The organism is Streptomyces sp. NPDC032745 (genome assembly GCF_055579465.1).
This window is the reverse complement of record NZ_JBVING010000006.1, coordinates 220,057-330,834: the sequence shown is the minus strand read 5'-3', so window position 1 is coordinate 330,834 and position 110,778 is coordinate 220,057. Positions and strand designations below refer to the sequence as shown.

The window sequence follows — 110,778 nt, the reverse complement described above, 5'->3', positions numbered from 1 at the left end:
GAAGCCGATCATCTTGATCATCTGCTCGCTGGCGCCGATGAAGCCCGAGAAGACCGCGATCATGATGACGGCAGCCGCCACGACGACCCGCGCGCTGTACTGGAAGCCGGTCACCACCGCCTGGCCCGGGCGCTCGCCGTGGACGTACGCCTCACGCATGCGGGTGACGAGGAAGACCTCGTAGTCCATGGCCAGGCCGAAGACGACGCCCACCATGAAGATCGGCATCATGCTCATGATCGGACCGGTCTGCTCCACCCCGAAGAGCGAGCCGAGCCAGCCCCACTGGAAGACCGCGACGACCGCGCCGAGGGCGGCGACCACCGAGAGCAGGAAGCCGAGCGCCGCCTTGAGCGGGACCAGGATGGAACGGAAGACCACCATCAGCAGCAGGAAGGCGAGGCCGACCACGAGCGCCAGGTAGGGCAGCAGCGCGTCGTTCATCTTCTGCGAGAAGTCGATGTTCATCGCGGTCGCACCGGTGACGAGGACGTCGTCGCCGCTGCCGTCGCGGATCTCGTGGACCACGTCCTCCGTCTGCGTGGAGGACGGGCGGTCCTTCGGGACGACCGTGATCACCGAGGCGTCCCCGGCCTCGTTGGGCATCGGCGGCATGACCGCGGCCACGCCCTCCAGGCCCTTGATCCGGTCGACCGTCTTGTCGGCGAGCGCCTTGTCCCCGTCGACGACCACCATCAGCGGGCCGTTGAAGCCCGGGCCGAAGCCCTCGGACAGCAGGTCGTACGCCTTGCGCTGGGTGGTGGAGACCGGCTGGGCGCCGTCGTCCGGCAGGCCCATCTCCAGCTTGCTCGCCGGGATCGCGATGGCGCCGAGGCCGATCACACCGACGAGCAGCACCATGACCGGGCGGCGCAGGACGAAGCGGGCCCAGCGGGTGCCGCCGTTGGCCTTGGGCTCGGCTCCGGCGGGCTTGCCCTTGCCGAACAGCTTGCTCCTCCTGCCGGCCGGCAGGACCTTCTTGCCCGCGAAGCCCAGGATGGCCGGGACCAGCGTCAGGGCGACGAGGACGGCGATGACCACGGTGCCCGCGGCCGCGAAGCCCATCTTGGTCAGCATCGGGATGTTGACGACGGCCAGGCCCACGAGGGCGATGACGACGGTGAGACCGGCGAAGACGACGGCGGAGCCGGCGGTTCCGGCGGCCCGGCCCGCGGCCTCGTCCCGTTCGTGGCCCTCGGCGAGCTCCACGCGGTAGCGGGAGACGATGAAGAGGGCGTAGTCGATGCCGACCGCGAGGCCGATCATCATCGCCAGGGTGGACGTGGTGGTGCCGAGGTCCAGGACGTTCGCGAGCGCGGTGATGGAGGAGACGCCGATGCCCACGCCGATGATCGCGGTCAGCAGCGGCAGCCCGGCCGCGATCAGCGAGCCGAAGGTGATGACCAGCACGATCGCCGCGATCACGATGCCGACGATCTCGCCCGAGCCCGTCTCGGGGGCCGTCATCAGGGCGTCGCCGCCGATCTCGACGGTGAGCCCGGCGCTCTGGGCAGCGGTGCCGGAGTCCTTGAGCGCGTCGCGCGTCTCGTCCTTCAGCTCCATGCCGCTGACGGTGTACTTGACGCTGACGTACGCGGTGGAGCCGTCCTGGCTCACCGCCTGGGCCTGGTACGGGTCGGTGACCGAGGCGACCTCGGCCTTGCCCGGGCCGTCCTTCAGACCGGAGACGATCTTCTCGACCTCGGTCTTGTACTTCGGGTCGTTGACCGAGGCGCCCGCGGGCGCCTTGACGACGATACGGGCGGTGGCGCCGTCGGCGGCCATGCCCGGGAACTTCTCGTCCAGCACGTCGAAGGCCTTCTGGGCCTCCGTGCCGGGTATGGAGAACGATCCGGAGGTGGGTGCGGACGCCGTCGCCGCGCCGAAGCCGGCGGCGAACAGCAGTGCCACCCAGACGAGGGCGACGAGGCCGCGGCGCCGGAAGGCGCCCCTGCCGAGTCGGTAGAGGAAGGTAGCCACGGAGGCGGGTCTCCCGTTCAGGTCGTGGGATGGATCCGGGATGGATCAGGGCGTGGAAAGCCGGCCCGACGACGAGAGCGGCGTGTCAGGAGCAGCAGGAAGGAGTGCGGGCAGACTCAGACGCCGAGGGCGGGGAAGACCACGGAGTCGATGAAGTCGGCGAGGAACGCCTGGTCCACCGATCGGTCCTCCATCAGCGGCAACGCGATGAAGGCGCCGATCAGCATGTGCGGCACGAAACGGATTGCGGGGCAGTCCGGGGCGACCTCGCCCCGGTCCACGGCCCGCTGCAGGATCTCGTCGAGGCCGGAGATCTCCGGCTCCATGAGCAGCCTGCGCAACGCCTGGTGGAGTTCGGGACTCGTGTGGACGGCGTGGGCGAGCCCCCGCAGGAGCGCGGTGTCCTTCGCCATCTGCGCGTTGTCGGAGAGCTCGACCATGCGGTGGAAGTCGCCGCGCAGCGTGCCCGTGTCGATCTCCCGGAGGGAGGCCGGCTGGGTGCAGCGCAGCGCCCTGGCGACCAGCTCGGGCTTGCTCCCCCACTGGCGGTAGAGGGTGGCCTTGCTGGACTTCGTACGGGCGGCGACCGCGTCCATGGTCAGCGCCTCGTAGCCGACCTCGCGGAGGAGGTCGAGGACCGCCTCGTGGAGTTCGGCTTCCCGCTCGGGGGTGATCCGGCTGCGCCGCGACGAGACTTCTTCGGGCATCTCCGGCACCTCCCTTCCGAACGAAACTGTTTCGTACACCGATGACGATACCCCTGTCGCGAACGAAACGAAACCGTTCCGTTTCGCTGAGGGGAGTGGCATGGATCACCTGTACGAGTTGCCAGGCCCCCTCTGCGCGGAAAGCATTGTGGGGTGAGTCACGACGGCGCGTACCTCCGCTTCCCGCACCTCCACGACGATCTGCTGTGCTTCGCCACCGAGGACGACCTCTGGGTCGCCCCGCTCGTCCCCGAGGGCGAACCCCCCGGCCGGGCCTGGCGGATCACCGTCGACCGGACCAGAGTCGGCCACCCCCGATTCTCCCCCGACGGACGGCACATCGCCTTCACCACCTGGCGCAGCCTCGACCCCGAGGTCCACCTCGCCCCGGTGGACGGCGGCCCGGCCCGCCGGCTCAGCTACTGGGGCGCCACCGACACCCGCGTCTGCGGCTGGACCCCGCCCGACAAGGACGGCCACAGCGACATCCTCGCCGTGTCCTCGCACGGCCAGCCCTTCTCGTACTACGCCTGGGCCTACAGCCTGCCGACCGACGGCTCGCCCGGCGGCAGGCTCCCCTGGGGGCCGGTCTCCGACATCGCAGTCCACGACGAGCCGGGCGGAGAGCGGCGCACCCTGCTGCTGACCGGCAAGCCCCCGCACGAGCCCGCCGCCTGGAAGCGCTACCGCGGCGGCGCCACCGGCCGGCTCTGGCTGCACGGCAAGCAGCTGCTGGAGGACCTCGAGGGCCACCTCGACGCCCCGATGTTCGTGGACGGCCGGATCGCCTTCCTCTCCGACCACGAGGGCATCGGCAACCTGTACTCCTGCCTGCCCGACGGCACCGACCTGCGCCGGCACACCGACCACGAGGAGTTCTACGCCCGGCACGCCTCCAGCGACGGCTCCCGGGTCGTCTACCAGTGCGCCGGGGACCTCTGGCTCGTCGACTCCCTGTCCCCCGGCGCCGCCGCGCGCAGGCTCGACGTCCGCCTCGGCGGGCCCCGCGCGGGCCGCCGTACGTACCAGGTCCCGGCCGCCAGCCACGTCGACTCGCTCTCCGTCGACGCCACCGGCCGGGCCAGCGCGGTCGTCATCCGCGGCAGCCTGTACTGGCTCACCCACCGCGACGGGCCCGCGCGGACCATCGCCGACACCCCGGGCGTGCGGGTGCGGCTGCCGGAGATGCTGGGCAGCAGCGGGCAGGTCGCGTACGTGACGGACGCGGAGGGCGAGGACGCGATCGAGATCGCCTACCTCCCGCGGGCCTCCGGGGACCGGGAGCCGCGCCGGCTGGCCTCCGGCGAGCTGGGCCGCGTACTGGAACTGCTCTCCGATCCGGACGGGGAGCGGCTCGCCATCGCCTCCAACGACGGGCGGCTGCTGCTCATCGACGCCGGCGAGGAGTCCAACGGTGAGGCCACCGAGCTGATCCGGTCCATCAACGGGCCCGTCACCGACCTGGCGTTCTCGCCCGACGGGGCCTGGCTGACCTGGTCGCACCCGGGCATCGGGCGCTCCCTGCGCCAGATCAAGATGGCCCGGATCTCCGGCCCCGGCCCGCGCTCGATCGTGGACGTCACCAACGGCCGTTTCGAGGACGACCACCCGGTCTTCACCCGCGACGGCCGCTACCTGGCCTTCCTCTCCTGGCGCGGTTTCGACCCGGTGTACGACGTGCACACCGGCGACCTGTCGTTCCCGCTGGGCTGCCGCCCGTACCTGGTGCCGCTGTCCTCGGCGACCCCCTCGCCGTTCGCGTTCACCCCCGACGGCCGCCCGGCGGCGGGCGGGCTCGACCCGGGCGAGGGCGAGGCCGCCGAGGCCGCCGAGGGCGACGGCGCGGTCATGGTGGAGGTGGAGGGGCTGGAGAGCCGCGTCACCCCGTTCCCGGTGACGGCCTCGAAGTACTCGGCCCTGTACCCGGTCCACGGCGGCGGACTGGTGTGGCTGCGCTGGCCGATCTCGGGCGCGCTCGGCGAGACCTTCGCCAACCCGACCGACACCAGCGGCAAGCCCACCCTGGAACACTTCGAGATCACCAAGGCGCGCAAGACCGAACTGGCCTCCGGCCTGGACTGGTTCGCGGTGAGCGGCGACGGCACCCGGCTCGTCGTCAACGACGACGGCGACCTGCGCGCGGTCCCCTCGACCGAGTCCGGCGACAGCGACTCCACCGTCTACCTGGACCTGCGGCGCATCCTGCACGAGGTGGACCCGGCCGCCGAGTGGCGCCAGGCCTTCGAGGAGGCCGGGCGGCTGATCCGCGCGTACTTCTGGGAACCGGACATGTGCAACATCGACTGGGACGGGGTGCTGCGCCAGTACCGCCCCCTGGTCGAACGGGTCGCCTCGCCCGACGAGTTCGCGGACCTGCTGCGCGAGGTGCTCGGCGAGCTCGGTACCTCGCACGCGTACGTCTCCCCCGCGCGCCGCAACGAAGGCCCGCCGCACTACCAGCGGCCCATCGGGCTGCTGGGCGCCAACCTCGTGCCCCGCGAGGAGGGCTGGGTGCTCGCGCGGGTCCTGCCGGGCGAGTCCTCCGACTCCAAGGCCCGCTCCCCGCTCGCCGGCACCGGCATCCGGGAGGGTGCCGTGCTCACCCACGTCGACGGCCGGCCGGTGGACCCGGTGACCGGGCCCTATCCGCTGCTCTCGGCGGCCGGGGGCACCACGGTCGAGCTGACCTTCAAGCCCGCGGAGGGCGAGGGCCGGGCCCGGCGGGTGGCGATCGTGCCGCTCATCGACGAGCGGCCGCTGCGCTACCAGGACTGGGTGTCGAAACGGCGCGCGGTGGTCCGCGAGGTCAGCGGCGGCAAATGCGGCTACCTGCACATCCCCGACATGGGCGGCTCGGGCTGGGCGCAGTTCAACCGGGACCTGCGGATGGAGATGTCCCGGCCCGCGCTGATCGTGGACGTGCGCGGCAACGCGGGCGGGCACATCAGCGAGCTGGTGGTGGAGAAGCTGACCCGCTCGATCCTCGGCTGGGACCTCACGCGCAACGCCCAGCCGGTGTCGTACGCCTCCAACGCGCCCCGCGGTCCGATCGTGGCGCTGGCCGACGAGGCGACCTCCTCGGACGGCGACATGATCACGGCGGCCTTCAAACTGCTCGGGCTCGGCCCGGTGGTCGGCCAGCGCACGTGGGGCGGGGTGGTCGGGATGACCGGCCGGCACACCCTGGGCGACGGCACGGTCATCACGGTGCCGATGAACGCCGCCTGGTTCCCGGAGTACGGGTGGTCGGTGGAGAACCACGGCGTGGAGCCGGACCTCGCGATCCTGCGCACCCCGCTCGACTGGGCCGAGGGGCGGCACGCCCAGCTGGACGATGCGGTGCACCTGGCGCTGGAGCTGCTGGAGCAGGAGCCGGCGGCGGTCCCGCCCGGCTACGCGGACGTACCGGACCTGCGGCGTCCGAAGCTGCCGCCGAGGCCGTAGGGCACGGGGAAGGGGCGCGACCTGTGCACTGCACGGGCCGCGCCCCTTCCGCCACGAACTCCGGGCGTCAGAAGTCCCAGTTGTCGTCGAGCTCGTCGTGGACCTTTTCCTTCTTCTTCTTGGCCTGCCCGGAGGCTTGCGCACCGCGCTCGGACGCTTCGTCCTTCGCGCTCCTCCCGGGCTCCTTGGCCTTGTCCTTGAGCTCTTGCGCCTTGTCCTGGAACTGGTCCTTGATGCCCATGCTGTTCACTCCTGGAGGGGTGTAGGGGACTGGGCCTCGACCAGATTTGCACGACCGGACAAAGCTCGCATTTCGATCAATGGCGCCCGGTGTCCTGCGTGCGCTCCTTCTCGTCGGCGGCCCCTCCGGCCCCCACAAGTCCCCTGGAGACACTCGCCAGCCTGGGCTCGAAGCGCTTCATCTCCCGCTGCCCGACGGTCGCGATGATCCCGGGCAGGTAGCCGCGCACGCCCTGCATCCCGCGCAGCCACCACTGCGCGTACACGTGCGGCGAGCGCCGCTCGATGCCGGCCACGATCCGGTCCACGGCCGGGCCCAGCGGGTACGTGCGGTTCGACGGCCAGGGCAGCCGCCGGCGCAGTTCCCGCATGACCTCGTCCTGGTCCGCGCCGCGCACCATGTCGGTGTCGGTCCACGAGAGGTAGCCGACGCCCACCTTGACGCCCTTGTAGCCGACTTCGGCGCGCAGGCAGTGCGCGAACGCCTCGACGCCGGACTTGGAGGCGCAGTACGCCGTCATCATCGGCGCCGGGGTGATCGCGGCGAGCGAGGCGATCTGCAGGAAGTAGCCGCGACTCTCGGTGAGTACGGGGAGGAAGGCCCGGGCGGTGACCGCCCCGCCGATCAGGTTGACCTCGATCACCCGGCGCCAGGCGTCGGGGTCGGAGTCGGCGAACGGCCCGCCGGCGGCCACGCCTGCGTTGGCGACGACGATGTCGACCTTGCCGAAGCGCTCCTTGACCTCCTGCGCGACCCGGGCCATGGCCTCGTGGTCGGTGACGTCGGCGTGCCAGTGGTCGCTGTCGGTGTGCAGCCGTTCGGAGACCTCCTTGAGGGCCTCCGGCTCCAGGCCCACCAGCGCCACCTTCGCGCCGCGTGCGGACAGCTTGCGGGCGAGCAGCTCGCCGACCCCGCGTGCGGCGCCGGTGACGACGGCGACCTGGCCTTCCAGACTCCTGCGCGCACTCACCGCGTGACCTCCTTCAAGAAGTGCGCGCTCAGCTCGCGCACGGCGTTCGTGACGGCCTCGGGGGCCTCGATCGGGGTCATGTGCCCCATGCCGGTCAGCTCGGTCAGCCCCACGCAGTGCGGCAGCGCGGCGGCGAGCCCCCGGGCGTGCACGATCGGTGTGAGCCGGTCGTTCTTGCCGCCGATGACGGCGGTGGGCACGGTGAGCGCCGCCAGGTTCGCCTCGAGGTCCAGCCCGGCCAGCACCTCGGACCAGGCGTACCGGACCCCGGTGGGGCAGGCGTGCACGATACGGGCGCAGGCCTCGACCCTGTCGGGCGCGGACCCGGGGCCCATGGTGGCGTACTTCAGCACCCGCTTGGCGACCGGCGTGACGGGCCCGAGCGGGGCGCGTGCGCCGAGTACCGCGCCGGTGATACGCGTCCGCACGCGCCCGGGGCGCAGCGGCACGACCAGCGCCTCCGCGACCAGTCGGGCGCTGCCGGTGCTGCACAGCAGCGCGGCCGCGGTGTGCTCGGCGAACTCCGGCCGCCCGGCGGCGGCCATGATCGTCATCCCGCCCATGGAGTGTCCGGCGACGACCGCCCGCCGGCCGGGGGCCAGCGTGGCCCGCAGCACGGCGACCAGGTCGTCGGCGAGGGCGGTGGTGTCGTAGCGGGAGGCGGCGGGGCTGCGCCCGTGCCCGCGCTGGTCGTACGCGATGACCCGGTGGTCCCTCGAGAGCTCCCGGATCTGCGCGGCCCAGAAGGCGGTGGAGCAGGTCCAGCCGTGCGCCAGCACCACGGCCGGCGCGCCCTCGTCCCCGTGCTCCTCGACGTGCAGCCGGGCCCCGTCGGCGGAGACCGCGACCAGTTCCCGCCGGGGGGCGGGGGGTGCGTACGGCCCGGAGGTGACGTGCGCCGGCCGGCTCATGCGGCGCCCTCCCCGGCGTTGGCCTGCGCCGCCCGGGCGGGGACTGGCTCGCGCTCGGCCTCCCTGAGGCGGACGACCTCGTACTCGGAGAGGTCCACGCTCCGCGTCTCCTTCCGGAACTCGCCGGTCGTGCCCGGCCAGACCGTCGTATTGCGCCCCTGCGCGTCCAGGTACCAGCTGGTGCAGCCGCCGGTGTTCCACACCGTCCGCTGCATACGGGCCTGGACCTGCCGGTTCCACTGGTTCACGGCGGAGGGCCGGGCCGCGAGCGCGACCCGGCCGCCCAGGCCGCCTCCATCGAGGAGGGCGAGCTGGCGCAGGTAGTCCGCCATGTAGTTCAGCTGCGACTCGATCATCAGGATCATCGAGCTGTTCCCGAGCCCGGTGTTCGGCCCGATGATCGTCATCCAGTTCGGGAAGCCGGCCGCCGTCGCCCCGCGCAGCGACTGCATCCCGTCCTTCCAGTGGTCCGCGAGGGTCCGCCCCTCCGCGCCCACCACCCGGTCGGCGATCGGCATGTCCGTGACGTGGAAGCCGGTGCCGAAGACGATCGCGTCGGCCTCGGTCTCGGTCCCGTCGGCCGCGATCAGTGTGTTGCCGCGGATCTCCTTGAGCCCTGAGGCGACCAGGTCCACGTTCGGCCGGGCGAGCGCCGGGTAGTACTCGCTGGAGAGCAGGATCCTCTTGCAGCCGATCCGGTACGCGGGTGTCAGCTTGGCCAGCAGCGCCGGGTCCTTGATCGAGCGCGCCATGTTGGCCTTGGCCAGCGACTCGATGAGCCCGAGCTGGTTCGGCCGCTTGGTGAACGCGCTGACCTGGAGCTCCCGGATCCCCCACAGCAGCCCGCGGCGGGCCGCCCGGGTGAACGGCAGCTGGCGGTGCAGCCAGCGCTCCACACTGCTGATGGCCCGGTCGGTGCGCGGCATCACCCACGGCGGGGTCCGCTGGAACAGCGTGAGCCGCTCCACGTCCGGCGCGATGGCCGGCACGATCTGGATGGCCGAGGCGCCGGTGCCGATCATGGCGACCCGCTTGCCGCGCAGGTCGTAGTCGTGGTCCCAGCGCGCGGAGTGGAAGACCTTGCCGGGGAACTCGGCGAGCCCGGGGACCTCCGGCGTCTTCGGGTCGGACAGCGGCCCGGTGGCGGAGACGACGACATCGGCGGTGAGCTCCCCGGCCGAGGTCTCGATCTCCCACCTCAGCCCGTCGGCGTCCCAGCGCATCATCCGGACCTCGGAGCTCAGCCGGATGTGCGGGCGCAGGCCGAAGGTGTCGGCGACGTGCTCCAGGTACGCCCGGATGGCCGGCTGGCCGGAGAAGGTCCGCGGCCAGTCGGGGTTGGGAGCGAACGAGAACGAGTACAGGTGGGAGGGGACGTCGCACGCACACCCGGGATAGCTGTTGTCGCGCCAGGTCCCGCCGACGGAGTCGGCCCGTTCCAGTACGACGAAGTCCGTGATCCCCTCGCGCCGCAGCCGTACGGCCGCGCCCAGCCCGCCGAACCCGGAGCCGATCACTGCCACTCGTACGTGTTTGCGCTCGCCCATGCCACCCCTGCCGCCCATGCCCGCCGCCTTCCGCTTCCGCAGTCCCAGCCCAGCCCGGTCACAACCACACCGCCACACTGCCAGCAATCACTGGCACAATCGGGAGAGTAGAGCAGCCCCGTACTCATGGGTAGAGGTCGCGCCCGGAAAGTTACTGCCGGTACGCCATAGGCTTCGCCCGTGGAACAGACGGAAGCGGGGACGACAGTGCGTGAATACCGTACGGAGGAACTGGCCGAGGCGGCCGGCATCCCCGTCCGCACCCTGCGCTTCTACCGCGAGCGCAAGCTTCTCCCGCCACCGCGGCGCGAGGGCCGGATCGCCTGGTACGACGACCACCACCTGGCCCGGCTGCGCACCATCGCCGCCCTGCTGGAGCGCGGCCACACCCTCGGCGGCATCGCCGAACTGACCGCCGCCTTCGAGAACGGCCGCGACGTCGGCCAGCTCGGCGAGCTGCTCGGCATCGGCTGGTCCGAGGAGACCCCCGTACGCCTGACGCCGGAGGCCCTCGCCGACTACTTCGAGGGCGAGGTCACCCCGGAGAACCTGGCTGCCTCCCTCGACCTCGGCTACCTCGCCACCGACGGGGACGAGATCGTCCACGTCAGCCGCCGCCTGCTGGACGTCTCCTCGGCGCTGGTCCGCGAAGGGGTCCCGCTCTCCGCGGTCCTGGAGACCGGCCGCCGGGTCCGCGAGCACGCGGACGCCATGGCGGCCCTGTTCACCGAGCTGATCTCCGCGCACCTCACGGAGGAGGCCCTGCCGCGCCTGCGCCCGCTCGCCAAGAGCGTGGTCGAGGCGGAGCTCACCATGGCGATGGACCGCCTGATGGCGTCAGGGGCTCAGGACCCCAGCTCGTAGACCACGGTCACGGGCGCGTGGTCGGACCAGCGCTCCGGATGCGTCTCGGCCCGCTCGACGAACGCCTTCACGGCCCGGGCGGCCAGCCCCGGGGTCGCGACCTGGAGGTCGATGCGCCACCCGGCGTCGTTGTCGAAGGCCCGCCCGCGGTAGGACCACCAGGAGTACGGCCCCTCGGTGTCGGGGTGCAGGCTCCGTACGACGTCCACGTACCCGGCGCCGTCGTACACCTCCCCGAGCCACTCCCGCTCCTCGGGCAGGAAGCCGGCGCTCTTCCGGTTGGTCTTCCAGTTCTTGAGGTCGGCTTCCCGGTGGCAGATGTTCCAGTCGCCGCACACGACGACCTCCCGCCCTTCCCCGGCGGCGCGCACCTTCAAGGCGGCCAGATAGGGGAGGAACTCCGCCATGAACCGGTACTTCTCGTCCTGCTTCTCGGTCCCGGCCTCGCCGGAGGGCAGGTAGAGGCTGGCGACGGTCACGCCCGGAAGATCCACCTCCAGGTAGCGCCCGCTCGTGTCGAACTCGTCGCTCCCGAATCCCACCTGTACCCGCTCGGGCTCGCGGCGCGTGTACAGCGCGACCCCGGCCCGTCCCTTGGCGGCGGCCGGCGCGAACACGGTGTGCCAGCCCCCGGGCTTGCGGACCTCGTCCGGAATCTGCCCCTCCTCGGCCCGTACCTCCTGGAGGCAGACCACATCGGCATCCGACCCGGCCAGCCAGGGGGAGAACCCCTTCTTGGCGGCGGCGCGGATCCCATTCACATTCACGGAGGTCACAGTGAGCATCCCAGCACCATAACGGGAGCGTTCCGTACGATGTTCGGATGTCTCACGGGATCCAGCTCCGCGCCGTGCCGTACGACCACCCGGACGCGGTCAAACTCAACGACCAGGTCCAGCTCGAGTACCAGGCGCGCTACGGCGGTGAGGGGGACGTCACACCCCTCGACCCGGCGATGTTCGCCCCGCCGAACGGCCGGTACCTGCTGGCGTACGACGCCTCGGGCACGCCGGTGGCCAGCGGCGGCTGGCGCAGCCAGGACGAGAACGACGAGGGCTACGCGGACGGCGACGCCGAGCTCAAGCGCATGTACGTCGTCCCCGAGGCCCGCGGCCTGGGCCTGGCCCGCCGCATCCTGGCCGAACTGGAGTCCGACGCCCGCGCGGCGGGCCGCACCCGCATGGCCCTGGAAACGGGCGACCAGCAGCCGGAGGCGATAGCCCTCTACCTCTCGTCGGGCTACACCCTCTCGGCGAAGTTCGGCCACTACCGCCACTACGACTCCAGCCGCTGCATGGCAAAACCGCTCGTCCCCTGACGCCGGACTCCGTTCGTCGGCAGCCGGGCCACGCCCTACCGCAGGAGCCAGGCGGCCCGGTCCGTGCCCCAGCGGGAGGGCCCGTGGGCCCAGTCCCCGAAGGGGCCGGCGGCGTACCGGAGCGGGCCGTATCCCGAGTCCGTCTCCCTGAGCCACGGCTCCGCCGCGTACCCCGAGGCAGCGGGCCCCGCCGCCGGGACTTCGCGGACCAGCCACGATGCCGTTCCCGCCAGGGAGAACCGCAGGGCCCGCCCGCCCCCCTCCGCCAGCGCCCGCAGGACACCGGCCGCCACCAGGTACCCCGTGCCGTGGTCGAGCGCCTGCGCCGGCAGCACCCCCGGCACGCCGTCCGGACCGGCGTACCGCGCAGCGATCCCGTAGCCCGCCTGCACCAGCGAGTCGAACCCCCGCCGCCCGGCCCACGGCCCGTCCCAGCCCCACGCGCACAGCTGGGCCACCACCAGCCCCGGCCGCCGCTCCAGCAGTTCCGCCGCCCCGAGCCCGTGCCGCTCCAGCGCACCCGGCCGGTATCCGGTCACCACCACGTCCGCCCCGGCCAGCAGCCCCTCGAACACCGCCCGGTCCGCCGTGGCCGCGAGGTCCAGCAGCGCCGACCGCTTGCCGAAGCCGGTGTCCGCATACGTGTCGGCCGCCTCCGCCAGCCCCGGCGAGTCGATCCGCAGCACGTCCGCGCCCAGCATCCCGAGCGTGCGCGTCGCGACCGGCCCCGCGATCACCCGTGTCAGGTCCAGCACCCGCACCCCCGCCGCGGGCAGCCCTGCGGGGGCCCGCCCGAGCGTCCGGCCCGGCGCCCCGGACTCCCCTGCGGCCTCGACCAGCGGCCGCGGGTCCCCGTACTCCTGCGCCACCGCGACCGCGAGCCCGCCCTCCGCGTACACGCGTTCCTGCACCTCGACGGCCGTCCGTCCCGCCATCGCGGCCCGTAGCGCCTCCGGCGTCGCGGACGGCAGCCCCAGTGCCCGTACCAGCGCCGCCTCGTGGTGCGGATAGTTGGCGTGGGTGCGCACCCAGCCGTCCGCCGCCCGCCAGAAGCCGGACAGCGGCGCGAAGGTCACCGGCTCCCGCCCCCGCACCCGCAGGTGCCGCTCGCTGACGAAGGCCGTGGCCACCGCACCCTCGTCGACGGCGGACGGGTCCGCGCCGGCCGCCCCGCCCCCGGCCCGTACCGCGGCCAGCTCCGCGGCGGCCAGCGCGCACGCCCCGACGGTCGCCCGCGCCAACTCCCGTACCGGCAGCGGCCCCTGCCCCAGCCCCGGCGCCCCGCGGTACCGCACCCGCCCGGCGAGCTCCGGTGCCCCGCCGAGCGCACCCCACGCCTGCGCCGTCGCGCCGTCCTGCTCACCCGTGATCGTCATGGGCCCATTCTCAGGCCGCTCTTGGGCTGGATCCTTCGTTTTTCGCCGCCCCGGCCGGGGGAGACCGTACGGGGCTTCGCCGAGGCCGGCGCCCACGGCCGCGGGGCCCGCCCGATCGTGAGATCGGACGGGCCCCGCGGTGTTCGTACAGGTCCGTCAGGAGGTGAACCAGCCGTTCAGGTCGGCGATCACATCGGCGGAACCGGTGTTGTTGTAGAAGGTCACCCGACCGTCCACGACCGGGACCACGACCAGGTTGGAAACGGTCTGGCCGGCCAGGAAGTTGAGGTTCGACACGTTGGGACGCGCGACCCCGTGCGGCTGGACGATGAGGTGACCGTCCTGGGTGGGGTTGGTGACGGTGACGTTCAGCACCACCGCGGTCACCCCGGTCAGCGGCACGCCCTCGACCCCGGCGACCTTGAGGCTGACGACGCCGCCCTGGCCGACCGCACCGGCGCGGGCGCCGGTGCCGGTACGGGTGTCGAGCAGCCGCACCGGGGAACCGGCCGAGAACGTCGACCCGTTCGCCGAGTAGTAGCCCGTGACGTCGGCGATCAGGTCCACCGAGCCCGAGTTGTTGCGCAGGTCGACCTTGCCGTTGACGACCGGAACGGTCACCAGGTTGGGGACGACCTGCCCGGCGGTGAAGTTGAGGTTCGACACCCCCGGCGCCGCCTGCCCGTTCGGGTAAACGGTCACGTGCCCGGCCTCGGTCGGGTTGACGGCGGTCACGTTCATGACCACCGCGGTCACCCCGGCCGCCGGAACACCCTTCACACCGGCCACCTGCAGGGTCACGACCCCACCGGAACCGACCCGGGCCTTGCTGGCCCCGGTGCCGTCACGCGTGTCCAGGAACCGTGACGGCGTGATCGGCGTGAATGCCGAGCCGGTCGCGGCCTTGTCGGTGAAGTACCCGGTCACGTCCGCGATCAGGTCCACCGAACCGGCGTTGTTGCGCAGGTCCACCTTGCCGTTCACGACCGGGACCGTCACCAGGTTGGGAACGATCTGCCCGGCCGAGAAGTTGAGGTTCGACACCGAGGGCTTCGGCTGCCCGTTCGGGTACACCATCACGTGCCCGGCCTCGGTCGGGTTGACGGCGGTCACGTTCATGACCACCGCGGTCACCCCGGCCGCCGGAACACCCTTCACACCGGCCACCTGGAGGGTGACCACACCACCCGGACCGACCCGCGCCTTCGTCGCCCCGGTGCCGTCACGCGTGTCCAGGAACCGCGAGGGCGTGATCGGCACGAACCGGCTCTTCGCCGCGGTCGCGGCCGCCGTCACCGTGTACGCCTTCGGCAGGTAGCCCGGAGAGGGCACTCCGGGAGTGGACACGTAGCCGTCGCGCACCACGTCGTAGGTTCCCGGCTCCAGCCCGTTGGTGTCGACCAGCACATCGAGAGCGGTGCCGTCGGCGTTCACGGAGAGCACCTTCATGACCGGCCTCGGATCGCCCCCGATGTCACTGCGCACCAGATGGATCTTGCTGTCCAGGGTGAGCCCCGTACCGCGGACGACGGCGTGGGTCTGCGTCCCGGCGGCGCCGGTCGCGGGGCTGATCGACGTGGGCAGAGCCCCCGGCTGCGGGTAGACGCACTCGGAGTCGCACAGTCCCTGCATGCTGAACTCCACGGGCGTGGCACTGCGAGCGGCACTCAGCAGGAGAACGGCCTGGCCGGCCTCGGCGTTCCCGAGGGTCAGGCACCGGGCACCGAACACGCCCCACGACTGGTTGCACTGGAACTCGACGCCCGTGCTCGTCCACTGACCGGCGCCGTGCAGGTTCAGCGACGGGTTCTCGCTGGTGGTCGTGCTGGTGGTACCGGCGACCTTGAACGCCTGGTTGGGCTTCACGTCGACCACGGCGCAGTAGCCCGTCGAGGACTCGGAGAGCACCCCGCTCCGCGCCGGGAAGCCGTTGACCGAGACGGGGTTGGCGGTGCACTCCGGCGCCCAGCCGGCCGCCGTGCCCACCCTCCAGGTGTCCACGTCGGTGTGGATCGGCTTGTCCTTGTAGCCGGAGGCCAGCACGATCGCCACGTACGAGGTCGAGCCGGTGACCCGGCAGGAGGTACCCCACTGGCGGCAGACGTACTTGCCGTTCGCGTCGACCGCCATCAGCAGCGTCGACGGTGCGTACCGCGGGTCCGCGAGGGTCCGCGAGCTCAGCCAGATCTTGTCCGTGGCCGCGCCGGTGACCCGCACGCAGCGGGCGTCGAGCGCGGACGTCAGGTCCAGCGGGAGCGACTGGCCGCCGACTGCCGTCGAGGCGGGCGCGGCGCACTTCGCGGTCGCCGATACGTCACGCCGGACCAGCTTGTACGTGTCCGGCTGCCAGCCCGAGAGGATCAGCGGGGCGGTGTAGGTGACACCGGCCGCGAGCGTGCAGATGGTGGTGGAGGAACCGACCGTGGAGCAGGCCTCGTTGCCCGCGGCGTCGATCAGCCGGACCGACCCGTTCACCGTGTTGGCATTGTTGGCGTAGTCGAGCATCTCCGCGGTGGAGTGCCGGTCCGCCGGCACGCTCATGCAGCGCAGCCGGTCGGCCGGGGTCAGCGAGACCTCGGCGCCCCAGGTGCCGTCGAAGCCGGTCTGCTGCCAGGCGGTGCAGCCCGCGGTCTCGCCGGTGCGGTGGACGACCAGGCCGTACGCCAGGGCCGGGGTGCCGCTCAGCACGGCGCGGAACGGCGCGGTGCCGGTCAGCTTGCAGACGGCGTAGAAGCGGCCGTCGTTCTTGCACTGCTCGGCGCCCGCCGCGTCGTAGACGACGACGGTGGCGTCCGTGCCCTCGGCGGGCGGCCGGTTGAGCAGGTAGACGCCCTTGCCGGTGGCGGTAGGAAGCGTCAGGCAGAGCTTCTGCCCGGCTCCCCCGAACGTGCCCGTGGCCGGACCGGCCACCAGGCCGTTGTCGTGGGTCGCGGTGCAGCCGCGGGTCTCCTTGGCGGAGTGGAAGGCCATCCCGAACGCACCGGCTTCGGTGCTGCGGGGGTCGACGACCCAGGTGCGGTCACCAGGGGTCAGCTGGCAGGTGCCCTGCGCGCAGTCGGCGACCGGAGTGCCGTCGGACGCGAACAGCCCGCCGTACGGGGTGGCACCGGAGGAGACCGGCTCGAAGGCGTACGCACCGGCCTGCGTGACCCGCAGGGTGCGGCAGCGTGCCGTGGAGCTCAGGTCCGGAGCGGTCCCGAACGCCTGCGGCTCCACCACGGCGCAGCCCTCGGGCTTGGAGAGCCGGGCCACCGTGAGGTCATAGGTCTCGGCCGCCCCCGAGAACTGCAGCACCGACATCCGGTACGGCGCGGTGCCCGTGAGCTTGCAGTCGAGGGCCTCGCTCTCGTGGTCCCGGGAGGAGCAGATCTGCGTGCCGTCGGCGTCGTAGACGCTCTGGGTGACCCGGTACGTGGAGGCGTAGCCGCGCAGTACGTCGTTCGCGGCCAGGTCCAGCGTGTAGCAGTCGCCCGCCGAGCCGGCGGCCGGTGCACCGTGGAACACGGTCGGCGCACCGAGCTTGCGGTCGGCGGCGCCCACCGCCTTGCAGGAGGTGGAGGAGAGCAGCGGGACGTACGACACCGAGATGTCGTTCTGCGAACCGCTGTTGCTCCAGACCTGCAGGGTGTACGCGCCCGCCTTGCCGGTGGCGCAGCGCTGGGCCCCGTACCCGAAGCTGCTGCCGAAGGCGGGCTCACAGGTCACCGCGGCGCCGTCCGGCCCCACGAGCTTGGAGTAGACCGATCCCTGGGCCGAGACGGCCTGGAGCAGGACCAGGTCCTTCTGCTGCGGCAGGGTGAGTGCGAACGATGCGGTCTTGTTCGGCTCCACCGTGCAGTTGACGGTCGTGTGCGGCGCGAGCGCCGCCGGGCAGTCCTCGGCGACGTCGCTCTGGCGGAGCGCCCGCACGGCGGCCTCGTGGTCGGCCTTCGGGTCCGCCTTCGGCGGCGCCTTGGGCCCGGCCGGGGCCGGCGCGGCTGGCTCGGACTGCGGTGAGGCGGTGGCCTCGGGCGGCGCGGCGGCCGCGAACGCGGATCCGGTCTGGCCGGTGAACGCGGTCAGTACGGCGAGCAGCAGGGCACCGGAGGCAACCGCCCCGCGGCCTCTCCCCCGTCTTTCCCGCACTCTTCTGCCGATCGGCAGCAAACTCATGAACCCCCCAGGTCAAACGGCCCGACCCGGATGACCATCACACGGGCTACGGGCAGGCGGAGTTTAACCGCCGCCTACAGGGGAGGACCAAAGGGATTAACGAACCCGGGAAGCACGAAGATCCCGCCCGATCTTGCGATCGGACGGGATCTTCATCGTCTGTGGACCTGTGGGGATTTGAACCCCAGACCCCCTCGATGCGAACGAGGTGCGCTACCAGACTGCGCCACAGGCCCTTGCGACGTGTGAAACATTAGCATCCCGGCGCGGGTGCTCCAAAACCGATACCGGGGAGCGTCCGTGCAGGTCCGGTCATTCGTTCGCGGCGCGGGGGCGGTCGTCGCTCTCGTACTGGTCGAACAGCGGTGTGCGGCCGCGGCCCTGGCCGCGCGGGCGGGCGTTCGGCTGGGGCTTCTGCTCCGGCTTCGGCTCCGCCTTCGGGGCCGGCGACGGCTGGGCGCGCAGGCGGGGGTCCGTCGGCTCGGCCGTGCTGGAACGGGTCGCGCTCCAGGCGTCCGGGGTCGCCGGGCCGGTGGCGCGCGGGGCGACCGGGGCCGTCACGTACGTCGGCAGCGGGACCGGGACCGGCTCCCAGCTGTCACCGCGGGCGGGGCCGCGTTCGCGCTCGCGCTGCTGGTCCACCCACTCGGCGTGGTCGGTCTGCTCGACGAGCGCGCGCCGTCCGGCCTCCTGCGGGGAGACGGGTGGCGCAGGGTCCGGTTCGGATCCCGCCGCGGCCTCCGGCTCACGGCGGCGCGGGCGGTTCTCGCGCAGCTGCCGGGCGGCGGCCTCGGCCCGCCGCCGGTCCATGGTGAACTCGTAGCGGCGCCGTTCCTGGACCCGCAGGTGCACGATGTACGCGCTCAGCAGCAGGGCCGGTACGGCGGGCGCCCAGAGGTAGCCCAGGCCGCCGACCGCCGCGACGATCGCACCGAGCGTGAAGATCAGGAAGAGGAGCGCGGTCGTGCGCCGGCGGCGCGCGAGTACCTGCAGGCGCTGCTCGCGCCGGTGCCGCTCCGCCACGGCAGACCTCGGCTCCGCCCTGGTCGGGGGCACGACGACGGGCCGGGCGTCGGCGTCCACGGAATTCACCGTTTCCGTCGCGGCGTCCGGGTCCGCGCGGTGCGCGGGCTCTGCCTCCTGGTCGCCGCGTTCCCGCAGCCCCTTGGCGTAACGGCGCTCCATTCCCGCCCGGCCGGAAAGCAGCCGAATGGCGGTGGAGAAGCGTTCCGTCGGACGGGCTTCGTTCAGCTCGTCCTGCCTCCGGAGCCACATGGGCACCAAGTAGGCGGCCCAGGCCCCGACAATGACTGCGTAGATGAGGCCGCTGCTGCTCACACCCCACACCGTAGAGGGGCGCGGCCGGGCGGATCCGCCAATTGGACCGGTGTGTCGCACGAACTGGCTGATATCACGGACTTTTTTTGTGATTCTTCGGATCAGGTTATGGGCGAATCGGTTCCCCGACCCGATAATTCGAACAGATATTCGTTTACCGGGTCGCCGAGCCCCGCCGCTACGCCGACGAAGTGCCCTGCCTGCGTCCGCGGTGCCAGCGGTGCAGCAGCCCCTCCGGGACCTCCTCCGCCGTCAGCGCGTACACGAGGTGGTCGCGCCAGGCGCCGTCGATGTGGAGGTAGCGCGGCCGCAGCCCCTCCTCGCGGAAGCCCAGCTTCTCCACCACCCGCCGGCTCGGCCCGTTCTCCGGGCGGATGCACACCTCGATGCGGTGCAGCCCGACCTTCGCGAAGCAGTGGTCCACGGCGAGCGCGACGGCCGTCGGCATCACGCCCCGGCCCGCCACCTCGCGGTCCACCCAGTAGCCGACGTGGCCCGCGCACATCGAGCCCCAGGTGATCCCGGCGACCGTCAGCTGGCCGACGAGGCGGCCCTGGTACTCGATGACGAACGGCAGCATCCGCCCCGCGTTCGCCTCGGCCCGCAGATGGCGGACCATCTGCCGGTACGTCGGCCGGTGGATCACCGGCCCCCACGGCGCGGGCGGCGGAATCGTCGCCTCCCACGGCCTGAGCCAGTCGCGGTTGCGCCGGTTGACCTCGCGCCAGGCGCCCTGGTCCCGCAGCTTTATCGGCCGGAGCGTGACGTCGCCGTCGGTCAGCACCACCGGCCAGGAGGGTCCGTTCAGCTCGGGCTCCCGGAGGATCTGCCCGGGGGCACGGGGTGGTCGCCGCCCCGGATCTGGTCCACGGCGTGCAGCAGGATCCGCGTGAGCACCGCGAGGCCGTCGCGGACGCCCCCGGTGGAGCCGGGCAGGTTCACGATCAGGGTGTGGCCCGCCACGCCCGCCAGGCCCCGGGACAGGGCCGCGGTCGGCACGGCCGGCAGGCCCTCGGCCCGGATGGCCTGCGGGATGCCCGGGATCTCGTAGTCCAGCACCCGCGCGGTGGCGTCCGGGGTGCGGTCGGTCGGCGAGATGCCGGTGCCTCCGGTGGTGAGGATGACGTCGTACCCGGCGGCCACGCCCTCGCGCAGCGCCTGCTCGACGGGATCCCCGTCGGGGACGACCCGCGGGCCGTCCACCGCGAAGCCGAGCTTCTCGAGCCCCTCGGCCAGCAGCGGTCCGCCCCGGTCGGCGTACACGCCCGCCGAGGCGCGGTTCGATGCGGTGACCACGAGCCCGCGCAGGACGCGCCCGGGCTCCCCGGCCGCGCCCGCGGCATCCGGCCCGGCCGCCCGGGTCCCGCCCGCCGCCGGCGGTACGGGCACGTGGACGTGGCTGAAGGCGTCGCCGCCGCGCGGGGCGTTCACGCGCGCGTCCAGTCGCCGGACTTGCCGCCGGTCTTCTCCTCCACCCGGACGTCCGTGATGACGGCGCCCTTGTCGACGGCCTTCACCATGTCGATGACGGTGAGCCCGGCGACCGCTACGGCGGTCAGCGCCTCCATCTCGACGCCCGTGCGGTCGGTCGTCTTGACGGTGGCGAGGATCTCGACGGCGTCGTCGGCGACCGAGAGGTCCACCTTCACGCCCGATACGGCCAGCGGGTGGCAGAGCGGGATCAGGTCGGGGGTCTTCTTCGCACCCATGATCCCGGCGATCCGTGCGGTGGCGAGGGCGTCGCCCTTGGGCACGCCCTCGCCGCGGAGCAGCTCGATCACCCGGGCGGAGACGAGCACGCGCCCGCTGGCCCGTGCCGTCCGCGTCGTGACGTTCTTCTCCGAGACGTCCACCATCCGGGCCGCGCCGGCCTCGTCGATGTGCGTCAGCCTGCTGTGCTCAGGGGGTCCGGGGGTCTCCCCCTGGGAAAACGCTGCCATAGGTTCGTGCCGCTCCCGCTCCGGGCCCCGCAAGGGCCTGTGTGGTGCAACACGCTACCCGCACCGGCCGGACTTCAGCCGAGCAGGACCACTTCCAGCTCGGCCCCAGGCTCCACCGAGGTGACGTCCTCCGGTACGACCATCAGCGAGTCCGCGTGGGCCAGGGCCGCGATCAGGTGGGAGCCCGATCCGCCGACCGGGCTGACCGTGCCGCTCTCCGCGTCGTACTTGCCGCGCAGGAACTGGCGGCGGCCCGCCGGGGAGCCCAGCGCCTCGTCGGCCTTCAGGACCGCCCGCACGCTGGGCCGGTTGACGTCCGCCAGGCCCATGAGCGCGCGGATCGCGGGACGCACGAACAGCTCGAAGGAGACGTACGAGGACACCGGGTTGCCGGGCAGGGCCAGCAGGGGGGTGTGGTCCGGGCCGACGGTCCCGAAGCCCTGCGGCTTGCCGGGCTGCATCGCGAGCTTGCGGAAGTCCATCCGCCCGCCGTCGGGCTCGTCCTCGGCCGTGCCCACCGAGGACAGCGCCTCCTTGACCACGTCGTACGCGCCGACGCTCACGCCGCCCGTGGTGACCAGCAGGTCGGCCCGGATCAGCTGGTCCTCGATGGTGGAGCGCAGGGTCTCGGCGTCGTCGGCGACGGCCCCGACCCGGTAGGAGATCGCCCCGGCGTCGCGCGCGGCCGCGGCCAGCGCGAAGCTGTTCGAGTCGTAGATCGTCCCCGCGGCCAGGGACTCGCCCGGCTGGACCAGCTCGCTGCCGGTGGACAGCACGACCACGCGCGGCCGCGGCCGCACCCGTACGGTGCCCCGCCCGATGGCCGCGAGCAGTGCGATCTGCGGCGGGCCGAGCACCGTGCCGGCGGCCAGGGCGAGGTCCCCGGCCTGGACGTCGCTGCCGCGCGAGCGTACGTGCGCCCGCGCCTCGGCGGCCCGGTGCACGCGCACCTCGCCGCCCGCGCCCTCGGGGGCCGCGCTGGCCGGGGTCATGCCGGCGGCCGCGCCGCCGCCCGTACCGCCGTCGGTCCACTCGACCGGCACGACGGCCTCGGCACCCGGAGGCAGCGGGGCGCCCGTCATGATGCGGGCGGCCTGGCCGGGGCCGACGGTGGGCAGCTCGCCGCTGCCCGCCGCCACGTCCCCGATGACCGTCAGCACCGCGGGGAACTCCTCGCTCGCGCCCTGGACATCGGCCGTGCGGACGGCGTACCCGTCCATGGAGCTGTTGTCGAAGGGCGGGAGGGCGACGGGCACGGTGACGTCCTCGACCAGGACACAGCCCTGGGCGTCGAGCAGCTGGAGCTCGATGGGCTCCAGCGGCCGGATCGCGGCGAGGACGTCCGCGAGGTGCTCGTCGACCGACCACAGGCGCTGGGCGCCGTGGCCGGTGTCCTGCGGTGCGCGGCTGCTCAAGGTGCTACATCTCCTCCGTGACGTAACGGTGAAGCCAGGTGCGGAACTCCGGGCCCAGGTCCTCACGCTCGCACGCGAGGCGGACGATGGCCCGCAGGTAGTCGCCGCGGTCTCCGGTGTCGTAGCGGCGGCCCCGGAAGACCACGCCGTGCACCGGGCCGCCCACGGTCTCGTCGGCGGCAAGCTTCTGCAGGCCGTCGGTGAGCTGGATCTCCCCGCCGCGGCCCGGCTCGGTCTCCCGCAGTATGTCGAAGATCGCGGGGTGGAGGACATAGCGTCCGATGACCGCGTAATTGCTGGGCGCGTCCGCCGGGTCCGGCTTCTCGACGAGGCCGGTGATCCGGACGACGTCCTCGTCGTCCGTGGCCTCGACTGCGGCGCAGCCGTAGAGGTGGACGTTGGCGGGGTCGACCTCCATGAGGGCGATGACGGTGCCGCCGGTGCGGGCGTGAACGTCGGTCATCTGGCGCAGCAGCGGGTCGCGCGGGTCGATCAGGTCGTCGCCGAGGAGGACTGCGAAGGGCTCGTCGCCGACGTGCGGCTCGGCGCACAGGACGGCGTGGCCGAGGCCGCGCGGGTCACCCTGGCGGACGTAGTGCATGGTGGCGAGGTCGCTGGACTCCTGGACCTTCTTGAGCCGGTCGTCGTCGCCCTTGGCGATGAGGGCCGATTCCAGCTCGTAGTTGCGGTCGAAGTGGTCCTCGAGTGCGCGCTTGTTACGCCCCGTGATCATGAGAACGTCGTCCAGGCCGGCCGAGACGGCCTCCTCGACGACGTACTGGATGGCCGGCTTGTCCACGACCGGGAGCATTTCCTTGGGCGTCGCCTTCGTCGCCGGGAGGAAGCGGGTGCCGAGACCTGCGGCCGGGATCACGGCCTTCTTGATCACAGGGTGCAACTGAGTCATGGGCAGAACGATAGTGGGTCTCACGGACCGCTCCGGGTTTGATTCCGGTAAATAAGTCCGCCTTCACCCCTATTTGAAAGGAAATCAGAGTCAGCTGTGGTATGGAACCCGCCGAACCCGTCCGAAAAGGCCGGGCTGCGCCGAGAACTCCTGGCCGCCCGCCGTGCCCTGTCCCCCGAATTCCTGCGTACGTCGGCCCTCGCGCTCTCCCGCTCCGCTCTTGAACTGCCCGAACTGGCCGATGCGCACACCGTGGCCGCGTACGTCTCCGTCGGCGCCGAACCCGGCACCCGCGATCTGCTGGACGCCCTGCGCGCGGCCGGGAAGCGGGTGCTGCTGCCCGTCCTGCTGCCCGACAACGACCTCGACTGGGCGGCGTACGAAGGACCGGGCAGCCTCGCCGAGGCCGCCCACCCCGGCAAGATGCGGCTGCTGGAGCCGGCCGGGCCCGGGCTCGGGCCGGACGCGGTCGCCGGCGCCGACGCCGTCCTGCTGCCGGGGCTGGCCGTGGACGGCCGCGGGATGCGCCTCGGGCGCGGCGGGGGCTCGTACGACCGGGTGCTGGCACGTCTGGCGCGCGCCGGGGCGCATCCCGCGCTGGTCGTGCTCCTCTACGACGAAGAGGTGGTCGCGCGGGTCCCGGAGGAACCGCACGACCACCCCGTTCAGGCGGTCGCCACCCCGTCGGGGGTGATCAGATTCACGGCTTGAGCGTCAGTGTCTCCACCGTCGCCTTGTCCACGGCCTCTTTGCCGAAGGGCCAGTCCAGCAGCTCGCCCTTGGCCCACATGTCCGTCTGGTCGTAGTAGTTGTCGTGGTACGCGTGGCCCGAGGCGCCGGTCAGGTTGATCCAGCGGGACTTGTCCAGGTCACTGAGGTTCACGATCATCCGCATCGACGGGACCCAGGTGACCTTGTACCCGCTGGAGGCGTTCCAGCCGGTCGCGTTCACGGTGGCCTCGCCGCCGCCCAGGTTCCACGGGCCGCGGTTGAGGAGCCACTGCAGGAAGCCGGGGCCCTCGGTGCCGATGGTCTGGTTCTTCAGCGTCAGCTGGTGCAGGCGGCCCCAGCTCCAGGTGGACTGGTCCTTGCCGAGCTTGGCGGTCAGCTCCCAGCGGGCGTCCTTCATGGCCCGCGCGAACAGCTGGTCGCGGGTGGCGGTCGCCGGCTGGTTGCGGGCGGCGGGCGTCTGCCACCAGGCCGACTTCTCGTCCTTGACCAGGCGGCGGACCACCTCGAACCAGCGGTCGCCGCCGTCCGGCTGCGCCGAGTCGGAGTCGCGCGTACCGCACTCGCGGACCGTCTTGGCCAGGTCGTCGACCGGACCGCTGGTCTCCTCCTGGACGTTCATGCAGCTGCCCTCGATCCGCAGCTCCTTCGGCATCTTGTCGCCGAAGGACAGCTTGAGGATGTTGCGCCAGACGGCGTTGAAGTACGCGGCCGCCGCCGAGTCGGCCTCCTGCGTGTAGTTCCAGCCCTCCAGCAGCTTCTGCGCGGAGCGCACGTCGGGGTCCGAGACCTCGATCTTGGCCAGCATCGGGGTGAGCAGCGCGGCGATCTCGCTGCTGTTGTCCGTCTGCATGGTGCGCATGTCGTCGGTGGAGATCTTGCCGTTGTCCTTGATCTTCGCCTCGATGAGGTCGTTGATCCGCTGGCTGCGGGCGCCGTAGCCCCAGTCGGTGGTCAGCACGTACGGGTACTTGCCCGCGCCGGTGCCGCTCTCCACGACCGCCTGGTTCGCGGTGACGATGTAGCCGCGCGCCGGGTTGTAGTCGTACGGCATCTCGTCCTGCGGAATGTAGCCCGCGTTGCCGTCCTTGCCGCCCTTCCAGGCGTACTTGGAGTCCCAGCCGGGGGCCGGCATGCGGCCGTCGCCGGCGCCGCGGACCGGGATGCGGCCCGGGGCCTGGTAGCCGATGTTGCCCTTGCCGTCGGCGTAGATCAGGTTCTGGGACGGCACCTCGAAGTCGCGGGCGGCGGCGCGGAAGCCCGCGAAGTCCTTGGCCCGGTCGAGGCTGAACACGGCGTCCATCGACTTGCCCGGGTCCAGGGCGGTCCAGCGCAGGGCGACGGCGTAGCCGTTGCCGCGGTCGGGGGCCGAGCTGGAGACGGGGGCGCGGCTGCCGACCGTGCCGAGCTCGTCGCTGCGGTCGGAGATCAGCGGACCGTTGTTGGTGGTACGGACGGTGATCTTCTTGCTGGTGCCGCCCGCGATCTTGATGACCTCTTCACGGGTCGTGAAGGGCACCACCCTGTTGTCGTAGACGTAGCCCTCGGGCTTGACCTGCTCGAGGTAGAGGTCGGTGACGTCGGCGCCGAGGTTGGTCATGCCCCAGGCGATGTCGGCGTTGTGGCCGATGACCACGCCCGGCATGCCGGAGAAGGTGTAGCCGGCGACGTCGTACTTGCACTGGTTCGACACCGCGCGGCAGTGCAGGCCCATCTGGTACCAGACCGAGGGCAGCTGCGGGGACAGGTGCGGGTCGTTCGCGAGCAGCGGCTTGCCGGTGGTCGTGTACTTGCCGGAGACGACCCAGGAGTTCGAGCCGATGCCGCTGCCGTTGGGGCCGAGGATCGCGGGGATCTTGTCCAGTGTGGCGGCGAGCGAGGTGAGGGAGGTGCGCAGGCCCGCGGTCGCGCCCTGGGCGCTCGCGTTGTCGGCGAGGCCGCTCGTGACGGAGGCACCGGGGGCGGAGGCCGTCGAGGCCTGGGAGCCGGAGCCCGTGCCGGATCCGGAGCCCGTTCCCGTGGCGCCGGCGGCAGCGCCGCCGCCCTGCGGCGCGAACTTCCCGCCGTCGATCTTGCCGCCGTCGACGATCGCCTTGTTCCGGTCGAAGGGGTACGGCGGGTAGAGCTCGTCGATCTGCGCCTGCGTGAGCTTGTTGGACATCAGCGCGCGGTCGATCTCGTCCTGCATGTTGCCGCGCAGGTCCCACGCCATCGCCTTGAGCCAGGCCACCGAGTCCACCGGGGTCCACTGCTCGGGCTGGTAGTCGTCGCTGAGCTTGAGGGCGGCGTGCTCGACGGAGAGGTCCTTGCCGGACTTCCCCTTCAGGTACGCGTTGACCCCGTCGGCGTAGGCCTGCAGGTACTTCTTGGTCTCGGGCGAGAGCTTGGTCTCGTACTCCGCCTGCGCGACCTGGCGCCAGCCGAGCGTGCGCAGGAAGGCGTCGGTCTCGACCTGGCCGGACCCGAACATCTCGGAGAGCCGGCCGGAGGTCATGTGGCGGCGGACGTCCATCTCCCAGAAGCGGTCCTGGGCGTGGACGAAGCCCTGGGCGCGGAAGAGGTCGTCGTCGTTGTCGGCGTAGAGCTGGGGGATGCCGTGGGAGTCGCGTTTGACCTCCACGGTCCCGGTCAGGCCGGGCACCTTGAGGGTGCCGGTGGCCTGGGGGAACGAGGCGCGGACGTTGTCCATGCTCCAGTACGTCCCGTACCCGAAGCCCGCGAGGAGCGCCAGGACCAGCACGAGCACGATCAGACGGGCGCGTCGTCCCCTCTTTTTGACGGAAGGGGCGGTTTCGTTGGCGGGCATCGCTGTCCTTAGAGGGGCAGGGTGGTCCTGGGAGTGCTGGGAGCAACCATAGGCGCAGGACCCTGTCCGTTGATCCGCCAGGGGTCGAGGTGACGAGGACAGGGCCGAACAGGGGTTTCACAATGTGGTTATCGCGTAAAGGGCGCGTCAAATATTAGGTAAGGTAACGAAGTACCTGCCGATCTTGCCGGACTTGTCGCCTGGAGGAACGTTCCACCTGGTGCCTTGAGGAAAGGGCCGCCCGCTGACCGTCCACACGCTCAATGAGCTCCTGCTGGTCTGCTCGCTCGTGCTGCTCGTCGCCGTCGCGGCGGTACGCATCTCTTCACGCAGCGGCCTCCCCAGCCTGCTCATCTACCTCGGCATAGGCATCGCGATAGGCCAGGACGGCATCGGCAACGTCGTTTTCGACAACGCCGAACTGACCCAGGTCATCGGCTACGCAGCGCTCGTCGTGATCCTCGCCGAGGGTGGTCTGGGCACCAAGTGGAAACAGATCAAGCCCGCCCTCCCGGCCGCGATCGTCCTGTCCCTGGTAGGCGTCGCGATCAGTGTCGGCGTCACGGCGGCCGGCGCCCACTACCTGGTCGGACTGGACTGGCGCCAGGCCCTGCTGATCGGTGCGGTCGTCTCCTCGACCGACGCGGCGGCCGTCTTCTCCGTCCTGCGCAAGGTGCCGCTGCCCGCGCGGATCACGGGTGTGCTGGAGGCCGAGTCCGGATTCAACGACGCCCCCGTCGTCATCCTGGTCGTCGCCTTCGCTTCCGTCGGCCCGGTGGACCCGTGGTACTTCCTGATCGGCAAGATCGCCCTCGAGCTGGCGATCGGCGTCGCGATCGGCCTGTCGGTGGGCTTCCTCGGGGCGTACGGCCTGCGGCACGTGGCCCTGCCCGCCTCCGGCCTCTACCCGATCGCCGTGATGGCGATCGCCGTGACGGCGTACGCGGCCGGCGCGATGGCGCACGGCTCCGGCTTCCTCGCCGTCTACCTGGCGGCCATGGTGCTCGGGAACGCGAAGCTCCCGCACTGGCCGGCGACCCGGGGGTTCGCGGACGGGCTCGGCTGGATCGCCCAGATCGGCATGTTCGTCCTGCTCGGCCTGCTGGTCACCCCGCACGAGCTGGCCCAGGACTTCTGGCCCGCCGTGGTCATCGGGCTGGTCCTGACGATGGTGGCGCGGCCGCTGGAGGTCTTCGTCAGCCTGCTGCCGTTCCGGCTGCCCTGGCAGGAGCAGGCCCTGATGTCGTGGGCGGGGCTGCGCGGCGCGGTGCCCATCATCCTGGCGACCATCCCGATGGTGACCGGGATCGAGGGCAGCGACCGCGTCTTCAACATCGTCTTCGTACTGGTCGTCGTCTACACCCTGGTCCAGGGGCCGACCCTGCCGTGGCTCGCGCGCAAGCTGGAGCTCGGCGCCGGCGACGAGGGCGCCGCCGACCTGGGGATCGAGTCGGCGCCGCTGGAGAAGCTGCGCGGGCACCTGCTGTCGTTCGCCATCCCGGACGCCTCGCGGATGCACGGCGTCGAGGTGAGCGAGCTGCGGCTGCCGCCGGGGGCGTCGGTGACGCTGGTCGTCCGCGACGCGAAGAGCTTCGTACCGCTGCCGTCGACCGTGCTGCGGCGCGGGGACGAGCTGCTGGTGGTGGCCACGGATCCGGTACGCGACGCGGCCGAGGCCCGGCTGCGTGCCGTGGCCCGGGGCGGCAAGCTGGCCGGATGGCTCGGCACCGGCTCGAACGGGGCTTGAGCGGGGCCGGTCCCCGACTCGAACGGAGAGTTAGAGCGCCGTTCTAATTCTGTGTTTTCGGGGGTTTGCGGGCCGTTTCGCCACGCTTTACCGTCCTACGGAATGCCAACTTCCAGTTAATCGCAGGTGAAGGTCCACCCTGTCGCCGGAATCACAGGACACACACCCGGTCTGCCTGTACGATAAAGGCACACCACATCGAACCAACTCTGCCTGACGCAGAGCTGGCGCGACCGCAAAGCGGCCGTGGCACCCTCCCGCAGTGGGCGCCCAGGTATCACTCGGTTCTGCGCAAGAGGACAGCTCTCGGGGCTCCCACATGTACGGGTGCGGTCGCTCACGAGGCGGCACACCGTCCGCAGACGGGGACGCTCTACCAGGCAGCGGAAAGGCCAGGCCGTGACATCCGCGGTCACGACCGACAAGTCCGCACGCCCCGGTTACGGGCAGCTCCTGCGCACGCCCGGCGCCATCGGCTTCGTTCTCCCGGGATTCGCCGCCCGGCTCCCGTTCGGCATGCTGACCATCAGCATCCTGCTGCTCGTGCAGCACACCACCGGTTCCTACGGCAGCGCCGGCATCGTCGCCGCCGTCACCGGCATCTCGATGGCGCTGTCCGCCCCGGTGATGGGCAAGCTCACCGACCGCCGCGGCCAGAGCGCCGTCCTGGTCCCCGTCGTCCTCATGCACTCCGCCGCCGTCAGCACCCTCGTGGCGCTCGCGCTGCTGGGCGCCCCCGTGTGGGCGCTGGCGCTGGCCGCCGTCCCGGCCGGCGCCTCCGTCCCGCAGGTCGGACCGATGGTCCGGGCCCGCTGGGCGGCCCGGCTCGAGGGCTCACCGCTGCTGCCGACGGCCGCCGCGTTCGAGTCCGTCACCGACGAGTTCACCTTCGTCGTCGGCCCGGTCCTGGCCACGGCCCTGTGCACCGGCGTCCACCCGGCCGCCGGCCTGATCACCGAGGCCGTGCTGACGCTGGCCGGCGGCCTGGTCTTCGCCGCCCAGCGCGCCACGCAGCCGAAGCTGCACGCCGCCGCGGCCGGGGGCGAGAAGCACGCTTCCGCGCTGTCCTTCCCCGGCCTGCGCGTCCTGATCGTGGCCTTCCTGGGCATCGGCGCCGTCTTCGGCGGCATGCAGGTGTCGCTGGCCGCCTTCTCGAACGAGATCGGCAACCCCGGCGCGAACGGCCTGCTCTACGGCATCTTCGCGGCCGGCAACATGACCGCGGGCATCGCCTGCGGCGCCATCGCCTGGAAGATCGGCCCGCGCCGCCGGCTGCTGCTCGGCTACGCCGGCCTCACCGTGGCCGCCTCGGTCCTGTGGACCGCCCACTCGATGATCCTGCTGGGCGCGCTCGGCCTGGTCGTCGGCCTGTGCATCGCCCCGGCACTGATCACCGGCTACACGATGATCGAGTCGCTGATCCCGGCGAACGCCCGGACCGAAGCCTTCACCTGGCTGACCGGTGCGGTCGCCTTCGGTCAGGCCACCGCCGTGACCCTGGCCGGCCGCCTGACGGACGCACACGGGTCCTCGTACGGCTTCCTGGTGCCCATGGCGGGCACCGTGCTGGCGCTGGCGACCCTGCTCGCGCTGCGGTCGAAGCTGGCTCCGAAGGCCCCGAGCCGGATCATCAGCTCGTCGACGGGTCCCGTCGCCGGCGCGACCGCCTCGCAGGCCGGTACCCAGGCCGTCGCAGAGGCCGCCACCGCGGCCGCCGCACCGGCCGGGCAGGCCCCTGGTGCGCGGGTGAACGAGCGTGGTCTCGGTCACCGCGTGCCGGTGACGGTGGACTGATCGGCCGGAATACGTCACCATGGAACGTCGTTAGCACTCATAGAGTCAGAGTGCCAGGAGGAAATTCGTGCCGACCTACCAGTACCAGTGCACCGAGTGCGGTGAGGGCCTTGAGGCCGTGCAGAAGTTCACCGATGACGCACTGACCGAGTGCCCGAACTGCCACGGACGCCTGAAGAAGGTGTTCTCCGCGGTCGGCATCGTCTTCAAGGGATCCGGTTTCTACCGGAACGACAGCCGCGGCGCTTCGTCGAGCAGCACCCCTGCCTCGAAGCCGTCCACGCCTGCCGCCCCGGCGGCTTCGTCTTCGTCGACGTCCAGCACGTCTTCGACGTCGAGCTCGAGCAGCAGCTCCACCTCGGCTGCCTGATCCGCGCGCTCTGATCTCGTCCGTTCTTCGCAAGGCCCCGTCGCCCCTTCCGGGCGGCGGGGCCTTGTGCATGCCCGGCTAGGGTGGCCGCATGGCTAACGCAGAGATCGGTGTCATCGGCGGCTCGGGCTTCTACTCCTTCCTGGAGGACGTCTCCGAGGTCCGGGTGGACACCCCGTACGGGCCCCCGAGCGACTCCCTCTTCTTCGGCGAGCTGGCCGGGCGGCAGATCGCCTTCCTCCCGCGCCACGGCCGCAGCCACAAGGTCCCGCCCCACAAGATCAACTACCGGGCCAACCTGTGGGCGCTTCGTTCCGTGGGCGTGCGCCAGGTGCTCGGCCCGTGCGCGGTCGGCGGGCTGCGCACCGAGCACGGTCCGGGCACGCTGCTCGTTCCCGACCAGCTGGTCGACCGTACGAAGTCCCGGGCGCAGACCTTCTTCGACGGGGAGCCGCTGCCCGACGGAACGGTGCCGAACGTCGTGCACACCACCTTCGCCGACCCGTACTGCCCGGTGGGCCGCTCGGTGGCGCTGGCGGCGGCGCGGGGGCGGGCGTGGGAGCCGGTGGACGGCGGCACGATGGTCGTGATCGAGGGCCCCCGGTTCTCGACGCGGGCCGAATCGCAGTGGCACGCGTCGATGGGCTGGTCGGTCGTCGGCATGACGGGCCACCCGGAAGCGGTCCTCGCGCGCGAGCTGGGGCTCTGCTACACGTCGATGGCGCTGGTCACCGACCTGGACGCGGGCGCGGAGACGGGTGAGGGCGTGTCCCACACGGAGGTCCTGAAGGTGTTCGGCGAGAACGTGGGCCGCCTGCGCGAGGTCCTCTTCGACGCGGTGGCGGCGCTGCCGCCGACGGAGTCCCGCTCCTGCCTGTGCACCCACGCGCACGACGGCTGGGACCTGGGCATCGAGCTGCCGTAACCGACCCCGCAGGCATCGGAGAAATCCGAGGCGGGCTGTCACATTCCGGAGGGCTGTCCGGTCTCGGCTGGTGAAGGACCGACGAGACCGACCGACCGTCCAGGAGGCGACCGCCATGTCGCGCATTTCGCTCACCCCGCCCCGCACCCTCCTCATGCGCATCGGCGCCTGGTATTCGCGCCGCAGGTACGGCAAGGTGCTCGACCCCGGCCAGGCGTACGGGCACAACACGCGCGTGCTGTTCACGTACGTACGCCTCGAACAGCAGGCGGCGAAGTGGCACGCCCTCGACGCCGGGCTGAAGCACCTCGCGGTGATGGCGGCGGCGGCCCGGATCAACTGCTCGTGGTGCATGGACTTCGGCTACTGGGAGGGCCTGGAACGGGGGCTGTCGGCACGGAAGGTCGGGCAGGTGCCGCGGTGGCGGGAGAGCCGCGAGACGTTCACGGAGCTGGAGCTGCTGGTCATGGAGTACGCCGAGGCCATGACGGAGACCGAGCCGGCGGTCACGGACGAGCTCGCCGCGGAGCTGATCGCGCGCCTGGGAGAGGCGGCGTTCGTCGAACTCACCGCGATGGTCGCGCTGGAGAACTGGCGCTCGCGGGCCAACCGCGCCTTCGGCCTGACCAGCCAGGGCTTCTCGGAGGCCTGCGAGATCCCGGCCCGGCCGTGAACCGCACGATGGCAGGGTGATCGACGGCGGCAGGACGACGGTCGCCCTCGACTTCGCCGGCCGCCGAGGCGCTCCTCCGGGAGTTCCCCGGGCTGCGGGTGCTCGCGCCGACGGTGGTCACGAGCATGACCGGGAGCGGCCTCGCCGCCATCGGCATCGGCATCGGCATCGGCATCGGCGCGACGACCGGCGAGCAGGTGCTGCGGCCGGCCCGGCTGCGAGGCCGTCGCCGACCTCGCGGCCTCGGCCGGCCCGGCTGGCGGCGGGTCCGGGAGGGCGGGTAGCGGCCCCGGATCGGCCTCACTCCCCCGCGACGCGGAGCAGCAGCTTGCCGGTGGTGGTGCGGGTGTCCATCAGCCGGTGGGCCTCGGCGGCTTGGGCGAGGGGGAACTCTGCGGTGACCGGCAGTTCGACCTTGCCGCTCGCGGCGAGCCGGAAGGAGTCTGCGGCGAGGGCGCGCAGCGCCTCGGGGTCGTCCTGGGCGAGGGTGAGGACGGAGAAGCCGCCGACGGAGAGTCCGCGCGGGTTGAGCTCGGGCTGGCCGATCTGCCAGGGTGCGGCTCCGCCGGCGTTGCCGTAGGCGACGAGGCGGCCGTAGCGCGCGAGGGAGTCCAGGCTGCGGCGGAAGGTCTCGCCGCCGACGGGGTCGAGGGCGAGGTCGACTCCGCGGCCGCCGGTGGCGCGGAGCACGTCCGCGGTGAAGCCGTCGCCGACGAACACCTCGTCGTAGCCGTACTTGAGGGCTTCTGCGGCCTTTTCGGGGCGGGAGACCACGCCGTAGACGGCGCGGGCTCCGGCGAGCCGGGCGACCTGGGCGGCAACGGTCCCGATACCGCCGGCCGCGCTCTGGACGAGTACGGTCTCCCCGGCGCGCAGCCGGCCGACCTCGTGCACGAGCCCCTGGACCGTGGGCAGGACGGTCGGCAGGGTGGCGGCGGTGCGCAGGGAGATGCCCTCGGGGAGCGCGAAGACGGTCGCGGCACGGGCGACGGCGACCTCGGCGTAGCCGCTGTGCGAGGTGAGGGCGGCGACCTCCTGGCCGGGGCGCAGGCCCTCGACTCCGGGGCCCACGGCCCGGATGCGGCCGGAGATCTCGAGGCCGGGGCGGAAGGGCAGGGCCGGGACCCGGTAGCCGTGGGCCCGGGCCAGGACGTCGGCGAAGTTGACTCCGGCGTAGGCGACGTCGACGGTCACCTCATCGTGGGCCGGCTCCGGCACCGGGACCTCGGTGGCGTGAAGGACCTCGGGTCCGCCGAACTCGTGGAACTCGACTGCGCGCATGACTGGTACCCCCGGCTAGACTGTTCAATGAAAAGCGAACACTGCGGTGACGCGACTGTACGGTTTTCATCGAACATTCCGCAAGAGCGCAAGCCCGCTGCAGGGAGGAACCGCGATGGGACACCGGGCCGAACCCGAGCACACCCACCCCGACGACGTGCCCGTCCAGGCCGCCCTCGCCGCACTCGCCGACCCGGTGCGGCTGCAGCTCGTACGGGAACTCGCGGGTGCGGGCGACTGGGAGCGCAGCTGCGGCACCTTCGACGTACCCGTGGGCAAGGCGGCCCTCAGCCACCACTTCGCGGTGCTGCGCGGCTCCGGGCTGCTGGAGCAGCGCGACCAGGGGCGGGGGCGCGTCAACCGGCTGCGGCGCGCGGAGTTCGAGGCCCGCTTCCCGGGGCTGCTGGCGCTGGTCCTGCGCGCCGAGAGCGCCGAAGCCTGACGGGCGCTCACCCCTGGGGGTGACGACGTTGTCCACAGGCTGGGGATCGTCCACAGGTGCGAGCGGGATTCGGCGCGGCGGCGGATCGTGAGGGTGTCCGGGCGCTGGACCCGGGCACCGGAACTCAGCTCACTGGTGGTGGCCGTCATGTCCAAGACCTCGCGCGTCTCTTCGCCTTCGACCCCTTCCGTCCCTTCCGTTCCTTCCGTTCCTTCCTCTCTTTCCGCTCCCTCTACGTGTCCCCCTGCGCGTCCGGTACCGGCCTTTCCCCCGCTTCGCGTCGGCCGGGGCGGGGACCGGCTGCGCCGCGCCGTACGGCGTCGGCGGCGGGCCGCGTCGGCCGGGCTGGCCGTCCTGGCGGCCGCGCTGGCGGTGGTGGGCGGGACGGAGGCGCAGGCTTCGCGGGGCGCTGCGCCACCGGAGGTGAAACCGCCGCCTGCGGCGGTGCGGTGGGTGTCGGCGCCGGTGCGCATCGCTGACGCGGCGACGGTGCGGCTGCTGCGGCCCGGGGACCGGGTGGACGTGGTGGCGGCGGAGCGCGCCGGCCCGCCGCGGGTCGTTGCCGCGGGGGCCCGGGTCGCCGGAGTACCCGATCCGGAGAAGGGCGTTGGGGACGGCGGGGCGCTGGTGGTCCTGTCGGTCCCCCGGGACACCGCGCGGGCTCTCGTGGGGGCGGGCGCGGTGGCACGACTGGCGGTGACGTTGTGCTGAATCAGACGGGCGTGCACTCAAGTCACCACAAGCCGGGCTCCGATTGGACACGCCGTGCCCGGACTGCCGTAGCTTTCGGAACCGTTGGCTCCATGTTTGGCGGATTCGAAGAGAGGCTCAGTGGTGAGCGAGAAGAAGAAGGAGAGCGTCCTGGCAGGCTTCAAGGCCTTCCTGATGCGCGGCAACGTGGTCGACCTGGCGGTGGCGGTCGTCATCGGCGCCGCGTTCACGAACATCGTGAACTCCGTGGTGAAGGGGATCATCAGCCCGCTGGTGGGCGCCGTCGGCACGAAGAGCCTGGACGGCTACACGTCCTGCCTGAAGGGCCCCTGCGGCATCGACGCGAAGGGGGCGGCCATCGGCGTCAACATCCTCTGGGGATCGGTGCTGAACGCCGCACTGACCTTCCTGATCACGGCCGCGGTCGTCTACTTCCTTATGGTGCTGCCGATGGCGAAGTACCTCGCCAAGGTGGAGCAGCGCCGCCGGGCCAAGGAAGGCGTCCAGGAGACCATGGAGATCACCGAGCTGGTGGTGCTCAAGGAGATCCGGGACGAACTGATCGCCCAGCGCCAGGGTGGCGGACCCGGCCGCCCCGGGTCGGGGTACTAGCAGGTCAGAGGTGGTGCGGCGGCTTCTCGTCGAGGAAGCGGGCCAGGTCTGCGGCGCTCCCGCCGGCGGGCTGCCGCTCGCCCCATCCACGGTCGGTGTCGTCCGCGGACTGCTGGTCCAGCGGGTCGTCGAAGACGAGCCGGGGCTTGGGCTTCGCCGCGGGCGGGGCATCGGGCCGGGATTCGGGCTGCGAGGACTGCGGGTCGGAGGCGGGGGCGGTGCTCATGCCTCCAGGGTACGGCCGCCCCCGGTCCCGCCCCCGTCCTCGCCCTTGCCCTTGCCTTCGCCCGGGGTCAGGGGCCGGCGGTCAGCCAGAACAGCTGCGACGGGGAGAAGCCGGAGCCCACGTCGTTCATATTGACCACGGTGACCCGGCGGTGGGAGCGCACCGGGGACGGCGTGGGCGTGGGTATGGACGTGGTCATCGGTCCTTCGGGTCGAGGAGCCACAGGCCGAGCACGGCGAGGAAGGACAGGATCAGGAATCCCGCCCCCCACCAGGCCGTGCCGGTGTTGCCCTCCATCCATTCGTTGACGGTCACGGTGAACGCCCAGAGCTGGCCGGTCACAACGGTGAGGGCCAGGGTCAGACGGGCGTTGAGCTTGGAGGACCGCTCCGGCTCCTGTTCGGTGCCGGCGCCCGGGCCGGGACCCGTGTGCCGGATCCGCGGGTCTCCGTAGCCGCTGGTGGGGCGGATCTGCGGATACCGCTCGTGCACCGGCCGGTTCAGCCGGGGCTCGGCACTGCCCGGCCGGTAGTCCGGGCGCGGAGGCAGCTGCCGGTCGCTCATGTCCGCCTGCTCTCGGTGGCGCGGTCCGCGCCGGGACAACCGAGCCTGCGGGCCATGTCGGGGCGTGACCCGCCGAACTGCCGGCACAGGGCTTCCTTCGCCGGCTCTCCCGACCGGGCGGTCGCGACGGCCCAGACGCTGCCGTCGATCTCCTCGGTCAGGAAGATCCTGGGGAGCGGGCGCGGCGGCGGGCCTGCCGTCACCTCGCCGGTACGGGCATCGAAGACGCCCTCGTGGCAGGGGCAGTACAGCTCCCCGCCGGTGCCCCGGTCCTCGCGCCACAGCACGGCGCAGGCCAGGTGGGTACAGACGGCGGAGTAGCCGACGAGGGAACCGTCCGACAGCCGTACCGCCAGGGCCCGGTCCTCGTCCCCGGGGAAGCGGAAGGCCATGGACTCGCCCGGCGCCAGCTGGTCGGTGACCTTCTTGGCCGGGGGCAGGGTCTCGCTGTCGCCGTGCCGGTGCAGGATGCCGGAGGCGACGCCGACGCCGCCGATGGCGAGGCCTCCGGAGACGGTGGCCACGATCCGCAGGTAGTCGCGGCGGGTGGTGAGGGAGTCGGCACTGATCCGGTCGCGCAGCTGCCCGGCGGCCTCGTCGGCGACGGTCCCCGGGCCCGGCCCGGGAGCCCGCGGGGGCGGTTCGGTGAGGCTCATCGGACATCCACTCCGTTGATCTCGACGACGGGCAGGCCGCCGGGGACGGGCCACTGGACCTTGTCCGCCGGCACGACCATCGCCACGCCGGTGCTGACCACCACGTCGCCGAACGCGAAGGAGTCCGCGACCTGCACGCCGGGGCGCTCCACCTGGAGCTCCTCGAGGGTTCCGTAGAAGAGGGCGCCGGTCGGGCAGACGGTGGCGCACATGGGTGCGAGGCCGTAGGCGGTGCGGTCGTAGCAGAGGTTGCACTTCATCTGCAGCTTCGCCTGGAGGTCGATCTTCGGGACGCCGAAGGGGCAGGCGTTGACGCAGTTGGCGCAGCCGATGCAGCGGGTGGTGTCGGCCTGCTGGACCACACCGTCGGCGGTCACCAGGATCGCGTCGGCGGGGCAGACCTCGGCGCAGGGCGCGACCGGGTCCTCGCAGTGCATGCAGACGGTCGGAAGGGAGGCGACGGAGATGCCGGGCTCGGTGTAGTCCAGGTGGATCATCGATTTACCGCGGTGCGAGTCGCATTCGCGGCAGGCGGAGACACAGGCCTGGCAGCCGATGCAGCGCCCCGGGTCGATGAAGATCGTGCGGCCCATCATGGCGGGGTCAGCTCCTCTCCGCCGTGCCACGACCCTGCGGGGACGTGGGGGGCAAGGGGTCGGTGCGGGAGACCTGGGTCTCCGGGTAGGCCTCGTGGCCCGGGGCCGTCGGCGGCGCGGGCACCTCGTCGACCCGCTCGGCCGCCTCGATCCGCGCGGCGCAGACCTTGTACTCGGGGATCTTCGAGCGGGGGTCGAGGGCGTCGATGGTGAGGGCGTTCGCGGCCGTCGGGACCGGCCAGTGGTACGGGATGAAGACGGTGTCGGGGCGGATGGCCTCGGTGACCAGGGCCGGGAAGACCGCGCTGCCGCGGCGGGTGACCACCCGGACCGGGTCGCCGTTCCTGAAGCCGTGCGAGGGGTGGACCTCCACCCAGGGGCGCGGGGTCTGTTCGACGAGGGCGCCCAGGCGGCGGGTCTGGTTGCCGGAGAGGAAGTGCGCGACGGTGCGGCCCGTGGTGAGGGAGAGGGGGAACTCGTCGGTGTAGGCGTCCATGGGCGGATGCCATTCCACGACCTGCAGGTGGATCTTTCCGTCGGGGTGGTAGGTCCGGCCGTCCTCGAACAGCCGGGGGGTGCCCGGGTGCTCGGTGGAGGGGCAGGGCCAGGCGATCCCGCCGGTCTGCTCCAGCCGGTCGTAGGTGATGCCGTAGTAGTCGTTGACGGTGCCGGCGGAGGCGATCCGCAGCTCCTCGAACACCTCGCGGGAGCCGGGGAACTCGAAGTGCTGCCCGGCGCCGAGCCGTCGGGCCAGCTCGCAGATGACCCAGGTGTCGGTGCGCACCCCGGCGGGGGGCTCCTGGGCCTTGTTGTGCTTGACCACGCGGGCCTCGGCGTTGGCCATCACGCCCTCGTCCTCGGCCCAGGTGGTGACGGGGAAGACGACGTGGGCGTTGGCCGCGGTCTCGGAGAGGAAGAAGTCGAACTGGGCGTGGAACTCGGCGGTGTCGTAGCCGTCCTTGACCACCGCATAGTTGGGGAGGGAGACGAAGGGGTTGTTGCAGATGCCGATGAGGCCTCGGATCTCCCCCCGCTGCATCTGCCAGACCATTTCCATCATGGAGGTGCCGGCGCCGGGGAGTTCGGACTCCTCGATGCCCCAGATGCGGCAGATCTGTGCCCGGTGTTCGGGGTCGGTGATGGAGCGGCCGCCGGGCAGGAGGTCGGACTTCTGGCCGTGTTCGCGGCCGCCCTGGCCGTTGCCCTGGCCGGTGATGGTGCCGTAGCCGGCGCCGGGCTTGCCGATGTTGCCGGTGGCGACGCACAGGTTGATGACCGAGAGGCAGTTCTCGACGCCCTGGGAGTGGTGTTCGATGCCCCGGGCGTGCCAGGCCATGGCCTTGCCCGCGGTGGCGAAGGCGCGGGCGACCTGGACGATCTGCTCGGCGGGGACTCCGCAGATTTCGGCGGAGCGGACCGGCGGGTAGTCCTGGACGGTCTTCCTGACCTCGTCCCAGCCGGTGGTGTGGGCGGCGAGGTAGGCCTCGTCGGTCAGGTTCTCGGCGACGATCACGTGCAGGACGGCGTTGAAGAAGGCGGAGTCGGTGCCGGGCCGCAGTGCGACGTGGATGTCGGCGGTGCGGGCGACGGCCGTCTCGCGCGGGTCCACCACGATCAGCGTGGCGCCCCGGTCCCGGGCGCCCCACAGGTACTGGGTCATCACGGGGAAGCACTCCCCCACGTTCGACCCGGCGATGAGCAGGCAGTCGGTGAGGAGGATGTCGGAGAACGGGTTGCCGGCCCGGTCGATGCCGAAGGCGAGCTTGTTGGCGCCGGCTGCGCTGACCATGCACAGGCGGCCGTTGTAGTCGACGTGCTTGGTCTTCAGGGCGACCCGGGCGAACTTGCCGACCAGGTAGGTCTTCTCGGAGAACAGGCTGGCACCGCCGAGCAGCCCGAACGCGTCGTTCCCGTGGGCGCCCTGGATGCGGCGGATCTCGGAGACGGTGAAGTCGAGGGCCTCGTCCCAGGAGCACTCCCGGAACTCCTCGTCCCGGGAGCGGCGCATCAGCGGCGCGGTGAGCCGGTCGGGGTGGTTGACCTGCTGGTAGGCGTTGATGCCCTTGGGGCACAGCCGCATCCGGTTGATGTCATGGTTGCGGGGCTCCACGCCGAAGACCTTGCCGCCGCGGTCCACCCGCAGGTACATCCCGCACTGCACGCCGCAGAAACAGCAGTGGGTGGGGACGAGGGTCTCGCCGTTCTGGTCGGCGTGCCACTGGTCGGCCGGGATGCCGCCCGCGTCGCGGAAGTTGCGTGTGCCGGGCGGGGCGATCGACGGGTCGAGGGGCAGCGGTGCCGTCCTGGCGGGGTCCGTCGCGGTCACTTGAAGCCCTTCTTGACCTGCGCGAGGTAGGCGTTGCCGCGCAGCACCCGCTTGCAGCGCGGGCAGTACTCGACGAAGGCGTTGAAGTCGAGCTTCAGGTCCTGCATGGTGCCGCGCAGGTTCTCGACGTACGGGGTGGTGTCGATGGGTTCCCCGCAGCGCTTGCAGGTGAAGACCTGCTCGTCCTGGCGGGCCGTGTACTTGAACAGCTGCATACCGACGGCGGCCGGCCGCTGGACGATGTGGAAGAACTTCCCGAACGGGATGTAGATGAGGGTGAACACCACCGACACCATGTGCAGCAGGGCCAGGAACTCGTAGCCGCCGCCGTGGAGGAAGATCGACGAGAAGGTCAGCAGCAGCCCGGTCACCGAGATCACGATCAGGCAGATCAGCGGCAGCAGGTCGTAGGCGAAGCGCTGGCCGGTGATGGCGCCGCGGTCCTTCATGCGCCGCCACAGGAAGTACGAGGCCCCGGGGATGACGAGCAGGGCGGCGATGTCCAGGCCGTGGAACATCAGCCAGCCGAGGACGTTCAGCGAGTTGAAGCCGATGACCTTGAAGCCCCAGATCCGCATCTCGTATCCGGGGCCGGAGCCGGTGGACGAGGTGAAGGTGAACCAGCCCCAGGTCAGCGGGAAGGTGATGGCGGCGGCCAGCAGGCAGCCCCAGAAGATGAGCTGGTGGGCGGCCCAGCGGGAACGCGAGCGGGCGCCGAGGAACTTCTGGAAGCCGAGGTAGGTGGCGGTCATCCTCGGCAGTGCGGTCGGCGCCTTGCGGAAGTTGGCGGCGGAGAAGAAGCTGCCGAAGCCCTTCTTGAACAGGCGCCGGGCGCCGGGCGCGGAGACCCAGACGGTGTACCGGTAGGCCACGCCGAAGGCGAGGAAGACGGTGGCGACGGCGTACGGGAGCAGCGCGGAGTCGAAGTCGCTCAGGAGCCGGCTGCCGAGCACGATCGCGGCGATGAGCAGCAGCGAGACGGCCGTGCCGGCCAGTGCGGCCCGTGCGGAGACGGACCCCCCGGCCGGCGGGAGGGTCCCGGCCCTCGGCAGCCCGCTCGGACGCGGAGGCACGGACGGGGGCGGGGGCGGCTCGGCCGCAAGGACATCTGGGGGCTCGGACACAGCACCACGCTAGGTGGTCTGTACCGATTGGGCCTGTTATGACGGAGTCATCGGCGGGCCGGACGGGTGAGACTCCGGACGGCTCACACGGCGGTCAGCCCCTGCGCCCCGAAGACCGCTCCGGCCCGGGCGACCTGCTCCGCCGTGGGCGACGGGGTGTCGCGCAGCGCGAAGGGCGTGCTCACGGTCGATGGTCTACTGCGGTTCGGCGGGCCGGCCGGGGCGGCCGGCCTCCCGGCGCAGGACGTCGAGCAGTCCGGGGAAGCGCTGTTCGAGGTCGGCGCGGCGCAGCGCGGCCATGTTGCTGTTGCCGCGGTTGACCTGACGGATCAGGCCGGCCTGGCGCAGCACCCGGAAGTGGTGCGTCCTGGTCGCCTTCGACACGGGCAGTCCGAAGGAGCTGCAGTGCCGCTCGGCGCCGTCCGGCTCGGCGAGCAGGGCCAGGACCACCCTGCGGCGGTGCCCGTCGGCGAGCGCGGACAGCACTTCACCGAGATCCATTTCGCCGGGTGTGGGATGACCGTCCTCGTCGGGCATGCCGACCCTCCTTCACTGCAGGTATGACTTGCATCGTACCTGCACGGCCGCCTACGGTGCAGGTATGACGATTACCGTACCTGGTGACGATCGGCCGTACGCACTGGTGGGCTTCGCCCGTCCGAAGCCTGAGCGGGCGGACGAGCTCAGGGAACTGCTGCTGTCCTTCGTGGAACCGACCCGCGCCGAGGAGGGCTCCCTCGAGTACCACTTCCACGTGGACCGCGACGATCCGAACACCTTCGTCTTCTACGAGGTGTGGCGCTCCAGGGAAGACCTCGACCGCCACCTCGCCCTGCCGCACATGAAGGACTTCTGGGAGCGACGGATGGACTACCTGCGAGAAGACCTCGACGTCCGGTGGGTCTCCATGCAGAGCCCCTACCCGAAGCCCGTAGCCGCGGCGCCCTTGCCGGCGCAGAACCACCACGCCACCGCCACGCAGCCGGCGTAGAACCCCACGAAGTCCCACATCGCACTGCTCACCGCGAAGTTGGCGAACATCGCCGGCAGGCCGGGAACGTCGTCTTGATCAGCAGCGGCCCCGCCGGCCGCGCGCCTCGCCTGCCGACCGGCGTACGGCTGCTGTCCTGTGCGGTATGACGTACGTACCGATGACCTCCCGCAGCCGGCACGAGAGCCACCGGGCCTCGACCCCGCTGGAGCTGTTCTTCGACCTCTGCTTCGTCGTCGCGGTGGCGCAGGCCGGCCGGCAGCTGGTCCACGCGCTCGCCGAGGGCCATGCCGGCGAGGGCATCACCGGCTACCTCTTCGTGTTCTTCGGGGTGTGGTGGGCCTGGATGAACTTCACCTGGTTCGCCTCCGCCTACGACGTCGACGACGTGCCGTACCGGATCGCGACCCTCGTGCAGATCGCCGGCGTGCTCATCTACTCGGCCGGGATCCCGCGCGCCTTCAACGACAACGACTGGACCATCGCCGTCCTCGGCTACGTGGTGATGCGGCTCGCACTCACCCTGCAGTGGCTGCGCGCCGCCGCCGGGGAGCAGGGGCCGGCCCGGCGCACCGCGCTCACGTACGCGATCGGTCTGCTGGTCTGCCAGGCCGGCTGGGTGGCGCTGCTCGCCGCCCCCGAGCACTCCCGCAGGTGGCTGTTCCTGCTCCTGGTGGTGGTCGAGCTGCTGATTCCGGCCGTCGCCGAGCGCAGCTACCAGACCCAGTGGCATCCGCACCACATCGCGGAGCGGTACGGCCTGTTCACCATCATCGTGCTCGGCGAGACCATCGCCGCCAGCACGGTCGCGGTCCAGTCCGCGATCGACGAGCACGAGGCGCTGGGCGAACTGCTGCCGATCGCCGGCGGCGGTCTCCTGCTGGTCTACGCGGCCTGGTGGATCTACTTCGCCGTCCCCGCGCACGACCGGCTGCGGAGCAATCGCGAGGCCATCCCGTGGGGGTACGGGCACTACGTGATCTTCGCGTCGGCCGCCGCCATCGGGGCCGGCCTCGAAGTGGCGATCGAGCACGCGGTCGGCAAGGCCCACGTCTCCGCCCTGTCCGCCAACCTCGCGGTGTGCATCCCGGCGGCGCTCTTCCTCGCCTTCGTCTGGCTCCTGCACTCCCGCCACTTCAAGCGGGGCACGGCTCAGCAGCTGGTGCTGCCGCTCACGGCGCTGGCGGTCCTCGCCTGCGCGTGGACCGGCCCGCAGGCGGTGCTGTGGGCCGGGCTGGTCGCCTCCGCCGCCGTCGCGGTGGGCGTGACCTTGGCCCACCGCGAGCGTTCTGGTGCGTGAGGACGGCGGGCGGCACGGCCGCGGCGGCCAGGGCGAGCGCGCCGGCGACAGGGAGAAGAAACGATGAAAGTCCCGGTACAGCGGTACGCGGACACGGGCGCGGCGGTGGCGGAGTACGGGGAGCTCGCCGACCCGGCGTTCTGGCAGCAGCCCCCTGCCGCGCGGCTCGCGGCGTTCGCCCGGCTACGGGCGCTGGAGTCCCCGGTCTACGTGCCCGAGGGGAAGGGCCGCGGGCACTGGGCCCTCGTACGGCACGCGGACGTGCAGGAGGCGAGCCGGCTCCCCAAGGTGTTCGCCAGCGCGCCCGGGGTGACCACGCCCGAGCCGGCCCGGTGGGTGCGGGCGCTGTTCGGGGACTCGATGGTCAACCTGGACGGCGCCGACCACGCGCAGCTGCGCAAGATCGTGCAGCGGGCGTTCACGCCTCGGCTGCTGGCGGCGGCCGAGCAGGACATCCACGCGGTGGCCGCCCGGATCGTGGACGACGTACTGGAGGACGAGCCCGACGAGTTCGTCTCGGCCGTGGCCTCGCGGCTGCCGCTCGAGGTCATCTGCAACATGATGGGCATCCCGGAGCGCTACCGGGCCGAGATCGCCGACCGCGTCAACCACGCCTCGGAGAACATCGGCGTCGAGCGGGGCCTGGCCTCGCGGCTGCGGATGCCCGGGCGCGGGCTGCGGGCCCTGGCCCGGATGCAGCGCATGGTCGCGGGCATCGGGCGGGAGCGGCGCAAGAACCCCACCGACGACCTGATCTCGGCCCTGGTCACCGCGGACGTGGACGGGCACGCACTGAACGCCCGCCAGCTCGGCGCGTTCTTCTCGCTGCTGATGGTGGCCGGGGTGGAGACCACGCGCAACGCGATCACCCACGGGCTGACCCTGCTGACCGACCACCCCGGGCAACGGGACCTGCTGCTCGGTGACTTCGAAACGCACGCGGACGGCGCGGTGGACGAGATGATCCGGCACTCGACGCCGATCATCCAGTTCCGCCGGACGGTGGCCGCCGAACACACCCTGGGCGGGCACCTGTTCCGACCCGGCGACAAGGTGGTGCTGTACTACGCGTCCGCCAACCGCGACGAGGCCGTCTTCCCCGACCCCGACGCCTTCGACATCACCCGCTCGCCCAATCCGCACCTGGGCTTCGGCGGCGGCGGCCCGCACTTCTGCCTGGGCGCGCACCTGGCCCGGGTGGAGATGAAGGCCCTGTTCCGCGAACTGCTGACCCGGCCGGTCGGACTGCGGGCGGTGGGGCTGCCGGACCTGGCGGGGTCTAACTTCGACAACCGCGTCCGCTCGCTCCGCTTCGCCTTCGAACGCCCGTAGGGCCCGCAGGTCCCCGGAGCGGGGAACCGGCCACCGGGCAGGCTGGGAGCCCGGCGGCCGGAGCGGGGGGATCGATCCCCGGGGGCCTGCTACTGCAGGCGCCGGACCGCGAGCACGCAGTGGGCGCTGCCGGTGAGCACGGCCTCGTCCCCCGCGAACTCCTGGAGGGTCTTCGGCTCGACCGGCCGGCCCGGGACGGCCTCGGGCCAGGCCCGCGTGGCGAACAGGAAGTAGGCCTGGCCGCTCTCGACCGCCGCGGCGACCCACTCGTCCGGGGCGGTGCAGGTCGCGTTCAGCCCGGGCAGGGTCAGCGCGACCTGGTTGCCCGCCAGCACGATCTGCACCGGGAAGGCGGTCGGGTTGCGGGTGCCGTCCATGACCACGTCACCGATGGGCAGGCCGATCTCCTCCAGCAGCCCGCGGGCGGCCCTCTCTCCGGCCTCCCGCCCCTGCGGACCGTCGCCGAGGGTGTAGGCGAGCAGGTACGGGATGTCGTGGCCCTCGGAGGGATCGCCGATCCAGGCGAGCACGGAAAGGGTGCCGAGCTGGGACCGGTCGATTTCGGCTTGAGTTGAAGTCATGCGCCGCACCCTAGTGGTCTCTCCCGTACCCCTTTCAGGCCTTTCACCCGGGCGGGCTAGACGGCCCAGAATCCCTCTCCGGAATTCGCCTGCATGTTCGCGTCCTGGTACTGGAGCCGCACGATGCGCGCCTTTTCCGGGATTTCGAACACCACCCATCCCTCGGCCCGCTCACCCACGGCAAGGGAATCGAAGACGAGCGGTTTGCCGGTGGTCAGTTCACCGGTCCGCACCACCGGGTGGCGACCCCCTGCGCTGTCGTACGCCCACATGCGCCCGAGGGCCCCGTACGAGGCCCCGCCGACGTTGACGAACGACATCGAGGCGGCCACCCAGCGCTTGCCCGCCGGCGGCGCGTAGTCCTTCTCCACGCTGACCGCGGGGTCGACGTACGCAGTGAGCACGGCCTGGAGGTGCCGGCCCACCTGGCGGCCGTGCACCCGTACGGAATCACCCACATGGGCATCCTTCGCGGCGGCATGGACCGCCCCCGGGGCCGCGGCGGCCGGGTCCTCCTCGGCGCCCGGCGCGCCGTCGTCCACCGGGACGGCGGGCGCCGCGGCCGGGGCGAGCGCAGCCCCCTCGGGGGCGCCGGAACAGGCGGTGGCACCGAACAGCAGGAGGGGCAGGAGAGCAGCGGCGAGGACGGAAGCGGACTGGCGCATGCGCGATCCCTTCGGGGACCTTCGGGGATGTATTCCGGTCAGTCTCACGCGCCCGAGCGGGCAATTGCACACACCGACACGGGCGGGTGGAAGGAGTTGCCCGCCATCTGCCAGCACAATGCGTTTCGGTGCTTTTGTGCCGACCCACCCCCCATGGAGGATTCATGCGAGTTTCCACCCGCCGACTGGCCGTCACGGTGCTTTCCGCGCTGGCCGCGGCCACCGTATTCACCACCCCCGCCGGCGCCCGCGCCCACGGCGACGAGATTTCCGTACAGGAATTCGGTCACATCTCCGCCGACGGCCACGTCACCCTTTTCGGGACCTACACGTGCCGGCCCTCGTCACCCCGCGGAGTGCAGGTCCAGGTCACCCTCGTGCAGGACGGAACCCGCCTGGGCTTCGGCGGCGAGGAGGCCGTCTGCGACGGGGCCGAGCACGACTGGTCCGCAAGCACCTCGCTGCGCCTGACCCCCGGCGTCCACCCCGGTGCGGCCGGCGTGGAGGCCCGGCTCCAGTCGGCGAGCCTGCACTCCAAGATGACGCTGCGCGTGTCCTACCTGGCACAGACGGAGCGGAACATCGAGCTGGAGGCCAAGCACCGCTGACCCGGCCCGACCCGGCCCGGGGCCGGTAGCCGCCGCTACCGGCAGGCGGGCGCCACGCCGGTCATCGACATGAACGCGACGGTCCGGCAGCCGGTATCGGAATGCGTGCGCCCCGTCGTGCGGTGCGCGGCCGTCGGTACCCCGACGGCCAGCAGGAGCAGCGCGAGCAGAGCGGTCGTGGCGCCCTTGCCCGGCCGCTTGTTCAGCCGGTGCACGGCAGGATCCGTGTCCATGCGGTCGTCCGTTCCATGGACCGCATCATCACTCCACCCCCGCCATCCCACAACTCGGCGTGACCGCCCGGTCACGCCGCGCCCCTGTCACCCCATGTTCCGGACGCTGCCCGCGACGTCGAACTCGCACCACACGGCCTTGCCGTCGCCCCGGGACTCCACTCCCCAGTGCGTGGCCAGCGCGTCCACCAGCAGCAGCCCGCGCCCCGTGGTGGCGGCCTCCCCCGGGGTGCGCCGGCGCGGCCAGACGCTGGAGCGGTCCTTCACCCACAGCCGGATCCGCCGGACCGGCTCCGGCAGCACCTCCATGGTCAGCACCGCCCCGCCGTCCGTGTGCAGCAGGGCGTTGACCAGCAGTTCCCCGGCCGCCAGTTCCACGTCGTCGGCGAGCTCCGGCATGCCCCAGTCGCGCAGCGCCTGGCGCAGGGCGTAGCGGGCCTCCGAGAGGCCCTCCGGGTCCGCCTGGTGGATGTACTGGTGGATCCGCGGGGCCCGGTGGGTGCCCGGGTCGGGGGCCCGGCGCAGCACCAGCAGGGCCACGTCGTCACCCGAGCCCCAGCGCTCCCAGAGCCGGTCCGAGAGGTGGTCGGCGAGCGCCCCGGCCTCCTGCGGCCCGCTGCGCACGGCGTGCGAGAGGGCCTCCATGCCCTGGGTGATGGCCGTACCGGGCTCCTCCACCAGGCCGTCGGTGCACAGCACCAGCGTCTCGCCGGGGACCAGGTCGAGCCGGGTCTCGGGAAAGTCCTCCTGTTCGAAGACCGAGGCCAGTCCGAGCGGCAGCCCGCCGCGTACGTTGGGCCAGCCCGTACGCCCGTCCGTATGCCGGATCAGCGGCCCGAGATGGCCCGCGCGGACCGCCCGTACGCCGCCGGTCTCCAGGTCGACCTGTGCGTACATGCAGGTCGCGAAGCGCTCGGTGTCCAGCTCGGCCAGGAAGCGCGAGGCCCGGGCCAGCACGGTCGACGGCGGGTGCCCCTCCCCCGCGTACGCGCGCAGCGCGATCCGCAGCTGGCCCATGATCGCCGCCGCGTGCGTGTCGTGGCCCTGTACGTCGCCCACGACGATGCCGACGCGGTCGCGGGGCAGCGCGATCACGTCGTACCAGTCCCCGCCGACCTCCCGCCCGCTCCACGCGGAGTGGTAGCGCACCGCGATCTCGCCGCCGCTGATCTCCGGGATCCGGCGCGGGAGCATCGAGGCCTGCAGGCCGGTCGCGAACTCACGCTCCTGGTCGAACAGGAGCGCCCGCTGGAGCGACTGCGCCACGATGCCGGCCAGGCCCAGGCACAGGTTGCGCTCCTCCGGGCTGAACTCGCTGCGCCGCCGGTAGAACAGCACGAGCCCGCCGATGGCCTTGGCCTGTGCGATCAGCGGCAGATAGGCGGCGGCGTCGAAGCGGATCCGGCGCAGGTAGTCCGCGAGCAGCGGGAACTCGCCCGCCAGCTCGGTGAGGGAGGTGACGAAGCGGGCCTTGCGGGTGAGCACCGCCTGCGACAGCGGCAGCGAGCCGTCCAGGCGGGTGAACTTCCGCTCGCTGAGGATCTCCAGCGACTCCCCGCTCAGCGCGATGATCTTGATGGCGCCGTTCTCGACCAGCCCCAGGGCCAGCCCGTCGGCGCCGAGCCGCTCCAGCGCTCCCGCCCCGGTCAGCGTGGCCGTGACGTCGTCGACGGTCACCGCCCGCGACAGGGCCTCCGTCGTCCGCTGCACGATCGTGGCCTGCTGGGCCCGCGCCGACTCCAGCTTCCGCAGGATGGTGGCGTGTGCGAGCTCGGCCGTCGCGTCCCGCACGATCCCGAGGATCCGCAGGGGCCGCCCGTCGGCGTCCCGCAGGATCCGGCCCTGCGTGTGCGTCCACTGGTCGACGCCGTCGCGCCGCTGCACCGTGAAGTACGCGCCGTACGTCTGCGCGCCGCCGTCCAGGGCGGCCTGCGTGGATTCCGCCAGCCGGGCACCGTCGTCGGCCGGGATCCGCAGCCCCAGCCCCTCCGGGGTGTCGCCGAACTCCTCCCGCTCGAGGTCGAAGACCACGAGCCCGGCCTCGTCCAGCAACAGCGTCCCGGCACCCAGGTCCCACTCGAAGCTGCCCATGCCGTTGAGCGCGAGCCGCTCCCCGGGCCCGGTCACAGGGTCCCGCCGGTCCTGCTCGGATCTGTCGCGCTCCGCCGCTGCCACGAGAACACCACCTAACGGCCGGGCCAGCACGGCTGGGAGATCAGCCGCTCCCACTCCTCGTCAGGATGCCCCGGAAGGGTTCGCCCGGCCTCCTGCCAGCGCTTGACGAGGGACAGGTAGATGGTCGACTGGTCCGGTGCCGCATGCGCGGGAGGGGCGTACGGCGAGGCGGTCCTCGGCGGGGCGGTCCTGGGCGCGGCGGGCTGCTCCGCCCGGCTGGCGGGAATGCGCACCCAGCCACGGCCCTGTGCTCGCTGCTCCGCACTCATCGCGGACCCCTCTCGACCTCACCGCAGAGACGTCTTCGGATGCCCGGCACCGACCCGGTCGGGCCGTACGGTCCCGGCGGAGCCCGTCGGCCTGCCCCGGGCGCCGAGGCGCTTTCGGACTCCTCTGACCAGTCTCCCCGCCGTGAACCCCGCACCGTGCACGAATCGCATGGAAGGGCCGAATGAGGGAGCCGTCAGCAGCCCCGCGAAGAAGAGTCCGGGCCAGGAGGACTCGAAACCGGCGCTCAGCTCCGGCGTTCCGCTGTCCCCGACGGTGTCGAGGACGGCCCGCAGCCGGGCGTCCAGCAGCTCCAGCCGGCCCAGGTGCGGGGTGAACCCGGTGGCCGCGACGACATGCGCGACGTCCAGTACGACGGACTCCCCGGCCGCGGTGGTCAGCCCGAGCCGGGTCCGCTCGCCGACCGGCACCGCCCGGTGCAGCCGGTGCCCCAGCAGCACCGGGACGCTCCGCTCGAAGCGGTCCCGCAGCCACCAGGCCCCGGCCGGCCCGAGCGCGGTCGCGGCGATCCGCTCCCGGGTCGGCGCGGGCAGCCGGCGCACCGCCCAGGGCAGCTCCGACCACACCCAGCTGCGCCAGCCGGTGCCGAGGCCGCTGTGCGGATCGCGCAGGGCGCGCACGGCCGGGCGCTCCAGCGGCTGGGGCTCGGTGTTCCAGTTCAGCCGGGACCTGCGGGCGACGAGGCAGGGCCGGGCCCCGTTCTCGGCCAGCAGGGCGGCGGTCTCCAGGGCCGCCTGCCCGGCCCCGACCACGGCGACCTCCCGGCCGGCGAACCGGGCCAGGTCGCGGTGGCCGCTGCTGTGCGAGCAGTGCCCGGGGGGCAGGTCCCGCAGCGCCTCGGGGAGGTGCACGAACGGCATCACCCCGACGGCGATCGCGACCGTCCGGGCGAGCAGCGGCGGCCCCTCGGCGGTGCGGATCAGGAAGCCGTCGCCCTGCGGGCTGACCTCGGTGACCGTCACCTCCTCCACCTCGGGGGCGGTGTGCCGGGCGAACCACATCCCGTACGAGCTGAAGGTGCCGATCGGGAGCGGGCTGCCGTGCTCGGCCGCCAGGCCCCGGGTGGCGCAGTACGCGGCGAGGGTGTGCCGGCCGCCGGGCGCGGACAGGTTGGAGGACCAGGGCTCCGACTTCAGGTACATGCCCTCGGGCATGTGGTCCCGCCACGAGGCCATGGGCCGCCCGAGCACCCGTACGCCGAGCCCCGCCGCCACCGCGTGCGCGGCGATCGACAGCCCGTACGGCCCGGCGCCGACCACGACGAGATCGTCCATCCGCGTCACCGCTGTCCCTCCGGTCTCATGGACCCCCCGCCCGTGCCACTGCCTCCGGCGGTACGTGTGACGGGCCCTCGCGGCGCCGGAGGCTGGGACGGGGGCCGGGGCGGGGGCGGGTGGCATGGAGTCATCGGGTCACCAGTTCGTCCGGTTCGGCGGGGGCGGTCGGCGGGGTCAGGTCGCGGGCACGCTGGCGCGGGGCGCGGACCACGGCCCGGGCCGTACGGCGGCCGTGCGCCGGGACACCGCGCAGGGCGCGCACACCCTTTCCTGCGCCCCGGCCCAGGAACGCGGCGAGCATCGCGAGGAACGGCATCGGGTCGTCGGCGGCGAACCAGGCCGCCTCCACCCGCCCCCGCTCCGGCCGCGGCGCCGCCCGTACCGGCCCGGGCCCGCCGCCCGCGGCGCGGTCCGGCCCGGCCCCCACGTCTGCGGGTGCCGAGGGGGACGGGAGCGGCGGGCGGGCCGGGGACCGCCGGGGGAGCCGGCGGCTGCGGAGCGACGCCAGCAGGGCGTAGTTCTCCGCGACGAACACCCGGCCCGGGCCGCCCGCGGGCTCCGGGACCCGTTGCCCCGTCAGATCCAGGTACATCGCCTGGACCACGTCCAGCCCGCCCGCATCCGTGAACAGCCGGAACTGCGCGCCCGGCCGGGGGTTGAAGTCCACCAGCCGGAAACAGCCCTTCTCGTCCCGGCGGAAGTCCAGGTCCAGGATCCCCTGGTAGCCCAGCCGTTCGGCGAGCCGCAGCCCCGCCTCCTCCACCGCCGGATCCGGCAGCCAGCGCCCCACCGCCGTCAGCCCCGTCCGCACCGGCCAGGACAGCTCCTTGCGGCCCGACCCCGCGAGCAGCGGGTGCCCGCCCCGGGCGAAGGCTCCGTGGAAGAACCAGTCGGTGTCCGTCCCGGCCGGCAGGAACCGCTGGAGCAGCAGCCGGCTCCCGGCCTCTGCCGTGCGCTCGTACAGGCGGCGCGCCTCGGCGGCGGTGTGCACGAGCGTGGTGCTGCGCAGCCCGCCGCCCGGGGGCAGCAGCCAGGGCCGGCTCCACTTGGCCACCACCGGCAGGCCCAGCCGCCATGCGGCCTCCGCCGCCTCGGCCCCGCTCGCCGGGATGACCGTCTCCGGGTGCGGGATGTCCCAGCGTGCGCACAGCCGTGACAGCTCGGCCTTGTCCGCCACCCGTGCCGGCAGCCCGTCGGGCTGATGGGGGACCCGGAACCGCCCCTCCAGCATCGGCGCGATCCGCGCGACGGCGATGGCGCTCAGGTCGTCCATCGCGACGAGCACCGCAGGCCTGCCGATCCGCTCCGACACCCCGACCAGGCACTCCAGCAGCGTCTCCGGAGCCTCGGGGTCCAGCCCTCCGGCCGGCCCGGGATGCACGGCGTGCAGGTAGCGCGAGCGCCCCATGGGACCTCCCCCGGCCTCGACGACGGCATGGACCTCCACGCCCCTGCGCCCAAGGGATCTGACGGCGCCGAGGGTTCCGTGGTGGAACGGATTCCGATCGAGTCTGAGCACTACAGCGGGCACATGGCCGTCGAACGCGTGCATGGGAACGGTGTCTTTCACCTAGTCGGACCAAACGGGGAGGATGCGCAGCTGCGAATGGCCTACGCAGCGGTCACCGGACAGGCCATTCGTCAGATGTGATGCCTAACGTCTTCGACAAGCACACCGATTCAGGAAAGCCCGGGAGACGCCATGCCCAGACCACACCGCCGACTGGCGAGCACCTGCATCGGTACGGTCACGGCCGGTCTGCTCGCCACCGGTGCCGCGCTCGCGGGCCCCGAGAGGGATCAGCCCGAGGGCTCCGACATCGCCATGGGCGCCTTTCTCGACTCCGGTCCGCCCGGAGTCGCCCGGATCCCGAACCTGTCGCGCTGGCTGCGCGGCAAGGAGATCCGGGTCGGCCACACCTATCTGCCCGGAGACCGCTGGGCCCGCATCGAGGGCCCCGACTTCCTGGAACCGTGGGCCGAGTGGCGCCGCGCCAAGGCGGACCGGCTCTTCGTCCTGAACGTGCCCATGCAGGAGCACAACGAGGACCGGGTCCCCGACCGCCGGGTGGCGCAGCTGATCCGGGCGGGCGCGAACGGGGAGTTCGACCGGCACTTCGAGAAGCTCGCCGAGCGGCTGGTGGCCCTGGGCGTCCCGGACACGGTGATCGTGCTCGGCTGGGAGATGAACGGCGCCACGTACACCCACCGCTGCGCGCCGGACCCGGAGGGCTGGAAGGAGTACTGGCGGCGCATCGTCAACACGATGCGCTCCGTCCCCGGCGCGGAGTTCAAGTTCGATTACGCCCCCAACCGCGGGTCGGACGCGATCGGCTGGACCAAGTGCTACCCGGGCGACGACGTGGTCGACATCGTCGGCATGGATTCGTACGACCAGGCTCCCGGCAGGACCTTCGACGAGATGGTCAAGCAGCCGTACGGGCTCCAGCAGCATGTGGATTTCGCGAAAGCGCACGGCAAAGAGATCTCGTACCCGGAGTGGGGGCTGTTCCGGCACGGGGACAACCCGGAGTACGTACGGCGCATGCTGAAGTGGATCGATCAGCACAAGCCGCTCTACCACAGCATCACGGACTACTGCCCGCACGGCGTGTGGCAGTGCAAGCAGAACCCGGAGTCCGCGAAGGCCTTCCGTGGCGCGCTCGCGCCCCAACGGCCGGACCCGGTGCCGACACCCGTGGTGCCCACGCCGGTCATCCCGACGCCGGTCGTGCCGACGCCCGTCGTGCCGACCCCGGTCGTACCGACGCCGGTGATCCCGACCCCGGCCGTGCCGAGCCCGCAGATCCCGACCCCCCAGATCCCCGTGCCCTCCCCGGTGTTCCCGTCGCCGGGCATCCCGGAGGTCCCGGTGATCCCGGCCCCTCAGGTCCCGGTTCCGGTCCCGTCGCCGGAGGCCCCGGGCACGAGCCCCGAGCCCGTGCCCGTCCCCGTGCCCGAGCCCGTGCCCTCGCCGGCGGTCCCGTCGCCCGAGACCCCGGTGGAGCCGAGCCCGGACCCCGTCCCGGTGCCGGTCCCGTCGCCGGAGATCCCGGTCCCCGTCCCGGTCCCCGTCCCGAGCCCGGTCGTGCCGAAGCCCGAGCCCACCGAGCCGCCCGACAACAGCACGGAGTGGTGCGTGCCGCTCAACTTCGGCGAGTGGCTCTCCAAGCTGCTCGGCAAGCAGGCGGTCTGCATCAAGATCGATTGGGGCAAGGACTTCGGCTTCTGGCCCTGGTAGATCCGTCATCGGACCCGCAGTTCGTTGAGCCGCGCCCGCCAGTCCCTGGCGGCCGGCAGGGCCTCGCGCAGCGCATCCACCGCCCGCTCGCGCCCCGTCACCTGCGATTCGTGCAGGCGGAGCAGGGGCGCGAGCGCCGTCCTGGCCAGCAGGAACCGCTGGTTGACGACCGTCTCGGGCCGCCAGTGGTTCTTGTACGGCTCGTTGCCGCGCAGGAAGCTCACCACCGGGCGGCCCTCCGCGAGGGCGCGGCCGGCCTCGTAGCGCAGCAGCAGCGTCGCCACGTCCACCTTGCGGGTCCGCAGGTCCGGGTCCGCCCCGTACAGGTAGCCGCCGCTCAACGCCCCCGACAGAAGGGTGACGTTGGCCGCCACCACCTTCCCGTCCAGGCGGAACTCGGTCAGCCGGCCCTCGCCGGCCCGCACCATCCGCCGGGTGGCCCGGGTCAGGTGCTCGGCGAAGCGGGGCCTCAGATGCTCCGGGGTCACGCCGCGGCCGCGCCACTGCTTCTCGTGGAGCCGCAGCAGGGTCCGTACGGCACGCGGCACTTCCTGCTCGGTGACCTCGTGCTCCTCGATCCCGGCCGCGTCGGTCTTGCGCAGTTTGGCCCGGACCCGCTGGGCGCCGGAGGCCGGCATCCGCTTGACCAGCTCGTCGAACGGCAGCGCGGGCAGCTCCATACAGGTGGAGTCGGCGAGCTTGCTGCGGATCCCGGGCCACTCCCCGAACAGCGCCTCGGCGGCGGCCCCGGGCCGTACCTCGCGCAGGTCGACGACCGCGCCGCGGGCGGCCCGGTGCAGGCCGTGGGCCAGCGCCGGGACGACCTGGTCGGCGTACTCGGCGGCCACCAGGACGTCGGAGTAGTCGGTGATGCCGCCGCCGAGCGGCACCAGGAGCGGCAGCGGCCGGTGGACGAGCATCAGCGCGCACGCGCCGACGAGTTCCCCGCCGCGCCGCACCAGCACGATCCGGAGCCGCCCGTCCCGGCCGTACGAGAGCCACCAGGAGTGCAGCCAGGCGTGGCTCTGGAAGGGGGTGGCGGTGGGACAAGCCCGGAAGAGCCGGTTCCACGGCTCTTCCAGCGCGGCGAACTGCCGGGGGTCGCGGCACAGCGTCACCGACAGGGCCCCGGCGGAGCCCGAAGTCATCGCACGGACTCCTTCTCCTTGGTCTCGTTGTGGTCGCCCTGGGCGGGCAGGGAGGCGTACTCCTCGACGACCAGCTGCTCCTCGGGCCGGCCCTCGGGCCGCCGGGTGCGGCCGGGCCGGGCCAGCAGCCACAGCCCGCCCAGCAGCCCGCCGGCGCACAGCCCGACGGCCCCGCTGACGGTGGCGGACGGCGAGGCGGGGTCGCTCGGCGCGACGGCCTGGTTGAACAGCAGCAGCTGGACTCCGGTGTTCTTGGCGGCCTGATTGCTGCTCAGCGAGAGCGCGTCGGCCACGGCGTTGGCGATGTCGGCGGCCTCGGTCGGGCTCTTCGACGTCCCCGTGATCGCGATCATCGGGGACTCGGGGGAGGTCTCGGCGCGCACCTGCGTACGGAGCTGCCGGGCGCCGATGCCCGCGCGGGGCTGGGCGTACGCGAGGGTCGAACTGCTGGTGGCGATGCGCGCGTACGCCTGGGCGAAGCCGAGGGCGGTGGCCGGCTCGGTGGTGTCGTCCGGGACGGCGACCACGTAGCTGGTGGCGGCGTACTCGGGTGCCTTGAGCACCCCGTACGCCCCGCCCGCGGCCAGCCCCAGCGCGGCGGCGACGGGCAACGGCCACCACGCGGGCGGCGGCAGCAGCCGTACCCTGCGACGACGGCGGTCGGTCTTCTTCTGATCGGCGGTGTCAGCCATCTACGTGCCTCTTTCCTGGTGGAGGGGGTTGGTACGGATCCCGCACGGGGACCCCTGCGGGGGCCGGATCACCCGGCCCCCGACCGAGCCGAATCGCCCGCCTGGGGCATTTCCAGCCCCGCCGCCTGCGGCGCGGGGCCCGGGGCAGCGCCCGTGGTGTCCGGGCCCGGGGCCGGACTCGGCCCTGTCCCCGCCTGCGGCGCGGGGGCCGGGACGGCCACGCCACGGGCGGACAGGGCCAGGGCGTAGACCGCGAGGAGCTGGTCCGCGCTGCGGGCGATGTCGTAGCGGCGGACCACCGGTGGCGGCGGCAGCCGCCGCGCGCCCGCCTCCATGTGCCCGCGCAGAGCGGCGACCAGCTCCTCCGTCCCGGTCCCGATCCGCCGCGCCCCCGGCGCCTGCGCCGCCGGCAGGTCGTCGATCGCCGGACAGGTGACGTGCAGGACAGGCAGCCCCGCGGCCAGGGCCTCCACGACGGCGAGGCCGAAGGCCTCCTCCCGCGACGGGGACACGAAGACGTCCATCGCGGCCAGCAGCGCCGGAATCCCTTGCGTCCGCCCGTCCGCGCTGTCGCCCAGCGGGTCCCGCTCCCCCAGCAGGTGGATCCGGCTCTGCGCGCCCAGCTCCGCCGCCAGCCGCCGCAGCGCGGCCCGTTCCGGCCCGTCCCCGGCCAGCAGCAGATGCGCGCCCGGCAGCGCCGCCACCGCCCGGACCAGCGAGTCGAACCGCTTGCCCGGCACCAGGCGCCCGACCCCGCCGACCACGAACGCCCGTTCGGGCAGCCCGCTGCGGGCCCGCGTGGCCCTGCGCACGCCCTCGTCGAAGCGGAAGCGGACGGCCTCGATCCCGTTCGGTACGACATGCACCCGCGCGGCCGGCACCCCCCAGCCCTCCAGCCGCGCCGCCACGGTGTCCGACACCGCCACGGTCGCCGCGCCCAGCCGCTCACTGGCCAGGTACAGCGCCCGCACCCCGGCCGTCAGCCGCCGGCCCTCGATCTCGCCCTCGCCGAGGGAGTGCTCGGTGGCCACGGTCGCCCCGACCCCCGCGAGCCGGGCCGCGAGCCGCCCGTACACACAGGCCCGGTACAGGTGCGTGTGCACCAGGTCGTACTGCTCGCGCCGGATGAACCGCACCAGCCTCGGCAGCGCCCCCAGGTCCCGGTTGCCCCGCATGCCCAGGTGCACCACCCGGACCCCGTCGGCCCGCAGCCCCTCGGCCACCGGCCCGGGGTTGGTCAGCGTCAGCACGTCGCAGCGCATCGGCATGTGCCGCAGCAGCAGCCGCAGTTGCTGCTCGGCGCCGCCGACCCCGAGCCCCGTGATGATGTGCAGCGCCCGTACGGACTTCACCGGTGCACCGCCCGCCGCAGCTCCCGCACCCGGTGCCGCAGCTGCTTGATCCGCAGCCGCCCGGCCCCGTCCGCCTGGCTGACGTGGGTGCGCGGCAGGGCGTGCGGGCCGGCCAGCCGGCCGGGGTCGATGGCGCACGCGTACCCGTACCCGGCGGCCCGCGTCGCCGTGACGACCCGCTCGTCGAGGTGCCCGTACGGGTAGCAGAACCCCTCCGGCAGGGTCCCGGTCAGCTCCCGGATCAGCTCCCGGCTGCCCCGCAGCTCCTGCTGGAGGATGTCGTCGGCGGTCGCGGTGAGGTCCTGGTGGAGCAGCCCGTGCGAGCCGATCTCCTGCCCGGCGGCGGCGACTTCGCGGATGCCCTCGGCGGTCAGCAGGGACTTGCGCGGGCCCAGCGGGTCCCACACGTTGTCCACCCCGAGCCGCCCGGGCAGGACGAACAGCGTGGAGGTGCAGTCGTGGCGGCGCAGCAGCGGCAGCGCCCGGGTCAGGTAGTCGGTGTAGCCGTCGTCGAAGGTCAGCCCGACGAGCCCGGCGCCGCGCCCGGCCGCGTGGGCCCGGAGGAGCTCGCCGACGGACACCCCGCGCAGCCCCCGGGAGCGCAGCCACAGCAGCTGGGCCTCCAGCGTGCCCGGGGTGACGGTGATGCCGTACGGGTCCTCGGCGGGATCGGTGAACTCGGCGACCGAGTGGTACATCAGGACCCACGGCGAGGCGGTCCGGCGGGCGGGGACCGTCGCGGCGGCCGGCGCCGTGCGGGTGTCAGCGGGCATTGCGGAACCTCTGGGTCATCTGGGTGATCTGGGCGGGCAGGGCGGTGATCTCGAGCGCCCGTATGGCCATGCCGCAGGCGCCGAACATGGCGGGGACGAGCAGGCAGCCGAGTGCGGCGCTGAGCAGCGGGTCGGGGATCATCGGCCCGGCGATCCAGCCGGTGCCGCAGGCGCCGACGGCGGCGACGGAGAGCCGGCCGATGCTGAGCGCGACCCGGCGGACCTGGATGGCGACGATCCGCGAGCCGAGCCCGGTGAGCAGCAGGGCGGCGGCGGTGGAGATGCCGGCGGCGTTGGCTGCGGCGATGCCGTAGGTGCCCCACCAGCGGACGGCGAAGGCCCCGGCCACGATGTTGACGAGGAGTCCGGCGCCCATCGCGAGCGCCGGGAACCAGGTGGGCCGGGCGGTCGAGAAGAAGGGCCGGGACAGCGCCCCGACGAGGCAGTGGCCGAGGAGTCCGAGGGCGTAGACCCGCATGACGGAGGCGGTGGCCAGGGTGTCGTGGTGGGTGAAGGCGCCGCGTTCGAAGAGGACCTGGATGATCTGGGGCGCGTACGCGATGACGAGGGCGCTGCCCATGAGGACGGCGAGGGAGGCCAGTGCCAGGTCCTGTTCGACGCGCCGCCGGGCCTTCTCGCGCTCGCCGCCGGCCATGGCCTGGGCGACGACGGGGAAGGTGACGGTGCAGATCATCAGCGACAGCACCATCGGCATCTGCGCGACCTTCTGCGCGTAGTTCAGGTGCGAGATGGCCCCGGGCGGCAGCGAGGCGGCCAGGAACCGCTCGACCAGGACCTGCGACTGCCGGAACACCGCGAAGAAGATCACCGGGGCGATCAGGCCGAACGCCATCAGAGTGGGCCGGTCCCGGTCGCGCTGGCTGCGCGGCGCGCCCTTGGCGCGGGACGGACCGAAGCCCACGTTCCGGATGAACGCGGGCAGTTGGGCCAGCACCATCAGCAGCCCGCCGACGGCGACCCCGGCCGCGGCCGCCCGCACCCCCCACGCCGCGTGCAGGGCGACCATCGTCCCGATGATCCCGACGTTGTACGAGACGTAGATCGCGGCCGGTGGCACGAACGAACGGTGCGCCCTGAGCGCGGCGCTGAAGTACCCCGCGATGCCGAACGACAGCACGGTCAGCGCGGTCATCCGGGTGCACTCCACGGCCAGGTCCGGGTCCGGCAGTCCGGGCGCGAGCACGGCGACGACGAGCGGCGCGGCGACGACGAGCACGGAGGCGACGGCGGCCAGGAACACCGCCAGCCGCGGCAGGGTCGCCCCCACGAGCAGCCGTACGGGGTCCTGCGCGCGGGCCTCCTTGCGGGTGAGCCCGGCCCGGCTGGCCGCCCGCCGGGCCAGGGCATGGCTGAACGCGGGCACCATCAGCAGCGCCATGGCGTCCTCGATCAGCAGGGTCGAGGCCATCTCGGGCACGGTCCAGGCGATCAGGAAGGCGTCGCTGTCGTGCCCGGCCCCGAAGAGGTGCGCGATGGTCTGGTCCCGGACCAGCCCGAACACCGCCCCGGCGGCGGTCAGTCCCGCCGTGACGGCTGCGGCCTTGGCCAGGAACCGCCCCAGCGGAGCCGGCGCCGTGCTGCCGCCCGGGAGGACGGCCCCCCGGGGTGCGGCAGCCGGGTCGTCCTTTCCGGGCCCCGGGCCGTCGGGCGGCTCGCGGCGGGCGGCCCGGGCCGCCACCCGGACACCGCGCTCTGCGCAGGCCCCGGCCCCGTCCGGGTAGCCGGCCGGGGGCCGGGGTCCGGCGGAGCCGTGCGGGGCTGCGGGGGACGCCGGGGCCGGCGTGCCCGGGACGCGGGCGGGGCCCGCCCCGGCCGGGGGGCCGGAAGCGGGCCGCCAGGGCGTCGTATCGGTCACCGGCCGTCCGCACCCGGAACGGTGCGCAGTGCGGCCGCGAAGCCGGTGCGCCCTCCCGCGGCAGCGGCCTCGCCCGGACCTCGGCCCGCGCCGAAGGCCGTGCGTGCGCCCGGCCGGCCGGGGCCGCCGGGAACCGCGTCGTCCCCGGAGGGCGACGGCAGGGCCCACCAGGCCGCCAGGCCGATGATCACCCCGGTCAGGACCGTGGACGGCCCGCCGATGTCCGCGTACAGGAAGTCGGTGAGCTGCCAGACGAACAGCCCGATCGCGATCAGCCCGCAGTCCTGGAGCCCGGAACCGCCCGTGGCGCACCGCCGCAGTCCCGCGACCAGCAGCGCCGCCCAGCCCCCCGCCAGCGCGGTCAGCCCGACCAGGCCCTGCTCGCTCAGCACCAGCAGGTACATGTTGTGCGGGGAGAGCAGCGGCTGACGGATGTACGCCTGCCCCGCGCCGGCGGTGTCACTGCCGGAGGACAGCCCCAGCGAGGAGTGCCCGTCCCGGTTGGCCGGGAAGCCCTTGAGGCCCACCCCGACGGCCGGCCGCTCGCGCCACATCGACTCGGCGGCGGCCCACATCGTGTAGCGGTCGGTCACCGACTGGTCGGGGGCGCTGGAGACCTGCGTGATCGAGGTCAGCCGCTCCACGACCATCTCGGAGCCGACCCCGAGCCCGCCCACCAGGACCACACCGGCCGCGGCCAGCGCGAGGAGCACCTTCAGGGCCCGCCGGATCCCGGCCAGCAGCATCACCAGCACCGCCGCGCCGGCGGTGGCGATCCAGGCGCCCCGGCTGAACGACAGCACCAGCGGCACCACCAGTACCAGGGCCGCGCCGCCCGCCATCTGCCGTACCCGGCGCGGCAGTCCCGGAGCCAGCGCCGCGGCGGTCGCCACGACCAGCCCGTACGCCACCACCGTGGCCATGCCCATGACGTCGCCGGGGCCGAAGGTGCCGACGGCCCGCACGTTCTCGCCCTGGTACGAGGCCCCGGTGTGGGTCGCGTACTGCACGACCCCCACCGCGCCCTGCACCAGCGCCAGCACCACGAAGCACCCGGCGGCCAGCCGGAACTCCCCGGCGTCGCGCACCAGCAGCACGATCGCCGCCGGGACCAGCACGAACACCTGGAGGTAGCGCACGAAGCCGGGCAGCGCCACGTACGGGTCCCCGGCGGTCGCGGTCGCGACGGCCAGTCCCACGGCGGGCACGCCCAGCACCAGCACGCCCAGCGGGCTCAGCTCGCGCACCCGCCCGCGCAGCGCCTGCACCGCGCACACGAACACCAGCAGCAGCGAGGCGGCATCGGCCGGGCCGACCTTGCCGGAGGTGCTCGCGTCGCCCGCCGCGATCGGGGCGAGGAGCAGCAGGACGGTCGCGGCGAGCGGCAGCAGCGGCCAGTGCCGCCGCAGCAGCCCCGCCGCGTCGGACCGGTACCCGACCGGGGACAGGGCGAGGCTCATCAGCTGCCCCCCAGCCGGAAGCGGAAGAAGGAGGCCGCGGTGCGGGCGAGGATCCACAGGTCCTGCCACAGCGACCAGGTGTCGATGTAGTGGTTGTCGAAGCGGGCCCGGTCCTCGATGGAGGTGTCCCCGCGCAGGCCGTTGATCTGGGCGAGCCCCGTGATGCCGACGGGCATCCGGTGCCGGGCCTCGTAGCCGGGGTGCACGGCGGCGAACTTCGCGACGAAGAAGGGCCGTTCCGGCCGCGGTCCGACCAGGCTCATGTCACCCCGTACGACGTTCCACAGCTGCGGCAGCTCGTCGAGCGAGGACTTGCGCAGGAAGGAGCCGATGGGGCTCATCCGGTGGTCGCCCGCGACCGTCCACCGAGTGGCGGACTCGTGCTCGTCGGCGCGCAGGGTACGGAACTTCAGCAGCGTGAAGGGGCGCCCGTACAGGCCGACCCGCTCCTGCCGGAAGATCACCCCGGGCCCGTCGGAGACCCGTACGGCGAGCGCGCACAGGCCCATCACCGGCGCGGCCGCGATCAGCGCGATCGCGGCCAGCAGCCCGTCGACGGCCCGCTTCACCCAGCGCTCCACCGGCCGGGACGGGCGGGGCAGCAGCGGCTGTACGGCGTACCCCCACAGCTGGTCGGCGGGCTGCGCCACCCGCATGCCGGTCACCTTGGCGGTGCCGGCCGGGTCGGCGAGCCAGAGCCGGCAGCCGTGGTCGTGGAAGAGCCGGACGAGGGAGGCGGTGCGCTCGTCGGCCTCCGGCGGGCGGGTGAACACCGCGTGCCGGACCGAGTTCTGGATGACCGCGCGCCGGATGTCCTCGTGGGTGGCGAGCACCGGCACACTGCCGCCGTCCTCCTCGGCGGCGCCGGTGTCGGCGAGCCCGACGGGCCGCAGCCCGTACTCGGGGCGCCCGTGCAGGGCCGCGGCGACCGCACTCGCCCCGGCGCCGGGTCCGACGACGAGGGCGGAGGCGGGGCGGAGGCGGGCGGAGCGGCGGCGGAGCTGGTTGACGAACCCGCGGCCCGTGAACGTCAGGAGGATCTGCAGGCAGACGGCGCTCAGCAGGGCGGACCAGCCCAGTGCCTGGCCCGGTGCCGCGGCGGCCACGACCGCGGCGGCCCCGCACCACAGCACGGCGGCCCGCCCGGCCAGCGCGGGCAGTTCGAGCAGGGCGGAGGGCGCGAGCCGCGGCCGGTACAGCCCGGCCTGCGCGTGCAGTGCGGCGGCCAGCACGGCGATCGGGGCGGCCGCCTCGGCAGGCAGCGCCGCCCCGGGCCGGGCCAGGGCCGTCGTGGTGAGTACGGCGGCCAGCGCATCGGCGGCCAGCAGCGGGAGGACCCCGTCGCGGCGCCGGATCCGGTGCGGCCGCGCCAGGGGCCGGGCCGGGTCGGCCGTGGGCCGGCGTGGGGGGTGGATGGCGGTCACGGACCGTCGGACGGCTGCGGTGCCGGCGGTGCCGCCGGCGGGCCCCGTGCCGCCCTGCCCGGTGTGCCGGGCGGGTGCGCTGTCCATCGTCATCGGCTGATGCGCTCCTGGTTCAAGGGCCGGGGCCTGCCCAGCAGTTCGTGGTACAGACCGGTGACCGCGTCCGTGGTCCGCCGCACGTCGAAGTCGGTCCGGGCGTGCTGCCCGGCCCGCTCCCCGAGTTCGGCGAGCAGCCGCGGTTCTGCGAGCAGCCGTCCCAGGGCCTTGGCCAGCGCCGTCGGATCCTCCGGCGGTACCAGGCAGAGCCGTCCCTGGCCGGGCGGCAGGCTCTCCCGGGCACCGCTGACGTCGGAGACCAGGACCGGTCGGCCGCAGGCCATGGCTTCGAGCGGGGCGAGCGCCATGCCCTCCCACCGCGACGGCAGTACAACGAGATCGGCGGCCCGAAGCCACGGTCGGATGTCGGAGGCGGCCCCCGCGAAGAGCACTCCGGGCGGGGCCGTGCGGCGCAGCCGCTCGGTGTCGGGGCCGTCGCCGACGAGCGCGAGACGGGCTTCGGGGAGGTTGCCGAGCACCTCCCGCCAGGCCCGGAGCAGGATGTCCTGGCCCTTCTGCTGGCAGAGCCGGCCCACGCAGACGGCGAGCGGCCCGTCCCCCAGGAAGGCGGTGGGCAACGGGAGTTCGGTACGCGCCCGGGCCCGGTCGGCGGCCCGGTCGGGGCCGCCGGGGCGGAAGTGGTCGAGGTCCACGCCGTTGCGGATCACCGACCAGTGGGCGGCGATCCCCTCGGCCTCACCGGCCCGGCGTTCGGCCTCGCTGACGCAGAGCACCCGGTCGGCCCAACGGGCCCCGAACCGCTCCCAGCGCAGGGCGAGCGCGGCGGTGGCCCCGCCGACGGCGTCGAAGGACCAGGCGTGCGGCTGGAAGACGGTGGGCACGGCCCCGCGCACGGCGAGCCGCCCGGCGAGGCCCGCCTTGGCGCTGTGGGCGTGCAGGACGTCGGGCCGGATCCGGCCGATCACCCGCCGGGCGCCGAGCACTTCGGCGGGCAGGTCAGGCCCGGGAGCCCGCCCGGCGCGCCAGGTGAGCACCTCGGCCCCGGCGGCGCGGGCGGCGTCGGCGAGCTGTCCGCCGCGCGGGCAGCCGACGGCCGTCCGCAGGCCGGCGGCCGTCTGGGCGCGGACGAGGTCGACGACGACACGGGCGACACCGCCGTCGACGGGCTGGACGAGATGCAGGACGGAAAGGGGGCGGGGATTCGGGACCTGCGCAGGTGAGGACTGCGCAGGGGGAGGCTGTTTCGGCACGCGGAGCGGTCTCCTACGTTCAGCGGCGCGCGTCTGTCTGAACGAAGAGCACGCCGAGGAATTGACCCTGGCTTTCGCCCGTGAACCTGAAGCTCAGGCTGCGGGCACCACCGGACAGGGCGGGACTCAGATCGAACACGTCCGCGTCATATCCGAGATTATTCATATGTTCGGGCTGTCGCACGAAAGAGTGGCGGCCGAATTCCGTGATCGTGGAATTCATAACATCATTAAAAGGATTTTCTGCATCGCTGACGTTGACCCGGCGGCCACTGTCGGCGGTCACCGTGAGTGAGTCCCCGAGGGTCCCGCGGTCCCCGTCGTACGCGACGACCCCGGCCCGCCCCGCGGACCCGGCGGCCACGTCCAGGCCGGCGATCTCGACCGTCTCGCCGGCCGCCTCGCCCGCACCCGCGGCGAGCGACTCGAAGCCGTCCCACAGCGAGATCCGGCGTACCGGCTCCTGCGGGTGCTCGTAGGCCACGACCAGCGTCCAGCCGCCCCAGGCACCCACCTCGGAGTTGCCCATCGCGATGTTCAGCTGGGCGACCGTCCACATCCCGGCGCCACCCTTGCGGACCAGCGGGGTGACGTCGGCCGAGGCCTGGTAGGCATCGCTGCCCGCGTCCGTGCTGTGGCCGATCACGGTGTCGGCGAGGACCTCCTTGTACGCCCCGCCCGGCTCCGCGACCAGCACCCGGCCGTTGTCCTGCGGCGGCTTCTGCTCACCCACCCGCAGGTTCCCGCCCCAGTACAGGCGGGCGTACGAGACCTTCGCGTCCTGCGGGACCTTGAGTTCGGCCCGGGTGGAGTTGTAGGTGTCCGGATCCTTGTCGACCTCGCTGTAGAACATGTCGAAATCGCCGTTGACCCCGGCCGCTCCGTGCTTGACCTCGGCGCACGGCTCGGCGTCCGGCGCCTCCCCCCAGCGGCAGGCGATGGAGGAGTTGGAGGCCCGGACCAGCCCGCCGCGCTGGACGGCCTGGTAACGCTGGGTGAACGGAACCTTGGGCATCTCCCTCACGGCGGGTGCCGCGGGGCCCGGCGGGGCGGCGGCAGCCGAGGCCGCGGCGGGGGCGTTCGCCGAAAGTGCGAGGCAGGACAGCAGACCGAACGTGCCGAGGATTCTGCGGGACGAACCCATGACCCTGTCTCCATTTTCGATCAAGGGGACAAAACAGGAGTGAACTTTGTCAGAAGTCGGGCGGGAAATCACGCCGGACTCGCCCGTACGGCCTTTTGGGCGATAACACGCACCCTCGCAGTCGGCGGGTCGTTATCCGGTTGGACCACTGTTCGAACCGAAAGGAAAAACGGAGATGAAGAAGAGGCTGATGCGCGGCGCCACGATGGCGGTCGCGAGCGCTGCGGTCCTGGCGGGCGGCGCTGGCCTCGCCTCCGCGGACAGCTCGGCGGAGGGCGTCGCGGCGGGGTCCCCCGGCGTGCTGAGCGGCAACCTGGTCCAGGTCCCGGTCAACGTCCCCGTGAACCTCTGCGGCAACACCGTGAACGTCATCGCGCTGCTGAACCCCGCGTTCGGCAACCACTGCGTCAACACCTGACCGTCAGCGGGATCGTCAACAGCGCCGCCGCAAACGGCGGCATCCGGGTGAATCCACGCAACCCGACACGGGGCCCGGCCGTTGGTCTGGGTGCTCCACTACCGGGCAATCCTGCAAAAAAGGGATGACAATGATCAAGAAGATGATGGCCACTGCGGCTGCTGCAGCCTCGGTCGTGGGCATCGGTGCCGCCATGGCCCCGCAGGCGATGGCCATCGGCAACGACAACGGCGTCAACACCGTGAACGGCAACGGCGCCTCGCAGATCTACGGCAACCAGGCCACGTACGGGAACATGAGCCCGCAGATGGCGCTCATCCAGGGCTCCTTCAACAAGCCCTGCATCGCCCTCCCGGCGAAGGCCAATGTCCAGGGCCTGCTCGGCGCCGTCCCGATCAGCATCCAGGACGTCAACGTCCTGTCGAACCCGCAGAACCAGCAGTGCACCGAGAACTCCACCCAGGCCAAGGGCGACGAGGCCCTCTCGCACATCCTGGACAACATCCCGATCCTGTCGGGCAACCTCTCCGCCCACAGCTGATCGCACCCCGCGCGCCAGTGAGGCCGCCGCACCCCGTCCGGGTCGCGGCGGCCTCACCGCTTGCCGGCACCGCAAATAGCGCACAAATTCGCCGCGAATTCCGACCGGCGCGCGTTGGGATGAATTGCGGAGCCGCCCGCCAAATCTGCGGTTTCTTTTCCCCGACCGACTCGTTGATATTTCTGCAGTGGACACGCCTCTGCGGGAAGGATAGAAATCAAATGACGTACAAGAAGGCAGTGGTGCTGGCCGCCGGCGTTCTGATGGCCGCTGGTGCCGCCTCGCCCGCCATGGCCGACGCGGTCGCTGACGGCAAGGCCATCGGCTCCCCCGGCGTTCTGTCCGGCAACCTCGTCCAGGTGCCGGTCCACGTCCCGGTCAACCTCTGCGGCAACACCGTAAACGTCATCGCGCTGCTGAACCCCGCGTTCGGCAACCACTGCATCAACGCCTGACGAAGCGCCTGCCCGCAAGGGCAAACCTCCTCGGGGTGGCCTCGGAGTGCACGGCGGTGCACTCCGAGGCCACCTTCGATTCAGCACCGGCGGAAGCGCCGGTAGACAGGGAAGGACCCATGCGACAGGTACTGAGCCGACAGGTACTGGGCAAGGGGATGCTCACGGCGGCGGCCGCCTCGAGCCTGCTGTCGATCGCGACCGGCGCGGCCTACGCGCACCCGGGGGCGATGGCCGAGGCCTCGCATTCGCCGGGCGTGCTGTCCGGCAACAGCGTCTCGGTACCGATCACCCTCTCGCCGAACGTGTGCGGCAACAGTGTGGACGGCGGAGCGGCGCTCAACCCCTCGATGGGGAACACCTGCGCCACCACGACCGGTTCGGACACCCACCACGCCGACCACGAGTACGGGCGCTACCTCAGCCCCGAGCACGCCGAGGCCTTCGAGCGCTACCTCGAGGAGCACCAGGGCGGCCGGCACGCGCTGCCGGAGCAGCGCCGCGAGGAGCCCCGTCACGAGGAGTCCCGTCGGCAGGCGCCGCGGCACGCGGCACCCCGGTCCGAGGAGTCGCACGACGAGGGCGGCTACGGCGGCTCGGGTGACGAGGGCGACCGCGACCGCGGCGGACCGCGCGGCCACGGCGGCCCGGACCAGGAGGAGTGCGACGACCACCCGCACGCCCTCCCGGCCCCCGCACCGGCGGCCCACCACGCTCCCCCGGCGCCCGAGCGGCCGCAGCCGCGGCCCCACCCGAAGCCGCAGCCGAAGCCGGAGGCGGAGCACCCGGCTCCGAAGCCCGCCCCGGTCCCCGAGGCTCCCGCGGCGCACACGCCCGCGCCGCCGCAGCCCGCGCCGGCTCCGGTCCCCGCCCCGGTGACCCTCCCGGCCCCGGTCGCGGAGACGCCCGTGACGCTGCCCGCGCCGGCTCCGGTCGCGGAGGCGCCCCGGCCGCTTCCGGCCCCCGCTCCCGTCGCCGAGGAGGCGCCCGCCCCCGCCCCGCCGCACGGCAGCCAGTTCGTGGAGCACCCGGCCCCGGCACCCGCTCCCGAGGCCGTCCGTCCCGCCGACCAGCCACCGGCCACCCCCGCCGGCGACACCCCCGTCCACCTGACGCCGGCACCCGTACCCGCGGCCCCGGTCCCGGTCCCGGCCGCGCCCGTCCCCGCGCCCGCCCCGGCCCACGTGTCGGCGCCGTCGCTCGCCGAGACCGGCGCGGGTCAGCCGGCCGCCGCGGCGGCCCTCGCCTCGGCGCTGATCCTGGGCGGCGCCATTCTGTACCGGAGGTCCCGTATCGCCTGACCGGCAATACCGGTAATCAGAAGAAATATCGGCCGGAGAATCCCCTGACGGGTTCTCCGGCCGTTGCCGTACGCGTTTCCGGAGCGGCGGGGAATCGTTACCCAGGGCGAAAGCGGCGCGACGGTCGCCACTGACGCCTCTGTCCACGAAAGAAGAGGATTTCGATAATGAAGCTCACGAAGGTCGCCGCGGTCATCGCCGGCTCCGTTGCCGCGCTCGGCGCCGCTGCTCCCGCCTTCGCCGCCGGAACCCCGGCCGCGATGCCCCCCACGAGCCTGACGGGCGGGGCCACCGAGGCCGTCAACTCCCTCGCCCCGGTCACCGAGTCGCTCCCGCAGACCCTGGGCAACGGGTTGGCCGAGCAGGGCGAGACCGTCAACAAGGTCGTGGACACCGCGCAGGGCGTCAACAAGATCCGCAACAATGCGCCGGGCGAGGTGCTCGGCGTGGCGAACGGGGTCACCAAGGCGTCTCCGCTCCTCGGCGGCGTACAGCTCAACGGCGGGGCGCACTGAGCCGGTCGAGTCACCCGTCCCGGCAAGAAACCACTGTGGGCGCCACCGGCGAGGCCGGTGGCGCCCACAGTCGGGTGTGCCGACTGACGTCAGGCGTTGACGCAGACGTTGCCGAACGTCGGGTTCAGCGCCGCGATGATGTTCACGGTGTTGCCGCAGACGTTGATCGGAACGTGAACCGGGACCTGGGCCAGGTTGCCCGAGAGGACACCGGGGGAGCCCACGGCCGCACCCTCGGCCGACGCGTCGGCCATTGCGGAGCCGGCGGCACCGGCCGCAGCGAGACCGGCGGAGGCCAGGACCAGGGCGGCCTTCTTGGCAGAGTTCATGGGAAGTGCACCTTCTGTTCGATGTTCTGCCCCGAAGCGGGGCTCACACCAAGCGAAACGGTCCAGCCTCCCAGACGACACGGCCTCGCGCGCAATCAGACCTGTTCAGCTCATTAGTCGTAATCATGCGCGGTTTTCCGGCCGTCCTGTGTCATCCGCCTCCCCGCTACGGGAGGCCAGGGCCCTCCGGCACGATCTCCACCGGCGTCAGGACCGGGTTGGCCGGTGCCGGCCTCGCCGGGACGGCGGGCACGGGGAGCGCCGGCTTGGACACGGGTGCCGCGGGCTTCGAGACGGGTGCCGCCGGCTTGGAGACGGGGAGTTCAGGGATCTCGGGGATCTCGGGGATCTCCGGAATCTCGGGGATCTCGGGGAGTTCAGGGATCTCGGGAATCTCAGGGATGGAGGGGATGGAGGGGATGGGCAGCGCCGGGATCGCCGGCAGGCTCGGCAGCGTCGGCAGCTTGATCGGCGGGAGCGTCACCCCGGGCAGGAGGGTCTGGAGGGACTTGAGGAGTCCGTCGAGGGTGGTGGTGATCCCGGCGAGGAGGTCGTCGATCGGGCCGGCCGCCGCCACGCGGCGGTCGATCTGCTGCTGGGCGGCCGCCACTCGTTTCCTGGCGGCGGCTGCCGTGTCGCCGTCCGCGGCGCCCGCGGGGGCGACCGCGCCCGAGAGTATGGCGAGGGCGAGGGCCGTCGGTACGAGTGCGCGGTTACGGAACGGCTTCGTGCGGTGCATAGGGGTTCCTTCGGTGGTCGCACAGAAGCGGACCCGAGCGATCCACTTCCTTACCCACCGTGCGAACACCCTGCACGGAGCGCAACCGGATCTTGAAGGGGCCCGGTCGACTCTGGGGGCTTCGTACGGGCTTCGCGCACGCGTCCGCAGGAGGATCACCCGGCGCGGGGAAAACTTCGGGCCGAGCGGGCCGTTCGAGTGAAGCAGCGGAACCAAGCCCCTGGCAGGGCAGTTGACCAGGGCGCTCCACTAGCGGGCACTCGTGCGACAAAAGGACCAATGATGCTCAAGAAGATCATGACTGCTGCCGCGGTCACCGCCGCCGCCGTCGGCGCGGGCGCTGCTGTTGCGGCCCCGGCCATGGCCATCGGCAACGACAACGGGATCACCACCATCAACGGCAATGGTGCTTCGCAGATCTACGGCAACCAGAAGACCGAAGGCGACCTGAGCCCGCAGCTCAGCGTGGTGCAGGGCACGCTCAACAAGCCCTGCATCGCTCTGCCGGTAAAGCTGAACGCGCAGGGTCTGGCCGGCGCCGTCACGGCGAACGTCCAGGACATCAACGTCCTGTCCAACCCGCAGAACCAGCAGTGCACCGAGAACTCCACCCAGGCCAAGGGCGACGAGGCCCTCTCGCACATCCTGGACAACATCCCGATCCTCTCGGGCAACGGCTCGCTCGGCAGCTGATCTCCGCTCCCCTGACTTTTGCAGTCCGGGCCCACCCCGCCCGTGGAGCGATGTAACGAGGGCCCCGGCAGCCTCCAGCTGCCGGGGCCCTTGCGCGTGCCGGGCCGTCACCCGGTCCAGAACTCCCACCACCTGGTGAGGATCAGCATCCCGATCACGCCGATGTGCAGGGCGGGCGGGGCCCAGCCGAACTCGGTGAGGAGGGTCCGCACCGGGCCCGGCGCGGGCAGTGCACGGGTGCGGACGTTGTACGCGGTGACCGCCCAGAACATCAGCAGGGTGGCCACCCAGGTCAGACAGCACCACAGGCAGAGCGCGTTGATCTCGTACAGGGACTGCACCATCAGCCAGCTGCAGAAGCCGACTCCGAAGACGGTGCCGGCGTTCAGTCCCAGCCAGAACCAGCCGCGGTAGCGGGCGCCGGCCAGCAGGCCCGCGCCGACGCACACGACGGCCCCGTAGGCGACCAGTCCCAGCAGGGGGTTGGGGAAACCGAAGGCCGCCGCCTGGTCGCTCTTCATGACGCTGCCGCAGGAGACCACGGGGTTGAGGCTGCAGGCGGGCTTGAAGTCCGGGTCCTCCAGCAGCAGGAACTTGTCGAGGGTGATCACCCAGGAGGCCAGCACCCCGGCGGCCCCGGTCAGCACCAGCAGCCAGGCCAACGCCCGTGGGGTGGCGGCCGGTTCGTCCTCGTGTCGACTGTGGGGCCGCTCCTGCTGACGGGGAAGGCCCACTGTTTTCGTTGCCATACGGCCCATGTTCCCCCGCTCCGCCACAGACCCGGGCGAACCATGCGCATCCATGCCCAAGTTGACCTGAAGGGGTGGGGGAACCCGTGATGCTTCCCGGACGTTTTACCGAACCCCGGACGGGATGTCAGAGCCAGGGGCTACGTTGAGCTTCCGCGAAGTCACAAGCTGCGACGGCCTGGAGACCCACCTTGAGCGATCCGTACGAGACAACCGAGGCGCACCTCGAGCGACTCCTGGGCCGCGCCCTCAACTCCTTCGACCTGCCGGACCGGTTGGTCGAGCGCCTCGGCACGGCGCTCGCCCACAGCTCTTCCCTCTACACCACCCACCACAGCCCGGCGGCGGGGCGCTGGCGGGAGACCCACCGGCACACGTACCTGCTGTCCGACGGCGGTTCGGCGTCCCTGTGGGAGCTGGTGTACCGGCTGGAGGGCGACCGGACGATCCGGCACGAGGTCTTCGTGAGCAAGGCGGAGACCTGCCTTGCCGTGGCCCGGCTGTTCGGCGACGCCCCGGCGGAAGCCGCCTTCGACCCGGAGCTCGACCCGGCGTTCGCCGCCGCCGAGGAGGAACCGGACACCGACGTGGCGGTGCTGAGCGCGCTGTTCGCGGCCGGGGAGCCGGCGCACCGGCACCGGGAGTACGCGGTGGAGGAGTCCGCCGACCATGCCCGCAGGGTGCTGCGGCGCGCGGAGAACCCGGACCGGCCGGGCGAGCGGACGGCGCTGCTGCTGAGATCGGCGTACGCGCACCAGATCACCCAGGCGTTCGGCACCCGGCCGTGCAGGGCGGACGGGCGGGGCGCCGGATTCAGCCTGTACGAGCACTCGTTCGTGCTGCTGGACGGGAGCGAGGTCAGCCTGTGGGAGGTCGAGCACACGGCGACGCCGGACGGGCGGCACATGTGCGAGGTGTACGAGAACGAGGCGGCCGCCCGCGGGGCGATGGAGCTCCGCGCGCGCGTGAGATGACGCTGTTCCGGCGCCGCCTCACGGCTCGGTTCCGGAGCGCCGCCTCACGGCGTGGCGGGGGCGGACAGGCGGAGGTCCGGGGGCGGGTTCTCGGTGACGCGGACCGCCTCGGGCTGCAGGTCCGCGGGGACCGGCATGGCGCTGCCGGGGAGCCGGACCGCGGCCGCGCCGTGGGCCAGGGCCGAGGCGAGGGCCCCGGGGCCGGTCCCGCCCGCGATCAGGAAGCCGGCCAGGGAGGCGTCGCCCGCTCCGACGTCGCTGCGTACGGCGGCCACGGGGGCGGTGCCGTGGAAGGTGCCCTCGGCGCTCACCAGGAGCTGGCCGTCCGCGCCGAGCGAGGCGAGCACCGCGCCCGCACCCCGGGAGCGGAGCTCCTGGGCTGCCCGGGCGACCTCGCCCAGGGTGGCCAGCGGGCGGCCGACCGCCCGGGCGAGCTCCGCGGCGTTGGGCTTGATCAGGTCCGGGCGGGCCTGCAGTGCGGCGGTCAACGCCGGGCCCGAGGTGTCCAGCGCGACCTTGGCGCCGGCCTCGCGGGCGCGGGCGACCAGGTCGGCGTACCACTCGGGCGCCAGGCCGCGCGGGAGGCTGCCGCAGGCCGCGATCCAGGCCGGGTCTCCGGCCGCGGTGCGGACGCTCTCCAGCAGGAGGCCTGATTCCTCGGCGGTGAGTTCGGGGCCGGGCGCGTTGATCTTGGTGAGGGTGCCGTCGGGTTCGACGAGCGAGATGTTCGACCGGGTCTGACCGGCGACCGTCACCGCGGTGACGTCCACGCCCTGTGCGCCCAGCAGTTCGGCGATCAGCGTGCCCGAGGCGCCGCCGAGCGGGAGGACCGCCGTCGTGAGGATTCCCGCGGCGGCCACCACCCGGGAGACGTTGACCCCCTTGCCTCCGGGGTCGACGCGGTCGCCGGTGGCACGCAGCACGGCGCCGCGGTCCAGCGAGGGGACCTCGTACGTCCGGTCGAGGGAGGGGTTCGGGGTGACGGTGAGGATCATACGAGCACGACCTCTGCGGATCACGCGCCTACCGTACGCCCGTTCCGCAGCAAACCAAAGCAAACGGGCATGTCCGCCAACAGAAGCGGACATGCCCGTCAGGGGACGGCGCGGGCTACCCGGCGGGGACGGCCTCCGGAGCGGCCGCGGCCTCGGCCTGCCTGCCGCCCTCGCGCTGCTCCAGCGGGACCGACTTGCGCGGCAGCACGAACATCACGGCGAAGATCACGAGCATCACGGCCACGATCCACCACAGCGCACCGTGGAAGGCGTCGACGTACGGCGCACCGAAGACGCGGTCGTCGTCCATCAGCCCGAAGAAGACGACGGAGGTGAGGCCGAGGCCCAGCGCGTTGCCCATCTGGCCCGTGGTGTTGATCAGGCCCGAGGCGGAACCGGCGTGCTCGCGCGGCACCTCGGAGAGCACGGTGTCGTTCAGCGGCGCGACGATCAGCCCCATGCCGATGCCCATGAGGATGAGCGGTGCGGCCATCTGCCACGAGGCGATCTCCATGCCGTAGCGCTGCGCCTCCCAGATGTAGAGGAGGATGCCCGCGGCCATGATGAGCGCGCCCGCCTGGAGCACCTTGCGGCCGAAGCGCGGTACGAGCTTCCCTACGGACATGCCCGCGGCGGCCGAGACGGCGAGGGAGAACGGGATGCCGGTGGCGCCGGCCTTCAGGGCGCTCCAGCCGAGGCCCATCTGCATGTACATCGTCCAGACCAGGAAGAAGATGCCGGTCGCGATGCCGAAGGTCAGCTGGACGGCGATGCCGCCCGCGAAGCTCTTGACCTTGAAGAGGGAGAGCTCCACCAGCGGGGAGCCGTCCTTGCGGATCTTGTACTTCTCGTACGCGATGAAGGCCGCGAAGACGAAGGGCGAGGTGATCATGCAGACGAAGCCCCAGGCCGGCCAGTCGTTCTCGCGGCCGTGCGTGAGGGGAAAGATCAGCATGACCAGGGCGAGGGTGGCCAGCACGACACCGACCACGTCGAGGCGCAGGGCCTTGGGGGCCTTGGACTCGGTGATGAACTTGCGGCCCAGGATCACACCGGCGATGCCGACCGGCAGGTTGATCAGGAAGATCGGGCGCCATTCGAGACCGAGGAGGTTCCACTCGGTGAGCAGGGCGCCGAGCATCGGGCCGGAGACGGCGCCGAGGCCGACGATCGCGCCGAACATGCCGAAGACCTTGCCGCGCTCGTGCGGCGGGAAGGTGACGTGGATGATCGCCAGCACCTGCGGGACCATCATGGCCGCCATGCCGCCCTGCAGGATGCGGGAGGCGACGAGCATGTCGGGGTTGGCGGCGATGCCGCAGAGCAGCGAGGCGGCGGTGAAGCCGGCGATGCCGAGGAGGAAGAGGCGCTTGCGGCCGTAGATGTCACCGAGACGGCCGCCGGTGATCAGGCCGGCGGCGAAGGCGAGCGCGTAACCGGCAGTGATCCACTGGATCGCGCTGGTGGAGGCGCCGAAGTCCTCGCGCATACGGGGTATCGCGATGTTGACGATCGTGACGTCGACCAGGTCCATGAAGGCCGCGGTCATCACGATGGCGAGCGCCAGCCAGCGGCGGCGGTCGGCGGGCGAGCTGGAGGCCGCTTCGTCTTGGACGGGGCCGTTCCGCTCTTCTTGTACGGGCCCGTTCTCTCTCTCGGGCGATGTCTTGGACGTCTCGGTGCTCATGGAGAGAAACCTAGACGGGATGTAGGTCAGTTGGTGTCCTATTTGACTGGCAACCTGGATTCCATGACGGACACCCCGGCACGGCTGCTCACCCTGCTCTCCCTGCTCCAGACCCCGCGCGAATGGCCCGGGAGCGAGCTGGCGGAACGGCTGCGGGTGAGCGCGAGGACGATCCGGCGCGACATCGAACGACTGCGGGAGCTCGGGTACCCGGTGGAGGCCACGCTGGGTGCGGAGGGCGGCTACCGGCTGGTGGCGGGGGCCGCGATGCCGCCGCTGCTGCTGGACGACGAGGAGGCCGTGGCGATCGCGGTCGGCCTGCGGGCGGGTGCCGGGCATGCGATCGAGGGAGTCGAGGAGGCGTCCGTACGGGCCCTCGCGAAGCTGGAACAGGTCCTGCCGGGGCGGCTGCGGCACCGGGTGGGAGCGCTGCAGTCGGCCACGATCGCGGTGACCCGCGGGGACGGGGCCAGCGTGGACCCGCGGACGCTGACCACGATGGCGTCGGCGGTGGCGGGACCGGAGCGGCTGCGCTTCGCGTACCGGGCGCGCGACGGGGCGGACTCGCGGCGGCTGGTGGAGCCGTACCGGCTGGTGAGCACGGGGAGCCGGTGGTACCTGGTGGCGTACGACCTGGACCGGGAGGACTGGCGGACGTTCCGGGTGGACCGGGTGGCGGAGCCGTTCGCGACGGGCGCGCGGTTCACTCCGCGGGAGCTGCCGATGGAGGCGGCGGAGTTCGTACGGCGCGGGCTGCGGGGCGGGGAGACGTACACGGTGGAGGCGTCGTTCGCGGGCCCGGCGGAGGCGTTGCCGGGCTGGCTGCGGGCCGATGCCGAGCCCGTGGGCGGGGGCTGCCGGGTGCGGTTCTCGAGCGCGGACTCCCCCGAGTGGGTGGCGGCCCGCCTGGCCCTGGTCGGCATCCCCTTCACGGTCCACGCCCCGGACGTCCTGGCGGCCGCGGCCCGCGCACTGGCCGCCCGCCTGACCTCGGCGACGGCGACGTAGCCGGGAGGGGCCGGCCGCCGCAGGGGCAGAAAGGGAGCCCCCGGCGTCTGGGGGGGTAGACGCCGAGGGCTCGTTCGAGGGGGCTTCGCGCGGGCCGGGTCAGGCCACTGCGTCGAAGCCCGTGTCGCGGGCCATGCGCTTCAGCTCGAGCAGCGCGTGCTTCTCGATCTGGCGGATCCGCTCCCGCGTGAGGCCGTGCTGCTTGCCGACCTCGGTCAGGGTCCGCTCGCGGCCGTCGTCGATGCCGTACCGCATCTTGATGATCGACGCCGTGCGCTGGTCCAGCTTGCCCAGCAGGTCCTCCAGCTCCTCGCTGCGCAGGAGCGACAGGACGGACTGCTCCGGGGAGATCGCGGAGGTGTCCTCGAGGAGGTCGCCGAACTGGGTCTCGCCCTCGTCGTCCACGGACATGTTCAGGCTGACCGGGTCGCGCGCCCAGTCCAGGACGTCGCCCACGCGCTTCTCCGTCGAGTCCAGCTCGGCGGCGATCTCCGCGTGGTCCGGGTCCCGGCCGTTCTCCCGGTTGAACTCCCGCTGGATCCGGCGGATCCGGCCGAGCTCCTCGACCAGGTGGACGGGGAGGCGGATGGTGCGGGACTGGTCGGCGATGGAGCGGGTGATGGCCTGGCGGATCCACCACGTGGCGTACGTGGAGAACTTGAAGCCCTTGGCGTAGTCGAACTTCTCGACGGCGCGGACCAGGCCCGCGTTGCCCTCCTGGATCAGGTCGAGCAGGGGCAGTCCGCTGCGCGGGTAGCGGCGGGCGACGGCCACGACCAGGCGGAGGTTGGAGCGGATGAAGATCTCCTTGGCACGCTCTCCCTCGGCGGCCAGCGCTTCCAGCTCCTCGCGCGACGGCGTCTCGCCCTCGCCCTCGCGCTCCGTCTCGCCGTCGAGGATCTGCTGGGCGTACACGCCCGCCTCGATGATCTGCGAGAGCTCCACTTCCTTGGCCGCGTCGAGCAGCGGGGTACGCGCGATCTCGTCCAGGTACATGCCCACCAGGTCGCGGTCGGCGATCTCCCCGCCCACAGCGCGGGCGCTGCCCCTGGACTGACGACGGGCGACGGCGCGGGTTGCCATGCGTGCTCCCTTGCAATGAGTTAGGTCGCGGTGCGGCTGCTGGAACGCGGCTCCGCGTCCCTGGACACTCTCCCGAGTGCCCGCTTCCGAAGGAAACAACGACTGGAATCGGGACAGAATTCCCCCGCCGGTCCCTCTTTTTCGAGATCTTGCAGTATCCTGCCCCGCCACCCATCGCCCAGGGGGCGGGCGGGATACCGTCAGCGCTCGAAGAGGTGCAGGTCAGGCCCGCGTTCGGGGTCGGCTCGGAAGCCTTCGCCGACCCGTACTGGCGCCGCGTCCGTGAGACCGCCGTCACACGCCGCGACACGCGCCGTGGCTGCACTCCACCCCTGAAGACGGCCTTCGCCCGTTTCCGGTTGCCTGGACAACCGGGCTATTCCTAGCCGAACTGGACCGAACGCTTCGAAAGACCCATCCAGAAACCGTCGACCGCGTCGGAGCGGCGGGCGAGGTCGCCGGAGGCGTCAGCGGCGCCGAGGGTGACGAAGAGCGGGGCGAAGTGCTCCGTACGGGGGTGGGCGAGGCGGCCCGCCGGGGCCTTGGCCTCGAAGTCCAGCAGCGCGTCGACGTCGGACGCGGCCAGCGCCTCGCGGCCCCACGCGTCGAACTCCGCCGACCAGGACGGGACACCGCGCCCGGTGTGGCGCAGCGCGGCCAGGTTGTGGGTGAAGAAGCCGCTGCCCACGATCAGGACGCCCTCGTCACGCAGGGGCGCGAGCTTGCGGCCGATGTCCATCAGGCGGCGCGGGTCCAGGGTGGGCAGGGAGATCTGCAGGACCGGTATGTCGGCCTCCGGGAACATCTCCACCAGCGGGACGTACGCGCCGTGGTCGAGACCGCGGTCCGGGACGTCCTGGACGGGGGTGCCGGGGGCATGCAGGAGGGCCCGTACGGAGGCGGCGAGCGCGGGGGCGCCGGGAGCGTCGTAGCGGACCCGGTAGTAGTGCTCCGGGAAGCCCCAGAAGTCGTGGACGACGGGGACCTGCTCCGTGGCACCGAGGGCGAGCGGGGCCTCCTCCCAGTGCGCGGAGACCATCAGGATCGCGCGGGGGCGGGGCAGCGCGGCGGACCAGGCGGCGAGCTCCCCGGGCCAGACCGGGTCGTCGGCGAGCGGCGGGGCGCCGTGGCTCAGATAGAGCGCCGGCATGCGGGCCGGGGACTCGGCGGGGGTCGGGATGGTCGTCACGGGGTGCTCCTCGTTCGTCAGCACGGGGCCGGACACAAGACTAACCCCGTGTCGTTCAAATTTGAACGACACGGGGTCGGCAGTCATTCCCGGGGTTCCCCGAGCCGCGTCAGTGGGCGATCACCGGGACCTTCACCTCGGCGTCGGCGCCCGCGCCGTCACCGGAGGCGACGGGGCCGCCGGCGCCCGGACGGCCGGTGTTGATCAGCGTCAGGGCGATGGTCGCGCTGGCGACGAGGATGCCGACCGCCCACCAGATGGCGCTGGAGTAGCCCTCCACCATCGCCTGGGCCTGGATCAGCTTCGCCGCCGGACCGCCCGCCGCGGCCTCGGCCGCGTGGTCGGCCAGGTACGCGGTGGTCGCCGAGGCGGCGATCGTGTTCAGCAGGGCGGTGCCGATCGCGCCGCCCACCTGCTGCGAGGTGTTGACCATGGCGGAGGCGACACCGGCGTCGGCCGGGTTCACCCCGTGCGTCGCCAGCGACATGGCCGGCATGAACGCCGTACCCATGCCGAGGCCCAGCAGCAGCTGCGCCGGCAGGATCAGCGCCGGGTAGGAGGACCCGACCTCGAGCTGGGTCAGCATCAGCATGCCGGTGGCGGCGAGCAGGAAGCCCGGACCCATCAGCAGCCGGGGCGCGACCCGGGTCATCAGGCGGGCCCCGATCTGCGTGGAGCCCGTGATCATGCCCGCGATCATCGGCAGGAAGGCGAAGCCGGTCTTGACCGGCGAGAAGCCCTTCACGACCTGCAGGTAGTACGTCAGGAAGAGGAACAGGCCGAACATCGCGATGACGGCCAGGCCCAGGGAGAGGTAGACACCGCCGCGGTTGCGCTCCAGCAGGACGCGCAGCGGCAGCAGCGGGGACTTCACCCGGGACTCGACGAACACGAAGGCCGCGAGCAGCGCCGCGGAGGCGATGAACATGGCCACGGTGACCGTGTCGGACCAGCCGGCCGACTCGGCGCGGGTGAAGCCGTAGACCAGCGCGACGAGGCCGAGCGTGGACAGGACCACACCGGGGATGTCGAGCGGCGCGCGGTTGCGGCCGCCTGCTGGCTCACGGATGACCATCCAGGCACCCATGGCCGCGGCGATCGCGAACGGGATGTTGACGAAGAAGGTCCAGCGCCAGTTCAGGTACTCGGTGAGGAAGCCGCCGAGGATCAGGCCCACGGCGCCACCGCCGCCGGCGATCGCACCGTAGATGCCGAAGGCCTTGGCGCGCTCCTTGGCGTCGGTGAACATGACGGCCAGCAGGGAGAGCGCGGCCGGGGCGAGCAGCGCGCCGAAGGCACCCTGGAGGGCGCGGGCGCCGAGCATCATCGCCTCGCCGTTGGCGGCGCCGCCGAGCGCGGAGGCCAGGGCGAAGCCGATGAGGCCGACGATGAAGGCGTTCTTGCGGCCCCACTTGTCGGCGATGCGGCCGCCGAAGAGGAGCAGCCCGCCGAAGGCCAGGGCGTACGCGGTGATGACCCACTGGCGGTTGCCGTCGGAGATCCCGAGGTCGGTCTGGGCGGACGGGAGGGCGATGTTCACGATGGTCGCGTCGAGGACGACCATCAGCTGCGCCAGGGCTATGAAGACGAGTGCCTTCCAGCGACTGGGATCGGCAGCCGGCGCGAGGGTCGCGGCCGTTTTCGGCATGGGGATACCCATTTCATCTGCGGAATGACTGAAAAATGACGTTCAGGACGTTCAAGATGTTTGAGACGTTCAGGACGCTTGATCCGGGTTTACGACGCTAGCGGGCGCGACCCGGGGCGTCACATGGTTTTCTGCCTCAGGTCCTCTAGGGTGGCCGCCGAACCGGGCAGCCGTGAGCGGGCCGGGGCCTGCAACCCGTCGAGGAACAGCTGGAGATGGCGGTGGACGAACCCCTCCACCTCGGCGCAGCTGATGCCCGGCAGGGGCCGGCTGAGCTGGGAGAGGGCGACCATCAGGTCACCGACACCGATGTCCGTCCGGATCAGCCCGGCCTCCTGGCCGGCGGTCACCAGGGCCTCGACGGCTTCCGCCAAGGCCTCGCGGGCCGCGACGAGTTCGGGGTGCTCGCTGTCGAAGTCCCCGGCGAGCATGGGGCACAGGGCGCCGATCCGCTCGTCCGCGGCGGCGTGCGTGAAGCGGCACAGCGCGGCGAAGGCGTCGGGCTCCTCGGCGAGCGAGTCCTCCGCCTGGGCCGTGACCCGGTCCATGACGAAGAGCACGACATGGTGGACCAGGGCGGCCCGGTCGGGGAAGTGCCGGTAGAGCGTGGCGTTGCCGATGCCCGCCCGGCGGGCGACCTCGTCGAACGGCGCGCCCGAGCCCAGCTCCACGAGTACCTCGCGCGCCGCCACCAGGATCCTCTCGCGGTTGCGGACGGCGTCCGCGCGCGGACGCGGGACCCGGGTGGGAGCGGACTCCGCGCCCGTCGGGCCCGCGGCCGCCTCCGGGGCGGCCGGAGCCGCCGCGAGGGTGGTGGAGCGCTTCATTCGAGGCCTCCCTGGGCCTGGGACTCGTACCCGCCCCCTCAAACGGGGAGCTGGTCCCCGCTTTGCGGGACTCCCGTACAAACGGGGATCGCGTCCCCGGTTATTTCACTCTCCTGTGTGACCCGGGTCACATCGCGGTTCCCGTTCGGACGTACCCGACGCGCGGGCGCGCCGCAGCCGACGGAGGGTGATCGCACAGAGCGCAGTCCGGGCCCGGCCGGCTGCCGCGGACCCGAAGGCGATCTCCATGCCGCAGACCCGCCACCGGATACGCACACCACGCCGCGCCGGCGCCTACATCGGCCTCACCGCGCTGGCCCTCGGTGTCACCGCCACCGCGAGCACGGGGATAGCCGATCGCAGCCACTCCACGGCCGGGCCCGTGGCCACGAGCGCCGAGTCCGCACTGGCGCCCTGCCGGATCACCGGCGCGATGGGCGTGCAGATGTCCGAGGGCATGCCGACCCCGCCCGGGTACTCCCGCTCGACCGGCGAGGTCCGGGCGCTGAACCTGATGATCGACTTCCCGGACGCCAAGGGCGAGGGCACGGCACTGGACCGGCTCGCGGAGTTCTTCCCCCAGACCTCCGACTGGTTCCGCACCAGCTCCTACGGCCGCCTCAGCTACCGCGCCGAGGCGCCGATAAGGACCTGGCTGCGGATGCCGATGCCGTTCGCCGCGTACGGGATCGAGCGCGGCTCCGCGTACGAGCCGGGCTACCGGCTGCTCGTTGAGCACATAGCGAAGGCCGCCGACTCGGAGGTGGACTTCAGCCGCTACGACCTGGTCAACGTCCTGGTCACGCCGAACGCCGGACCGTCCGCCCTGGACACCGTGCTCTCGGTGACCTTCTCCGGCAACGGCGAGGCCCCGATGGCCGACGGCGTGCCGCTCGCCAACACGTCCTTCGTCTACAGCCGCCAGGACGACGGCTCGGGCTCCTACCGGGAGACCGGCTACCGGGTGCTCCCCCACGAGAACGGGCACGTCTTCGGACTGCCCGACCTGTACACCTCCGACGGCGGGGGCACGGTCGGGCACTGGGACATCATGAGCGAGGACTGGGGTGCCAACAACGACCTGCTGGGCTGGCACAAGTGGAAGCTGGGCTGGCTGGACGGCTCGCAGATCAGCTGCGCCTCGAAATCCGGCGTCAGCGACCACACCCTGACCGCGCTCGGGGTGGAGGGCGGCACGAAGCTGGCCTTCGTACCGCTGTCGGAGAGCGCCGGGTACGCGGTGGAGGTGCGCACCCAGGCCGGGAACGACGAGGCCGTCTGCAAGCCCGGCGTACTGATCTACAAGGTGGACTCCCAGGTGGACACGGGGCGCGGGCCCGTGACCGTCTCGGACAGCACGAACGGCAGCGGCGGCTGCACCCGGCGGCCCAATGTGCACGGAGAGCTGTCGGACGCGCCGTTCCGGCCGGGCGAGACCTTCACGGACGACAAGGCCGACATCAGCATCTCGGTGGTGGGAGAGCTGCGCAACGGCAGCTTCCAGGTCCGGATCACCCGCCCCTGAGCCCTGGGTCCTGAGCCCTGGGTCCTGAAGTCCTGAGTCCTGAAGTCCTGAGCCCTGGCAGTTGCAGGCCACGAAAACCCAAGGAGAAAACGGATGACGACCGGCACCCCCGAAGAACGGCTCGCCGCAGCCGGGCTCAGCCTCCCGAAGGCCCTCGCCCCGCTGGGCGCGTACGTGCCCGCCCTGGTCAACGGACACCACGTGTACACCTCCGGCCAGCTCCCGATGGTCGACGGCGCACTGCCGCTGACCGGCAAGGTCGGGGCCGAGGTCAGCGCGGAGCAGGCCAAGGAGCTGGCCCGGCAATGCGCGCTGAACGCGCTCGCGGCGATCGCTTCGGTCGCCGGTGACCTGTCCGCCGTCAAACGCGTGGTCAAGGTGGTCGGCTTCGTGGCCAGCGATCCGCGGTTCACCGGCCAGCCGGGGGTGGTCAACGGGGCCAGCGAGCTGTTCGGCACCGCCTTCGGGGACGCCGGCATCCACGTCCGCAGCGCGGTGGGCGTGGCGGTGCTGCCGCTGGACGCGCCCGTGGAGGTCGAGGTCATCGTGGAGCTGCACACGCCGATGGGCGTCTGAGGCGCCGGGTCACGCGGCTCCGCCGGCCCGGTACTCCTCCCAGGTCCACAGGAGTTGGCGGCGGGCCAGGACGCCGACGGCGTGGCGGCGGTAGCGGGCGGTGCCCCGGACGTCGTCGATCGGGTTGCAGGACGCGGCCGCGAGATCCCCGAACTGCTTCGCGATCGACGGGGTGATGACCTTGCGGGACTCCCAGAAGCCGCCCTCTTCCAGGGCCGCGGCCAGGAACTCCTCGGCCGTCTTCGCCCGGATCGGCGTGGGGGCCGCCGAGCCGATGCCCGTACGGACGGTCCGGGTCGCCGGGTGCAGGGCCAGGCCGAAGGCGCAGACGGCGATGACCATGGCGTTGCGGGTGCCGACCTTCGAGAACTGCTGGGGCCCGTCGGCCTTGGCCACGTGGACGGCCTTGATCAGCTCGTCGGGAGCGAGGGCGTTGCGCTTGACCCCGGTGTAGAACGCGTCGATCGGGATCAGCCGTGAGCCCCGTACGGACTCCACCTCGACCTGCGCGCCGGCCGCGAGGAGCGCCGGGTGCGCATCGCCCGCCGGAGACGCCGTGCCGAGGTTGCCGCCGACGCTGCCGCGGTTGCGGATCTGCGGGGAGGCGACGGTGTGCGAGGCGAGGGCCAGACCCGGGAGTTCCGCACGGAAGTGCTCCATGATCTCCGTGTACGGGACGGACGCGCCGAGCCGTACGACGTCCTCGCCGATCTCCCACTCCCGCAGCAGCCCGATGCGGTTCAGGTCCATGAGGTATTCCGGCCGGCGGTGGTCGAAGTTGATCTCGACCATCACGTCGGTGCCACCGGCGATGGGCACGGCGGTGGGGTGCTCGGCCTTGACGGCGAGCGCCTCCTCCCAGCCGGCGGGGCGAAGGAAGTCCATGGGTGTCCCATGGACCGGGGTGTTCGGCCTCAAACCGAATTATGCGGAATTCCCCCGGCCATCCGGCCGCCGCGGACCTTCGTTGAAGTTGAAATCCCGGCCCATGTAGACCCTGACGTTGTCGCGGAAGTCGCCGCCGCGGACCGTGTTCGCGATCGACGGGGCATCCCTCTCCCGCCAGCCCGGGTTCACCTCGTCCAGCAGCTCCGCGAGCTCCCGTACGGCCACCGGATCGGACTCCAGGACGGTGCGCAGGCGGTCCCGCCAGCCTTCCTCGAGCTGCTCCGCGGCGGCCTCGTCGCCGTCGGCGCGGGCCAGCAGGAGTTCGGCGCGCGATGAGCGGAGCTCCGCGTCCGTACGCCCGAGGAGGCGGGCCAGTCGCCCGCTCGTATAGGTCCATGCGTCCGACGCCATCAGTCCGATGATGGTCGTCGCCCCCGCAGTCACCAGTGCCCCCACATCCATGCAGGCCAGGCTAGCCGTAGGCTGGCGGCGGCGCGGGCGGATCGGGAAACGGGGGGCGCTGTGCGGGTGGGGACGGAGCGGGGGCTGCCGGACCGCCGGTGGCTCACGGTGCCGGCCGGGCGCACGGTCCTCGGCGTCATCCACAACGTCACCTCGGCCACGCGGCTGCTCGACGTACTCGCCGTCTTCGAGGGCGACCCACGGGTGCGGGTGGTGTTCACCTGCACCGGGTCATCGGAGCTGGACGGCGGGGTCGCGGAATTCGCCGCCGCGCACGGGCTTTTTCTCATCCCGTGGGAAAAGGCACTGGCGCAGGAATTCGACCTGGCGGTGAGCACCAGCCGCGGTGGAGATCTGGAGGAGATTTCCGCACCGCTCATCGGCGCCCCGCACGGCGCCGGATACAATAAAAAACTCAGCAGGAATCCGGAATCCGGAATCCGGAATCCGGAATCCGGGGCCGGGGGCGGTCCCGGGGCCGGTGCGTTCGGGCTCTCCGCCGAGTGGCTGCTCCACGACGGTGAGGTCGTCCCGTCCGCCATCGTCCTCTCGCACGAGGAACAGCACGCCCGCCTGCTCCGCGACTGCCCCGAGGCCGCCCCGTACGCCCACATAGCCGGCGACCCCTGCGCGGACCAGCTCGACGCCTCCGCGCCTTTCCGTACGGAATACCGCGCCGCACTCGGAATACGGCCCGGGCAGAAACTCCTCCTGATCACCTCCACCTGGGGCCCGGATTCCGTCCTGGGCGCCGCCCCCGATGCCGTACGCCGGGCCCTCGCCGAATTGCCGTACGACGAATACCGCGTCCTGGCCGCCGTCCACCCCAATGCCTGGTACGGCCACGGCGGCTGGCAGATCCGGAACTGGCTGAAGCCCTGCCTTCGCGCCGGACTCATCCTGCCGCCGCCCGCCGGGGATACCTGGAAGGCCGCGATCTGCGCCGCGGACGCCTTCCTCGGCGACCACGGCTCACTCTCCCTGTACGCCGCCGCCCGCGGGCTGCCCGGACTGCTCGCCTCCTTCGGCGCGGACACCGTCGCTCCCGGCTCTCCCATGGCCTGGCTCGGCGAGCGGCTGCCCCGCCTGGACCCGGTCCGCCCGCTGGCCGCCCAGCTGGCCGAGGCCGTCGCCCTGCCGTCGGCCGCGGCTCGCATCACCTCCCGCCCGGGCCGCTCGCTCGCCCTGCTCCGCACCCTCTGCTACCGCCATCTCGCCCTGGCGGAACCGCAGTTCCCGTGCGTTCCGCGGCCCGTGGCGGTGCCGGAACCGGCACCGCCTGGCACGCCGGCGGGTCCCGCGCTGTACGTCGACACCCGCGTCACCGGCCGGGAGGTGGCTGTACGCCGCTACCCGGCGGAAGCGCAGCGCGGGGCCGCCGCCCACCTGGGCGCCGACGTGCACGTGGTGGCCGACGCCGCCGAGCCGGATCCGCGGCTGCGCGCCCTCGCCGATGTGCTGGTGGCGCGGCCCGGGGCGGATCCGGCGGCGGTGCTCGCCCGGAATCCGGGGTGCGCCCTGGTGGCCGGGCCCGGGCCGCGGCTGGTGCTGCGGGGCGGACGGGAGTTCGGGGTGCCGGGCGGGGTGGATCCCGCGCCGGCGGCATCGGCGCTGCTGGCCCTGCTCGGCGAAGGCCTGGACCCGGAGGGGGAGTTCGCCCTCCGGATCGGCGGCGCCGTGTCAGCCCTGCGCCTGCTCCGGGCCCCGGGCGAGGCGGATCCGGGCTTCCTCGGCCCGGATGCTGCGCAGTGACCCGTACAGCTCCAGCGCCTCCTGCCAGTCGGCCCGCGCGGCCGCCGGGTCGCCGAGGGCCGCGCGTACGTCTCCCCGTACGAGCACGGCGTCGGCCCGGTTGAGCGTCGGCGCGGTGAACGCCTCCAGGGCCGCCGCGAGCGGTTCGACGGCCCCCTCGGCGTGTCCGGCCGCGAGGCGGGCCATCGCCTGGCGCAGCCGGGTCTTCGCCGCGTTCGCGGTGTCCGGCTCGGCGAGGGCCAGGAAGCCGCGCAGCGCCTCGGCCAGGTGCGCGGCGGCCTGTTCGGGCCGGCCGGCCGCGCTCGCAGCGTTGCCCTGGTGGTACTCCAACAGGGCGCGGCCGCGTGGGTGTTCCAGGTCACCGAGGGCCGTTAGAGCCTGCCCGTACAGCTCGGTGGCCGCCTGCGGATCGCCCTGCGCGACCGCGATCCGGCCGAGTCCCTCCAGGGCGGAGGACTCGGTCCGGGCGTGCCCTCCGGCGCGGCGGGCGCTCTCGCGGGCGGCGTCGTAGTGCGTGCGCGCCTCGTCGAGGTCCTCGGCGGAGCCGCGGTCGGTGAGGACGAAGGCCAGCTCGAAGTGCATCCGGGCGAGGAGCAGCCCGTCGCGGTCGCCACCGGCGGTATCGACGGCGGCATCGACGGCGAGCCGGGCGATGCGGATCCACAGGGCGTGGTGGCCGCGGTCGAGGAACAGCCCGTGGACGGCCTCGGCGAGCAGGCAGAGCTGCGCCGGCCCGGTCCCCGGCAGCTCGGCGACGGCGACGAGGTTGTTCCGGTCGGGCTCCAGCGCCTCCAGGGCCTCGCCCTTGTCCTGGAACACGCCGGCGAGCGGGCCGGGTTCGGCGAAGAGGGCGCCGGCCCGCCAGCGCCCGGAGATCCGCAGCTCGGCGGCGACCGCCCGGCGCAGGTACCAGTCGATGACGCGCGGCACGTCGGCGGGATCGGCTGCCAGGATCTGGGCGTGGCCGTGCACGACCCCGTTCAACCGGGAGCGCCGGGGCCCGGACCGCTCCAGCAGCCCGGCCGCGTAGAGGGGACCCCGTACGCCGGGCGCCAGCTCGTCGAGGAGGGCGTCGGCGAACTCCGGGGTGGGATGGACGCCCAGCAGGCGGAATCCGCGCTGCACCTGCGGGTCGAGGGCCTCGTAGGCGAGGTCGAAGAGGCGGCGGGGCATCTCGAGCGCCTCCAGGATGTTCTCCCGTGCGATCCGGGCCGCCAGCCCCTCGACCCCGTCGGACCCCGGATCGGCGGCGCGGGCCGCGGCGATGCGTACGACGTACGGCAGCCCGGCCGACGCCCGCAGCACCGTACGCAGCGCCTCTCCGGCCGGTACGTCCTCCCCCGCGACGGTGCGGAACAGCTCGGCGCACGCCTCCTCGTCCAGCTCCGGCACCGCGAGCCGCACCGGCAGCCGCCCCTCGACGGCGCCGAGCCGGAACCTGCTGGTCAGCACCACCATGCTGGCCGGATGGCCGGGCAGCAGCCGCTCCACGTCCACCTGGGCGGCGGAGAGGACCCCGTCGAGGACGACGAGCGAGGGCAGCTCGGCGCTCAGACTCCGAAACCGCGCGGCCAACGCGGCTTCGGTGGCGGGGAGTTCGGAGCGGGGCGTGCCGAGCACCCCGATGAACGACTCGAGCACGGCGGCGGTTTCGGTGGGGCCCCCGAGCCCCTGGGGGCTCATGTCGGCGTAGAACACCCCGCCGGGGAAGGCTTCCTTGCGCTGCTGGGCCCAGTGCAGCAGCAGCCCGGTCTTGCCGACCCCGACGGTGCCGTGCAGCAGCACGAGCAGCGGCGCACCCTGGCCGTCGCGCCCGGCGAGCAGCCCGTCGAGCCGGTCCCGCAGGACCTCGCGGTCGACGAACCCGTCGGGCCCGAAGGGCAGCATGCGGGGCACGGGCGGAGCCATGGGCCCGTGGTGGGCCACCCGGGAGTCCCGGCCCATGAAGACGGGGCCGTAGAAGGTGCCGCCGGAGATGTTGCTGCTCACCGAGTCGTCCACGGCCCGCAGTCTCCCAGTCCCCCCACCCGAACGCCCCGCTCCGGCCGGATCATGGCCGATATCCGCCCCCGGGAAGCCCGGTTGGTCATCCCTGAAGCCGGTGGACGATGCCTTCCCGCACATCGGCAGGCCACCGGCGCAGCCGCACACCCCGGGGCGGGGAAACGCCGAGCCCGGGCATCGCAGCAGACGTCCGTAACGCCCTGCGCCGGGCGGCGGGCACAGGTCGCGCACGGGCCGGAGTCGAGCCTCGCTTATGGGGGCGCATCCGCGGAGCACGATCCGCTAGGCTGTCGGAGGTCAGGCCTTCGTAGCTCAGGGGATAGAGCACCGCTCTCCTAAAGCGGGTGTCGCAGGTTCGAATCCTGCCGGGGGCACGCGACTGGGGGCCGGTTCGGGGGAGTGATCCTCTCGGACCGGCCCTTTCGCATGCGTGCAGCGGCTTCTCGCCGGTGGTGCCGGCCGTCTGACGGGGCATGGGTCCGGTCACGGAGTTGCCGGGCAGCGGCTCCGGTTCGGGTGGTCTGCGGATCGTCGGCGCGGGCCGGCGGGTCAGGGCGTCAGGTCGGCGTAGAAGATGACGTTGTTCGTGCGGTGGCCGTCCTTTATCTCGCCGCCGCAGGTCAGCAGGCGGAGTTCGGGGCGTTGCGTGTCGCCGTAGACCTTGTCCGTCGGGAAGTCCTTCTTGTTGACGTCCTCGATCTCGCGGATCTTGAACTTGGCCGTCTTGCCGTCCTCGCGCGGCACCTCGATGAGATCGCCGAGCTCGATCTTCTTGACGTCCTTCATCAGGGCCGGGCCGTGCTTGGTGTCGAAGTGCGCGACGAGGACGGAGACGCCCTTCTCGCCCGGGGTGACGCCCTCGGTCCACCAGCCGGGGTTGTTCGCGTCCGTGTCGGCGTTCGGCACGCCGAGCTCGCCGGTGGCGGCGTCCACCTTGAGGTCGACCATCCTCTTCGCGTCCACCCCCGCCGCGTCGATCTTCATACCGGTCGGCTTCGACGGGGGGAGGGCCGTGGTGGTGTTCGCGACGGGAGCCGCGGACGCGTTGCCGACCTCGGGGTCCGGGGGCAGCTTGGTGCCGCCGGCACCGCAGGCGGCCAGGGCCGCCGCGGCGGACGCCGCCAGGGTGGTCGTCACGATCACGCGGCGCGTGCGCGGCACGAGGGTGCTGGGCATGGTGTTCTCCTGGCAGGGACGGGCCGCCGGGCGGATGCCCGGCGGCCGGGGTAGTGGGCGGGGTGGTGGGGGGTGGTGGGCCGGATCAGCCCTCGGAGCGGCGGCGCCGGAGCATCGTGAAGCCGAGGCCCGCGGCGCCCGCGGCGGCCAGACCGGCACCGCCCGCGATCAGCGCTGCGCCGTCGCCCGAGGGCCCGGCCTCCTCGTCGCCCGCGCGTACGCCGCCCTTCGGAATGGCCTTCCCGGGCTCCGGCTCCGGCTCCGGCTTCGTCGCGCCCTCGGTCCGGCCCTGCCGCCCCGGGCCCTCCTGCATGCCCTTGGCGGTCAGCTGTCCGTCGATCTTCCGGGTGGCCGTCTCGGCCGTGCCCTTGCCGTCGTGGGCCTTGAGCGTGCCCCTTACCCGGCCGTCCTTCTTCACATCGGCCTCGTACCCGAGCGCCGCCGACTTCTTGCCGCCCTCGTACCGGGCCAGCTCGTAGACCTTGCCCGACCAGCCCTTCTCCAGATTCACGGTGCGCAGCGCCTCGCGCTCGACCGGCCGGGCCGGCGCAGAAGGGGCGGAGGGGGCGGCAGGGGTGCCGGCGGCGGAGGCCTGGGCGGCCGGGAGGGCCAGTGCGGTGACGGCACCGGCAGCGACGGCGGCGACGGCGACGGCTGCGGTACGGAAGGTGGCGCGCATGGATGGATCCCCTCGGGTCGGAGTCGTCTCTGGTCCCGCTCCGGGCCGACCACCTTTGACGGGGTCTGCCGTGGCGACAACCTCGACGCTACGAGGGTCATGTTTTGGTCATCCGTCGGTAATGTAACAGTTGTCCGGATCCTCACCCTCGGACCCGTCAAGGACCGAAGTCCCTGGCCAGAGACGCACGAAAGCCCTCCCGGCCGGAACCGGAAGGGCTGACGTCCATCGACTGGCGACGTGGGCGCGGGCGTGGGATCAGCTCAGGCCTCTGCTGCGTTCGCCGATGCGGTCACCCTGCGGAGTGCCGGCCCGCTTGAGGGCCGCCTTCGTGTGCGCTCCGCCCTTGACCTTGCTCCGCACCAGACCTTCGAAGCCGTGGCCTGCCGGGCGCGGCGGCCGATCCGGCTCATGGGCCTGGAAAGCCTCTCGGAAATCCTGCTTCTGCTGCTCTTTGCTCATCCCGTCGTCAACTCCCTCGGGAAGCACCCAATCGGACTATTGGGATCGTATGCAGATATACGGAGCAACGCACCCGGACAGCACGTAAAAACTCCTGATCCGCCCTCCCGATCCGCCCTCGCAGTCCGCCCTCCCGGTCCGCCTGACTCGCCTCACGGTCAGGGGCGCGGCGGCGCCGAACGCTGCGGCGCACCCGCCGCCCAGCGGATCAGCTCCTCCGGGCACGGCGTCCCCCGCGGCAGCTGGTACTTAGCCGCCACCCGGTACACCCCGGGCCCCGGCGCCAGCAGCTCCGTCCACACATCGCCCGCGGTGTCCGGAGCCGCCTTGAACAGGCACCCGGCCGTGTTCGCGTACTCCTTCGGCAGCGTGCCCGAGCCCGAGCCGCCGCCCCCGCTGCGCGCCTTCGACGCGAACGTCTCCTGCGGCGGCGGCACCGGCTTGCCCGCGCCGTCCACCAGCCCCAGCCACGGCGAGTGCGGGATCCGTACGAGCACCCGTCCGGCCGCCTTCACGTCGACGACCAGCTGGTCCGCGCCCGCCCGCACCACCGTGGCCTGCCCGGACACCAGGTCCGTCGGCGCGTCCACCTTGTAGAGCCGCCAGTTCGCGTCGCCCCACACCTGCTGCAGGTACGGGAGCCCCCCGCGCACCAGTTTCGCCTCGTCCTCCCCGCCCGAATCGGGTTTGTCGGCCGGCAGCACCACGTAGTGCACGGCCCAGCGGTCCAGCCACTCCCGGTAGCTGTCGGCCGTGAGGCTGTCGTCGTAGAAGAGCGGGTTCCGCTCGAGGTCCGCCTGCCGGTTCCAGCCGCGCGCCAGGTTCACGTACGCGGGGAAGGCCGAGGACTCGCGGTGGCTGCTGGCCGGGACCACCTCGACCCGGCCGCGGTCGGCGCCCGCCTTCTTCAGCTGGTCGACCAGCGGGGCCAGCTCCCGGTTCCAGGCGGCCACCGGGGTGGTGCGGACGATGTCCGTGATGCTGTTGGCGGTGATCCAGATGTTGATCCCGGCGAACGCGAGCAGCACCGCGTACCAGTGCCGGGTGCGCGGGACCGCGTACGGGAGGGCCGCGAGCAGCACGGCCCCGCCGAACAGCATGACCAGCCGGGTGACGTTCGAGCCGACCTGCGAGTCGATCGCCCAGGTCAGCAGCACCCCGAAGGCGTAGACGGCGGAGGCGATCCGGACCGTCTTCCACCGCTTCGGTACGAGGAACAGGATCGCCAGCCCGAAGAGGAACGGCGGCGCGGCCGAGCCGAGCTTCATGGGCTGCGTCCCGGAGAACGGGAACAGCCAGGCCGACAGCCCGACCACCGCCGCAGGGGCCAGCCCCAGCGCGTACGCCCCGGGGCGCCGCCCGGACAGGAACAGCGCGGCCGCGATCACCCCGAGGAACAGCCCGGCGACGGGGCTGGAGGCGGTCGCGAGCGCGGCGAGCGGAGCCGCCACCGCGGCCTTGGCCCAGCGCCGCTGCGCCCATTTGCGGGGCCAGCAGAAGACGGCGGCGACGGCACCGAGCGCGAACATCGCGCCGAGGCCGAAGGTCACCCGGCCGGACAGGGCGTTGCAGAGCAGCCCGTACACGCCGGCCAGGGCCGGCCACAGCGGCTCGCGGACGGTGCCGCGGCAGCGGGTCAGGATCAGCGCGAGCAGCCCGGCCGAGACCGTGCCGGCGACCATCATCGTCGTCCGCACGCCGATCATGTACATCACGTACGGGGACACCACGCTGTACGAGACGGGGTGTATGCCGCCGTACCAGGCGAGGTTGTACGCCGAGTCCGGATGGCGGCCGACGAACTCGGCCCAGGCGTCCTGCGCGGCCAGGTCGCCGCCGCTGTTGGCGAAGCTGAAGAACCAGACGACGTGCAGGACCGCGGCGAGCACGGTGGCGACCGGCACCGGGTGCCGGCGCGCCCAGCCGAGGACCCCCGGGGTCCCTATGCCGCCGGGCTCGGGAGCGGGAGCGGGGATGGAGCCGCCGGCGGAGCCGGAGCCCGAGCCGGCCTCGGGCACACCGGATCCGCCGGCGGCGGCTGGTGCGCTCCGGCTCTGGCCCTGCCTCTGGCTCTGCTGTTCAGCAGTGGTCACTGCCGTACTCCCCGGACTTCCCGGCACGTCGATCGAACATCTGCGGCCCCTTCTCGGGTCCCGTTCCCGGGTCGCTAGACGCGCGACGGCGCCCCGGGGTTGCCCGGGGCGCCGGATCACGCGGTCAGCTCACCGATACGGCGATCAGCCGACACGGGTCAGTTTGCTGCCGATGCCGGGCGCGGCAAGATCACTCTGCAGTGCCACCGGCACCTTCACCTGGCTGGCCCCTTCGCCGACGGTCAGCACGCCGATCTCGGTGCCCGCCTTGGCGCTCTGCGGAAGCTTGCCGTCCCCGCCGGCCAGCTTGATCTCGACCGTGAGCGAGGGCCAGCCGACCGCCGCCACGTCGCCGGTCGCGATGACCGGGGTGCGGCCGCCGAGACCGTCGTCCACGTACCCGACGACGTCGCCCTTCTTCACGACGGGCGCGCTCACCAGCATCTTCTGCGTGGCCAGCATGACCTGCTTGCTGGCCGCGATGGCGGTGTCGAGGATGGGGACGCCGTGCTGGCCGAGCACCGCGCCGACGATCAGCTGGTTGGTCTTGCCGACCTGCTTCTCGGCCGCGAAGAGCAGGTTGCCACCGGCCTTGGTGGTGGAGCCGGTCTTGATGCCGAGCGCGCCGTTGAACGGGATGAGCGTGTTGTAGTTCCGCCACTTCTTGCCGGACGGGTCGATCCATTCCGGCAGCTTGGTGATGGCGATCAGCTCCGGCATCTCGACGATCTTGAGACCGAGCTTGACCTGGTCCTCGGCGGTGCTGACCGTCGTCGCGTCCAGACCCGAGGGGTCGGTGTACGTCGTGTTGGTCATGCCGATTTCCTTGGCGGCGTCGTTCATCTTCTTGACGAACGCCTCCTGGTCGCCGCCGGCGTCCCAGCGCGCGAGCAGCCGCGCGACGTTGTTGGCCGACGGGATCATGATCGCGGCGAGGGCGTCGTACTCCGAGATCTTGTCGCCCGCCTTGAGGGTGTTGACCGTGGACTCGCCCTCGGAGTCCTTGTTGCCGTCGTCGACCGCCGTCTTGTCGACGTCGATCATCGGACCCTTTTCCCCCTTCTTGAGGGGGTGGTTCTTCAGGATCACGTACGCCGTCATCGTCTTGGCGACGCTGCCGATGGCGATCGGCTTCTGCTCGCCGAAGCTGCCGACGGTGCCGAGGCCGGCCGCGGCCATATAGGCCTGGCCCTCCTTCGGCCAGGGCAGGACCGGGTTGCCGCCGTCGAAGGTGTACGAGGACTTCGCGGTCATCGTGAGATTCGGCTCGGGCAGCGGGCGCACGAGCTGGACGACCGCCAGGACGACCGCGAGGAGCGCGACGAGCGGGGCGTAGATCTTGACCCGCCGCACTGCCGTGCGCATGGGGCTCGGCGGCGGGGGCGGGTTGTTGGTCAGGTCCGCGAGCATGTCGAGCGGCGGCTTGGGCGGCAGCGGCTGCTGCGTGGTCCGCTCGGTCCGCTCGGGGACGACCGGCTTCGGGGCTGCGGGCGCCGGGGCCTGGGCGGCCGGCGATGCCGAAGCCGAAGCCGAAGCCGCGGGCTTCGCCGCCGGGCCCTCGTTCTTGCGCAGCGGCACGAACGTACTGGCCCGCTCCCCGCCGACCGCCTTCGGCGGCACGGGGCGGGAGGCGGCGGGCTTCTCCGGGGCGGGAGCCGAGGTCGGAGCCGATGCCTTGGGCGACGCCTTCGCGTCCGGCTTCACGGCCCGGAAGACGGCGGTGCGCTCGCTGTCGCCCGACTCCTCGCCGGGCTTCCCGGCAGCAGCCGGGGCGGCCTTCGCGGCGCCCGAGGCGGAATCCAGCTTCGGAGCCCGGAAGACGGCAGTGCGCTCACTGTCCCCCGCATCGGCGGGGGCCGCGCCCTTGGCGTCACCGGAAGCGGAACCCCCGGCAGGGCTTCGGTCACCGTCGGCCGGCTTCTCGGCACCGGACGCCGAGGCACCCGTACCGCTCCTCGGCTTCACGGCGCGGAACACCGCGGTGCGCTCACTGTCGTCCGGCTTCCCGGCCGAAGCCTCGGCAGCAGCCGGCTTGTCCGCGGCTTCCGTACCGCCCTTGGCCGAAGCAGAGGCGGACGGGGACGCCGAGCCCGGCTTCACGGCACGGAACACCGCCGTGCGCTCACTGTCGGCCGGCTTCCCGGCCGAAGCCTCGGCAGCAGCCGGCTTGTCCGCGGCTTCCGTACCGCCCTTGGCCGAAGCGGAGGCGGAGGGGGGCGCCGAGCCCGGCTTCACGGCGCGGAACACCGCCGTGCGCTCACTGTCGGCCGGCTTCCCGGCCGACGCCTCGGCAGCAGCCGGCTTGTCCGCGGCCGGCGCCGAACCGGAACCCGCGCGCGCGGCTTCCGCAGGCTTGTCCGCGGCGGAATCGTCCGAGCCGCCCCGGACGGGGGTCGAGCCCGGCTTCGCAACGGCGGAAGCGGAAGCCGAACCCGCATTCGGGGCGCGGAACACCGCGGTGCGCTCACTGTCGTCCGCCGGCTTGGCCGCGGAAGCGGAAGCCGGGCCCGGCTTCCCCGCCGACGCATCGGCCGACGCCGGCTTCGCAGCCGCGGACACGGGGGCATCCGTACCGCCCTTGGCGGAGGCCGGCTCCGAACGCGGCTTCTCGGCGTCCGACGGCTCGTCCGCAGAAGCGGAATCCGAGTCGGAAGCAGAAGCGGAAGCAGACTCGGAGTCGGACTGGGACTCGGACTCGGACTCGGACTCGGAAGCAGCATCGGAGGCATCCGCGTCCGGCTTCGGTGCGCGGAAGACCGCGGTGCGCCCGCTGTCGGCGGCGGGCTCGACCGCGGCCTCGGAGTCCACCCGTCCGGAGGACCCGGCGCCCGGCTCCGACTCCCCGGCGGAGCCATCGGCTTCGGCGTCGGTCGTCGCCACCCACGCCGCCACCGCCTCGCGCAGCGGATCCCGGCTCTTGCCCTCGCCGGAGGCAGCGGCGGAGGCGGAGGTGGTCCCGGACTCGGGTTCCCGCGGCCGGAACACGGACAACCTCGGGTCACGCTCCGCGGAGGACATCGCCGCCCCCGACGCTCCTTCATCAACCGACTTGTCGGGGGACTCGCCCGCCACCAGTTCCTCCTCGATCGCCACCACGTCCGGCTGTCCGAATGTCTAACAGTGTCCCGTCTAGGGAGCATCGCCCCCGCGCTAGACGAGAACGACATAGTTGCCGGTTCCCCCACAAAGCGACCAGGCGCTCTCGACAGATGAATGTGAGAGGCGTCACCCTGTCACTCATCCACGCGGGGAGGCATGGATGGGCAGGAGCCGCAGAACAATTCCGGAGGAGCTTCTGCTGCTCGCTTTGGACCCGACCACGGGTACCACGGCGCAGCCGCAGTCGCTCGACCTCGGCCTGGCCGGGGCACAGCTAGTAGAGCTGGCTCTGGCAGGACGGATAGCCCCTGATGGGGATCGTATCGCCGTGGTGATGCCACGGCCGACAGGAGATCCGACTCTGGACTCCGCACTGGAACTGCTGCGCAGGCGCGGCAGCCCGGTACGGGCCGTCCACTGGATCGGTGGACCCCGGCTGGGGCTCCGCCAGATTTACCTCGCTCATCTGGAGCGCTGCGGCATGGTGCATGCCGTCGCGGGACAGATGTGCGGAGTGCTGCCGACGACTCGCTACCAGGCGACCGACACGGCGATCAGCCGGGAGATCCGCGCCCGGCTCGACAGTGCGATCCGCACCGGCGTACCGCCGGACCCGCGGACCGCGGCGCTCGCCGCACTGGCCCACGCGGTCGGACTCGGCAAGCACCTGTACCCCGGCAACGAGGGGCGGTCGTCCAGGTCCCGGCTGCGGGACCTGATCCGGCACGACCCGATGGGCGGACTCGTGGCGCATGCCGTCATGGACGTCCAGAACGGCGTGGCTGCGCAGCCACGCCGTGACCGCGCACCGGCGGCGCCGCCGCCGGTGCGGGCCACGGCGAACGGCGTTCCGCTGCAGGCACGCCGGACGGGCGCGATGGCCCGCGCGGCCGCGCACTGATCCACTGCTTCACCGATTCACGGCTTCACGGCACTACGGCTTCACGGCACTACGGATTCACCGCTCCACCGAACCGCCATCGCCGCAACCGGCGTCCCCGATGACCCGGTTCGGGAGCCGCCAGCGCGCGGGATGGCGAGGCCGGTCCGCCGGCCCCGCCGTCCCGCGCGTCTGCATTTCCGGGCCGTTCTCCGGCGCCGCCCCGCCCTTCGGTGGCAGTCTGCTCACCATCAGACACGCAGAGAGACAGAACCAGAAGAAGGCGGAGGTGCCGTTCAAGTGGCGTCCAATGTCAATCCCACCGTCCGACGCCGCCGACTGGGCATGGAGTTGCGCAAGCTCCGCGAAGACAAGGGCATGACGGCCGAGCAGGTCGCCGAGCGCCTGCTCGTCTCCCAGTCGAAGATCAGCAGGCTGGAGAACGGCCGCCGTTCCATCAGCCAGCGCGACGTCCGCGACCTGTGCGACGTGTACGAGGTCGAGGACCGCCGGCTCGTCGACTCCCTCATGCAGATGGCCAAGGACTCCCGCCAGCAGGGCTGGTGGCACGCCTTCGGCGACATCCCGTACAGCGTCTACATCGGCCTCGAGACCGATGCCGCGAGCCTGCGCACCTACGAGCCCCAGATGGTGCCCGGCCTGCTCCAGACCCCGGAGTACGCCCAGGCCCTCATCCGCGGCGCGCTGCCCGAGACGGCCCCGGTCGACGTGGAGAAGCGCGTCCAGGTGCGGATGCACCGGCAGAAACGGCTCTCCGAGACGGACAACAACAACCCCGAGGTCGGGCCGCTGCGGCTGTGGGCGGTCATCGACGAGGCCGCGCTGCGCCGGCACGTGGGCGACCCCCAGCTGATGATCAGGCAGCTCGAGTACTTGATAGAGCAGTCCGAGCAGCCGTACATCACGGTGCAGGTGATGCCGTTCTCGATGGGCGCCCATCCGGGCGTGAACGGTCAGTACGCCATCCTGGAATTCCCGGATGCGTCCGATTCGACGGTCGTCTACATCGAGGGCGTGACGAGCGATTTGTACCTGGAGAAGGCCAACGACGTTCAGAAGTACAGCGTGATGTACGAGCACCTGCGCGCGCAGGCGCTCAATGTGGAACAGACACGTCAGTTCATCGCCGAGATCATCGGCGAGTATGCGGGCAAGGGGAAGTAAAAGCGGAGGCAGCGGACACCGCGTTGGCGGGCAGGCGGCGAGGGGGCCGGTACGGTACACCGTCGCTCCCCGGCCACAGAAGTCCTGAATGGAATATGCCACTCGGTCGGGTGAATGACCCCTTCAGCCGTCGGAAGGTGCCGGTAGCGTCGATCACGTCGGTCAGGGAACCGAAATGGCCGACACCTCACTGGCACAACTCGCTGAACCGGAGTGAAACATGGCTATTCGTCAGGGCGCCACGGACAACTGGACCAAGTCCTCCTACTCCGGCGGAAACGGCGCTTGCGTCGAGGTCAAGTCCCCCGTCATGGAGGCCATCGCGGTGCGCGACTCGAAGGTGCAGGACGGTCCGTCCCTCACCTTCGCGCCGGGCTCCTGGACCTCGTTCGTGGCCGACGTCACCGAGGGCCGGCTGGGGCGCCTCGCCTGAACGACACGGCGTACGACCTCACCGGTCCTCTCTCTGCACCACACGCGACAACTGCGTTACAGGCACCATCTGCACCACACGCACCACATGCACCACTGACTGGAGCCCTCTCGACTGGCCCGCCGTCCCGGCCGAGGGGGCTCGGCCATGTCCGGGCCCGGCTCCGGTTCCGGGCCCGGCTCCGGTTCCGGCGCCCGCTCGTCTCCGGCTAGCGGAGCTCGTTCACGTACCGGTCCGTCCCCGGCACCGTCGGGATGAACGGCGCCACCAGCTCCACCCGCCCCAGACCGGCCTCGGCGACCTCGGCGTCCAGCCCCCGGAACCGGTCCCAGCAGCTGCGCGGGTCGGCCTCCAGGAACCACAGCAGCGTCAACCGGGTGTCGACCCCCTCGACCTGCTTGACGTACGTCATCCGGTCGCCGGGCAGCGGGGTCGGCCGGAAGAGCGTCACCATCGCGGCCGGCGAGCCGTGCAGCCGCTTCGGCAGGGCGCGCGAGCGCAGCCACTCCAGCAGTTCCGCCCGCTGTTCCGGCCCGTCGGCGTCGACGACCTGGACGACGAGGCCGGCGTACGGGTGGTCGAGGGCGTGGAAGTCCCGCGGGCCGGCGGCCCCGTCACGGTAGACGGTGGCCTCGTGGTCCTGGAAGGACGTGAAGACGTGGGTGCGGTCCTGGTAGACGCGGCCGTCGCGGTTCAGTCGCTTGTTGATGCCGACGGTCCACTTCATGTGCTCGTCGTAGCGGCCCTCGGTGACCCAGTACGTGGAGATGTAGCACCCGGCGGTGACGGGCTGGGCGACGGCCGACTTCTCCGGGTAGCGCAGTTCCCGGAGGTCGCGGGTGGCGACCCAGCGGCGGCCCGCGTACATCCAGGGCATGGCCATGGCACCGGCGTAGTAGTGGTCGTCCTCGTACCAGCGGTTGTACGCGTACTCGTGGCCCGGGTGCGGTTCGACCATGGTGATCAGCGCATGGCCGGGCCGGACGCCGTACGGGCCCACGGCCGCCAGCTCGGCGTAGGTGTCGGGGCGGGTGTCCTGGCTCTTTCGGTTTTCCGTCGTCATGGGGAACGGTCTAGCTGATGCTGCATCAGATGGGGAGGGGGTCCGCCGCGTTCCACTCCCCGACATGTAGGTGCCGTATGCATCTTTTGGTGGTTAGGATGCGCCCCACCCGCCTCCCCAAGGAGTCCCCGTGCCGTCTCGCGCCACCGCCCTTCCCTCGCCGCCGCCCGCGTTCGCCGCCCGCGCCCGCGCCGTAGCCGGTTCGCCCATACGCGAGATCCTCGCCCTGACCGCACGCCCCGGGGTGATCTCCTTCGCCGGCGGTCTGCCCGCCCCGGAGCTCTTCGACGCCGAGGGCCTGCGGGCCGCGTACGACGCCGCCTTCGCGGTGTCGGCGAGCCGGGCGCTGCAGTACTCGACCACCGAGGGCGCGCCGGAGCTGCGGGAGGCGGTGGCCGCGCGGGCGACGGCCCGGGGGCTGGAGACCACCGCGGACGACGTACTGATCACCACCGGGTCCCAGCAGGCCCTCGCGCTGATCACCTCGACGCTCGTCGAGCCGGGCGACGCGGTCCTCGTCGAGAACCCGACCTACCTGGCGGCGCTCCAGTGCTTCGGGATGGCGGGGGCCCGGGTGATCCCCGTCCCGTGCGACGACCAGGGCATCCTGCCCGATGCACTGGAGGAGATCGTGGCGCGGGAGCGGCCCAAGCTGCTGTACTCGGTGCCGACGTTCCAGAACCCCACCGGGCGCACCCTGCCCGGCGCCCGGCGGGCGGCGGTGGCGGAGATCGCGGCGCGGCGCGGGCTGTGGCTGGTGGAGGACGACCCGTACGGAGACCTCCGGTTCGAGGGGGCGGAGCTCCCGTGGCTCGCGGCGCACCCGGGGGCGGAGGACCGTACGGCACTGCTCGGGAGCTTCTCGAAGATCATGGCTCCGGGGCTGCGGCTGGGCTGGCTCCGCGCGCCGGCCGCGCTGCGGCGGGCGGCGGCGGTGACCAAGCAGGCGGCGGACCTGCACACGTCGACGGTGGACCAGCTGGCGGCGGCCCACTACCTGCGCACGGTGGACCTCGACGCGCACGTCGCCACGGTGCGTACGGCCTACCGCGCCCGGCGCGACGCCCTCCTGGCGGGACTGGGCGCGGCGCTTCCGGCGGGCTCGGCGTGGAACCGGCCGGAGGGCGGGATGTTCGTCTGGGCCCGGCTGCCGGAGGGACACGACGCGACGGGCCTGCTGAAGGAGGCGATATCGCGTGACGTGGCGTTCGTTCCGGGAGCGCCCTTCTACACGGGCACGCCCGATCCTCGTACGTTGCGCCTGTCGTTCACGACGCATACGCCGCAGGAGATCGCGGAGGGGCTGGGGCGGCTGGCCCGGGCAGTGGGGTAGGGCTGCCGGCAGGGCTGCGAGGCGGGGCACGGTCGGGGCCGGGCCGTCGTCCGGGGCTGCGCACGCCCCTTCCCTCCGGCGGTCGCACCCTCTAGCCTGACGGGCCGTCAGATACATCCCTCGCCGGGAGGCCACGCGCATGCTGCTGCAAGGGAAGACCGTCATCGTCTCCGGCGTCGGGGCCGGGCTGGGGCATCAGGTGGCTGCGGCTGTGGTGCGGGACGGGGGGAATGCCGTGCTCGGGGCGCGGACCGAGGCCAATCTCGCCAAGTCCGCCGCCGAGATCGACCCCGACGGGATCCATACGGCATACCTGCCGACGGACATCACGGACGAGGGGCAGTGCGCGGCCCTGGCCGAGCTGGCGCGGGCACGGTTCGGCGGGATCGACGCCGTGGTGCACGTCGCCGCCTGGGATTCGTATTTCGGCGGGCTCGAGGACGCCGATTTCGGGACGTGGTCGCAGATCATCGACGTGAATCTGCTGGGGACGCTGCGGATGACAAGGGCCTGCCTGGGCGGGCTCAAGGTGGCGGGCGGGTCCGTCGTCATCGTGGGGACGCAGTCTGCCGTGGCTGCGCCCAACGAGGTGCAGCAGGCCGCGTACGCCGCCTCCAAGGGGGCGCTGACCTCCGCGATGTACTCCATGGCCCGCGAGCTCGGCCCGCACCGGATCAGGGTCAACACCGTGCTGCCCGGGTGGATGTGGGGGCCGCCGGTGCAGGCGTTCGTGACCTTCACCGCACACACCGAGGGCGTCCCCGAAGCCGAGGTGCACGCCCGGCTCACCGAGCGGATGGCGCTGCCCGACCTCGCCACGGACGGGGACGTCGCCGACGCCGCCGTGTTCCTCGCCTCCGACCGGGCGCGGGCGATTACCGGCCAGTCCCTGCTGGTCAACGCCGGTGAGCTGATGCGATGAGCCACCTCGCGGCCGGGGCGCCGGATCGTATGCTCACCGCATGACGACTCCGACCGAAAACGCGATGCGCCGCGCGCTCAAGCGAGCCCGCGACGGCGTCGCGCTCGACGCGACCGAGGCGGCCGTACTCCTCCAGGCGCGCGGCGCGGACCTGGAGGACCTCGCCGCCTCCGCCGCCCGGGTCCGCGACGCCGGCCTCGCGGCCGCCGGGCGGCCCGGCGTCATCACGTACTCGAAGAGCGTGTTCATCCCACTGACCCGCCTGTGCCGCGACAAGTGCCACTACTGCACCTTCGCGACCGTCCCCGGCAAGCTCCGGCGGGCGGGGCACGGGATGTACATGTCGCCCGACGAGGTGCTCGACATCGCCCGCCGGGGTGCCGCGCTGGGCTGCAAGGAAGCGCTCATCACGCTGGGCGACAAGCCCGAGGAGCGGTGGCCCGAGGCGCGCGAGTGGCTCGAGGCGCAGGGGTACAGCGACACCGTCTCGTACGTGCGGGCCATTTCGATTCTGATCCTCGAGGAGACGGGGCTCCTGCCCCATCTGAATCCGGGTGTGATGTCGTGGGCCGATTTCCAGCGGCTCAAGCCGGTCGCCCCCTCGATGGGCATGATGCTGGAGACCACGGCCACGCGACTGTGGTCCGAGCCCGGCGGCCCGCACTTCGGCTCGCCCGACAAGGAGCCGGCCGTACGGCTGCGGGTGCTGGAGGACGCCGGCCGGTCCTCCGTGCCCTTCACCTCCGGGCTGCTCATCGGGATCGGGGAGACGTACGAGGAGCGCGCCGAGTCGCTGTTCGCGCTGCGCCGGGTCTCGCGCTCGTACCACGGCGTGCAGGAGCTGATCATCCAGAACTTCCGCGCCAAGCCGGACACGGCGATGCGCGGCATGCCCGATGCCGAGCTGGACGACCTCGTCGCCACGGTCGCCGTCGCCCGGCACATCATGGGCCCCTCCGGCTGCCTCCAGGCGCCGCCCAACCTGGTCGACGGGGAGTACGCGCGGCTGATCCGCGCCGGCATCGACGACTGGGGCGGGGTCTCGCCGCTGACCCCCGACCACGTGAACCCCGAGCGGCCGTGGCCGCAGATCGACGTGCTGGCCGAGCAGTCCGCGGCGGCCGGCTTCGCGCTGCGCGAGCGGCTCTGCGTGTACCCGGAGTTCGTGCAGCGCGGCGAGCCGTGGCTCGACCCGCGGCTGCTGCCGCACGTACGGGCCCTGGCCGATCCGGAGACGGGCCTCGCGAACCCGGACGCCGAGGTCGTCGGCCGTCCCTGGCAGGAGCCGGAGGAGGCCTTCGTCTCGTACGGGCGCACCGATCTGCACGCCGGCATCGACACCGAGGGCCGGACCTCGGACCGGCGCGAGGACTTCGACCACGTCTACGGGGACTGGGAGGCGCTGCGCGAGGCGGCGGCGCCCGGCATGGTCCCCGAGCGCATCGACACCGATGTGCGGGCGGCGCTCGCGCAGGCCGCCGACGATCCGACGAAGCTGAGCGACGCGCAGGCGCTGGCCCTGCTGCACGCGGACGGCCCGGCGCTGGACGCGCTGTGCCGGATCGCGGACGACCTGCGCAAGTCGGTGGTGGGCGACGACGTCACGTACATCGTCACGCGGAACATCAACTTCACGAACGTCTGCTACACCGGCTGCCGCTTCTGCGCCTTCGCGCAGCGCCGTACGGACGCCGACGCGTACACGCTGTCGCTGGACCAGGTCGCCGACCGGGCCGCCCAGGCCTGGGACGTGGGCGCGGTCGAGGTGTGCATGCAGGGCGGCATCCACCCGGACCTGCCCGGGACGGCGTACTTCGACATCGCGCGCGCGGTGAAGCAGCGGGTGCCGGGGATGCACGTGCACGCGTTCTCGCCGATGGAGGTCGTCAACGGCGCGACGCGGACGGGGATGTCCGTACGGGAATGGCTGACGGCGGCCAAGGAGGCCGGGCTGGACTCCATCCCGGGCACGGCGGCGGAGATCCTGGACGACGAGGTCCGCTGGGTGCTGACCAAGGGGAAGCTGCCGACGGCGGACTGGATCGATGTCATCACGACGGCCCACGAGCTCGGGATCCGGTCCTCTTCGACCATGATGTACGGGCACGTGGACCAGCCTCGGCACTGGCTGGGCCACTTCCGCACGCTGGCCCGCATCCAGCAGCAGACCGGCGGCTTCACCGAGTTCGTCACGCTGCCGTTCATCCACACCAACGCGCCCGTGTACCTGGCGGGCATCGCCCGGCCCGGCCCGACGGTCCGCGACAACCGTGCGGTGACGGCGATGGCCCGGATCCTGCTGCACCCGCACATCACCAACATCCAGACGAGCTGGGTGAAGCTGGGGGCCGAGGGCGCGGCCGAGATGCTGCGGTCGGGGGCCAACGACCTCGGCGGCACGCTGATGGAGGAGACCATCTCGCGGATGGCGGGATCGAGTTACGGCTCGTACAAGTCGGTACGGGACCTGATCTCCGTCGCGGAGGCCGCCGGGCGGCCAGCGAAGGCCCGTACGACGCTGTACGGGGAGGTGCCGCAGGAGCGCCAGGAGGCGGCCCGCGCCTCGGACGGGCACCTGCCGGAGCTGCTGCCGGTATTGGACCAGCAGTAAGGCAGGGGCCCGGCCGGGAACGATCCCGGCCGGGCCCCTTTTCCCGGGCGGATCAGCCGACGAGAAGGTCCTTCTTGAGCTGCTTCAGCTCGCGGGCGTCGATGCCGAGCCCGTCCTTCAGGTAGCGGTCGAAGGTGCCGTACTTCGCCTTGACCTCGTCGTGGCCGGAGTTCAGGTACTCGGGGCGCACGTCGAGCATCGGCTTGTACACGGCGGCCTGCGGGGCGGGCAGGTGCGACAGGACTGCGTCGTTGGCGGCCTTGCGGTAGTCGTTGCTGGCCAGGTAGTCGGCCATGACCGTCTCGCTCGGCACGCCCAGGGCGGTCAGCAGGGTGGCGTTCGCCCAGCCCGTGCGGTCCTTGCCTGCGGTGCAGTGGAAGAGGACGGCGCGGTCGCGGTCGCGTTCCAGGCCCTCGAAGACCTGGCTGTACGCCTTCTTGCCGCCCTCGCCGCTGACCATCGCCTTCTCGGCGTCGACCATGGCCTTCACGGCCTCGTCCGGCGACTTCGGCAGCGTCTGGAAGGAGCCGGAGCCGGCGAAGACGTCGGCGACCGTGTACCTGGCGCCGGCCGGGACCTTGTCGGGGTCCGTGGTGCGCTCGGTCTCCATGCGGAGGTCGAAGACGGTCTTCACGCGCAGGCGCTGGAGCTTGGCCAGGTCGGCCGCGGTCAGCTTGCTGAGGGCGTCGGAGCGGTAGACCTCGCCCATCTTGACCCACTGGCCGGTGGTGGTGCGGTAGCCGCCCGCGTCGCGGAAGTTGACCGCCCCCTCCAGCTTGATCAGGCGGTCGGCGAGGCGCAGGCCCTCGCCGCGGTCGGGCTCGAAGTCGAACCACTGGCGGTCGGCGGCGGGCAGCCCCGACACCACGGCGGTGCCCTCGGCGCCGCCCTTGGCGACGACCTTGCCGTTCGCCTTGATCTCGACCCGCTTGGCGCCCTGGGCCTTCCACTTGAGGGTGAACGCACCGTTGGCGCCGGCGGTGACGGTGGCCTCGGTGAAGGGTATGGCGGTCCGGCCGTGGTGGTGGCCGGCCCAGGGGAGGTCCCAGCCGGTGGCGGCCGGGGCGGCGGTGGCGGCGGGGGCTGCGACCAGGGAAGCGGTGAGCGCGGAGGCGACGACGGTCGCGGCGAGGAATGCCTTCTTCATGCCCTCGAGGCTGTTGGCCGCCGAAGAACTCTGCATGAACGAGACATGGCCGAAACCGACCGGCTCCAAGGCGAGTGGCAAAACGTGCCACTAGTCGATCAAGGCGCGCTACCTGCGGTTTTATCGACCCTTTCGGACCGGATGTGAACGAGATGTCTACAGGCCCCGGCACGCATTCCGGCCTTTCTGCGCACACATACGCGCCGCTGGACCGCCTGCCTCCGGATCCGGTCGGACGTGTCCATTACAGTGCGCGCCAGAACATGCCGGGCGGGGCAGGGGGATCGCGATGGACCACACGACGACCGAGAAGCCGGCCGAAGAGCACGCGGCACCGGCCGGGCCCGGCACCGCGGCACGGACCGGCGGCACGCTCGGCGGGCGGTCCGCGGCGGCCGTCGGGCTCTGGGGGCGCGCCGAGCAGCAGGACTTCCGCAGCCGCGTCCGCGGCACCCTCCTCGGCTCCGCCCTCGGCGACGCCTTCGGCGCCCCCCTGGCCGACCTCCCCCTCGACGCCATACGCGAGGCGCACGGCCCGCAAGGCCTGACCGAGCCCGCCCCCGCGTACGGGCGCCGCGGCACGGTCACCGCCGCCACGCAGCTCACCCTCTTCACCGTCGACGGGCTGATCCGCGCCCACGTACGCCGGGACACCGGCGCCTGGCACCCGCCCACGGACATCCACCGCGCGTACCTGCGCTGGGCCGCCACCCAGCACGACTGGGGCCCCGACGAGCGCCGCAAGGACAACGGCTGGCTCGCCCGGCAGGAGTGGCTGTACGCCCGCCGCGGCCCCGGGCGCGCCTGTATGACCGGCTTCGCCGACGACGTACTCGGCACCCTCGACCAGCCGAAGAACCCCACCGCCCGCGACGCGGCCGCCGCCACCCGTTCGGCCCCGTTCGGGCTGCTGGTCGGCTGGGATCCCGCCCTGGTCCTCCAACTCGCCACCGAGTGCGCCGCGCAGAGCCACGGCCACCCCGGCGCGTACCTCTCCGCCGGGGCCCTGGCCGTCATCGTCCACGGCCTCACGCGCGGCGACTCCCTCGACGCGGCCATCCAGCGCGCCCTCGGCCTGCTCGGCGCCCGCCCGGGCCACCGGAACGTCACCGATGCCCTCCAGCGCGCCGTCGCGGCAGTCCCGCAGGGGCCGCCCACACCGCAGGCCGTCGCATCCGTCGCCGCGGGCGAGGAGCACGGCGGTGGCGGTGGTGATGGCGCCGAGGACGCCCTCGCCGTCGCGGTCTACTGCGCGCTGGTCGCCGAGGACGTCCCGCACGGCCTGCGCCTCGCCGTCAACCACGGCGGCGACTCCACCGCCACCGGCGCCCTCTGCGGCGCGCTGCTCGGCGCCCTCCACGGCGAGACCGCCCTCCCGGGCGCCTGGCTCGCGGACCTCGAGGGCCGCGCCACCCTGCTGGAAATCGCCGACGACTTCGCCCTCGAGATGACCCAGGGCCCCACCCTGCACGGTCCGGCCGTACCCGCCTCCGGCTGGCCGACCCGCTACCCCGTCGGCTGACGCCCCCTCAACAATCCGACCCGCAGGCCGTAGCGTGACCTCCGCCGGTCCCGGGCGTCACGGACCACCCGTACGCCGGGGGGAACCCGTAGACCCGGACAGCCCGAAGAGCCACGGAGGTGCCCTCAGCCATGCGGATCGCCACGACCATCTTCCTGACCGACCACACCGTCTCCCCCGTCCGCCTCGCCCGCTCCCTCGAGGAGCGCGGGTTCGCCGGGCTCTACCTCCCCGAGCACACCCACATTCCGGTCAGCCGCGACACCTCCGCACCCATGGGCGGCGAACTCCCCGAGATGTACGGGCGCACCCTCGACCCCTTCGTCGCCCTGGCCCAGGCCGCCGCCGTGACCGAGCGCATCACCCTCGGCACCGGCATCACCCTGGTCGCCCAGCACGACCCGATCGACCTCGCGAAGCGGATCGCCACCCTGGACCACCTCTCCGGCGGCCGCTTCACCCTCGGGATCGGCTACGGCTGGAACGTCGAGGAGGCCGCCGACCACGGCGTCGAGTGGCGCACCCGCCGCGAACTGGTCCGGGACCGGATGGCCCTGATGCGCGCCCTGTGGGCCCCGGAACCCACCGCGTACGTGGGCGAGTTCTCCTCCGTCCAGGCCAGCGCCGCCCACCCCAAGCCGGTCCAGCCCCCGCGCGAGCTCGGCCCCGGCCACCCCCTGCACGGCCCCCGCACCCTGATCGGCGGCTCGGCCGGCCCCAAGCTGTTCTCGGCCATCGCCGACCACGCCGACGGCTGGCTCCCCATCGGCGGCGGCGGGCTCTCCGAGTCCCTGCCGGTGCTGCGCCAGGTCTGGGAAACCGCGGGCCGCGACCCGAAGAGCCTCCAGGTGGTCCCGTACGCGGTCCACCCGAACCCGGGCAAGCTCGCCCACTACGCGGACCTGGGCATCGAGGAGGTCGTCCTCCAGCTCCCGCCGGCGGAAGAGCCCGAGGTCCTCCGCGTCCTGGACGACATGGCGCAGTACCTGTAAACCGGTCGACGCCGGTGCGCGGGCAGCCGGATGATGCCCCCGAAAGGGGGCTGATCCACATGCCGGGCCAGCGCAAACGCAAACGGAGCCAGGAACGGGCCCACCGCCGGGCGAAGGCCGTACCCGGCCACTGGGAACCGCTGTTCTCGACGCAGGTGCACGCGGAGATGAAGGAGTACGTCCGCCGCCTCTACGCCGAACGAACGGTCGACCCCGAGACCCTCCGGATCGACCAGTTCTGCGGCCGCCTCGTCCACCCGACGAGCTACCGGGTGAGCGTCTTCGTCCCGGACGAATCCGCATGAGCATCCGGTGGGAGAGCCTCCCGGCCGGCATCCGCGAACAGGCCGACGGGTACGTCCTCCAAGACCGCTACGGCCCTCGCCGGCCACCTGGAACTCCCCTTCCACTTCGCGAGCCCGGACCACCCGGACGACACAGCTCCCCGGTGGTGCCCCTGAGGACCTGAGCCGACCGAAACGCGCTCACCGCCGGTCGGTGGCTCGCGGGTGCCCAGTACCCGCGAAGGTGATCCAGCAGGTATCCCGCGCTCTGTCCACGAGGTACCAGATGCGACCGCCGCTGGTTACTTCGATCTGCCACTGCTCGCAGGTCCGGCCCCGATGGGTACCGTGTGCGAGAGTCCCCTTCAGCCGGTGGTGTCGGGCCGTCTCGACGGTCGGCGCTGGATCCGTACGCATGACGAGCCAGCCGCGGTACGTGTTCTCGGGGGCCTGCTGCGCAAGACTCTCCCAGCCCTTGGCCGAGGCTCCGTCGGTGAACCGGACCTCCCAGTGACCTTCGGGCGCGGGCGGCGCGGCGCGGTCCCCGCGCCCTGCCGTCATGCGACACCTCGCGGATCGGGTACCGGCCCGTAGTCCGCATCGTGATCCCTGGACAGCGCGTCGAGCAGCTCGGGGTCGGAGTGGATTTCGGCCGTGTGCTGCCATGCGATGAGCAGCTGGGCGACGGAGGCACTGTTGCCGATGGAGTCGGCGGCACGCATGGTGTCGACCAGCTCGACGGCGAACGCGTGGACATCGGGCTCGGGCAGGAAGCGAACCCAGGGAAACGCGTCCGGCAGCATGTCGAGGAGCAGCTCCATGCTGCCGGGCTCCCGCCGCGCCATCGCAGCCAGCATCCGGGTGGCGGCCGACACCACGGTCTGGTCCTGCTCGGCTCGCGCTGCAGTAGTGAGGACCAGGTCCTCACCGTCTCTGCGGTGCAGGAGCAGTCGTGGTGATTCCTTGAGCCGAGCCAGTGTCTGCTTGTTCTTGTTCACCAGTTCGGAGAAGTTCACAGCATTCTCAGCGGTCACGACTTTGAAAGTACTTCGAAACTTCCGCGGGCGCCATCACCCATAAGTGGGGCGCAGGCCGTCCTGACGGCCAGCTCGGCCCAGACCGTCTTCCCGATCACGCGGTCCATCACCCCCCAGTCGACGGCGACGGCATCGACGATCCGCAGGCCGTAGCCGCCCTCGGCCTGGTACGCGTGCGGCTGCAGGACGGGCCGCCGCTCCCGCCGGGCATCGGACACCTCGATCCGGAGCACGCCCTCGAGGAGCGTCAGCCTGAGCTCGAAGTCCCGCCCGGCGGCGCGCCCGTGGGTCACGGCGTTTGCGGTGAACTCGGCGAGGATCCGCTCCGCGTCCTCGGACAGCGGGGTGCGGTGCGGGATCCCCCAGTCGTGCAGCTCGACCATGGCGAGGCACCGCGCGAGGCGGGCCCCGCGCCGGGTGCTGCTGAAACGCTGAGTGAACACGCGTACGAGGGTCTGGGTGGGGCCAGAGGGTGTGGTCATGGGAGCAACGTGCCGGGTGGGCAGGGCAGTTCCCAGAAAGTCGACCGCTACTTTTCATCTGTACGAGTTCACGCTCTGGACAGTGGCGGTCACCGCCCGTGAACCTGAACGCGGGAGGTGACCGCGATGGTGAGTCACGAAGAGAGCGGTGCCGGCGAGGTCGAGCCGGACAGCGGCCTGCGGAACTTCGGGGAAACCGTAAAGGCCTTCCGTAAACGTGCGGCACTCACACAGGAGCAGCTCGCCGAGCGGGTCGGGTACTCGGTCCAGTACGTCGGCTCGGTCGAGCAGGGCCGACGGCACCCGTCGGTGAAGTTCGTGAGCCGGTCGGAAGAGGCACTGGACGCCTTCGGCGTCATCCGCATCGCTGCGAGGGAGCTACAGCGACGACGGGGGCTTGCGTCGTGGTTCAGGCGGTGGGCGGAGCTGGAGGACATCGCGGTCGCGCTCAATACGTACGAGTGCCGTTCGATTCCAGGGCTGTTACAGACGGAGGCCTACGGGCGGGCCCAGATCGACAACGTCCCTCCGCTGGTCACAGCGGGCGAGGCCGAGGCGCGCATAACGGCCCGCGCCGAACGACAGAAGCTCCTGATGCGCACGCCGTACATCGCTTTCAGCTTCATCATCGAGCAGTCGGTGATCGAACGGCAGACCGGCGGAGCGGAGGTCACGCGGGAGCAGATCGACCACCTGCTGGAGTGCGCGAAACTGCCCAACGTCGACATCCAGATCATGCCGACGATCCAGCCGTTTCACGCGGGCACCGATGGCCCCTTCCGCCTTATCGAAACCGAGGACAACGAGTGGCTGGGCTATAGCGAAGGGCAGAAGACGGGCTTCGTCATCTCCGACGCAAAAGCCATCAGTGTGCTCCATCAGCGGTATGCCAAACTTCGTATCCAGGCCCTCAACCCCGCCGATAGCGCGGGCCTGTTGATGCGAATGCGAGGATCCCTGTGAACAGCTCACCGTTGCAATGGTTCAAGAGCAGCTACAGCGGCAGCGAGGGCGACGACTGCGTGGAGGTCGCCCTCTCCTGGCACAAGTCGACGTACAGCAGTGGCGACGGGGACGACTGCGTCGAGGTGGCGTCGTGCACGGACGCCGTCCACATCCGGGACTCCAAGCTCACGGCGAGCCCGGAACTGGCCGTGCACCCGACGACCTGGGCGGCTTTCCTCGGCGGGATCACCGGAGCCTGAGCTCCGGCCCGACGGCGTCAGAGGGAGTCCGGGGGTTTCCCGACAGTCCACTGTCCTTCCGGTGCGGTCCGGCCCGTCAAGGGCGCTCCCTGCGGTCGCGTCGCTTCGCGATGGCCTTCGGCCACCCTTGACTGCCCGGCCCACCCCGGAATGCCATAAGACTGTCGGGAAGCCCCCGAAGGAACGGTCAGGGGGACAGATAGGCACACGGGTTCATCAGAGATGCCCGACCTTGTTCCCCTGCTCATCAGCACCCAGCCCACCAGGACCACCGAGCCCAGCCGGAATGGGTGCGCGGGGAGGCCCCGGCTCCCTCTAGGGCCCAGATGAAGCCCTTTCCGGGTCCCGGTGGGGTCAACCTGCACCAGACAGCGATGAGATGACGCTGCGGTGCCGGTTGGGCCGTGGACGCCCCAAATCGCTACGCGCTCCGCCCGGTTTGGCGTCCTCGCCCCGCCTGTGGCTGGACATAGGCCGCCCACGACCGGCACAGGGACGGCCCGGCATGCGACAGCGGGTCGTTTGCCCCTTCTGTTCGCCAGCCGAGAGTCAGGAGACGCCCTGTCGGAGTGAGAGGTGGAGAAATCCGGCATCAGGCTCCCTCTCGCCCGCTTTTCGCCCCCAACAGCGTGCAGACGCCCGAAAACCCGCCCACGGGAGGCATCTTGCGGCCTATGTCCAGCCCCGGACGGCCGTCGGACGCCGAGAGATGAGAAGCGCGTAGCGATCTGACGCGATACGGGCCTGCCCCTCACCGCATCGTCATCTCATTGCTGTCTGGTGCAGGTTGACCCTGCCTGGGTCCGGAAAGGGTGGCTATGGGCCCTTCAGGGAGCCATTCCCTCCCCGCGGCCCCGTCACGGCCCGGCTCGCTGGTCCTGGTGAGCGGACTCCGGATGGACGGGGGCCCCTGCCCGGCATCTCTGATCGGGGCTGGTCCGGATCCGAACCCCCTGGCCATCCTTCGGGGGCTTCCCGGCAGTCTGTTGTCTTTCCGGGGCGGGTCGGTCGGTCAAGGGTGGAGCGCAGCGACATCGCGAAGCGACGCGACCGCAGGGAGCGCCCTTGAGGGACCGGCACGACACGGAAGGACAGTGGACTGCCGGGAAGCCCCCGGACCCCTCCCGACCCCGAGCACACGGACCCCGACCCCGACGTCCCGATCGACCTCCCGACCCCGAGTCCACAGACCCCGACCCCCGCCCTCCCGGCCAACCGTCCCGCCCCGAGTCCACGGATCCCACCCCCCGAGTCCC

103 protein-coding genes and 2 tRNA genes (1 of these 105 only partly in view) are annotated in these 110,778 nt (G+C 72.3%); 41 read left to right on the top strand and 64 right to left on the bottom strand.

Annotation, left to right across the window (positions count from 1 at the left end):
- Together ACZ5WG_RS18570 and ACZ5WG_RS18565 are read right to left on the bottom strand one after the other, a co-directional pair.
- On the bottom strand, positions 1 to 1,980 hold the 5' portion of the coding sequence (locus ACZ5WG_RS18570; protein WP_468724366.1) for an MMPL family transporter. It extends 228 nt beyond the left edge of the window; only the first 1,980 of its 2,208 coding nucleotides appear in the window; the start codon lies at positions 1,978 to 1,980; the stop codon falls past the left edge of the window.
- Between the two features lie 116 nt (positions 1,981 to 2,096).
- Positions 2,097 to 2,687, bottom strand: coding sequence for a TetR/AcrR family transcriptional regulator (locus ACZ5WG_RS18565; protein ID WP_468724365.1), 591 nt, complete (start codon positions 2,685 to 2,687; stop codon positions 2,097 to 2,099).
- Positions 2,688 to 2,840: 153 nt separating this feature from the next.
- Here ACZ5WG_RS18565 and ACZ5WG_RS18560 point away from each other — a divergent pair, with 153 nt between their 5' ends.
- A complete protein-coding gene (locus ACZ5WG_RS18560; RefSeq protein ID WP_468724364.1) occupies positions 2,841 to 6,131 on the top strand; it encodes a S41 family peptidase in 3,291 nt (1,096 codons plus the stop codon).
- Between the two features lie 67 nt (positions 6,132 to 6,198).
- Here the strand turns inward: ACZ5WG_RS18560 and ACZ5WG_RS18555 are convergent, their stop codons facing one another.
- From ACZ5WG_RS18555 to ACZ5WG_RS18540, 4 genes are all read right to left on the bottom strand, one after another.
- Entirely contained in the window at positions 6,199 to 6,372 is a 174-nt protein-coding gene (locus ACZ5WG_RS18555) for a hypothetical protein (protein WP_468724362.1), read from the bottom strand.
- 76 nt (positions 6,373 to 6,448) lie between these two features.
- Positions 6,449 to 7,342: an SDR family oxidoreductase gene (locus ACZ5WG_RS18550; protein ID WP_468724361.1), complete on the bottom strand. Its 894-nt coding sequence runs from the start codon at positions 7,340 to 7,342 to the stop codon at positions 6,449 to 6,451.
- Positions 7,339 to 8,253 carry an alpha/beta fold hydrolase gene (locus ACZ5WG_RS18545; RefSeq protein WP_468724359.1) on the bottom strand — a complete coding sequence of 305 codons (915 nt, stop codon included), beginning with the start codon at positions 8,251 to 8,253 and terminating at the stop codon, positions 7,339 to 7,341. The genes ACZ5WG_RS18550 and ACZ5WG_RS18545 overlap by 4 nt, the downstream gene beginning before the upstream one ends.
- The gene (locus ACZ5WG_RS18540; RefSeq protein WP_468724551.1) at positions 8,250 to 9,800 is read right to left on the bottom strand and encodes a flavin-containing monooxygenase; all 1,551 of its coding nucleotides are present in this window, start codon (positions 9,798 to 9,800) and stop codon (positions 8,250 to 8,252) included. Before ACZ5WG_RS18540 ends, ACZ5WG_RS18545 begins: the two co-directional genes overlap by 4 nt.
- 180 nt (positions 9,801 to 9,980) lie before the next feature.
- Between ACZ5WG_RS18540 and ACZ5WG_RS18535 the strand changes: the two genes are divergently transcribed.
- Entirely contained in the window at positions 9,981 to 10,664 is a 684-nt protein-coding gene (locus ACZ5WG_RS18535; RefSeq protein ID WP_468724357.1) for a MerR family transcriptional regulator, read from the top strand.
- Here ACZ5WG_RS18535 and ACZ5WG_RS18530 read toward each other — a convergent pair.
- A complete protein-coding gene (locus ACZ5WG_RS18530) occupies positions 10,646 to 11,449 on the bottom strand; it encodes an exodeoxyribonuclease III (RefSeq protein ID WP_468724355.1) in 804 nt (267 codons plus the stop codon). The two genes, ACZ5WG_RS18535 and ACZ5WG_RS18530, sit on opposite strands and share 19 nt — an antisense overlap.
- A gap of 38 nt (positions 11,450 to 11,487) precedes the next feature.
- Here ACZ5WG_RS18530 and ACZ5WG_RS18525 point away from each other — a divergent pair, with 38 nt between their 5' ends.
- Positions 11,488 to 11,982, top strand: coding sequence for a GNAT family N-acetyltransferase (locus tag ACZ5WG_RS18525; protein WP_468724354.1), 495 nt, complete (start codon positions 11,488 to 11,490; stop codon positions 11,980 to 11,982).
- Positions 11,983 to 12,017: 35 nt separating this feature from the next.
- Here ACZ5WG_RS18525 and ACZ5WG_RS18520 read toward each other — a convergent pair whose 3' ends face one another.
- The 9 genes from ACZ5WG_RS18520 to galU form a co-directional block, all read right to left on the bottom strand.
- A complete protein-coding gene (locus tag ACZ5WG_RS18520; protein ID WP_468724352.1) occupies positions 12,018 to 13,358 on the bottom strand; it encodes a CoA transferase in 1,341 nt (446 codons plus the stop codon).
- Positions 13,359 to 13,514: 156 nt separating this feature from the next.
- Positions 13,515 to 17,510, bottom strand: a complete 3,996-nt coding sequence (locus ACZ5WG_RS18515) for a hypothetical protein (RefSeq protein WP_468724350.1) — start codon at positions 17,508 to 17,510, stop codon at positions 13,515 to 13,517.
- A gap of 162 nt (positions 17,511 to 17,672) precedes the next feature.
- A tRNA-Ala gene (locus tag ACZ5WG_RS18510) sits at positions 17,673 to 17,746 on the bottom strand.
- 76 nt (positions 17,747 to 17,822) lie between these two features.
- Positions 17,823 to 18,848: a divisome protein SepX/GlpR gene (sepX, locus tag ACZ5WG_RS18505; RefSeq protein ID WP_468724348.1), complete on the bottom strand. Its 1,026-nt coding sequence runs from the start codon at positions 18,846 to 18,848 to the stop codon at positions 17,823 to 17,825.
- 178 nt (positions 18,849 to 19,026) lie between these two features.
- On the bottom strand, positions 19,027 to 19,635 hold the full coding sequence (locus ACZ5WG_RS18500; protein WP_468724346.1) for a GNAT family N-acetyltransferase: 609 nt from the start codon (positions 19,633 to 19,635) through the stop codon (positions 19,027 to 19,029).
- Positions 19,636 to 19,652: 17 nt separating this feature from the next.
- Positions 19,653 to 20,156: a MogA/MoaB family molybdenum cofactor biosynthesis protein gene (locus tag ACZ5WG_RS18495; protein WP_468724549.1), complete on the bottom strand. Its 504-nt coding sequence runs from the start codon at positions 20,154 to 20,156 to the stop codon at positions 19,653 to 19,655.
- 119 nt (positions 20,157 to 20,275) lie between these two features.
- Entirely contained in the window at positions 20,276 to 20,788 is a 513-nt protein-coding gene (moaC, locus tag ACZ5WG_RS18490; protein ID WP_468724344.1) for a cyclic pyranopterin monophosphate synthase MoaC, read from the bottom strand.
- 74 nt (positions 20,789 to 20,862) lie between these two features.
- Positions 20,863 to 22,203, bottom strand: coding sequence for a molybdotransferase-like divisome protein Glp (gene glp / locus ACZ5WG_RS18485; RefSeq protein ID WP_468724343.1), 1,341 nt, complete (start codon positions 22,201 to 22,203; stop codon positions 20,863 to 20,865).
- A 4-nt stretch (positions 22,204 to 22,207) separates the two neighbouring features.
- Positions 22,208 to 23,110, bottom strand: coding sequence for a UTP--glucose-1-phosphate uridylyltransferase GalU (galU, locus tag ACZ5WG_RS18480; RefSeq protein ID WP_468724341.1), 903 nt, complete (start codon positions 23,108 to 23,110; stop codon positions 22,208 to 22,210).
- A 96-nt stretch (positions 23,111 to 23,206) separates the two neighbouring features.
- Between galU and ACZ5WG_RS18475 the strand changes: the two genes are divergently transcribed.
- A complete protein-coding gene (locus ACZ5WG_RS18475) occupies positions 23,207 to 23,821 on the top strand; it encodes a 5-formyltetrahydrofolate cyclo-ligase (RefSeq protein ID WP_468724340.1) in 615 nt (204 codons plus the stop codon).
- Here the strand turns inward: ACZ5WG_RS18475 and ACZ5WG_RS18470 are convergent.
- Positions 23,811 to 26,645 carry a penicillin acylase family protein gene (locus tag ACZ5WG_RS18470; RefSeq protein WP_468724338.1) on the bottom strand — a complete coding sequence of 945 codons (2,835 nt, stop codon included), beginning with the start codon at positions 26,643 to 26,645 and terminating at the stop codon, positions 23,811 to 23,813. The two genes, ACZ5WG_RS18475 and ACZ5WG_RS18470, sit on opposite strands and share 11 nt — an antisense overlap.
- A 289-nt stretch (positions 26,646 to 26,934) precedes the next feature.
- Between ACZ5WG_RS18470 and ACZ5WG_RS18465 the strand changes: the two genes are divergently transcribed.
- The 6 genes from ACZ5WG_RS18465 (at position 26,935) to ACZ5WG_RS18440 (ending at position 32,438) form a co-directional block, all read left to right on the top strand.
- Positions 26,935 to 28,392: a potassium/proton antiporter gene (locus ACZ5WG_RS18465; protein ID WP_468724336.1), complete on the top strand. Its 1,458-nt coding sequence runs from the start codon at positions 26,935 to 26,937 to the stop codon at positions 28,390 to 28,392.
- Between the two features lie 399 nt (positions 28,393 to 28,791).
- Positions 28,792 to 30,186, top strand: coding sequence for an MFS transporter (locus tag ACZ5WG_RS18460; RefSeq protein ID WP_468724335.1), 1,395 nt, complete (start codon positions 28,792 to 28,794; stop codon positions 30,184 to 30,186).
- A gap of 67 nt (positions 30,187 to 30,253) precedes the next feature.
- On the top strand, positions 30,254 to 30,556 hold the full coding sequence (locus ACZ5WG_RS18455) for an FmdB family zinc ribbon protein (RefSeq protein ID WP_468724334.1): 303 nt from the start codon (positions 30,254 to 30,256) through the stop codon (positions 30,554 to 30,556).
- A gap of 91 nt (positions 30,557 to 30,647) precedes the next feature.
- Positions 30,648 to 31,481, top strand: a complete 834-nt coding sequence (locus ACZ5WG_RS18450; RefSeq protein WP_468724332.1) for an S-methyl-5'-thioadenosine phosphorylase — start codon at positions 30,648 to 30,650, stop codon at positions 31,479 to 31,481.
- A 115-nt stretch (positions 31,482 to 31,596) separates the two neighbouring features.
- Positions 31,597 to 32,154, top strand: coding sequence for a carboxymuconolactone decarboxylase family protein (locus ACZ5WG_RS18445; RefSeq protein ID WP_468724330.1), 558 nt, complete (start codon positions 31,597 to 31,599; stop codon positions 32,152 to 32,154).
- A gap of 125 nt (positions 32,155 to 32,279) precedes the next feature.
- Positions 32,280 to 32,438 carry a hypothetical protein gene (locus ACZ5WG_RS18440; protein ID WP_468724328.1) on the top strand — a complete coding sequence of 53 codons (159 nt, stop codon included), beginning with the start codon at positions 32,280 to 32,282 and terminating at the stop codon, positions 32,436 to 32,438.
- Between the two features lie 16 nt (positions 32,439 to 32,454).
- Here ACZ5WG_RS18440 and ACZ5WG_RS18435 read toward each other — a convergent pair whose 3' ends face one another.
- Positions 32,455 to 33,435, bottom strand: a complete 981-nt coding sequence (locus ACZ5WG_RS18435; RefSeq protein ID WP_468724327.1) for a quinone oxidoreductase family protein — start codon at positions 33,433 to 33,435, stop codon at positions 32,455 to 32,457.
- Positions 33,436 to 33,550: 115 nt separating this feature from the next.
- Here ACZ5WG_RS18435 and ACZ5WG_RS18430 point away from each other — a divergent pair, with 115 nt between their 5' ends.
- The 3 genes from ACZ5WG_RS18430 to mscL all read left to right on the top strand — a co-directional run bounded on the left by ACZ5WG_RS18430 (position 33,551) and on the right by mscL (position 35,200).
- Positions 33,551 to 33,877 carry an ArsR/SmtB family transcription factor gene (locus tag ACZ5WG_RS18430; protein WP_468724325.1) on the top strand — a complete coding sequence of 109 codons (327 nt, stop codon included), beginning with the start codon at positions 33,551 to 33,553 and terminating at the stop codon, positions 33,875 to 33,877.
- Between the two features lie 147 nt (positions 33,878 to 34,024).
- Positions 34,025 to 34,588: a hypothetical protein gene (locus ACZ5WG_RS18425; RefSeq protein WP_468724323.1), complete on the top strand. Its 564-nt coding sequence runs from the start codon at positions 34,025 to 34,027 to the stop codon at positions 34,586 to 34,588.
- A 123-nt stretch (positions 34,589 to 34,711) separates the two neighbouring features.
- Positions 34,712 to 35,200, top strand: a complete 489-nt coding sequence (mscL, locus tag ACZ5WG_RS18420; protein ID WP_468724321.1) for a large conductance mechanosensitive channel protein MscL — start codon at positions 34,712 to 34,714, stop codon at positions 35,198 to 35,200.
- A 4-nt stretch (positions 35,201 to 35,204) separates the two neighbouring features.
- On the opposite strand, the gene ACZ5WG_RS18415 is transcribed toward mscL, so the two are convergent.
- The 8 genes from ACZ5WG_RS18415 to ACZ5WG_RS18380 form a co-directional block, all read right to left on the bottom strand.
- Complete coding sequence (locus tag ACZ5WG_RS18415) at positions 35,205 to 35,426, bottom strand: hypothetical protein (RefSeq protein WP_468724320.1); 222 nt, start codon at positions 35,424 to 35,426, stop codon at positions 35,205 to 35,207.
- 67 nt (positions 35,427 to 35,493) lie between these two features.
- Positions 35,494 to 35,625 (bottom strand): hypothetical protein, encoded by a 132-nt coding sequence (locus ACZ5WG_RS18410; RefSeq protein WP_468724319.1) that lies wholly within the window; start codon positions 35,623 to 35,625, stop codon positions 35,494 to 35,496.
- Positions 35,622 to 35,990, bottom strand: coding sequence for a hypothetical protein (locus ACZ5WG_RS18405; RefSeq protein ID WP_468724317.1), 369 nt, complete (start codon positions 35,988 to 35,990; stop codon positions 35,622 to 35,624). Before ACZ5WG_RS18405 ends, ACZ5WG_RS18410 begins: the two co-directional genes overlap by 4 nt.
- The gene (locus tag ACZ5WG_RS18400) at positions 35,987 to 36,646 is read right to left on the bottom strand and encodes a QcrA and Rieske domain-containing protein (RefSeq protein WP_468724316.1); all 660 of its coding nucleotides are present in this window, start codon (positions 36,644 to 36,646) and stop codon (positions 35,987 to 35,989) included. Before ACZ5WG_RS18400 ends, ACZ5WG_RS18405 begins: the two co-directional genes overlap by 4 nt.
- Positions 36,643 to 37,242: a 4Fe-4S dicluster domain-containing protein gene (locus tag ACZ5WG_RS18395; protein WP_468724314.1), complete on the bottom strand. Its 600-nt coding sequence runs from the start codon at positions 37,240 to 37,242 to the stop codon at positions 36,643 to 36,645. Before ACZ5WG_RS18395 ends, ACZ5WG_RS18400 begins: the two co-directional genes overlap by 4 nt.
- Positions 37,243 to 37,249: 7 nt before the next feature.
- On the bottom strand, positions 37,250 to 39,568 hold the full coding sequence (locus ACZ5WG_RS18390; protein ID WP_468724313.1) for a molybdopterin oxidoreductase family protein: 2,319 nt from the start codon (positions 39,566 to 39,568) through the stop codon (positions 37,250 to 37,252).
- Complete coding sequence (locus tag ACZ5WG_RS18385) at positions 39,565 to 40,692, bottom strand: MFS transporter (RefSeq protein ID WP_468724312.1); 1,128 nt, start codon at positions 40,690 to 40,692, stop codon at positions 39,565 to 39,567. The genes ACZ5WG_RS18390 and ACZ5WG_RS18385 overlap by 4 nt, the downstream gene beginning before the upstream one ends.
- Before the next feature lie 195 nt (positions 40,693 to 40,887).
- Positions 40,888 to 41,229 (bottom strand): ArsR/SmtB family transcription factor, encoded by a 342-nt coding sequence (locus ACZ5WG_RS18380; RefSeq protein ID WP_468724311.1) that lies wholly within the window; start codon positions 41,227 to 41,229, stop codon positions 40,888 to 40,890.
- Between the two features lie 64 nt (positions 41,230 to 41,293).
- On the opposite strand from ACZ5WG_RS18380, the gene ACZ5WG_RS18375 reads away from it, so the two are divergent.
- The 3 genes from ACZ5WG_RS18375 (at position 41,294) to ACZ5WG_RS18365 (ending at position 44,315) form a co-directional block, all read left to right on the top strand.
- Entirely contained in the window at positions 41,294 to 41,683 is a 390-nt protein-coding gene (locus ACZ5WG_RS18375; RefSeq protein ID WP_468724309.1) for a putative quinol monooxygenase, read from the top strand.
- Positions 41,684 to 41,828: 145 nt separating this feature from the next.
- Positions 41,829 to 42,983 carry a low temperature requirement protein A gene (locus tag ACZ5WG_RS18370; RefSeq protein WP_468724307.1) on the top strand — a complete coding sequence of 385 codons (1,155 nt, stop codon included), beginning with the start codon at positions 41,829 to 41,831 and terminating at the stop codon, positions 42,981 to 42,983.
- Positions 42,984 to 43,046: 63 nt separating this feature from the next.
- Positions 43,047 to 44,315 (top strand): cytochrome P450, encoded by a 1,269-nt coding sequence (locus ACZ5WG_RS18365; protein WP_468724305.1) that lies wholly within the window; start codon positions 43,047 to 43,049, stop codon positions 44,313 to 44,315.
- An 89-nt stretch (positions 44,316 to 44,404) separates the two neighbouring features.
- On the opposite strand, the gene ACZ5WG_RS18360 is transcribed toward ACZ5WG_RS18365, so the two are convergent.
- Positions 44,405 to 44,896 carry a DUF5949 family protein gene (locus ACZ5WG_RS18360; protein ID WP_468724303.1) on the bottom strand — a complete coding sequence of 164 codons (492 nt, stop codon included), beginning with the start codon at positions 44,894 to 44,896 and terminating at the stop codon, positions 44,405 to 44,407.
- Positions 44,897 to 44,952: 56 nt separating this feature from the next.
- Positions 44,953 to 45,561 carry a DUF4352 domain-containing protein gene (locus tag ACZ5WG_RS18355; RefSeq protein ID WP_468724301.1) on the bottom strand — a complete coding sequence of 203 codons (609 nt, stop codon included), beginning with the start codon at positions 45,559 to 45,561 and terminating at the stop codon, positions 44,953 to 44,955.
- Positions 45,562 to 45,725: 164 nt separating this feature from the next.
- Here ACZ5WG_RS18355 and ACZ5WG_RS18350 point away from each other — a divergent pair, with 164 nt between their 5' ends.
- Positions 45,726 to 46,169, top strand: coding sequence for a DUF6299 family protein (locus ACZ5WG_RS18350; RefSeq protein WP_468724299.1), 444 nt, complete (start codon positions 45,726 to 45,728; stop codon positions 46,167 to 46,169).
- A gap of 35 nt (positions 46,170 to 46,204) precedes the next feature.
- Here the strand turns inward: ACZ5WG_RS18350 and ACZ5WG_RS18345 are convergent, their stop codons facing one another.
- The 5 genes from ACZ5WG_RS18345 to ACZ5WG_RS18325 all read right to left on the bottom strand — a co-directional run bounded on the left by ACZ5WG_RS18345 (position 46,205) and on the right by ACZ5WG_RS18325 (position 51,694).
- A complete protein-coding gene (locus tag ACZ5WG_RS18345) occupies positions 46,205 to 46,402 on the bottom strand; it encodes a hypothetical protein (RefSeq protein ID WP_468724297.1) in 198 nt (65 codons plus the stop codon).
- Between the two features lie 87 nt (positions 46,403 to 46,489).
- Complete coding sequence (locus ACZ5WG_RS18340) at positions 46,490 to 48,577, bottom strand: SpoIIE family protein phosphatase (protein WP_468724295.1); 2,088 nt, start codon at positions 48,575 to 48,577, stop codon at positions 46,490 to 46,492.
- A gap of 11 nt (positions 48,578 to 48,588) precedes the next feature.
- Positions 48,589 to 48,846, bottom strand: a complete 258-nt coding sequence (locus ACZ5WG_RS18335; protein ID WP_468724293.1) for a hypothetical protein — start codon at positions 48,844 to 48,846, stop codon at positions 48,589 to 48,591.
- Positions 48,847 to 48,864: 18 nt separating this feature from the next.
- Positions 48,865 to 50,139: an NAD(P)-binding domain-containing protein gene (locus ACZ5WG_RS18330; RefSeq protein WP_468724291.1), complete on the bottom strand. Its 1,275-nt coding sequence runs from the start codon at positions 50,137 to 50,139 to the stop codon at positions 48,865 to 48,867.
- Between the two features lie 130 nt (positions 50,140 to 50,269).
- Positions 50,270 to 51,694, bottom strand: a complete 1,425-nt coding sequence (locus tag ACZ5WG_RS18325) for a carboxylate--amine ligase (protein WP_468724289.1) — start codon at positions 51,692 to 51,694, stop codon at positions 50,270 to 50,272.
- A 150-nt stretch (positions 51,695 to 51,844) separates the two neighbouring features.
- On the opposite strand from ACZ5WG_RS18325, the gene ACZ5WG_RS18320 reads away from it, so the two are divergent.
- Positions 51,845 to 53,383, top strand: coding sequence for a glycoside hydrolase family 26 protein (locus tag ACZ5WG_RS18320; protein WP_468724287.1), 1,539 nt, complete (start codon positions 51,845 to 51,847; stop codon positions 53,381 to 53,383).
- Positions 53,384 to 53,388: 5 nt separating this feature from the next.
- On the opposite strand, the gene ACZ5WG_RS18315 is transcribed toward ACZ5WG_RS18320, so the two are convergent.
- The 9 genes from ACZ5WG_RS18315 to ACZ5WG_RS18275 form a co-directional block, all read right to left on the bottom strand.
- The gene (locus tag ACZ5WG_RS18315; protein WP_468724285.1) at positions 53,389 to 54,531 is read right to left on the bottom strand and encodes a GNAT family N-acetyltransferase; all 1,143 of its coding nucleotides are present in this window, start codon (positions 54,529 to 54,531) and stop codon (positions 53,389 to 53,391) included.
- The gene (locus ACZ5WG_RS18310) at positions 54,528 to 55,223 is read right to left on the bottom strand and encodes a YveK family protein (RefSeq protein ID WP_468724284.1); all 696 of its coding nucleotides are present in this window, start codon (positions 55,221 to 55,223) and stop codon (positions 54,528 to 54,530) included. Before ACZ5WG_RS18310 ends, ACZ5WG_RS18315 begins: the two co-directional genes overlap by 4 nt.
- Before the next feature lie 68 nt (positions 55,224 to 55,291).
- Positions 55,292 to 56,575, bottom strand: coding sequence for a glycosyltransferase (locus tag ACZ5WG_RS18305; RefSeq protein ID WP_468724282.1), 1,284 nt, complete (start codon positions 56,573 to 56,575; stop codon positions 55,292 to 55,294).
- Complete coding sequence (locus tag ACZ5WG_RS18300) at positions 56,572 to 57,348, bottom strand: polysaccharide deacetylase family protein (protein ID WP_468724281.1); 777 nt, start codon at positions 57,346 to 57,348, stop codon at positions 56,572 to 56,574. The genes ACZ5WG_RS18305 and ACZ5WG_RS18300 overlap by 4 nt, the downstream gene beginning before the upstream one ends.
- Entirely contained in the window at positions 57,338 to 59,047 is a 1,710-nt protein-coding gene (murJ, locus tag ACZ5WG_RS18295; protein ID WP_468724548.1) for a murein biosynthesis integral membrane protein MurJ, read from the bottom strand. Before murJ ends, ACZ5WG_RS18300 begins: the two co-directional genes overlap by 11 nt.
- Before the next feature lie 173 nt (positions 59,048 to 59,220).
- Positions 59,221 to 60,684 carry an O-antigen ligase family protein gene (locus ACZ5WG_RS18290; RefSeq protein WP_468724279.1) on the bottom strand — a complete coding sequence of 488 codons (1,464 nt, stop codon included), beginning with the start codon at positions 60,682 to 60,684 and terminating at the stop codon, positions 59,221 to 59,223.
- Positions 60,684 to 62,201, bottom strand: coding sequence for an exopolysaccharide biosynthesis polyprenyl glycosylphosphotransferase (locus tag ACZ5WG_RS18285; protein WP_468724277.1), 1,518 nt, complete (start codon positions 62,199 to 62,201; stop codon positions 60,684 to 60,686). Before ACZ5WG_RS18285 ends, ACZ5WG_RS18290 begins: the two co-directional genes overlap by 1 nt.
- Positions 62,198 to 63,415 carry a glycosyltransferase gene (locus ACZ5WG_RS18280; RefSeq protein ID WP_468724275.1) on the bottom strand — a complete coding sequence of 406 codons (1,218 nt, stop codon included), beginning with the start codon at positions 63,413 to 63,415 and terminating at the stop codon, positions 62,198 to 62,200. The genes ACZ5WG_RS18285 and ACZ5WG_RS18280 overlap by 4 nt, the downstream gene beginning before the upstream one ends.
- A gap of 19 nt (positions 63,416 to 63,434) precedes the next feature.
- Entirely contained in the window at positions 63,435 to 64,559 is a 1,125-nt protein-coding gene (locus tag ACZ5WG_RS18275) for a DUF3344 domain-containing protein (protein ID WP_468724273.1), read from the bottom strand.
- 175 nt (positions 64,560 to 64,734) lie between these two features.
- Between ACZ5WG_RS18275 and ACZ5WG_RS18270 the strand changes: the two genes are divergently transcribed.
- The 5 genes from ACZ5WG_RS18270 (at position 64,735) to ACZ5WG_RS18250 (ending at position 67,789) form a co-directional block, all read left to right on the top strand.
- Entirely contained in the window at positions 64,735 to 64,977 is a 243-nt protein-coding gene (locus ACZ5WG_RS18270; protein ID WP_468724271.1) for a chaplin, read from the top strand.
- Positions 64,978 to 65,107: 130 nt separating this feature from the next.
- A complete protein-coding gene (locus ACZ5WG_RS18265; protein ID WP_468724270.1) occupies positions 65,108 to 65,518 on the top strand; it encodes a rodlin in 411 nt (136 codons plus the stop codon).
- Positions 65,519 to 65,739: 221 nt separating this feature from the next.
- Positions 65,740 to 65,973: a chaplin gene (locus tag ACZ5WG_RS18260; protein WP_468724269.1), complete on the top strand. Its 234-nt coding sequence runs from the start codon at positions 65,740 to 65,742 to the stop codon at positions 65,971 to 65,973.
- A gap of 119 nt (positions 65,974 to 66,092) precedes the next feature.
- Positions 66,093 to 67,274, top strand: coding sequence for a chaplin (locus ACZ5WG_RS18255; RefSeq protein ID WP_468724267.1), 1,182 nt, complete (start codon positions 66,093 to 66,095; stop codon positions 67,272 to 67,274).
- A 167-nt stretch (positions 67,275 to 67,441) separates the two neighbouring features.
- Positions 67,442 to 67,789: a hypothetical protein gene (locus tag ACZ5WG_RS18250; RefSeq protein ID WP_468724265.1), complete on the top strand. Its 348-nt coding sequence runs from the start codon at positions 67,442 to 67,444 to the stop codon at positions 67,787 to 67,789.
- 89 nt (positions 67,790 to 67,878) lie between these two features.
- Here ACZ5WG_RS18250 and ACZ5WG_RS18245 read toward each other — a convergent pair whose 3' ends face one another.
- Positions 67,879 to 68,118 (bottom strand): chaplin, encoded by a 240-nt coding sequence (locus ACZ5WG_RS18245; RefSeq protein WP_468724264.1) that lies wholly within the window; start codon positions 68,116 to 68,118, stop codon positions 67,879 to 67,881.
- Between the two features lie 166 nt (positions 68,119 to 68,284).
- Positions 68,285 to 68,857: a hypothetical protein gene (locus ACZ5WG_RS18240; RefSeq protein ID WP_468724263.1), complete on the bottom strand. Its 573-nt coding sequence runs from the start codon at positions 68,855 to 68,857 to the stop codon at positions 68,285 to 68,287.
- Between the two features lie 282 nt (positions 68,858 to 69,139).
- On the opposite strand from ACZ5WG_RS18240, the gene ACZ5WG_RS18235 reads away from it, so the two are divergent.
- Complete coding sequence (locus ACZ5WG_RS18235) at positions 69,140 to 69,550, top strand: rodlin (RefSeq protein WP_468724547.1); 411 nt, start codon at positions 69,140 to 69,142, stop codon at positions 69,548 to 69,550.
- 107 nt (positions 69,551 to 69,657) lie between these two features.
- Here ACZ5WG_RS18235 and ACZ5WG_RS18230 read toward each other — a convergent pair whose 3' ends face one another.
- Positions 69,658 to 70,299, bottom strand: coding sequence for a vitamin K epoxide reductase family protein (locus tag ACZ5WG_RS18230; RefSeq protein ID WP_468724262.1), 642 nt, complete (start codon positions 70,297 to 70,299; stop codon positions 69,658 to 69,660).
- Positions 70,300 to 70,490: 191 nt separating this feature from the next.
- Between ACZ5WG_RS18230 and ACZ5WG_RS18225 the strand changes: the two genes are divergently transcribed.
- Complete coding sequence (locus ACZ5WG_RS18225; RefSeq protein WP_468724261.1) at positions 70,491 to 71,273, top strand: DUF6227 family protein; 783 nt, start codon at positions 70,491 to 70,493, stop codon at positions 71,271 to 71,273.
- 44 nt (positions 71,274 to 71,317) lie between these two features.
- Here ACZ5WG_RS18225 and pfkB read toward each other — a convergent pair whose 3' ends face one another.
- Together pfkB and ACZ5WG_RS18215 are read right to left on the bottom strand one after the other, a co-directional pair.
- A complete protein-coding gene (gene pfkB, locus ACZ5WG_RS18220; protein WP_468724259.1) occupies positions 71,318 to 72,268 on the bottom strand; it encodes a 1-phosphofructokinase in 951 nt (316 codons plus the stop codon).
- Positions 72,269 to 72,383: 115 nt separating this feature from the next.
- A complete protein-coding gene (locus ACZ5WG_RS18215; protein ID WP_468724257.1) occupies positions 72,384 to 73,955 on the bottom strand; it encodes an MFS transporter in 1,572 nt (523 codons plus the stop codon).
- Between the two features lie 63 nt (positions 73,956 to 74,018).
- Here ACZ5WG_RS18215 and ACZ5WG_RS18210 point away from each other — a divergent pair, with 63 nt between their 5' ends.
- The gene (locus tag ACZ5WG_RS18210) at positions 74,019 to 74,963 is read left to right on the top strand and encodes a helix-turn-helix transcriptional regulator (protein ID WP_468724256.1); all 945 of its coding nucleotides are present in this window, start codon (positions 74,019 to 74,021) and stop codon (positions 74,961 to 74,963) included.
- 99 nt (positions 74,964 to 75,062) lie between these two features.
- On the opposite strand, the gene ACZ5WG_RS18205 is transcribed toward ACZ5WG_RS18210, so the two are convergent.
- The 4 genes from ACZ5WG_RS18205 to ACZ5WG_RS18190 form a co-directional block, all read right to left on the bottom strand.
- Positions 75,063 to 76,046, bottom strand: a complete 984-nt coding sequence (locus tag ACZ5WG_RS18205; RefSeq protein WP_468724255.1) for a sigma-70 family RNA polymerase sigma factor — start codon at positions 76,044 to 76,046, stop codon at positions 75,063 to 75,065.
- A 382-nt stretch (positions 76,047 to 76,428) separates the two neighbouring features.
- Positions 76,429 to 77,196 (bottom strand): dioxygenase family protein, encoded by a 768-nt coding sequence (locus ACZ5WG_RS18200; RefSeq protein ID WP_468724545.1) that lies wholly within the window; start codon positions 77,194 to 77,196, stop codon positions 76,429 to 76,431.
- A 148-nt stretch (positions 77,197 to 77,344) separates the two neighbouring features.
- Entirely contained in the window at positions 77,345 to 78,883 is a 1,539-nt protein-coding gene (locus ACZ5WG_RS18195; RefSeq protein WP_468724254.1) for an MFS transporter, read from the bottom strand.
- Between the two features lie 119 nt (positions 78,884 to 79,002).
- A complete protein-coding gene (locus tag ACZ5WG_RS18190; protein WP_468724252.1) occupies positions 79,003 to 79,710 on the bottom strand; it encodes a TetR/AcrR family transcriptional regulator in 708 nt (235 codons plus the stop codon).
- Positions 79,711 to 79,957: 247 nt separating this feature from the next.
- Here ACZ5WG_RS18190 and ACZ5WG_RS18185 point away from each other — a divergent pair, with 247 nt between their 5' ends.
- Together ACZ5WG_RS18185 and ACZ5WG_RS18180 are read left to right on the top strand one after the other, a co-directional pair.
- Positions 79,958 to 81,235: a M6 family metalloprotease domain-containing protein gene (locus tag ACZ5WG_RS18185; RefSeq protein ID WP_468724251.1), complete on the top strand. Its 1,278-nt coding sequence runs from the start codon at positions 79,958 to 79,960 to the stop codon at positions 81,233 to 81,235.
- A gap of 93 nt (positions 81,236 to 81,328) precedes the next feature.
- Positions 81,329 to 81,811 (top strand): RidA family protein, encoded by a 483-nt coding sequence (locus ACZ5WG_RS18180; RefSeq protein WP_468724249.1) that lies wholly within the window; start codon positions 81,329 to 81,331, stop codon positions 81,809 to 81,811.
- A gap of 9 nt (positions 81,812 to 81,820) precedes the next feature.
- On the opposite strand, the gene ACZ5WG_RS18175 is transcribed toward ACZ5WG_RS18180, so the two are convergent.
- Both ACZ5WG_RS18175 and ACZ5WG_RS18170 read right to left on the bottom strand, forming a co-directional pair.
- Complete coding sequence (locus tag ACZ5WG_RS18175; RefSeq protein ID WP_468724248.1) at positions 81,821 to 82,696, bottom strand: FAD binding domain-containing protein; 876 nt, start codon at positions 82,694 to 82,696, stop codon at positions 81,821 to 81,823.
- A gap of 39 nt (positions 82,697 to 82,735) precedes the next feature.
- A complete protein-coding gene (locus tag ACZ5WG_RS18170; protein ID WP_468724246.1) occupies positions 82,736 to 83,161 on the bottom strand; it encodes a hypothetical protein in 426 nt (141 codons plus the stop codon).
- 66 nt (positions 83,162 to 83,227) lie between these two features.
- On the opposite strand from ACZ5WG_RS18170, the gene ACZ5WG_RS18165 reads away from it, so the two are divergent.
- Entirely contained in the window at positions 83,228 to 84,913 is a 1,686-nt protein-coding gene (locus ACZ5WG_RS18165; protein ID WP_468724245.1) for a hypothetical protein, read from the top strand.
- On the opposite strand, the gene ACZ5WG_RS18160 is transcribed toward ACZ5WG_RS18165, so the two are convergent.
- Positions 84,842 to 86,914 (bottom strand): tetratricopeptide repeat protein, encoded by a 2,073-nt coding sequence (locus ACZ5WG_RS18160; RefSeq protein ID WP_468724244.1) that lies wholly within the window; start codon positions 86,912 to 86,914, stop codon positions 84,842 to 84,844. The genes ACZ5WG_RS18165 and ACZ5WG_RS18160 overlap by 72 nt on opposite strands.
- A gap of 304 nt (positions 86,915 to 87,218) precedes the next feature.
- On the opposite strand from ACZ5WG_RS18160, the gene ACZ5WG_RS18155 reads away from it, so the two are divergent.
- Positions 87,219 to 87,291 (top strand) — tRNA-Arg (locus ACZ5WG_RS18155).
- A gap of 175 nt (positions 87,292 to 87,466) precedes the next feature.
- On the opposite strand, the gene ACZ5WG_RS18150 is transcribed toward ACZ5WG_RS18155, so the two are convergent.
- From ACZ5WG_RS18150 to ACZ5WG_RS18130, 5 genes are all read right to left on the bottom strand, one after another.
- Positions 87,467 to 88,093, bottom strand: a complete 627-nt coding sequence (locus ACZ5WG_RS18150; protein ID WP_468724242.1) for a sortase domain-containing protein — start codon at positions 88,091 to 88,093, stop codon at positions 87,467 to 87,469.
- Between the two features lie 85 nt (positions 88,094 to 88,178).
- Positions 88,179 to 88,772, bottom strand: a complete 594-nt coding sequence (locus ACZ5WG_RS18145) for a hypothetical protein (RefSeq protein WP_468724240.1) — start codon at positions 88,770 to 88,772, stop codon at positions 88,179 to 88,181.
- Between the two features lie 258 nt (positions 88,773 to 89,030).
- Complete coding sequence (locus ACZ5WG_RS18140; RefSeq protein ID WP_383515007.1) at positions 89,031 to 89,234, bottom strand: hypothetical protein; 204 nt, start codon at positions 89,232 to 89,234, stop codon at positions 89,031 to 89,033.
- Positions 89,235 to 89,392: 158 nt separating this feature from the next.
- Positions 89,393 to 91,327, bottom strand: a complete 1,935-nt coding sequence (locus ACZ5WG_RS18135; protein WP_468724239.1) for an MFS transporter — start codon at positions 91,325 to 91,327, stop codon at positions 89,393 to 89,395.
- A gap of 144 nt (positions 91,328 to 91,471) precedes the next feature.
- Positions 91,472 to 94,423 carry a D-alanyl-D-alanine carboxypeptidase family protein gene (locus ACZ5WG_RS18130; RefSeq protein WP_468724237.1) on the bottom strand — a complete coding sequence of 984 codons (2,952 nt, stop codon included), beginning with the start codon at positions 94,421 to 94,423 and terminating at the stop codon, positions 91,472 to 91,474.
- 163 nt (positions 94,424 to 94,586) lie between these two features.
- Between ACZ5WG_RS18130 and ACZ5WG_RS18125 the strand changes: the two genes are divergently transcribed.
- The 3 genes from ACZ5WG_RS18125 to ACZ5WG_RS18115 all read left to right on the top strand — a co-directional run bounded on the left by ACZ5WG_RS18125 (position 94,587) and on the right by ACZ5WG_RS18115 (position 96,924).
- Positions 94,587 to 95,327: a GOLPH3/VPS74 family protein gene (locus tag ACZ5WG_RS18125; protein ID WP_468724235.1), complete on the top strand. Its 741-nt coding sequence runs from the start codon at positions 94,587 to 94,589 to the stop codon at positions 95,325 to 95,327.
- A gap of 279 nt (positions 95,328 to 95,606) precedes the next feature.
- Positions 95,607 to 96,491, top strand: a complete 885-nt coding sequence (locus ACZ5WG_RS18120; protein WP_053786959.1) for a helix-turn-helix domain-containing protein — start codon at positions 95,607 to 95,609, stop codon at positions 96,489 to 96,491.
- A gap of 220 nt (positions 96,492 to 96,711) precedes the next feature.
- Entirely contained in the window at positions 96,712 to 96,924 is a 213-nt protein-coding gene (locus ACZ5WG_RS18115; RefSeq protein WP_133897754.1) for a DUF397 domain-containing protein, read from the top strand.
- A 208-nt stretch (positions 96,925 to 97,132) separates the two neighbouring features.
- Here ACZ5WG_RS18115 and ACZ5WG_RS18110 read toward each other — a convergent pair whose 3' ends face one another.
- On the bottom strand, positions 97,133 to 97,987 hold the full coding sequence (locus ACZ5WG_RS18110; RefSeq protein WP_468724233.1) for a hypothetical protein: 855 nt from the start codon (positions 97,985 to 97,987) through the stop codon (positions 97,133 to 97,135).
- 130 nt (positions 97,988 to 98,117) lie between these two features.
- Between ACZ5WG_RS18110 and ACZ5WG_RS18105 the strand changes: the two genes are divergently transcribed.
- The 3 genes from ACZ5WG_RS18105 to ACZ5WG_RS18095 all read left to right on the top strand — a co-directional run bounded on the left by ACZ5WG_RS18105 (position 98,118) and on the right by ACZ5WG_RS18095 (position 102,853).
- Complete coding sequence (locus tag ACZ5WG_RS18105) at positions 98,118 to 99,320, top strand: aminotransferase-like domain-containing protein (protein WP_468724232.1); 1,203 nt, start codon at positions 98,118 to 98,120, stop codon at positions 99,318 to 99,320.
- A gap of 139 nt (positions 99,321 to 99,459) precedes the next feature.
- On the top strand, positions 99,460 to 100,242 hold the full coding sequence (locus ACZ5WG_RS18100) for an SDR family oxidoreductase (protein ID WP_468724231.1): 783 nt from the start codon (positions 99,460 to 99,462) through the stop codon (positions 100,240 to 100,242).
- A 40-nt stretch (positions 100,243 to 100,282) separates the two neighbouring features.
- The gene (locus tag ACZ5WG_RS18095; RefSeq protein WP_468724230.1) at positions 100,283 to 102,853 is read left to right on the top strand and encodes a bifunctional FO biosynthesis protein CofGH; all 2,571 of its coding nucleotides are present in this window, start codon (positions 100,283 to 100,285) and stop codon (positions 102,851 to 102,853) included.
- Positions 102,854 to 102,905: 52 nt separating this feature from the next.
- Here the strand turns inward: ACZ5WG_RS18095 and ACZ5WG_RS18090 are convergent, their stop codons facing one another.
- Positions 102,906 to 104,036, bottom strand: a complete 1,131-nt coding sequence (locus ACZ5WG_RS18090; RefSeq protein ID WP_468724229.1) for a tyrosine-protein phosphatase — start codon at positions 104,034 to 104,036, stop codon at positions 102,906 to 102,908.
- Between the two features lie 253 nt (positions 104,037 to 104,289).
- On the opposite strand from ACZ5WG_RS18090, the gene ACZ5WG_RS18085 reads away from it, so the two are divergent.
- From ACZ5WG_RS18085 to ACZ5WG_RS18075, 3 genes are all read left to right on the top strand, one after another.
- The gene (locus ACZ5WG_RS18085) at positions 104,290 to 105,522 is read left to right on the top strand and encodes an ADP-ribosylglycohydrolase family protein (RefSeq protein ID WP_468724228.1); all 1,233 of its coding nucleotides are present in this window, start codon (positions 104,290 to 104,292) and stop codon (positions 105,520 to 105,522) included.
- Positions 105,523 to 105,653: 131 nt separating this feature from the next.
- Positions 105,654 to 106,514: an LLM class F420-dependent oxidoreductase gene (locus ACZ5WG_RS18080; RefSeq protein ID WP_468724226.1), complete on the top strand. Its 861-nt coding sequence runs from the start codon at positions 105,654 to 105,656 to the stop codon at positions 106,512 to 106,514.
- A 59-nt stretch (positions 106,515 to 106,573) separates the two neighbouring features.
- The gene (locus ACZ5WG_RS18075) at positions 106,574 to 106,819 is read left to right on the top strand and encodes a hypothetical protein (RefSeq protein WP_468724225.1); all 246 of its coding nucleotides are present in this window, start codon (positions 106,574 to 106,576) and stop codon (positions 106,817 to 106,819) included.
- Positions 106,820 to 106,999: 180 nt separating this feature from the next.
- Here ACZ5WG_RS18075 and ACZ5WG_RS18070 read toward each other — a convergent pair whose 3' ends face one another.
- Genes ACZ5WG_RS18070 through ACZ5WG_RS18060 form a run of 3 tightly spaced genes read right to left on the bottom strand, consistent with a single transcriptional unit; the run spans position 107,000 to position 108,317 of the window.
- A complete protein-coding gene (locus ACZ5WG_RS18070; RefSeq protein ID WP_468724224.1) occupies positions 107,000 to 107,359 on the bottom strand; it encodes a hypothetical protein in 360 nt (119 codons plus the stop codon).
- The gene (locus ACZ5WG_RS18065) at positions 107,356 to 107,832 is read right to left on the bottom strand and encodes a hypothetical protein (RefSeq protein WP_399242290.1); all 477 of its coding nucleotides are present in this window, start codon (positions 107,830 to 107,832) and stop codon (positions 107,356 to 107,358) included. Before ACZ5WG_RS18065 ends, ACZ5WG_RS18070 begins: the two co-directional genes overlap by 4 nt.
- Entirely contained in the window at positions 107,829 to 108,317 is a 489-nt protein-coding gene (locus ACZ5WG_RS18060) for an ATP-binding protein (RefSeq protein WP_468724222.1), read from the bottom strand. Before ACZ5WG_RS18060 ends, ACZ5WG_RS18065 begins: the two co-directional genes overlap by 4 nt.
- 126 nt (positions 108,318 to 108,443) lie before the next feature.
- On the opposite strand from ACZ5WG_RS18060, the gene ACZ5WG_RS18055 reads away from it, so the two are divergent.
- Both ACZ5WG_RS18055 and ACZ5WG_RS18050 read left to right on the top strand, forming a co-directional pair.
- On the top strand, positions 108,444 to 109,280 hold the full coding sequence (locus ACZ5WG_RS18055; protein ID WP_468724221.1) for a helix-turn-helix domain-containing protein: 837 nt from the start codon (positions 108,444 to 108,446) through the stop codon (positions 109,278 to 109,280).
- Positions 109,277 to 109,522: a DUF397 domain-containing protein gene (locus ACZ5WG_RS18050; protein ID WP_468724220.1), complete on the top strand. Its 246-nt coding sequence runs from the start codon at positions 109,277 to 109,279 to the stop codon at positions 109,520 to 109,522. Before ACZ5WG_RS18055 ends, ACZ5WG_RS18050 begins: the two co-directional genes overlap by 4 nt.
- The last annotated feature ends 1,256 nt before the right edge of the window (positions 109,523 to 110,778 follow it).

What these genes read in the sequence shown, in the direction of transcription:
- ACZ5WG_RS18110 (WP_468724233.1), bottom strand. Translation starts at nt 97,987, where the DNA reads ATGACGACGGAAAACCGAAAGAGCCAGGACACCCGCCCCGACACCTAC.
- ACZ5WG_RS18235 (WP_468724547.1), top strand. Translation starts at nt 69,140, where the DNA reads ATGCTCAAGAAGATCATGACTGCTGCCGCGGTCACCGCCGCCGCCGTC.
- ACZ5WG_RS18365 (WP_468724305.1), top strand. Translation starts at nt 43,047, where the DNA reads ATGAAAGTCCCGGTACAGCGGTACGCGGACACGGGCGCGGCGGTGGCG.
- ACZ5WG_RS18240 (WP_468724263.1), bottom strand. Translation starts at nt 68,857, where the DNA reads ATGCACCGCACGAAGCCGTTCCGTAACCGCGCACTCGTACCGACGGCC.
- moaC (WP_468724344.1), bottom strand. Translation starts at nt 20,788, where the DNA reads ATGGCAGCGTTTTCCCAGGGGGAGACCCCCGGACCCCCTGAGCACAGC.
- ACZ5WG_RS18330 (WP_468724291.1), bottom strand. Translation starts at nt 50,139, where the DNA reads ATGGACGATCTCGTCGTGGTCGGCGCCGGGCCGTACGGGCTGTCGATC.
- ACZ5WG_RS18255 (WP_468724267.1), top strand. Translation starts at nt 66,093, where the DNA reads ATGCGACAGGTACTGAGCCGACAGGTACTGGGCAAGGGGATGCTCACG.
- ACZ5WG_RS18145 (WP_468724240.1), bottom strand. Translation starts at nt 88,772, where the DNA reads ATGCGCGCCACCTTCCGTACCGCAGCCGTCGCCGTCGCCGCCGTCGCT.
- ACZ5WG_RS18300 (WP_468724281.1), bottom strand. Translation starts at nt 57,348, where the DNA reads ATGCCCGCTGACACCCGCACGGCGCCGGCCGCCGCGACGGTCCCCGCC.
- ACZ5WG_RS18355 (WP_468724301.1), bottom strand. Translation starts at nt 45,561, where the DNA reads ATGCGCCAGTCCGCTTCCGTCCTCGCCGCTGCTCTCCTGCCCCTCCTG.
- ACZ5WG_RS18210 (WP_468724256.1), top strand. Translation starts at nt 74,019, where the DNA reads ATGACGGACACCCCGGCACGGCTGCTCACCCTGCTCTCCCTGCTCCAG.
- ACZ5WG_RS18285 (WP_468724277.1), bottom strand. Translation starts at nt 62,201, where the DNA reads ATGACGATGGACAGCGCACCCGCCCGGCACACCGGGCAGGGCGGCACG.
- ACZ5WG_RS18060 (WP_468724222.1), bottom strand. Translation starts at nt 108,317, where the DNA reads ATGACCACACCCTCTGGCCCCACCCAGACCCTCGTACGCGTGTTCACT.
- ACZ5WG_RS18180 (WP_468724249.1), top strand. Translation starts at nt 81,329, where the DNA reads ATGACGACCGGCACCCCCGAAGAACGGCTCGCCGCAGCCGGGCTCAGC.
- ACZ5WG_RS18370 (WP_468724307.1), top strand. Translation starts at nt 41,829, where the DNA reads ATGACGTACGTACCGATGACCTCCCGCAGCCGGCACGAGAGCCACCGG.
- ACZ5WG_RS18090 (WP_468724229.1), bottom strand. Translation starts at nt 104,036, where the DNA reads ATGCAGAGTTCTTCGGCGGCCAACAGCCTCGAGGGCATGAAGAAGGCA.
- ACZ5WG_RS18150 (WP_468724242.1), bottom strand. Translation starts at nt 88,093, where the DNA reads ATGCCCAGCACCCTCGTGCCGCGCACGCGCCGCGTGATCGTGACGACC.
- ACZ5WG_RS18435 (WP_468724327.1), bottom strand. Translation starts at nt 33,435, where the DNA reads ATGCGCGCAGTCGAGTTCCACGAGTTCGGCGGACCCGAGGTCCTTCAC.
- ACZ5WG_RS18400 (WP_468724316.1), bottom strand. Translation starts at nt 36,646, where the DNA reads ATGAGCCTCACCGAACCGCCCCCGCGGGCTCCCGGGCCGGGCCCGGGG.
- ACZ5WG_RS18200 (WP_468724545.1), bottom strand. Translation starts at nt 77,196, where the DNA reads ATGCCGGCGCTCTATCTGAGCCACGGCGCCCCGCCGCTCGCCGACGAC.
- ACZ5WG_RS18320 (WP_468724287.1), top strand. Translation starts at nt 51,845, where the DNA reads ATGCCCAGACCACACCGCCGACTGGCGAGCACCTGCATCGGTACGGTC.
- ACZ5WG_RS18140 (WP_383515007.1), bottom strand. Translation starts at nt 89,234, where the DNA reads ATGAGCAAAGAGCAGCAGAAGCAGGATTTCCGAGAGGCTTTCCAGGCC.
- ACZ5WG_RS18375 (WP_468724309.1), top strand. Translation starts at nt 41,294, where the DNA reads ATGACGATTACCGTACCTGGTGACGATCGGCCGTACGCACTGGTGGGC.
- ACZ5WG_RS18405 (WP_468724317.1), bottom strand. Translation starts at nt 35,990, where the DNA reads ATGAGCGACCGGCAGCTGCCTCCGCGCCCGGACTACCGGCCGGGCAGT.
- ACZ5WG_RS18450 (WP_468724332.1), top strand. Translation starts at nt 30,648, where the DNA reads ATGGCTAACGCAGAGATCGGTGTCATCGGCGGCTCGGGCTTCTACTCC.
- ACZ5WG_RS18515 (WP_468724350.1), bottom strand. Translation starts at nt 17,510, where the DNA reads ATGAGTTTGCTGCCGATCGGCAGAAGAGTGCGGGAAAGACGGGGGAGA.
- ACZ5WG_RS18430 (WP_468724325.1), top strand. Translation starts at nt 33,551, where the DNA reads ATGGGACACCGGGCCGAACCCGAGCACACCCACCCCGACGACGTGCCC.
- pfkB (WP_468724259.1), bottom strand. Translation starts at nt 72,268, where the DNA reads ATGATCCTCACCGTCACCCCGAACCCCTCCCTCGACCGGACGTACGAG.
- ACZ5WG_RS18525 (WP_468724354.1), top strand. Translation starts at nt 11,488, where the DNA reads ATGTCTCACGGGATCCAGCTCCGCGCCGTGCCGTACGACCACCCGGAC.
- ACZ5WG_RS18360 (WP_468724303.1), bottom strand. Translation starts at nt 44,896, where the DNA reads ATGACTTCAACTCAAGCCGAAATCGACCGGTCCCAGCTCGGCACCCTT.
- ACZ5WG_RS18250 (WP_468724265.1), top strand. Translation starts at nt 67,442, where the DNA reads ATGAAGCTCACGAAGGTCGCCGCGGTCATCGCCGGCTCCGTTGCCGCG.
- ACZ5WG_RS18445 (WP_468724330.1), top strand. Translation starts at nt 31,597, where the DNA reads ATGTCGCGCATTTCGCTCACCCCGCCCCGCACCCTCCTCATGCGCATC.
- ACZ5WG_RS18440 (WP_468724328.1), top strand. Translation starts at nt 32,280, where the DNA reads ATGACCGGGAGCGGCCTCGCCGCCATCGGCATCGGCATCGGCATCGGC.
- ACZ5WG_RS18175 (WP_468724248.1), bottom strand. Translation starts at nt 82,696, where the DNA reads ATGGACTTCCTTCGCCCCGCCGGCTGGGAGGAGGCGCTCGCCGTCAAG.
- ACZ5WG_RS18380 (WP_468724311.1), bottom strand. Translation starts at nt 41,229, where the DNA reads ATGCCCGACGAGGACGGTCATCCCACACCCGGCGAAATGGATCTCGGT.
- galU (WP_468724341.1), bottom strand. Translation starts at nt 23,110, where the DNA reads ATGACTCAGTTGCACCCTGTGATCAAGAAGGCCGTGATCCCGGCCGCA.
- ACZ5WG_RS18290 (WP_468724279.1), bottom strand. Translation starts at nt 60,684, where the DNA reads ATGAGCCTCGCCCTGTCCCCGGTCGGGTACCGGTCCGACGCGGCGGGG.
- ACZ5WG_RS18270 (WP_468724271.1), top strand. Translation starts at nt 64,735, where the DNA reads ATGAAGAAGAGGCTGATGCGCGGCGCCACGATGGCGGTCGCGAGCGCT.
- ACZ5WG_RS18395 (WP_468724314.1), bottom strand. Translation starts at nt 37,242, where the DNA reads ATGATGGGCCGCACGATCTTCATCGACCCGGGGCGCTGCATCGGCTGC.
- ACZ5WG_RS18245 (WP_468724264.1), bottom strand. Translation starts at nt 68,118, where the DNA reads ATGAACTCTGCCAAGAAGGCCGCCCTGGTCCTGGCCTCCGCCGGTCTC.
- ACZ5WG_RS18530 (WP_468724355.1), bottom strand. Translation starts at nt 11,449, where the DNA reads ATGCTCACTGTGACCTCCGTGAATGTGAATGGGATCCGCGCCGCCGCC.
- ACZ5WG_RS18100 (WP_468724231.1), top strand. Translation starts at nt 99,460, where the DNA reads ATGCTGCTGCAAGGGAAGACCGTCATCGTCTCCGGCGTCGGGGCCGGG.
- ACZ5WG_RS18555 (WP_468724362.1), bottom strand. Translation starts at nt 6,372, where the DNA reads ATGGGCATCAAGGACCAGTTCCAGGACAAGGCGCAAGAGCTCAAGGAC.
- ACZ5WG_RS18425 (WP_468724323.1), top strand. Translation starts at nt 34,025, where the DNA reads ATGTCCAAGACCTCGCGCGTCTCTTCGCCTTCGACCCCTTCCGTCCCT.
- ACZ5WG_RS18095 (WP_468724230.1), top strand. Translation starts at nt 100,283, where the DNA reads ATGACGACTCCGACCGAAAACGCGATGCGCCGCGCGCTCAAGCGAGCC.
- ACZ5WG_RS18205 (WP_468724255.1), bottom strand. Translation starts at nt 76,046, where the DNA reads ATGGCAACCCGCGCCGTCGCCCGTCGTCAGTCCAGGGGCAGCGCCCGC.
- ACZ5WG_RS18185 (WP_468724251.1), top strand. Translation starts at nt 79,958, where the DNA reads ATGCCGCAGACCCGCCACCGGATACGCACACCACGCCGCGCCGGCGCC.
- ACZ5WG_RS18115 (WP_133897754.1), top strand. Translation starts at nt 96,712, where the DNA reads ATGGCTATTCGTCAGGGCGCCACGGACAACTGGACCAAGTCCTCCTAC.
- ACZ5WG_RS18520 (WP_468724352.1), bottom strand. Translation starts at nt 13,358, where the DNA reads ATGACGATCACGGGTGAGCAGGACGGCGCGACGGCGCAGGCGTGGGGT.
- ACZ5WG_RS18080 (WP_468724226.1), top strand. Translation starts at nt 105,654, where the DNA reads ATGCGGATCGCCACGACCATCTTCCTGACCGACCACACCGTCTCCCCC.
- ACZ5WG_RS18215 (WP_468724257.1), bottom strand. Translation starts at nt 73,955, where the DNA reads ATGAGCACCGAGACGTCCAAGACATCGCCCGAGAGAGAGAACGGGCCC.
- ACZ5WG_RS18415 (WP_468724320.1), bottom strand. Translation starts at nt 35,426, where the DNA reads ATGAGCACCGCCCCCGCCTCCGACCCGCAGTCCTCGCAGCCCGAATCC.
- ACZ5WG_RS18075 (WP_468724225.1), top strand. Translation starts at nt 106,574, where the DNA reads ATGCCGGGCCAGCGCAAACGCAAACGGAGCCAGGAACGGGCCCACCGC.
- ACZ5WG_RS18125 (WP_468724235.1), top strand. Translation starts at nt 94,587, where the DNA reads ATGGGCAGGAGCCGCAGAACAATTCCGGAGGAGCTTCTGCTGCTCGCT.
- ACZ5WG_RS18325 (WP_468724289.1), bottom strand. Translation starts at nt 51,694, where the DNA reads ATGCACGCGTTCGACGGCCATGTGCCCGCTGTAGTGCTCAGACTCGAT.
- ACZ5WG_RS18565 (WP_468724365.1), bottom strand. Translation starts at nt 2,687, where the DNA reads ATGCCCGAAGAAGTCTCGTCGCGGCGCAGCCGGATCACCCCCGAGCGG.
- ACZ5WG_RS18260 (WP_468724269.1), top strand. Translation starts at nt 65,740, where the DNA reads ATGACGTACAAGAAGGCAGTGGTGCTGGCCGCCGGCGTTCTGATGGCC.
- ACZ5WG_RS18410 (WP_468724319.1), bottom strand. Translation starts at nt 35,625, where the DNA reads ATGACCACGTCCATACCCACGCCCACGCCGTCCCCGGTGCGCTCCCAC.
- ACZ5WG_RS18190 (WP_468724252.1), bottom strand. Translation starts at nt 79,710, where the DNA reads ATGAAGCGCTCCACCACCCTCGCGGCGGCTCCGGCCGCCCCGGAGGCG.
- ACZ5WG_RS18545 (WP_468724359.1), bottom strand. Translation starts at nt 8,253, where the DNA reads ATGAGCCGGCCGGCGCACGTCACCTCCGGGCCGTACGCACCCCCCGCC.
- ACZ5WG_RS18195 (WP_468724254.1), bottom strand. Translation starts at nt 78,883, where the DNA reads ATGCCGAAAACGGCCGCGACCCTCGCGCCGGCTGCCGATCCCAGTCGC.
- ACZ5WG_RS18275 (WP_468724273.1), bottom strand. Translation starts at nt 64,559, where the DNA reads ATGGGTTCGTCCCGCAGAATCCTCGGCACGTTCGGTCTGCTGTCCTGC.
- ACZ5WG_RS18085 (WP_468724228.1), top strand. Translation starts at nt 104,290, where the DNA reads ATGGACCACACGACGACCGAGAAGCCGGCCGAAGAGCACGCGGCACCG.
- ACZ5WG_RS18470 (WP_468724338.1), bottom strand. Translation starts at nt 26,645, where the DNA reads ATGCCCGCCAACGAAACCGCCCCTTCCGTCAAAAAGAGGGGACGACGC.
- ACZ5WG_RS18345 (WP_468724297.1), bottom strand. Translation starts at nt 46,402, where the DNA reads ATGGACACGGATCCTGCCGTGCACCGGCTGAACAAGCGGCCGGGCAAG.
- ACZ5WG_RS18070 (WP_468724224.1), bottom strand. Translation starts at nt 107,359, where the DNA reads ATGACGGCAGGGCGCGGGGACCGCGCCGCGCCGCCCGCGCCCGAAGGT.
- ACZ5WG_RS18540 (WP_468724551.1), bottom strand. Translation starts at nt 9,800, where the DNA reads ATGGGCGAGCGCAAACACGTACGAGTGGCAGTGATCGGCTCCGGGTTC.
- ACZ5WG_RS18315 (WP_468724285.1), bottom strand. Translation starts at nt 54,531, where the DNA reads ATGACTTCGGGCTCCGCCGGGGCCCTGTCGGTGACGCTGTGCCGCGAC.
- ACZ5WG_RS18055 (WP_468724221.1), top strand. Translation starts at nt 108,444, where the DNA reads ATGGTGAGTCACGAAGAGAGCGGTGCCGGCGAGGTCGAGCCGGACAGC.
- ACZ5WG_RS18310 (WP_468724284.1), bottom strand. Translation starts at nt 55,223, where the DNA reads ATGGCTGACACCGCCGATCAGAAGAAGACCGACCGCCGTCGTCGCAGG.
- ACZ5WG_RS18265 (WP_468724270.1), top strand. Translation starts at nt 65,108, where the DNA reads ATGATCAAGAAGATGATGGCCACTGCGGCTGCTGCAGCCTCGGTCGTG.
- ACZ5WG_RS18350 (WP_468724299.1), top strand. Translation starts at nt 45,726, where the DNA reads ATGCGAGTTTCCACCCGCCGACTGGCCGTCACGGTGCTTTCCGCGCTG.
- ACZ5WG_RS18335 (WP_468724293.1), bottom strand. Translation starts at nt 48,846, where the DNA reads ATGAGTGCGGAGCAGCGAGCACAGGGCCGTGGCTGGGTGCGCATTCCC.
- ACZ5WG_RS18230 (WP_468724262.1), bottom strand. Translation starts at nt 70,299, where the DNA reads ATGGCAACGAAAACAGTGGGCCTTCCCCGTCAGCAGGAGCGGCCCCAC.
- ACZ5WG_RS18170 (WP_468724246.1), bottom strand. Translation starts at nt 83,161, where the DNA reads ATGGATGTGGGGGCACTGGTGACTGCGGGGGCGACGACCATCATCGGA.